Source organism: Streptomyces sp. NBC_00239 (assembly GCF_036194065.1).
Lineage (GTDB): Bacteria > Actinomycetota > Actinomycetes > Streptomycetales > Streptomycetaceae > Streptomyces.
The window spans coordinates 3,379,087-3,493,470 of record NZ_CP108095.1 but is presented as its reverse complement, the minus strand read 5'-3'; the positions used below and the strand labels follow the sequence as shown (position 1 = coordinate 3,493,470).

97 protein-coding genes, 1 pseudogene and 1 riboswitch (2 of these 99 cut by a window edge) are annotated in these 114,384 nt (G+C 73.2%); of the genes and pseudogenes, 61 read left to right on the top strand and 37 right to left on the bottom strand.

From position 1 onward, the window contains the following. The 3 genes from OG764_RS15190 to OG764_RS15180 form a co-directional block, all read right to left on the bottom strand. Window positions 1-368, bottom strand: partial view of a hypothetical protein gene (locus OG764_RS15190; RefSeq protein WP_328968966.1) — the 5' portion only. It extends 106 nt beyond the left edge of the window; 368 of the gene's 474 nt are visible here — the first part of the coding sequence; it begins with the start codon at window positions 366-368; its stop codon lies off the left edge, out of view. A gap of 61 nt (window positions 369-429) precedes the next feature. Next, window positions 430-2,199, bottom strand: a complete 1,770-nt coding sequence (locus tag OG764_RS15185) for an alpha/beta hydrolase (protein WP_328968965.1) — start codon at window positions 2,197-2,199, stop codon at window positions 430-432. Next, window positions 2,196-2,621: a hypothetical protein gene (locus OG764_RS15180; protein WP_328968964.1), complete on the bottom strand. Its 426-nt coding sequence runs from the start codon at window positions 2,619-2,621 to the stop codon at window positions 2,196-2,198. Before OG764_RS15180 ends, OG764_RS15185 begins: the two co-directional genes overlap by 4 nt. 138 nt (window positions 2,622-2,759) lie before the next feature. Here OG764_RS15180 and glmS point away from each other — a divergent pair, with 138 nt between their 5' ends. The 7 genes from glmS (at window position 2,760) to OG764_RS15145 (ending at window position 10,325) form a co-directional block, all read left to right on the top strand. Then, on the top strand, window positions 2,760-4,607 hold the full coding sequence (glmS, locus tag OG764_RS15175; protein WP_328968963.1) for a glutamine--fructose-6-phosphate transaminase (isomerizing): 1,848 nt from the start codon (window positions 2,760-2,762) through the stop codon (window positions 4,605-4,607). Window positions 4,608-4,672: 65 nt separating this feature from the next. Continuing rightward, window positions 4,673-5,041, top strand: coding sequence for a holo-ACP synthase (locus OG764_RS15170; RefSeq protein WP_328968962.1), 369 nt, complete (start codon window positions 4,673-4,675; stop codon window positions 5,039-5,041). A gap of 4 nt (window positions 5,042-5,045) precedes the next feature. After that, the gene (locus tag OG764_RS15165) at window positions 5,046-6,476 is read left to right on the top strand and encodes an NAD(P)H-hydrate dehydratase (RefSeq protein WP_328968961.1); all 1,431 of its coding nucleotides are present in this window, start codon (window positions 5,046-5,048) and stop codon (window positions 6,474-6,476) included. Between the two features lie 472 nt (window positions 6,477-6,948). Then, window positions 6,949-8,091 carry an alanine racemase gene (gene alr, locus OG764_RS15160; protein WP_328968960.1) on the top strand — a complete coding sequence of 381 codons (1,143 nt, stop codon included), beginning with the start codon at window positions 6,949-6,951 and terminating at the stop codon, window positions 8,089-8,091. A gap of 167 nt (window positions 8,092-8,258) precedes the next feature. Beyond that, window positions 8,259-9,428, top strand: a complete 1,170-nt coding sequence (locus OG764_RS15155; protein ID WP_328968959.1) for an alpha/beta fold hydrolase — start codon at window positions 8,259-8,261, stop codon at window positions 9,426-9,428. Further along, complete coding sequence (tsaE, locus tag OG764_RS15150) at window positions 9,397-9,933, top strand: tRNA (adenosine(37)-N6)-threonylcarbamoyltransferase complex ATPase subunit type 1 TsaE (protein ID WP_328968958.1); 537 nt, start codon at window positions 9,397-9,399, stop codon at window positions 9,931-9,933. Before OG764_RS15155 ends, tsaE begins: the two co-directional genes overlap by 32 nt. A gap of 185 nt (window positions 9,934-10,118) precedes the next feature. Further along, window positions 10,119-10,325, top strand: a complete 207-nt coding sequence (locus tag OG764_RS15145; protein ID WP_328968957.1) for a hypothetical protein — start codon at window positions 10,119-10,121, stop codon at window positions 10,323-10,325. Window positions 10,326-10,419: 94 nt separating this feature from the next. On the opposite strand, the gene OG764_RS15140 is transcribed toward OG764_RS15145, so the two are convergent. Beyond that, the gene (locus OG764_RS15140) at window positions 10,420-10,974 is read right to left on the bottom strand and encodes a hypothetical protein (protein ID WP_328968956.1); all 555 of its coding nucleotides are present in this window, start codon (window positions 10,972-10,974) and stop codon (window positions 10,420-10,422) included. A 122-nt stretch (window positions 10,975-11,096) separates the two neighbouring features. Here OG764_RS15140 and tsaB point away from each other — a divergent pair, with 122 nt between their 5' ends. From tsaB to OG764_RS15120, 4 genes are read left to right on the top strand one after another with little or no spacing between them, the layout of a single operon-like run. Continuing rightward, entirely contained in the window at window positions 11,097-11,768 is a 672-nt protein-coding gene (gene tsaB / locus OG764_RS15135) for a tRNA (adenosine(37)-N6)-threonylcarbamoyltransferase complex dimerization subunit type 1 TsaB (protein WP_328968955.1), read from the top strand. A gap of 20 nt (window positions 11,769-11,788) precedes the next feature. Next, on the top strand, window positions 11,789-12,298 hold the full coding sequence (gene rimI / locus OG764_RS15130; protein ID WP_328973021.1) for a ribosomal protein S18-alanine N-acetyltransferase: 510 nt from the start codon (window positions 11,789-11,791) through the stop codon (window positions 12,296-12,298). Beyond that, the gene (gene tsaD, locus OG764_RS15125; RefSeq protein ID WP_328968954.1) at window positions 12,291-13,436 is read left to right on the top strand and encodes a tRNA (adenosine(37)-N6)-threonylcarbamoyltransferase complex transferase subunit TsaD; all 1,146 of its coding nucleotides are present in this window, start codon (window positions 12,291-12,293) and stop codon (window positions 13,434-13,436) included. Before rimI ends, tsaD begins: the two co-directional genes overlap by 8 nt. Continuing rightward, window positions 13,433-13,717 carry a hypothetical protein gene (locus tag OG764_RS15120; protein WP_328968953.1) on the top strand — a complete coding sequence of 95 codons (285 nt, stop codon included), beginning with the start codon at window positions 13,433-13,435 and terminating at the stop codon, window positions 13,715-13,717. Before tsaD ends, OG764_RS15120 begins: the two co-directional genes overlap by 4 nt. On the opposite strand, the gene OG764_RS15115 is transcribed toward OG764_RS15120, so the two are convergent. Beyond that, the gene (locus OG764_RS15115) at window positions 13,714-14,934 is read right to left on the bottom strand and encodes a THUMP-like domain-containing protein (protein ID WP_328968952.1); all 1,221 of its coding nucleotides are present in this window, start codon (window positions 14,932-14,934) and stop codon (window positions 13,714-13,716) included. The two genes, OG764_RS15120 and OG764_RS15115, sit on opposite strands and share 4 nt — an antisense overlap. Before the next feature lie 101 nt (window positions 14,935-15,035). On the opposite strand from OG764_RS15115, the gene OG764_RS15110 reads away from it, so the two are divergent. Both OG764_RS15110 and OG764_RS15105 read left to right on the top strand, forming a co-directional pair. Further along, the gene (locus OG764_RS15110) at window positions 15,036-15,968 is read left to right on the top strand and encodes a polysaccharide deacetylase family protein (protein WP_328968951.1); all 933 of its coding nucleotides are present in this window, start codon (window positions 15,036-15,038) and stop codon (window positions 15,966-15,968) included. Between the two features lie 26 nt (window positions 15,969-15,994). Further along, window positions 15,995-16,846 (top strand): polysaccharide deacetylase family protein, encoded by an 852-nt coding sequence (locus OG764_RS15105; protein WP_328973020.1) that lies wholly within the window; start codon window positions 15,995-15,997, stop codon window positions 16,844-16,846. Here the strand turns inward: OG764_RS15105 and OG764_RS15100 are convergent. Further along, window positions 16,767-18,293: an FtsW/RodA/SpoVE family cell cycle protein gene (locus OG764_RS15100; protein ID WP_328968950.1), complete on the bottom strand. Its 1,527-nt coding sequence runs from the start codon at window positions 18,291-18,293 to the stop codon at window positions 16,767-16,769. The two genes, OG764_RS15105 and OG764_RS15100, sit on opposite strands and share 80 nt — an antisense overlap. Before the next feature lie 365 nt (window positions 18,294-18,658). Here OG764_RS15100 and groES point away from each other — a divergent pair, with 365 nt between their 5' ends. Both groES and groL read left to right on the top strand, forming a co-directional pair. Then, complete coding sequence (gene groES / locus OG764_RS15095; protein ID WP_030011064.1) at window positions 18,659-18,967, top strand: co-chaperone GroES; 309 nt, start codon at window positions 18,659-18,661, stop codon at window positions 18,965-18,967. Window positions 18,968-19,080: 113 nt separating this feature from the next. After that, a complete protein-coding gene (gene groL / locus OG764_RS15090; RefSeq protein ID WP_328968949.1) occupies window positions 19,081-20,709 on the top strand; it encodes a chaperonin GroEL in 1,629 nt (542 codons plus the stop codon). 105 nt (window positions 20,710-20,814) lie between these two features. Here groL and OG764_RS15085 read toward each other — a convergent pair whose 3' ends face one another. From OG764_RS15085 to OG764_RS15075, 3 genes are all read right to left on the bottom strand, one after another. Further along, window positions 20,815-21,504 (bottom strand): ester cyclase, encoded by a 690-nt coding sequence (locus OG764_RS15085; RefSeq protein WP_328973019.1) that lies wholly within the window; start codon window positions 21,502-21,504, stop codon window positions 20,815-20,817. A gap of 81 nt (window positions 21,505-21,585) precedes the next feature. Then, window positions 21,586-22,359, bottom strand: a complete 774-nt coding sequence (locus OG764_RS15080; protein ID WP_328968948.1) for an SDR family NAD(P)-dependent oxidoreductase — start codon at window positions 22,357-22,359, stop codon at window positions 21,586-21,588. Between the two features lie 25 nt (window positions 22,360-22,384). After that, the gene (locus OG764_RS15075; protein WP_328968947.1) at window positions 22,385-23,062 is read right to left on the bottom strand and encodes an MOSC domain-containing protein; all 678 of its coding nucleotides are present in this window, start codon (window positions 23,060-23,062) and stop codon (window positions 22,385-22,387) included. An 80-nt stretch (window positions 23,063-23,142) separates the two neighbouring features. On the opposite strand from OG764_RS15075, the gene OG764_RS15070 reads away from it, so the two are divergent. Continuing rightward, window positions 23,143-24,039 carry a LysR family transcriptional regulator gene (locus OG764_RS15070; RefSeq protein ID WP_328968946.1) on the top strand — a complete coding sequence of 299 codons (897 nt, stop codon included), beginning with the start codon at window positions 23,143-23,145 and terminating at the stop codon, window positions 24,037-24,039. Between the two features lie 108 nt (window positions 24,040-24,147). On the opposite strand, the gene OG764_RS15065 is transcribed toward OG764_RS15070, so the two are convergent. After that, a complete protein-coding gene (locus OG764_RS15065) occupies window positions 24,148-24,495 on the bottom strand; it encodes a WhiB family transcriptional regulator (protein WP_328968945.1) in 348 nt (115 codons plus the stop codon). 374 nt (window positions 24,496-24,869) lie between these two features. On the opposite strand from OG764_RS15065, the gene OG764_RS15060 reads away from it, so the two are divergent. The 4 genes from OG764_RS15060 to OG764_RS15045 all read left to right on the top strand — a co-directional run bounded on the left by OG764_RS15060 (window position 24,870) and on the right by OG764_RS15045 (window position 29,408). Then, a complete protein-coding gene (locus tag OG764_RS15060; RefSeq protein WP_003948568.1) occupies window positions 24,870-25,481 on the top strand; it encodes a response regulator transcription factor in 612 nt (203 codons plus the stop codon). Window positions 25,482-25,881: 400 nt separating this feature from the next. Next, entirely contained in the window at window positions 25,882-26,511 is a 630-nt protein-coding gene (locus tag OG764_RS15055; protein WP_328968944.1) for a sigma-70 family RNA polymerase sigma factor, read from the top strand. 129 nt (window positions 26,512-26,640) lie between these two features. Continuing rightward, window positions 26,641-28,146, top strand: a complete 1,506-nt coding sequence (gene guaB / locus OG764_RS15050) for an IMP dehydrogenase (protein WP_328968943.1) — start codon at window positions 26,641-26,643, stop codon at window positions 28,144-28,146. 137 nt (window positions 28,147-28,283) lie between these two features. Further along, a complete protein-coding gene (locus OG764_RS15045; protein WP_328968942.1) occupies window positions 28,284-29,408 on the top strand; it encodes a GuaB3 family IMP dehydrogenase-related protein in 1,125 nt (374 codons plus the stop codon). Window positions 29,409-29,574: 166 nt separating this feature from the next. Here OG764_RS15045 and OG764_RS15040 read toward each other — a convergent pair whose 3' ends face one another. Then, entirely contained in the window at window positions 29,575-30,804 is a 1,230-nt protein-coding gene (locus tag OG764_RS15040; RefSeq protein ID WP_328968941.1) for a nucleotide sugar dehydrogenase, read from the bottom strand. Window positions 30,805-31,084: 280 nt separating this feature from the next. Here OG764_RS15040 and OG764_RS15035 point away from each other — a divergent pair, with 280 nt between their 5' ends. The 7 genes from OG764_RS15035 (at window position 31,085) to OG764_RS15005 (ending at window position 45,627) form a co-directional block, all read left to right on the top strand. Continuing rightward, complete coding sequence (locus OG764_RS15035; RefSeq protein WP_328968940.1) at window positions 31,085-32,791, top strand: glycerol-3-phosphate dehydrogenase/oxidase; 1,707 nt, start codon at window positions 31,085-31,087, stop codon at window positions 32,789-32,791. Window positions 32,792-32,936: 145 nt separating this feature from the next. Further along, a complete protein-coding gene (locus tag OG764_RS15030; protein WP_328968939.1) occupies window positions 32,937-35,096 on the top strand; it encodes a serine/threonine-protein kinase in 2,160 nt (719 codons plus the stop codon). Window positions 35,097-35,404: 308 nt separating this feature from the next. After that, window positions 35,405-38,086, top strand: coding sequence for a protein kinase (locus OG764_RS15025; protein WP_328968938.1), 2,682 nt, complete (start codon window positions 35,405-35,407; stop codon window positions 38,084-38,086). 136 nt (window positions 38,087-38,222) lie between these two features. Further along, entirely contained in the window at window positions 38,223-40,010 is a 1,788-nt protein-coding gene (locus OG764_RS15020; protein ID WP_328968937.1) for a serine/threonine-protein kinase, read from the top strand. Window positions 40,011-40,214: 204 nt separating this feature from the next. Next, a complete protein-coding gene (locus OG764_RS15015; protein WP_328968936.1) occupies window positions 40,215-41,843 on the top strand; it encodes a succinic semialdehyde dehydrogenase in 1,629 nt (542 codons plus the stop codon). Between the two features lie 53 nt (window positions 41,844-41,896). Further along, window positions 41,897-43,684 carry a GMC family oxidoreductase gene (locus OG764_RS15010; RefSeq protein ID WP_328968935.1) on the top strand — a complete coding sequence of 596 codons (1,788 nt, stop codon included), beginning with the start codon at window positions 41,897-41,899 and terminating at the stop codon, window positions 43,682-43,684. Between the two features lie 272 nt (window positions 43,685-43,956). After that, a complete protein-coding gene (locus tag OG764_RS15005) occupies window positions 43,957-45,627 on the top strand; it encodes an LPXTG cell wall anchor domain-containing protein (protein WP_328968934.1) in 1,671 nt (556 codons plus the stop codon). Between the two features lie 400 nt (window positions 45,628-46,027). Here OG764_RS15005 and OG764_RS15000 read toward each other — a convergent pair whose 3' ends face one another. Next, the gene (locus OG764_RS15000) at window positions 46,028-46,333 is read right to left on the bottom strand and encodes a chorismate mutase (RefSeq protein ID WP_328968933.1); all 306 of its coding nucleotides are present in this window, start codon (window positions 46,331-46,333) and stop codon (window positions 46,028-46,030) included. Between the two features lie 291 nt (window positions 46,334-46,624). Between OG764_RS15000 and guaA the strand changes: the two genes are divergently transcribed. The 4 genes from guaA (at window position 46,625) to OG764_RS14980 (ending at window position 51,142) form a co-directional block, all read left to right on the top strand. Further along, window positions 46,625-48,205, top strand: a complete 1,581-nt coding sequence (gene guaA, locus OG764_RS14995; protein ID WP_328968932.1) for a glutamine-hydrolyzing GMP synthase — start codon at window positions 46,625-46,627, stop codon at window positions 48,203-48,205. 141 nt (window positions 48,206-48,346) lie between these two features. Then, window positions 48,347-49,231, top strand: a complete 885-nt coding sequence (locus OG764_RS14990) for a class II aldolase/adducin family protein (RefSeq protein ID WP_443055937.1) — start codon at window positions 48,347-48,349, stop codon at window positions 49,229-49,231. Between the two features lie 80 nt (window positions 49,232-49,311). Next, a complete protein-coding gene (locus OG764_RS14985; RefSeq protein WP_328968931.1) occupies window positions 49,312-50,577 on the top strand; it encodes a hypothetical protein in 1,266 nt (421 codons plus the stop codon). A 79-nt stretch (window positions 50,578-50,656) separates the two neighbouring features. Further along, the gene (locus OG764_RS14980) at window positions 50,657-51,142 is read left to right on the top strand and encodes a DoxX family protein (RefSeq protein WP_328973017.1); all 486 of its coding nucleotides are present in this window, start codon (window positions 50,657-50,659) and stop codon (window positions 51,140-51,142) included. Here the strand turns inward: OG764_RS14980 and OG764_RS14975 are convergent. Beyond that, entirely contained in the window at window positions 51,112-51,312 is a 201-nt protein-coding gene (locus OG764_RS14975; protein WP_328968930.1) for a hypothetical protein, read from the bottom strand. The two genes, OG764_RS14980 and OG764_RS14975, sit on opposite strands and share 31 nt — an antisense overlap. Continuing rightward, complete coding sequence (locus OG764_RS14970) at window positions 51,299-52,642, bottom strand: PspC domain-containing protein (protein WP_328968929.1); 1,344 nt, start codon at window positions 52,640-52,642, stop codon at window positions 51,299-51,301. Before OG764_RS14970 ends, OG764_RS14975 begins: the two co-directional genes overlap by 14 nt. Before the next feature lie 132 nt (window positions 52,643-52,774). Between OG764_RS14970 and OG764_RS14965 the strand changes: the two genes are divergently transcribed. Beyond that, the gene (locus tag OG764_RS14965) at window positions 52,775-54,082 is read left to right on the top strand and encodes an ATP-binding protein (protein WP_328968928.1); all 1,308 of its coding nucleotides are present in this window, start codon (window positions 52,775-52,777) and stop codon (window positions 54,080-54,082) included. Further along, window positions 54,079-54,771: a response regulator transcription factor gene (locus tag OG764_RS14960; RefSeq protein WP_328968927.1), complete on the top strand. Its 693-nt coding sequence runs from the start codon at window positions 54,079-54,081 to the stop codon at window positions 54,769-54,771. Before OG764_RS14965 ends, OG764_RS14960 begins: the two co-directional genes overlap by 4 nt. 73 nt (window positions 54,772-54,844) lie before the next feature. Here OG764_RS14960 and OG764_RS14955 read toward each other — a convergent pair whose 3' ends face one another. Further along, the gene (locus tag OG764_RS14955; protein WP_328968926.1) at window positions 54,845-55,942 is read right to left on the bottom strand and encodes a C40 family peptidase; all 1,098 of its coding nucleotides are present in this window, start codon (window positions 55,940-55,942) and stop codon (window positions 54,845-54,847) included. Between the two features lie 140 nt (window positions 55,943-56,082). Between OG764_RS14955 and OG764_RS14950 the strand changes: the two genes are divergently transcribed. Beyond that, window positions 56,083-56,436 carry a hypothetical protein gene (locus tag OG764_RS14950; protein WP_328968925.1) on the top strand — a complete coding sequence of 118 codons (354 nt, stop codon included), beginning with the start codon at window positions 56,083-56,085 and terminating at the stop codon, window positions 56,434-56,436. Between the two features lie 264 nt (window positions 56,437-56,700). Here the strand turns inward: OG764_RS14950 and OG764_RS14945 are convergent, their stop codons facing one another. Next, window positions 56,701-57,759: a C40 family peptidase gene (locus OG764_RS14945; RefSeq protein WP_328968924.1), complete on the bottom strand. Its 1,059-nt coding sequence runs from the start codon at window positions 57,757-57,759 to the stop codon at window positions 56,701-56,703. A gap of 196 nt (window positions 57,760-57,955) precedes the next feature. Between OG764_RS14945 and pcrA the strand changes: the two genes are divergently transcribed. After that, the gene (gene pcrA / locus OG764_RS14940) at window positions 57,956-60,451 is read left to right on the top strand and encodes a DNA helicase PcrA (RefSeq protein WP_328968923.1); all 2,496 of its coding nucleotides are present in this window, start codon (window positions 57,956-57,958) and stop codon (window positions 60,449-60,451) included. Window positions 60,452-60,606: 155 nt separating this feature from the next. On the opposite strand, the gene OG764_RS14935 is transcribed toward pcrA, so the two are convergent. Both OG764_RS14935 and OG764_RS14930 read right to left on the bottom strand, forming a co-directional pair. Next, a complete protein-coding gene (locus OG764_RS14935) occupies window positions 60,607-62,199 on the bottom strand; it encodes a M23 family metallopeptidase (RefSeq protein WP_328968922.1) in 1,593 nt (530 codons plus the stop codon). Between the two features lie 323 nt (window positions 62,200-62,522). Beyond that, on the bottom strand, window positions 62,523-63,326 hold the full coding sequence (locus OG764_RS14930) for an esterase/lipase family protein (RefSeq protein ID WP_328968921.1): 804 nt from the start codon (window positions 63,324-63,326) through the stop codon (window positions 62,523-62,525). A gap of 227 nt (window positions 63,327-63,553) precedes the next feature. Here OG764_RS14930 and OG764_RS14925 point away from each other — a divergent pair, with 227 nt between their 5' ends. Beyond that, a complete protein-coding gene (locus tag OG764_RS14925; protein ID WP_328968920.1) occupies window positions 63,554-63,967 on the top strand; it encodes a cobalamin B12-binding domain-containing protein in 414 nt (137 codons plus the stop codon). 386 nt (window positions 63,968-64,353) lie between these two features. On the opposite strand, the gene OG764_RS14920 is transcribed toward OG764_RS14925, so the two are convergent. Then, window positions 64,354-65,958, bottom strand: coding sequence for a DUF5691 domain-containing protein (locus OG764_RS14920; protein WP_328973016.1), 1,605 nt, complete (start codon window positions 65,956-65,958; stop codon window positions 64,354-64,356). Between the two features lie 445 nt (window positions 65,959-66,403). Next, window positions 66,404-67,756, bottom strand: coding sequence for an SWIM zinc finger family protein (locus tag OG764_RS14915; protein ID WP_328968919.1), 1,353 nt, complete (start codon window positions 67,754-67,756; stop codon window positions 66,404-66,406). A 155-nt stretch (window positions 67,757-67,911) separates the two neighbouring features. On the opposite strand from OG764_RS14915, the gene OG764_RS14910 reads away from it, so the two are divergent. From OG764_RS14910 to sucD, 5 genes are all read left to right on the top strand, one after another. After that, window positions 67,912-69,018 carry an ATP-binding protein gene (locus tag OG764_RS14910; protein ID WP_328968918.1) on the top strand — a complete coding sequence of 369 codons (1,107 nt, stop codon included), beginning with the start codon at window positions 67,912-67,914 and terminating at the stop codon, window positions 69,016-69,018. Then, window positions 69,015-71,396, top strand: a complete 2,382-nt coding sequence (locus tag OG764_RS14905) for a DUF5682 family protein (protein ID WP_328968917.1) — start codon at window positions 69,015-69,017, stop codon at window positions 71,394-71,396. Before OG764_RS14910 ends, OG764_RS14905 begins: the two co-directional genes overlap by 4 nt. Beyond that, window positions 71,393-72,562 carry a VWA domain-containing protein gene (locus OG764_RS14900; protein ID WP_328968916.1) on the top strand — a complete coding sequence of 390 codons (1,170 nt, stop codon included), beginning with the start codon at window positions 71,393-71,395 and terminating at the stop codon, window positions 72,560-72,562. Before OG764_RS14905 ends, OG764_RS14900 begins: the two co-directional genes overlap by 4 nt. 357 nt (window positions 72,563-72,919) lie before the next feature. Further along, window positions 72,920-74,098 carry an ADP-forming succinate--CoA ligase subunit beta gene (gene sucC, locus OG764_RS14895; protein ID WP_328968915.1) on the top strand — a complete coding sequence of 393 codons (1,179 nt, stop codon included), beginning with the start codon at window positions 72,920-72,922 and terminating at the stop codon, window positions 74,096-74,098. Window positions 74,099-74,119: 21 nt separating this feature from the next. After that, window positions 74,120-75,004, top strand: coding sequence for a succinate--CoA ligase subunit alpha (gene sucD, locus OG764_RS14890; protein ID WP_328968914.1), 885 nt, complete (start codon window positions 74,120-74,122; stop codon window positions 75,002-75,004). 107 nt (window positions 75,005-75,111) lie between these two features. Here the strand turns inward: sucD and OG764_RS14885 are convergent, their stop codons facing one another. Beyond that, window positions 75,112-77,022 carry a helix-turn-helix domain-containing protein gene (locus OG764_RS14885; protein WP_328968913.1) on the bottom strand — a complete coding sequence of 637 codons (1,911 nt, stop codon included), beginning with the start codon at window positions 77,020-77,022 and terminating at the stop codon, window positions 75,112-75,114. Between the two features lie 116 nt (window positions 77,023-77,138). Here OG764_RS14885 and OG764_RS14880 point away from each other — a divergent pair, with 116 nt between their 5' ends. Continuing rightward, a complete protein-coding gene (locus OG764_RS14880) occupies window positions 77,139-79,076 on the top strand; it encodes a cell division protein PerM (protein ID WP_328968912.1) in 1,938 nt (645 codons plus the stop codon). 470 nt (window positions 79,077-79,546) lie between these two features. Here OG764_RS14880 and OG764_RS14875 read toward each other — a convergent pair whose 3' ends face one another. Further along, window positions 79,547-80,101, bottom strand: coding sequence for a hypothetical protein (locus OG764_RS14875; RefSeq protein ID WP_328968911.1), 555 nt, complete (start codon window positions 80,099-80,101; stop codon window positions 79,547-79,549). Between the two features lie 206 nt (window positions 80,102-80,307). On the opposite strand from OG764_RS14875, the gene purN reads away from it, so the two are divergent. Both purN and purH read left to right on the top strand, forming a co-directional pair. Further along, complete coding sequence (gene purN, locus OG764_RS14870) at window positions 80,308-80,931, top strand: phosphoribosylglycinamide formyltransferase (RefSeq protein WP_328968910.1); 624 nt, start codon at window positions 80,308-80,310, stop codon at window positions 80,929-80,931. Then, entirely contained in the window at window positions 80,928-82,493 is a 1,566-nt protein-coding gene (purH, locus tag OG764_RS14865; protein ID WP_328968909.1) for a bifunctional phosphoribosylaminoimidazolecarboxamide formyltransferase/IMP cyclohydrolase, read from the top strand. Before purN ends, purH begins: the two co-directional genes overlap by 4 nt. A gap of 83 nt (window positions 82,494-82,576) precedes the next feature. Here purH and OG764_RS14860 read toward each other — a convergent pair whose 3' ends face one another. After that, window positions 82,577-83,167, bottom strand: a complete 591-nt coding sequence (locus OG764_RS14860) for an RDD family protein (RefSeq protein WP_328968908.1) — start codon at window positions 83,165-83,167, stop codon at window positions 82,577-82,579. Between the two features lie 234 nt (window positions 83,168-83,401). On the opposite strand from OG764_RS14860, the gene OG764_RS14855 reads away from it, so the two are divergent. From OG764_RS14855 to OG764_RS14830, 6 genes are all read left to right on the top strand, one after another. Continuing rightward, a complete protein-coding gene (locus OG764_RS14855) occupies window positions 83,402-84,355 on the top strand; it encodes a bifunctional methylenetetrahydrofolate dehydrogenase/methenyltetrahydrofolate cyclohydrolase (protein ID WP_328968907.1) in 954 nt (317 codons plus the stop codon). Beyond that, on the top strand, window positions 84,345-84,869 hold the full coding sequence (locus OG764_RS14850) for a DUF3017 domain-containing protein (protein WP_328968906.1): 525 nt from the start codon (window positions 84,345-84,347) through the stop codon (window positions 84,867-84,869). The genes OG764_RS14855 and OG764_RS14850 overlap by 11 nt, the downstream gene beginning before the upstream one ends. 309 nt (window positions 84,870-85,178) lie before the next feature. Then, complete coding sequence (locus OG764_RS14845) at window positions 85,179-86,168, top strand: malate dehydrogenase (RefSeq protein ID WP_328968905.1); 990 nt, start codon at window positions 85,179-85,181, stop codon at window positions 86,166-86,168. A 168-nt stretch (window positions 86,169-86,336) separates the two neighbouring features. Beyond that, a complete protein-coding gene (locus tag OG764_RS14840; protein WP_328968904.1) occupies window positions 86,337-88,160 on the top strand; it encodes a hypothetical protein in 1,824 nt (607 codons plus the stop codon). After that, on the top strand, window positions 88,150-88,569 hold the full coding sequence (locus tag OG764_RS14835) for a hypothetical protein (protein ID WP_328968903.1): 420 nt from the start codon (window positions 88,150-88,152) through the stop codon (window positions 88,567-88,569). Before OG764_RS14840 ends, OG764_RS14835 begins: the two co-directional genes overlap by 11 nt. Before the next feature lie 414 nt (window positions 88,570-88,983). After that, window positions 88,984-89,760, top strand: coding sequence for a hypothetical protein (locus OG764_RS14830; protein WP_328968902.1), 777 nt, complete (start codon window positions 88,984-88,986; stop codon window positions 89,758-89,760). Window positions 89,761-89,797: 37 nt separating this feature from the next. On the opposite strand, the gene OG764_RS14825 is transcribed toward OG764_RS14830, so the two are convergent. Then, window positions 89,798-90,310 carry a carboxymuconolactone decarboxylase family protein gene (locus OG764_RS14825; RefSeq protein ID WP_328968901.1) on the bottom strand — a complete coding sequence of 171 codons (513 nt, stop codon included), beginning with the start codon at window positions 90,308-90,310 and terminating at the stop codon, window positions 89,798-89,800. Window positions 90,311-90,357: 47 nt separating this feature from the next. Between OG764_RS14825 and pdxR the strand changes: the two genes are divergently transcribed. Then, on the top strand, window positions 90,358-91,776 hold the full coding sequence (gene pdxR / locus OG764_RS14820) for a MocR-like pyridoxine biosynthesis transcription factor PdxR (protein ID WP_328968900.1): 1,419 nt from the start codon (window positions 90,358-90,360) through the stop codon (window positions 91,774-91,776). Between the two features lie 40 nt (window positions 91,777-91,816). Here the strand turns inward: pdxR and OG764_RS14815 are convergent, their stop codons facing one another. Both OG764_RS14815 and rocD read right to left on the bottom strand, forming a co-directional pair. Next, window positions 91,817-92,665, bottom strand: a complete 849-nt coding sequence (locus tag OG764_RS14815) for a hypothetical protein (protein WP_328973015.1) — start codon at window positions 92,663-92,665, stop codon at window positions 91,817-91,819. A gap of 189 nt (window positions 92,666-92,854) precedes the next feature. Beyond that, the gene (gene rocD, locus OG764_RS14810) at window positions 92,855-94,060 is read right to left on the bottom strand and encodes an ornithine--oxo-acid transaminase (RefSeq protein WP_328968899.1); all 1,206 of its coding nucleotides are present in this window, start codon (window positions 94,058-94,060) and stop codon (window positions 92,855-92,857) included. Between the two features lie 106 nt (window positions 94,061-94,166). Further along, a riboswitch (ZMP/ZTP riboswitch) is annotated at window positions 94,167-94,258 on the top strand. Between the two features lie 35 nt (window positions 94,259-94,293). Between rocD and glyA the strand changes: the two genes are divergently transcribed. The 4 genes from glyA (at window position 94,294) to OG764_RS14790 (ending at window position 98,770) form a co-directional block, all read left to right on the top strand. Then, a complete protein-coding gene (gene glyA, locus OG764_RS14805; RefSeq protein ID WP_328968898.1) occupies window positions 94,294-95,559 on the top strand; it encodes a serine hydroxymethyltransferase in 1,266 nt (421 codons plus the stop codon). A 287-nt stretch (window positions 95,560-95,846) separates the two neighbouring features. Next, window positions 95,847-96,860 (top strand): tryptophan--tRNA ligase, encoded by a 1,014-nt coding sequence (gene trpS, locus OG764_RS14800; protein WP_328968897.1) that lies wholly within the window; start codon window positions 95,847-95,849, stop codon window positions 96,858-96,860. Between the two features lie 93 nt (window positions 96,861-96,953). Beyond that, complete coding sequence (locus OG764_RS14795; RefSeq protein ID WP_328968896.1) at window positions 96,954-97,541, top strand: 2'-5' RNA ligase family protein; 588 nt, start codon at window positions 96,954-96,956, stop codon at window positions 97,539-97,541. 185 nt (window positions 97,542-97,726) lie between these two features. Further along, entirely contained in the window at window positions 97,727-98,770 is a 1,044-nt protein-coding gene (locus OG764_RS14790; RefSeq protein ID WP_328968895.1) for a YihY/virulence factor BrkB family protein, read from the top strand. Here OG764_RS14790 and OG764_RS14785 read toward each other — a convergent pair. Beyond that, a complete protein-coding gene (locus tag OG764_RS14785) occupies window positions 98,715-99,971 on the bottom strand; it encodes a D-alanyl-D-alanine carboxypeptidase family protein (RefSeq protein ID WP_328968894.1) in 1,257 nt (418 codons plus the stop codon). The genes OG764_RS14790 and OG764_RS14785 overlap by 56 nt on opposite strands. Window positions 99,972-100,092: 121 nt before the next feature. Here OG764_RS14785 and OG764_RS14780 point away from each other — a divergent pair, with 121 nt between their 5' ends. The 3 genes from OG764_RS14780 to OG764_RS14770 all read left to right on the top strand — a co-directional run bounded on the left by OG764_RS14780 (window position 100,093) and on the right by OG764_RS14770 (window position 103,346). Then, window positions 100,093-100,347, top strand: a complete 255-nt coding sequence (locus tag OG764_RS14780; RefSeq protein ID WP_328968893.1) for an SCO4848 family membrane protein — start codon at window positions 100,093-100,095, stop codon at window positions 100,345-100,347. Then, on the top strand, window positions 100,344-101,654 hold the full coding sequence (locus OG764_RS14775; RefSeq protein ID WP_328968892.1) for a metallophosphoesterase: 1,311 nt from the start codon (window positions 100,344-100,346) through the stop codon (window positions 101,652-101,654). The genes OG764_RS14780 and OG764_RS14775 overlap by 4 nt, the downstream gene beginning before the upstream one ends. 135 nt (window positions 101,655-101,789) lie before the next feature. Next, entirely contained in the window at window positions 101,790-103,346 is a 1,557-nt protein-coding gene (locus tag OG764_RS14770) for an ABC transporter substrate-binding protein (RefSeq protein ID WP_328968891.1), read from the top strand. 296 nt (window positions 103,347-103,642) lie between these two features. On the opposite strand, the pseudogene OG764_RS14765 reads toward OG764_RS14770, so the two are convergent. From OG764_RS14765 to OG764_RS14755, 3 genes and pseudogenes are all read right to left on the bottom strand, one after another. Further along, window positions 103,643-104,452 (bottom strand): annotated as a pseudogene (locus OG764_RS14765) (TetR family transcriptional regulator); the annotation flags it as partial. Then, the gene (locus OG764_RS14760) at window positions 104,410-104,814 is read right to left on the bottom strand and encodes a thiol-disulfide oxidoreductase DCC family protein (protein WP_443055935.1); all 405 of its coding nucleotides are present in this window, start codon (window positions 104,812-104,814) and stop codon (window positions 104,410-104,412) included. The gene OG764_RS14760 and the pseudogene OG764_RS14765, both read right to left, overlap by 43 nt. A gap of 2 nt (window positions 104,815-104,816) precedes the next feature. Continuing rightward, window positions 104,817-105,221, bottom strand: coding sequence for a hypothetical protein (locus OG764_RS14755; protein ID WP_328968890.1), 405 nt, complete (start codon window positions 105,219-105,221; stop codon window positions 104,817-104,819). 336 nt (window positions 105,222-105,557) lie between these two features. Here OG764_RS14755 and OG764_RS14750 point away from each other — a divergent pair, with 336 nt between their 5' ends. Then, a complete protein-coding gene (locus OG764_RS14750; RefSeq protein ID WP_328968889.1) occupies window positions 105,558-105,749 on the top strand; it encodes a superinfection immunity protein in 192 nt (63 codons plus the stop codon). Between the two features lie 87 nt (window positions 105,750-105,836). Here OG764_RS14750 and OG764_RS14745 read toward each other — a convergent pair whose 3' ends face one another. The 7 genes from OG764_RS14745 to OG764_RS14715 form a co-directional block, all read right to left on the bottom strand. Further along, entirely contained in the window at window positions 105,837-106,595 is a 759-nt protein-coding gene (locus OG764_RS14745) for an alpha/beta fold hydrolase (RefSeq protein WP_328968888.1), read from the bottom strand. Window positions 106,596-106,715: 120 nt separating this feature from the next. After that, the gene (locus tag OG764_RS14740) at window positions 106,716-107,876 is read right to left on the bottom strand and encodes a serine hydrolase domain-containing protein (protein ID WP_328968887.1); all 1,161 of its coding nucleotides are present in this window, start codon (window positions 107,874-107,876) and stop codon (window positions 106,716-106,718) included. Between the two features lie 257 nt (window positions 107,877-108,133). Beyond that, window positions 108,134-108,892: a succinate dehydrogenase iron-sulfur subunit gene (locus tag OG764_RS14735; RefSeq protein ID WP_328968886.1), complete on the bottom strand. Its 759-nt coding sequence runs from the start codon at window positions 108,890-108,892 to the stop codon at window positions 108,134-108,136. Then, window positions 108,892-110,646, bottom strand: a complete 1,755-nt coding sequence (gene sdhA / locus OG764_RS14730) for a succinate dehydrogenase flavoprotein subunit (protein WP_328968885.1) — start codon at window positions 110,644-110,646, stop codon at window positions 108,892-108,894. The genes OG764_RS14735 and sdhA overlap by 1 nt, the downstream gene beginning before the upstream one ends. A 22-nt stretch (window positions 110,647-110,668) precedes the next feature. Next, window positions 110,669-111,145, bottom strand: coding sequence for a succinate dehydrogenase hydrophobic membrane anchor subunit (locus OG764_RS14725; RefSeq protein WP_328968884.1), 477 nt, complete (start codon window positions 111,143-111,145; stop codon window positions 110,669-110,671). Between the two features lie 5 nt (window positions 111,146-111,150). Continuing rightward, window positions 111,151-111,531 (bottom strand): succinate dehydrogenase, cytochrome b556 subunit, encoded by a 381-nt coding sequence (gene sdhC / locus OG764_RS14720; protein ID WP_328968883.1) that lies wholly within the window; start codon window positions 111,529-111,531, stop codon window positions 111,151-111,153. A gap of 133 nt (window positions 111,532-111,664) precedes the next feature. Further along, entirely contained in the window at window positions 111,665-112,261 is a 597-nt protein-coding gene (locus OG764_RS14715) for a 2-oxo-4-hydroxy-4-carboxy-5-ureidoimidazoline decarboxylase (protein WP_443055934.1), read from the bottom strand. A gap of 324 nt (window positions 112,262-112,585) precedes the next feature. On the opposite strand from OG764_RS14715, the gene OG764_RS14710 reads away from it, so the two are divergent. Beyond that, window positions 112,586-113,305, top strand: a complete 720-nt coding sequence (locus OG764_RS14710) for an RNA polymerase sigma factor (RefSeq protein WP_328973011.1) — start codon at window positions 112,586-112,588, stop codon at window positions 113,303-113,305. Continuing rightward, window positions 113,305-114,384, top strand: the 5' portion of a protein-coding gene (locus OG764_RS14705; RefSeq protein ID WP_328968882.1) for a hypothetical protein. 69 nt of this gene lie beyond the right edge of the window; the window shows 1,080 of its 1,149 coding nt (coding positions 1-1,080); the start codon lies at window positions 113,305-113,307; its stop codon lies beyond the right edge, outside the window. Before OG764_RS14710 ends, OG764_RS14705 begins: the two co-directional genes overlap by 1 nt.

Below are 114,384 nucleotides of genomic sequence, written 5' to 3'. Positions count from 1 at the left end.
ACGGCGCTGACGGCGAACTTCTTCCCGTGATGGTCGGCCGTCAGGGTCAGGCTCTTGTTGCGGCTGTTGTTGGGACCGAAGGAGACGATCTTCCAGCCGCGTCCGGGGAGGCCGTCCTTCAGCCGGGTGAGCGCGGTGCGCAGCTCGTCGGCGGAGGGTCCGGTCAGGCTCCACGGGTGACGTGTCCGGAAGTACTTCTCCGGGTCGCGGTCGCCGCACGCGCTGATGCCGGGGCCGGGCTCGGAGACGTTCCCGGCCACGCCGAGCAGGTCGTAGATCTCGCTGGAGAGCCGCTTGGCCTCGGCGGTCGCGGCGGCCTGCGTGCGCGTGCCGTGGACCTGCTGGGGGTCGTTTCCCGAATCGTTCATGCTGCACCCGTTCATCGTGAGTACCAGAGCGGCGCACGCCGGCGCCACTGCGGCGGCGAACCTAGCCTTCAACGTCCACCTCGTCGTACCGGCCGGTGACCACCGCGGCCTGGTTGCGCAGGCTGGTGCTCCCGGTGTCCCAGTAGCCGCTGTGGCCCTCGGTGTCCGTCCTCATCTGGTGGGCGCCGAACAGGTCGTCGCTGGGGATGACGAACACGCCCCCGCCGAGCCGCCACTGGCTGCCGCCGTGGCCGTACCTGCCTATGTCGGGGACGGGGTCGCCGTCCGCCTCCTCGTTCCATACGTGGCCCGGGGGCGCGTCCAGCTCCGAGGCCGAGCCGACCTGGACGCCGGGGCTGCCCGCGAAGACGATGTCGTCGGCGCCGAGTTCGCCCTGGCGGGCGGCCGAGCCGATCAGCGTCGTGCCGTACGAGTGGCCGATCGCGGTGTGGTGGCCGTCCGGGTTGGTGTGGTCCAGGCCCTCCATGAAGCGGTTGAAGGCGGGCGCGCCGTCGTTCGCGTAGTGGCTGAACGGCGAGTCCTTCACGATGTCCTGCGGGGCGTCGTAGCCCAGCCAGGTCACCGTGGAGACGCTGCCGGTCCCGGGGAACTCGGCGGTGGCGCGCCACAGGTCGGTCATCCGCTTCACGTCGCCGCCGACCGAGCCCAGGTGCGAGGTGGTGCCCGGCACGAAGACCGCGGTGTGGTCCGCCGTGTCCGGGTTGCCGTTGGCGAGGACCGCGCGGCCGTTGCCCTCGGGGGAGAAGCGCAGCAGGTAGGCCTCGGGCAGGCCCTCGCGGCCGGTCGCCTTGAACCGGTCGTCGATGGCCCGCATGCCCTTGAGCGCTTCGGTGAGTTCGCCGCGGCGCTCGCCGTGCCGGCGGTTCCAGTCGATCCAGGCGTCGCTGTAGACCATGCCGACGCGGGGGCCGCCGCTGACCATCTTGGGCCAGGGCTCGGGCGGGATGCCGTTCAGCTCCAGCTGGTACTTCGCCCGGGACTCGGCCAGCACCATGCGGTTGGCGTCGTCGCGGACGGTGGCCGGCAGGCCGTCGAGGGCGCCCACGGAGGCCGGGTGCAAGGTGGCGTACTCGTCGCGCTGCTCCGGGGTCAGGCCCTCCCACCAGGCCGCGTTCTCGGCGGGGGAGCGGTCCTTGGGGATCGCCGACGCGTCGCTGTACTTCGCGGCGGCGGTCCGTACGTCGCCGGTGTCGTTCGCGGCGTCGGCGAGCATCTCGTCGGTGACGTCGAGGCCGCCGGTGGTGTCCAGCCTGGCGAGGACGCCCGCGTACCGGGCGTCGATCTCGTTGGCCTGGCGGACGGCGGTGCCGATGCGCTCGGCGATGTCCTCGGCCTTGGCCTTGTTCGGGTTGACGCCGGACGCGGGCCCTTCGGCGCCGGGCAGCAGCGGGGCGGGGGCGCCGTCGGAGGTGGAGCCGCCGGGCACCGGGTCGGCGAGGGGGGTGACGTCCGCCGCGGGGTACTCGACGGACCCGTCCGGGTGGACCGTGAAGTGCAGCGCCGCGGCCTCGTCCAGGGCCTGCTGGAGCGCGCGCTGCGGTACGACGAGTTCGCCGGCGAGGCCGTTGAGCGCGGTGCGGACCAGGCCGCACTCGGTGTGGACGTACTGGTAGTTGCGGCTCAGGCGCTCCAGGTCGGCGACGGCGGAGTCGGCGGCGGCGCCCTGCTGGGTGTCGCGGATCCGGGCGAGCATCTCGGAGTCGACGCGGTCGCGGGCGGCGTTCGCCCGGTTGGAGACCTTGCCCCAGCCGTCGGCGGCGTCCTCGTACTCGCCGGGCCGGAGGTCGCGCAACTGCTGCCAGGTGGTCACGGGCGGCCCGCCTCACGCATCGTGCGCGCGGTGTCGTCCTCGCGCTCGCCGAAGTCCTTGCCGGTGGCGACCAAGGCGTGTGCCAGCCGCCCGCACTCGTCGCGGACCGCGCCCAGCCGGGTCTGCCAGGACCCGCGGATGGTGTCGAGGGCCGCCGTGGAGGCGAATCCGGCGGTGCCGGCGGCCACGCCCTCGTGTGCGGTGCCGAGTTCGGTGAGCGCGGTGCCGGTGTCGCCCTGGAGGGCGTTGGCGACCGCGCCGGCCGCGGACCACGGGGCCGGGTCGGCCTTGAGGTCCGCGCCTCCCGCGCCGCCGGAGCCGCCCGAGCCTCCGTCGGGGGAGGCGCTCGCGGACGCGAGGGAGAGGCCGTCGCCGGCGCCGTCCGGGTCGAACAGGTCCTGCCATCTGGCGTCGAGTGCCACGCCCCGCCCCTTCGGTGCTCGCAACTTTGTTCCCGTGAAGCTAGCAAACGAGGGCGGTGCTTCCGATGCGCGAGGGCAGCGCTTTTCGTCTCGTTCAGGTCCCGGGCACCGGCCGTTGTCCGGCGTAGGCTGCCGCACATGTGCGGAATCGTGGGATACGTGGGAGCGCAATCCGCGCTCGATGTCGTCATCGCAGGACTCAAGCGGCTCGAATACCGGGGCTACGACTCGGCGGGCGTGGCCGTGCTGGCGGACGGTCAGCTCGCCGCCGCCAAGAAGGCCGGCAAGCTCGTCAACCTGGAGAAGGAGCTGGTGGGGCGGCCGCTGCCGGCCGGGTCGACCGGTATCGGGCACACCCGCTGGGCCACCCACGGCGGCCCCACGGACGCCAACGCCCATCCGCACTCCGACAATTCGGGGCGGGTCGCGGTCGTGCACAACGGCATCATCGAGAACTTCGCCGCCCTGCGCGACGAGTTGGCCGGGCGCGGGCACCGGCTGGAGTCGGAGACCGACACCGAGGTCGTCTCGCACCTGCTCGCCGAGGCCTTCTCCTCTACCGGGGACCTCGCCGAGGCCATGCGCCAGGTGTGCCGCCGGCTGGAGGGCGCCTTCACCCTGGTCGCCGTACACGCCGACCAGCCCGGTGTGGTGGTCGGCGCGCGCCGCAACTCCCCGCTGGTGGTGGGCGTCGGGGAGGGCGAGTCCTTCCTCGCCTCGGACGTGGCCGCCTTCATCGCCCACACCCGGTCCGCGATCGAACTGGGCCAGGACCAGGTCGTCGAGCTGCGCCGCGACGGCGTCACCGTCACGGACTTCGACGGCGCCCCCGCCGACGTGCGGGCGTACCACGTCGACTGGGACGCGTCCGCGGCCGAGAAGGGCGGGTACGACTACTTCATGCTCAAGGAGATCGCCGAGCAGCCGAAGGCGGTCGCCGACACCCTGCTGGGCCGGATCGACGCGGCGGGCTCGCTGACGCTGGACGAGGTCCGGATCCCCGACTCGGTGCTCAGGGAGGTCGACAAGGTCGTCATCGTCGCCTGCGGCACCGCCTACCACGCGGGGATGATCGCGAAGCTGGCCATCGAGCACTGGACGCGGATCCCCTGCGAGACCGAGCTGGCCAGCGAGTTCCGCTACCGGGACCCGATCCTCGACCAGCGCACCCTGGTGATCGCGATCTCGCAGTCCGGCGAGACCATGGACACCCTGATGGCGCTGCGGCACGCCCGCGAGCAGGGCGCCAAGGTGCTGGCCGTCTGCAACACCAACGGCTCCACCATTCCCCGGGAGTCGGACGCCGTCCTGTACACGCACGCGGGTCCCGAGGTCGCCGTAGCCTCGACCAAGGCCTTCCTGACCCAGCTGGTCGCCTGCTACCTGGTCGCCCTGTACCTCGGCCAGGTGCGGGGCACCAAGTGGGGCGACGAGATCCAGGCGGTGATCCGCGAACTGTCCGACATCGCGGGCGCGGTGGACGAGGTCCTGGAGACGATGGAGCCGGTGCGCGCGCTCGCCCGCTCGCTCGCCGACAAGAACACCGTGCTCTTCCTCGGCCGGCACGTGGGCTACCCGGTGGCCCTGGAGGGCGCGCTCAAGCTGAAGGAACTCGCGTACATGCACGCCGAGGGCTTCGCGGCGGGCGAGCTCAAGCACGGGCCGATCGCCCTCATCGAGGAGGACCTCCCGGTGGTGGTGGTCGTGCCGTCGCCGCGCGGGCGCTCGGTGCTGCACGACAAGATCGTGTCGAACATCCAGGAGATCCGGGCCCGCGGCGCGCGGACCATCGTGATCGCGGAGGAGGGCGACGAGGCGGTCGTCCCGTACGCCGACCACCTCATCCGGATCCCGGCGACGCCGACCCTGCTGCAGCCGCTGGTGGCGACGGTGCCGCTCCAGGTGTTCGCCTGCGAGCTGGCCACCGCGCGCGGCAACGAGGTCGACCAGCCGCGTAACCTCGCGAAGTCCGTGACCGTCGAGTGACGGGGCGGTGAGGCGGGCGGACGGGCCCGCCTGATCCGACCGAACAGAGGGAAGAGGCTGCGCGAGTGATCATCGGGCTGGGCATCGACGTCGCCGAGATCGACCGGTTCGAGGCCGCCATGGAGCGTACGCCCGCCATGGCCAGGCGGCTGTTCCTCGACGACGAGCTGTTCCTGCCGAGCGGCGAGCGGCGCGGGATCGCCTCGCTGGCCGCCCGGTTCGCCGCGAAGGAGGCCCTCGCCAAGGCTCTGGGCGCGCCCGCCGGGCTGCTCTGGACGGACGCCGAGGTGTACGTGGAGGACAGCGGGCAGCCGCGGCTGCGGGTGTCCGGCACGGTGGCCGCCCGCGCGGCCGCCCTGGGCGTGCGGTCCTGGCACATCTCGCTCAGCCACGACGCCGGGGTGGCGTCGGCGGTGGTGATCGCGGAAGGCTGACCGCATGCGTACTGCTCACAGCGTGGAGACCGTACGGGCCGCCGAGCGCGACCTGATGGCACGGCTGCCCGAGGGCGCCCTGATGCAGCGGGCCGCGGCCGGTCTGGCCGCCGCCTGCGCCGGACTGCTCGGCCGGGTGTACGGCGCGCGGGTGGTGCTGCTGGTGGGGCCCGGCGACAACGGGGGCGACGCCCTGTACGCCGGGGCCCGGCTGGCCCGCCGGGGCGCCCGGGTGTCGGCCCTGCCGATGGACCCGCAGCGGATGCATCCGGGCGGTCTGCGGGCGCTGCGGGCCGCGGGCGGGCGGGTCGTCGACCGGATGCCGGACGGCCGGGCCGACCTCGTCCTCGACGGGCTGCTCGGCATCGGCGGGCACGGCGGGCTGCGGCCGGCCGCGGCCGGGCTCGCGGACGGGGCCGCCGCGGCGCGGGCCGCCGGGGCGCGGGTGGTCGCGGTGGACCTGCCGAGCGGGGTGGACGCGGACACCGGCGAAGTGGCCGGCCCGGCCGTCGCCGCCGACGTCACGGTCACCTTCGGCGCGTACAAGCCGGGGCTGCTGGTGGACCCGGGCGCCGGCCGGGCCGGGGCGGTGCGGCTGGTCGACATCGGGCTGTCGTTCCCGGGCCCGCCGGTGCTGGAGACGCTCCGGCACGCGGACGTGGCGGCCCGCCTGCCGGTGCCGGGGGCGGCCAGCGACAAGTACCGGCGCGGGGTGGTCGGGGTGGCCGCGGGCTCGGCCCGCTATCCCGGCGCGGCCGTGCTCGCGGTGGCGGGCGCGCTGCGCGGCGGGGCCGGGGCGGTGCGCTACGTGGGCCCGGCGGGCGCCGAGGTGCTGGCGCGCTACCCCGAATCCCTCGTGCACGGCGGGCCGCCCGGGAAGGCGGGCCGGGTACAGGCCTGGGTGGTCGGGCCGGGCCTGGGGGAGGGGCGCGGCGAGGTGGCGGAGCTGCTCGACGCGGACGTGCCGCTGCTGATCGACGCCGACGGGCTGCGCGGGCTGGACCCGCAGGCGCTGCGGGCGCGGGCCGCGCCGACCCTGCTGACCCCGCACGCCGGGGAGGCCGCGGCGCTGCTGGGCGTGGCGCGGACCGAGGTCGAGTCGGCGCGGCTGGCGTCCGTACGGGAGCTGGCCGGGCGGTTCGGGGCGGCCGTGCTGCTCAAGGGGTCCACGACGCTGGTGGCCGGGCCGGGGGAGTCGCCCGTACGGGTGAACCCGACCGGGACGCCGTGGCTGGCGACGGCCGGCAGCGGGGACGTGCTGTCGGGGCTCGCGGGCGGGTTGCTGGCGGCGGGGCTGGGGGTGGTCGACGCGGGGTCGGTGGCGGCGTACGTCCACGGGCTCGCGGGGCGGTACGCGGCCCGGTCCGCGCCCGCCACCGCCCATGAGGTCGCCCTCGCCCTCCCCGCGGCCTGGCGCGACACCCTGACCTCCTGACGGGCCACCACCGCCGGCCCGGCGGGGCCGTGGCGCGGCTCAGCCTGACCGGCTGGGCGAGGGGCGACCTCCGGCCTTGCCGGCTGCCCGAAGGGCAACCCCCTGCCTCGGCGGCAATACCCAGCCCCGCCGGCGTTTGAGGAGCGGGTCCGGGCGGAGCCCGGTGCCCGGCGTCAGCCGGGTTGCAGTCTTGGGGCTCCGCCCCAAACCCCGCGCCTCAAACGCCGGCGAGGCTGGAAGTTGTCCCAGCGCCCGCCTCAAACGCCGGCGAGGCTGGAAGTTGTCCCAGCGCCCGCCTCAAACGCCGGCGAGGCTGGAAGTTGTCCCAGTGCCCGCCTCAAACGCCGGCGAGGCTGGATGTCCGCAAGCGCCCGGCGGGGCCGTTTCGTGTGTGCGGCAGGGGGACGGTGGCCGGATGCGGGGGTGGGGTGGTTGCGAGGGGTGGGGGTGGGGCTCTGAGAGACTGGGCCGGATGAATGAGACACCGCCGCTGCCGCGCGTACGCGCCGAGATCGATCTGGCCGCCGTACGGCACAACGTGCGCGCGTTGCGCGACCGGGCGCCGCGGTCCCAGCTGATGGCCGTGGTGAAGTCCGACGCGTACGGCCACGGCGCGGTCCCCTGCGCGCGCGCCGCCCTGGAGGCCGGCGCCACGTGGCTGGGCACCGCCACTCCCGAGGAGGCGTTCGCACTCCGCGAGGCCGGCATCGACGCGCGCATCATGTGCTGGCTGTGGACCCCCGGCGGGCCCTGGCGGCGGGCCGTGGACGAGGGCATCGACGTCGGCGTCAGCGGGATGTGGGCCCTGCAGGAGGTGCGCGCCGCCGCGCGGGCCGCCGGCCGCCCCGCCCGCGTCCAGCTGAAGGCCGACACCGGCCTCGGCCGCAACGGCTGCCAGCCCGCCGACTGGCCCGAGCTGGTGGGCGCCGCTCTCGCCGCCCAGGCCGAGGGAACCGTGCAGGTCACCGGCGTGTGGTCGCACTTCGCCTGCGCCGACGAGCCGGGCCATCCCTCGATCCAGGCGCAGCTGGCGCTCTTCCGGGACATGGTCGGCCACGCCGAGAAGGAGGGCCTGGAGCCGGAGGTCCGACACATCGCCAACTCCCCGGCGACCCTGACGCTGCCCGAGAGCCACTTCGACCTCGTCCGCACCGGCCTGGGCGTCTACGGGGTCTCGCCCGCTCCGGAACTGGGCACGCCCGCCCAGCTCGGGCTGCGGCCCGCGATGACCCTGCGGGCCTCGGTCGCCCTGGTCAAGGCCGTCCCGGCCGGCCACGGCGTCAGCTACGGACACCACCACGTCACCGAGGGCGAGACCCGGCTCGCGCTGATCCCGGTCGGGTACGCGGACGGCGTGCCGCGGCACGCCTCCGGCCGCGGCCCGGTACTGGTCGGCGGGGCGATGCGGACCGTGGCCGGCCGGGTCGCGATGGACCAGTTCGTCGTCGAGGTTGGCTCCGACCCGGTGCGCGCGGGCGACGAGGCGGTGCTCTTCGGGCCCGGCGACGCCGGCGAGCCCACGGCCGAGGACTGGGCGCGGGCCTCGGACACCATCGCGTACGAGATCGTCACGCGGATCGGCGGGCGCGTCCCGCGCGTCTACCTCAACGCGTGACAGGACCGGCCCGCCCCGCGCCGGATTTGAGCGGGATCTGACCGAGCCCGAACGGAACCGGACCAAACCGAACGGATCCGCTGCACCACCGCTGTGGCGCGCTGCTGGACACTTGACCCGCTGACCTTTCCGATCGATCGACCGACCGACCACCCGAGTGAGGTGTCGTGAGCGAGAACTGGCGCAGAGCCGGACTGGCCGGCGCCGCGATCGGCGTCATCGCCGCCGGCGCGGCGGCGGGCGTCGCGGTGGAGCGGCTCACCGTCGGCCGCGGCATACGGATGAAGGCACGCCTGGCCCTCGACGCCACCGGCCCCTACGGGTCGCTGCGCGGCGCGCCCGGCACCGTGCGCGCCGACGACGGCACCACGCTGTACTACGAGGTGGACGAGGCCGAGGAGCCGCCGGCGGGCAAGCGGCGGCGCTTTCGCCGCAAGGCCGAACCGGCTCCCGTCACCGTGGTCTTCTGCCACGGCTACTGCCTCAACCAGGACGCCTGGCACTTCCAGCGGGCGGCGCTGCGCGGCGCGGTCCGCGCGGTCTACTGGGACCAGCGCAGCCACGGCCGCTCCGATCGCGGGCTGGCGCAGGCCGACGGCGAGCCGGTCACCATCGACCGGCTCGGCCGCGATCTGAAGACCGTCCTCGACGCGGTGGCCCCGGAGGGACCGCTGGTCCTCGTCGGGCACTCCATGGGCGGCATGACGGTCATGGCGCTGGGCGCGCAGTTCCCCGAGCTGGTGCGCGAGCGGGTGGCGGGCGTCGCCTTCGTCGGCACGTCCAGCGGGCGGCTCGGCGAGGTCACGTACGGGCTGCCGGCCGCCGGGATGGGGCTGGTGCGCCGGGTGCTGCCCGGAGTGCTGCGGGCGCTGGGCTCCGAGGTGGACCTCGTGGAGCGCGGGCGCCGGGCCACGGCGGACCTCTTCACGGGCATGGTCAAGCGGTACTCGTTCGGGTCGCCGGACGTGGACCCGGCGGTCGCGCGGTTCGCGGAGCGGCTCATCGAGTCCACCCCGATCGACGTGGTCGCCGAGTTCTACCCGGCCTTCGAGGAGCACGACAAGACGGCCGAGCTGGCCGTCTTCGCGCAGCTCCCGGTCCTGGTCGTGGCCGGGGCCAAGGACCTCATCACGCCCAGCGCGCACAGCGAGACCATCGCCGGACAGCTGCCCGACGCCGATCTGCTCGTCATACCGGACGCCGGGCACCTGGTGATGCTGGAGTACCCCGAGACGGTCACCGGCAAGCTGGCCGAGCTGCTGGCGCGCGCCGGGGCGGGGGCCGCAGCGGCTAACGTTGGCGCGTATGGAAGCAGCACCGCACACCCGGCTCCCTGAGGCCGGCGAGCAGAGCACCGTACAGATGACCGTCGGCTCCCCGGAGCGGATGCAGGACCTCGGGAGGCAGCTCGCCGGGCTGCTGCGCCCCGGCGACCTCGTCCTGCTGACCGGCGAGCTGGGCGCCGGCAAGACCACCCTGACCCGCGGCCTCGGCGAGGGGCTCGGCGTGCGCGGGGCCGTCACCTCCCCGACCTTCGTGATCGCGCGGGTGCACCCGTCGCTGGTGGACGGCCCGCCGCTGGTGCACGTCGACGCGTACCGCCTCGGCGGCGGGCTCGACGAGATGGAGGACCTGGACCTCGACGTGTCGCTGCCCGACTCCGTGATCGTCGTGGAGTGGGGCGACGGCAAGGTCGAGGAGCTGTCGGACGACCGGCTGCACGTGGTGATCGCCCGCGCGGTCGGCCACGAGGAGGTCCTCGACGACGTGCGGACGGTCCGGCTGACGGGGATCGGCGCCCGCTGGGCGGACGGGCAGCTGACGGAACTCCGGCTGCCGTAGCCCGTGGCGCTCGTCCCGGGGCCGTGGCCCGTGGCGCGTCGCCCCCGGTGGTCTTTCACAGGCTTCCGTGGCGATTCCGACAAGTTGTCGGCAAGCTGTTGCGTCGGCGGCGCGCGACGTGGTCACATGGTAGCGAGACCTGGTTAGGTGTGCCTAACCACGGCTTCCGGGCCCAGGAGGCAGCCATGCCGGCACCAGAGCGCGAAGAAGTCCAACCCCCCGTCCCGGCGTCGCCGCAGCGGGCCCGGCCCGCTGCGGTGGCGTCCGGGCTGTCCGTACACGACCTGCTGGCCTCGTGCGCCGCTGCCACGGCGGTCTCCACGCCACCCGGCAGCGCACGGCGCCCGCCCTCGGCCGCCGCGCTCGCGGACCCGGCCTCCGAAGCCGCGTAGCGGACCGCCCCGGACCGCCGGGACGACGACGGTCGCTGCGGTGACGGCTGCGTCTGTGGCTGCGGCCAGGGCTGTGGCAGGACGGCGGCTGTGGTTACGGGACGACGACGATCTTCGAGTTGATCGTCGCGAAGGTCCACATCGCGTCGCCGTCGGCCCGCGTCATGCGGATGCCGCCGGTCTTCTTGCGCGGGTCCGGATCCGGCAGCGAGCCGTCCACCCTGGCGCTGAAACCGACGGTCACGCCGTTGACCCGGGCGAAGCGCACCACGTGCTCGACCGGGGCGCCGTCCGAGCCGGTGGTGGTGCCCGCGCGGGAGCCGACGAGGTACGAGCCCGGGGTCGGGCTCACCGTGCTCGGCGCCACCGCGAAGGTACGGATCTTCTTGCCCGGCTCGCCGACCAGCCAGACCTGCTTGGCGCCGACCGAGTACACGACCCGTACGCCGGTGCCGGAGTTGGCGGGCACCGGCGGGTTCTTCAGCCCGGTCGGCGGCTTCGCCGCCACGCTGGGGGAGGCGCCGCCCGGCACCTTGACGGAAGTCGCCGGTTCGGGGGCGGTCGCGGAAGCCTGGTAGCCGAGGAAGCCCACCACGGCGAGGGCCGCGGCGGTGAGCCCGACCACGATTCCCGAGCTGCTGCGTGCCACCCTGTTCCGCCTCTCGCGTCGCCTTCCGGGGTCCCCCTGAAACCCCTGTGGTGACGGTAGCAGCAGGCTCGCGGACCACCGGCCCGCCATTGCGCGAGCCCCCGGAGTCGTAGGCTGTTCGCGTGCTCTTGCTCGCAATGGATACCGCCACACCCGCCGTCACCGTCGCCCTCCACGACGGCCGGTCCGTCGTCGCCGAGGCCAACCAGGTGGACGCCCGCCGGCACGGAGAGCTGCTGCTCCCCTCCGTGGACCGGGTGCTCGCCGAGGCCGGGCTCACGCTCGACGCCGTGACCGGCATCGTCGTCGGGGTCGGCCCCGGCCCCTACACCGGACTCCGGGTGGGCCTGGTGACGGCCGCGGCCTTCGCCTCCGCGCTCGGCGTGCCCGTGCACGGACTGTGCACCCTCGACGGACTCGCGTACGCGGCCCGGGCCGAGGGCGCCGCCCCCGTGGAGGGACCCTTCGTGGTGGCGACCGACGCCCGCCGCAAGGAGGTCTACTGGGCCCGCTACGCGGACCCCCGCACCCGCCTCACCGACGCCGCCGTGGACCGCCCCGCCGACATCGCCGAGCAGGTCGCCGGACTCCCGGCCGTCGGCGCCGGCGCGCTGCTGTACCCCGAGGTCTTCCCGGACGCCCGCGGCCCCGAGCACCAGTCGGCGGCGGCCCTGGCCGGCCTCGCCGCCGAAAAGCTCGCGTCCGGCGGGGAGTTCCTGCCCCCGCAGCCCCTGTACCTGCGCCGCCCGGACGCCCAGGTGCCCAAGAACTACAAGGTGGTCACTCCCCAGTGACGGACGTGCAGCTCCGCGAGATGCGCTGGTGGGACATCGAACCGGTGCTGGAACTGGAGCACGAACTCTTCCCCGAGGACGCCTGGTCGGCGGGGATGTTCTGGTCCGAACTCGCGCACGCGCGCGGCCCGCGGGCCACCCGCCGCTACGTGGTGGCCGAAACCGTCTCCGACGGCGACTCCGCCGCGGGCGGCGGGCGCCTCGTCGGCTACGCCGGACTGGCCGCCGCCGGCGACCTCGCCGACGTGCAGACCATCGCGGCCGCCCGTGACCAGTGGGGCAGCGGGCTCGGAGCCCGGCTGCTCACCGACCTGCTGAGGGCGGCGACCGCCTTCGAATGCGCCGAGGTGCTGCTGGAGGTCCGGGTCGACAACACCCGCGCCCAGCGCCTGTACGAGCGGTTCGGCTTCGAACCGATCGGCTTCCGGCGCGGCTATTACCAGCCCGGCAACGTGGACGCCCTCGTGATGCGCCTCGCCGACCCCGCAAGCTCCCTGAGCCCCGTACAAGGAACTGAGACCCATGGCTGACGAACCCCTCGTCCTCGGCATCGAGACCTCCTGCGACGAGACCGGCGTCGGCATCGTCCGCGGCCACACCCTGCTCGCGGACGCGGTCGCCTCCAGCGTCGACGAGCACGCGCGCTTCGGCGGCGTGGTCCCCGAAGTCGCCTCCCGCGCCCACCTGGAGGCGATGGTCCCGACGATCGAGCGGGCCCTGAAGGAGGCCGGGGTCAGCGCCCGCGACCTCGACGGCATCGCCGTCACCGCCGGGCCCGGCCTCGCCGGCGCCCTGCTCGTCGGCACCTCCGCCGCGAAGGCGTACGCGTACGCGCTCGGCAAGCCCCTCTACGGGGTGAACCACCTCGCCTCGCACATCTGCGTGGACCAGCTGGAGCACGGCGCGCTGCCCGAGCCGACGATGGCCCTGCTGGTCTCGGGCGGCCACTCCTCGCTGCTCCTGGCCCCCGACATCACCAGCGACGTACGGCCGCTGGGCGCGACCATCGACGACGCGGCCGGTGAGGCCTTCGACAAGATCGCCCGGGTGCTGGACCTCGGCTTCCCCGGCGGCCCGGTCATCGACCGGCTCGCCAAGGAGGGCGACCCCGCCGCCATCCACTTCCCGCGCGGGCTGACCGGGCCGCGCGACGCGGCGTACGACTTCTCCTTCTCGGGCCTCAAGACGGCGGTGGCCCGCTGGATCGAGGCCAAGCGGAAGGCCGGCGAGGAGGTGCCGGTGCGCGATGTCGCGGCGTCCTTCCAGGAGGCCGTCGTGGACGTGCTCACCCGCAAGGCGATCCGCGCCTGCAAGGACGAGGGCGTCGACCACCTGATGATCGGCGGCGGCGTCGCGGCCAACTCCCGGCTGCGCTCGCTGGCGCAGGAGCGCTGCGACGACGCCGGGATCATCCTGCGCGTGCCGCGCCCGAAGCTGTGCACGGACAACGGTGCGATGGTGGCGGCGCTCGGAGCCGAGATGGTGGCCCGCAACCGGCCGGCCTCCGACTGGGACCTGTCGGCGGACTCCTCGCTGCCGGTGACCGACCCGCACGTGCCGGGCACCGCGCACGGGCACGGGGACGGTGAGGGGCACGGCCACGGGCACGGCCACGGCCATGCGCACGACCACGTGCACGAGCTGAGCAAGGACAACCTCTACTCATGAGCACCGCCGGGGTCACCGTCACGCTGATGTGGGAGGCGCGGGCCGCCGCCGGGCGGGGCAACGAGCTGCTGGAATGGGCCCGCGCCCAGGTGCTGGCCGCCGATCCGGTCCGGCGCGAGATCTTCCGGGCCCCCCAGGACCGGGTCCTGGTGATGACCTGGTGGCGGGTCCCGGACCTGGCGGCGGAGCTGCCAGAGCTCCCCGAACCCGCCGCCGACCTGATCACCCGGCCCGTCCACCGGTGGCGCTTCGAGTCCGTCGAGACGATCGAGTCGGACTAGCGCGGGGCCGTCGCGGGCGCGCCGATCAGCATCGACGGCGCGCCCGCCACCCGGGTGAGGAAGACCGTGGCGGAGTTGCGGCCCTGGAGCTTGACCTTCCGGCGGAGTTCCTCCGGCTCGATCGCCGAGCCGCGCTTCTTGACGGTGAGCACACCCACCTCGCGCTCGCGCAGCAGCGCCTTGAGCTTCTTCAGGTTGAAGGGCAGCACGTCGGTGATCTCGTACGCGGTCGCGTACGGGGTCGGGCGCAGCGTGTCGGCGGTGATGTACGCGATGGTCGGGTCGATCAGCCGGCCCTCCAGCTCCGCGGCGGCCTCGGCGACCAGGTGGGCGCGGATCACGGCGCCGTCCGGCTCGTACAGGTAGCGGCCCACCGGGCCCGGCTCGGGGTCGGGCAGCGGGTCGGAGGTCGCCAGCGAGACGCCCTGCGGGAGCAGGGTCGCGCGGATCGTGCCGGGCGCGGTCCCGAACCAGAGCACCGCCTCCTTCACGTCGCCGCCGTCCGAGATCCACTCGGCCTCCGCCTCGGGGGGCACCGCCTCGTGCGGGATGCCCGGCGCGATCTTGATGGCCGCGTACGTCGCCGTACGGGCCGCCCCGACGGCCCACGAGAGCGGCGGCGAGTAGGCCTCCGGGTCGAAGATCCGGCCGCGTCCGCCGCGCCGCGCCGGGTCCAGGAACACCGCGTCGTAGCCGCTCGTGTCGATCTCGGTGACGTCCGCCTCGCGCACTTCGATCAGGTGGTCGAGACCGAGCTCCTCCGCGTTGGCGCGGGCCACCGCGGCGGTCAGCGGATCGCGGTCCACGGCCAGCACCCGGATGCCGGCGCGGGCCAGCGCCAGGGCGTCCCCGCCGATGCCGGAACAGAGGTCGGCGAGGCTGCGGACGCCGAGCGCGGCCAGCCGTCCGGCCCGGTACGCGGCCACCGAGGCGCGGGTGGCCTGCTCCACGCCGTTGGGCGTGAAGTACATCCGGTAGGCGTCCTCGGCGCCGAACTTCGCCACCGCCCGCTGCCGCAGCCGGGCCATGCCGAGCGCGGCGGAGACGAGGGCGGCGGGGTGCTCGCGGCGCAGCCGGGTGGCGGTCGCGAGCTCCTGCGCGGGGTCGTGGTCGCGGAGCGCGGCGAGCAGGGCCCGGCCCTCGTCGGTACGCAGGGCGGCGAGGGCGGCCGGTCCGGAGGGGTCGGAGAGGCCGGCGGGGTCGGCGAGGTCGTTCACCCGATCATTGTCGGCCAGTCGGCGGAAGGTGTGCGCCCGGCCGGGTCCCTCTCAGGGTGTCGGCGCGGCGCGCGGGGGTGCGGGTGACAGGATCCGGCGCCATGCAGCTAGTACGACAAAAAGACCGAAATGCCGTCATCGGTGGCACCCGCGGCCGGTTCGGGGTGGCGCTGGCCGCGCTCCTGGTCGCCGCCCTCGGCACGGCCTGCGGCGCCGGGGACCAGGGCGGGACCGACGCCGAACGGGCCGCCCGCGCGAAGGCGCTCGGCGGTCCGGCCGGCGCCCTCGACTCGCACGCCTCGAAACTCAAGCAGGCCGAGGCGGCCCGGATCGCGGCCGTGAAGAGGTGGGGCCTGGCCAAGACCCCGCTCACCCCGCCCGCGCCCCCCAAGGTGAAGCCCGAGATCACCACCCGCGAGGGCTTCGAGATCGAGGACGCCGAGGGCCTGCCGCCGGTCTTCACCACCGTGCCCACCACGGACAAGATCGTCTTCCTGACGATCGACGACGGCGCCGAGAAGGACCCCGAGTTCCTGCGGATGATGCAGGAACTGCGGATCCCCTACAGCGCCTTCCTCAGCGACTACCTGGTGCGGGAGGACTACGCTTATTTCAAGAAGATGCAGTCCCTCGGCGTCGCGCTGAACAACCACACGCTCAACCACCGCTACATGCCGGCGCTGTCGTACGAGAAGCAGCGCCAGGAGATCTGCGGTCAGCAGGACACCATCCAGAAGCAGTTCGGCAAGCGGCCGACGCTCTTCCGGCCGCCGTACGGCAACTACAACGAGGACACCCTGCGCGCCGCGAAGTCCTGCGGGGTCAAGGCGGTCCCGCTGTGGAACTCCGAGGCGTTCCCGGACCGGATGGACTGGCGGGAGTGGGACCGCGACCTGCACCCCGGCGACATCATCCTCACGCACTTCCGGGGGCGCGAGGACTGGAAGGGGAGCATGCCTGACATGATCCGTCAGGTCATGAAGACCGTCACGGCGAAGGGGTACGCCGTGGCCCGCCTGGAGGACTACTTGTGAGGTACGCGCGCCGGCTGACGGCCGGAATGCTGACAGCCGGCGCGCTCGCGCTCTCGCTCGGACTGACCGGATGCGCGCAGAGCGTGGACCCGATCGAACGGCTGGGGCGCAAGGCGACGGCCGAGGTGACCGGCGGGCAGGGGCCGCACGCGTCCCCCTCGCCGTCGCCCTCCGCCTCGCCGACCGCGCAGGCGTACCGCAAGTGGGGGCTGTCCCGGCCGCTGGAGTACGCCCCGAAACCGGCCCGCAAACCGGCGCTGCCCGCGGCGGCCCCGGGGCGGGTGCCGGTGGTGGACCGGATACCCGTGCCGGCGGGGGAGAAGACGGTCTTCCTGACCTTCGACGACGGCGCGGAGCGGGACCCGCGGTTCCTGCAGATGGCCGCCGACCTCAAGCTGCCGATCAGCATGTTCCTGACGGACAGCGTGGCCTCCGCCGGCTACGACCACTTCGCCAAGCTGCGGGACCTGGGCACGGGCAGCGCCATAGAGAACCACTCGCTGACCCACCCGAACCTGCGGACCCTGCCGTACGCCGCCCAGAAGGCGGAGATATGCGGTCAGCAGGAGCGCCTGCAGAAACGCTTCGGCGAACGGCCGCGGCTGCTCCGGCCGCCGTTCGGCAACTACAACGACGACACCCTGCGCGCGGCCGCCGACTGCGGGCTCTCCTCGGTGGTGCTGTGGCGGGCCTCCATGCAGATACACGATCTGCGCTACGCGCAGGGCGCGGCCCTCGAACCCGGCGACATCGTGCTCGCGCACTTCCGGGGCCCCGGTGAGCTGAAGGGCTCGACGCTCACCGAGATGACCACCCGGATGCTCCGGAAGATCCAGGACCAGGGCTACCGGATAGGGCGCCTGGAGGACTATCTGTGACCGCCTCCGGGTCGTGATCCCGGTCTGACCCCGCCCCGGACCCCGCCCCGGACCCCGCCCCGGACTCGGGGTCGGACGACCGGGCGTCGGCCTCCCGCTGGCGTTCGGCGCTGTCGCTGATCCGCAGCATCAGCGCGATCATCACCCAGTTGGCGACCAGCGACGAGCCGCCCTTCGCGAGGAAGGGCAGGGCCTTGCCGGTGAGCGGGATCAGGCCGGTGACCCCGCCCGCCACCACGAACACCTGGAGCGCCAGCGCCGCGGCCAGCCCGACCGCCAGCAGCTTGCCGAACGGGTCCCGGGCGCCCAGCGCCATCCGCAGACCCCGCTGCACCAGCAGCGCGTAGAGCAGCAGGACGGCCATCACGCCGGCCAGCCCGAGCTCCTCGCCCACCGTGGTGAGGATGAAGTCGGAGCGGGCCGCGAAGCCGATCAGCTCCGGGTGGCCCAGCCCCAGGCCGGTGCCCGTGATGCCGCCGCTGCCGAAGCTGAACAGGGCTTGCGCCGACTGGTCCGAGACGATGCCCGGCGGCCGCTGTTCCGGCGGCAGGAAGATCGCCATCGGTTCCAGCCAGGCCGCGATGCGCCCCTTGACGTGCGGCTCGGTCGAGCCGACCGCGAAGGCGCCCACCGCCGCCATGAACAGGCCGCAGACGATCCAGCTGGTGCGCTCGGTCGCGACGTACAGCATCACCACGAAGACGCCGAAGAAGATCAGCGAGGTGCCGAGGTCGCGCTCGAAGACCAGCACCAGCAGGGACACGATCCACACGGACACGATGGGGCCGAGCTGGCGGCCCGGCGGCAGCCGCATCCCCAGGAACTTCCGGCCGGTCAGGGCCAGCGAGTCCCGGTGGATGACGAGGTAGCCCGCGAAGAACACCGCGATCATGATCTTCACGAACTCGCCGGGCTGGACCGACATGCTGCCCAGGTAGATCCACCGCTTGGCGCCGTAGGTGTCGGCGGGCATGAACGCCGGCGCGATCAGCAGCACCAGCGCCACGGCCATCGTCAGGTAGATGTACCGCTGGAGCAGCCGGTGGTCGCGCAGCACCATGAGGATGGCCAGGCAGATCGCGACGCCGATCACCGTCCACAGCAGCTGACCCGGTGCGTTCGCCGCCGCGTTCTCGAACTTCGCCGTGTACGTCTGGTCCAGCCGCGCCAGCAGCACCAGCCCGATGCCGGTCAGCAGCAGGGCCAGCGGCAGGATCAGCGGATCCGCGTACGCCGCGAACCGCCGCACGCCCAGGTGCCCCACCAGTGCCAGCAGCGACATGCTGATCGTGAACCCGGTGAGGTCCGCCGGCAGCGTGCCGTTCATCGCCAGGCCCACGCTCGCCTGCCCCAGCACCGTGATCGCGACCACGAAGACCAGCAGCAGGGCCTCGGTGCGGCGGCGCGCCCCGGCCGCCGTCCGCGGGCTCAGGGTCAGGCCGCGCACAGGCCGCTGCCGCAGTCGAAGGGGACGACCTGGTGGGCATTGGGGTGCTTTACGTTCATATCGACTAGGACGTTTGTGCGCCCGGCATGGTTCCTGACGGGGTCTCTGCCGGGTCCGGGCCGGGCTCCGGCCGAGGTGGGGCGGGGTCCGCAGGGCCTTCGGGAGGCGCTTTCGCGCAACACCCGGCGGCGTGAATTGGCACTCCGCTTGACCGAGTGCTAATCACCGGAATAGTCTCGGGCCTGGCACTCGCCACTGGTGAGTGCCAACACAGCGACAGGCAGGTCCGGCACCCGCGACGACGGATCGACCTGGTCGCCACCTCAGACAGTTAACCCCGGATCTCCGAAGGGGGAGGTCGGATCGTGACGACCGCCAGCTCCAAGGTTGCCATCAAGCCGCTCGAGGACCGCATTGTGGTCCAGCCGCTCGACGCCGAGCAGACCACGGCCTCCGGCCTGGTCATCCCGGACACCGCGAAGGAGAAGCCCCAGGAGGGCGTCGTCCTCGCCGTGGGCCCGGGCCGCTTCGAGGACGGCCAGCGTCTCCCGCTGGACGTCACCGTTGGCGACATCGTGCTGTACAGCAAGTACGGCGGCACCGAGGTGAAGTACAGCGGCGAGGAGTACCTCGTCCTCTCGGCTCGCGACGTGCTCGCGATCGTCGAGAAGTAATTCACCAAGCAATAGTTTTGCTTTGAGCTGCGCCCCTGGTCACCCCGCTGATTGCCGGGCGGCGAGGGGCGCAGTTCGTTAAGACGAGTTTTCGAGAGGGCTGAACCGCTCCCATGGCGAAGATCCTGAAGTTCGACGAGGACGCCCGTCGCGCCCTCGAGCGCGGCGTCAACAAGCTTGCCGACACGGTCAAGGTGACGATCGGCCCCAAGGGCCGCAACGTCGTCATCGACAAGAAGTTCGGCGCCCCCACCATCACCAACGACGGTGTCACCATCGCTCGCGAGGTCGAGCTGGACGACCCGTACGAGAACCTGGGCGCCCAGCTCGTGAAGGAGGTGGCGACCAAGACCAACGACATCGCGGGTGACGGCACCACCACCGCCACGGTCCTGGCCCAGGCGCTGGTCCGCGAGGGCCTGCGCAACGTCGCCGCCGGCGCCTCCCCGGCCGCCCTGAAGAAGGGCATCGACGCCGCGGTCAAGGCGGTCTCCGAGGAGCTCCTCGCCACCGCCCGTCCGATCGAGGACAAGTCCGACATCGCCGCCGTGGCCGCGCTCTCCGCGCAGGACCAGCAGGTCGGCGAGCTCATCGCCGAGGCGATGGACAAGGTCGGCAAGGACGGTGTCATCACCGTCGAGGAGTCCAACACCTTCGGCCTGGAGCTGGAGTTCACCGAGGGCATGGCCTTCGACAAGGGCTACCTCTCGCCGTACATGGTCTCCGACCAGGAGCGTATGGAGGCCGTCCTCGACGACCCGTACATCCTGATCAACCAGGGCAAGATCTCCTCGATCCAGGACCTGCTGCCGCTGCTGGAGAAGGTCATCCAGGCCGGCGCCTCCAAGCCGCTCCTGATCATCGCCGAGGACGTCGAGGGCGAGGCGCTCTCCACCCTCGTCGTCAACAAGATCCGCGGCACCTTCAACGCGGTGGCCGTCAAGGCCCCCGGCTTCGGTGACCGCCGCAAGGCGATGCTCCAGGACATGGCCACCCTCACCGGTGCCACCGTCATCGCCGAGGAGGTCGGCCTCAAGCTCGACCAGGCCGGTCTGGACGTGCTGGGCTCCGCCCGCCGCGTGACCATCTCGAAGGACGACACCACCATCGTCGACGGTGGCGGCAGCTCCGACGAGGTCCTCGGCCGCGTCAACCAGATCAAGGCCGAGATCGAGTCCACGGACTCGGACTGGGACCGCGAGAAGCTGCAGGAGCGCCTGGCGAAGCTCGCCGGCGGCGTCTGCGTCATCAAGGTCGGCGCCGCCACCGAGGTGGAGCTCAAGGAGAAGAAGCACCGCCTCGAGGACGCCATCTCGGCGACCCGCGCCGCGGTCGAGGAGGGCATCGTCTCCGGCGGTGGCTCCGCGCTCGTCCACGCCGTCAAGGTCCTCGAGGGCAACCTCGGCCTGTCGGGCGACGAGGCCACCGGTGTCGCGGTCGTGCGCCGCGCCGCCGTCGAGCCGCTGCGCTGGATCGCCGAGAACGCCGGCCTCGAGGGCTACGTCATCACCTCGAAGGTCGCCGAGCTCGACAAGGGCCAGGGCTTCAACGCCGCCACCGGCGAGTACGGCGACCTGGTGAAGGCCGGCGTCATCGACCCGGTCAAGGTCACCCGCTCCGCCCTGGAGAACGCCGCTTCCATCGCGTCGCTGCTGCTCACGACCGAGACCCTGGTCGTCGAGAAGCCGGCCGAGGAAGAGGCCGACGCCGGTCACGGCCACGGTCACGGCCACAGCCACTGATCGCACCCCGCATGGGGGAAGGCCCCGTTCCGCAGCTGCGGAACGGGGCCTTCCCGCGTGGTGGGGGTGCCGGCCGGACGGCCGGGGTGCCGGCCCGCGCCGGGGCTACATGGCGCCCAGTTGCCTCATCAGGGCCATGGCGTCGTAGTGCCACCACCCTTCCTTGATCATTCCGTCCTGACATCGGAAGACCGTCGTGCCGGTCATCGTGCAGGTCTTGCCGGTCGGGGCGACGCCCATGAACTCGCCCTTGTGCTTGCCGCTCCAGGTCCACAGCGTGGTGACGTAGTCGTCCTGCGCCATCTGGGCGTCCCGCGTGAACGTGAAGTCGAAGGCGGACCGCCATCCCTGCACGTCCTCACGGATGCCCGCGGGCCCGATCTTGTCCTCCGGGTTGCTGATGTCGTGGTCGCGGTAGTCCGACGCGAAGATCTCCTCGATGACGGACATGTCGCCCTTCATGGCGACCTCGTCGTACATCCGGTTCACCAGCAGCGTGTTGAGGTGCTCGTCCCGCACGACGTCCAGGTTGGTGAAGCTGGGCATCCCGTCGCAGAGGGCCACCATCTCCTGGAACATCTTGTCCGTCTCGGGGAGGTGAGAGTTCCTCATGGCCTCTTCGTACGAGGGGAATTCGACCACGTCCACGAAGTGGTTCTCGTTCTCGCGGTCCTTGCCCACGATGCTGTGGGTGACGGTGCGCTTGCCTTGGCTCTGCGAGACGTACCGGTCGAGCAGCTGATTGAGGTCGTCCTGCCGGCTGGTCTTGTAATCGATTATCTGTACGAATGTCATGGCGGTCTCCCAGGGCTCGGTGGACACGTCCATTTTAGGGATATTTCACCCAGTTGGCCGGTTTACTGGCGGGTACCGGCGCTACTGGGGCCCGTACTTGCGCCCCGTACGGGAGGACACGCCGCCCAGCAGTCCGCGCGGGGTCAGCTTCACCACGCCCATCAGTGCCTTGTACCGCGGGTCCGGGATCGAAACCGTGCGGCCGCGCGCCAGGTCGGCCAGGGCCGAGGTCACCAGTTTGTCCGCGTCGAGCCACATCCAGTTCGGGATGTTGTCGGTGCCCATGCCGGCCCGCTCGTGGAACTCGGTCCGAACGAATCCCGGGCACAGGGCCATCAGGCGAACGCCCGAACCGGCCAGGTCCTTGGCCGCGCCCTGGGTGAACTGCACGACCCACGCCTTGCTCGCGCCGTACGTGCCGCGCGGCAGGAACGCCGCCACCGACGCCACGTTCACGACCCCGCCGCGGCCGCGCTCGCGCATGCTCGCGGTCGCCGCCGAGGTCAGCCGCAGCACGGCCTCCACGTGGACCTTCAGCATCGCCAGCTCGTCGGCCATCGGGACGTCGAGGTAGCGGCCCCTGTTGCCGAAGCCCGCGTTGTTCACCAGCAGGTCCACCGGGTCCCGGCGGTCCGCCAGCCGGGTCTCGACGGCGGCGATGCCCTCCTCCGACGACAGGTCGGCGGTCAGCACCTCGGCCTCGATCCCGTGCCGGTCGTGCAGCTCCGTCGCCTGCTCGCGCAGCCGCTTGGTGTCGCGGGCCACCAGCACCAGATTGTTCCCCTGGGCGGCCAGCTGCCGCGCGAACGCGGCGCCGATGCCCGCCGTGGAACCCGTAATCAGAGCAGTCGTCATACGGGCAACCTAGCCCCCGCGGGTGTCATGCCCGCGTGTCGCCGTACTTCTCCAGGTAGCCGCGCACGGTTTCGTGTGCCGAGGGGGGCATCGCCGCACCCGCCGCGAGGGTGCGCGCCAGCAGCTCCCGCTCGGTGGTGAACGCGCGGAACCAGAAGGCCACCGTGACCTCGTGGTCCGGGCGGTGCAGGATCTCGACCGGGTCGCCGGCGGCGATCTCGCCCTCCTGGACCACCCGCAGGTACGCGCCCGGCCGCGCGGTCCGCGTGAACCGCCGGACCCAGCCCGGCTCGCCCAGCACGCCCTGGAAAGTGCGGCACGGGATCCGGGCCGAGGTCACTTCGAGCACCAGGTCCCGGCCGATCCGCCAGCGCTCGCCGATCCGGGCGCCGTTGACGTCGATCCCGGCGGTGGTGAGGTTCTCGCCGAAGAGCCCGCCGGGCAGCTCGCGCCCCAGCTCGGCCTCCCACCAGTCCAGGTCCTCGCGGGCGTACGCGTAGACCGCCTGGTGCTCGCCGCCGTGGTGGCGCAGGTCGCAGATCTCGTCCCCGGCGACCCCGCTGCCCGCGGTGCCCTTGGGGCCGGGGGCGAAGACCCGTACCGGTCCGGTGAGCGGCCGCTTGCCGATGCCGGTCAGGCCTCCCTCGGTGTCGGTGTAGTCGACGGCGGTCGCCTTGCCCGCGTTCACGGAGATGAGATGCATGGAGGCACGGTAACCGAGCACGTCTCAAAGCGGCCAGTGAAAATTGGCGCGGACGTCAAAGCGGGCCTTATGCTCGCAGGGTGATCGAGGCACGTCATCTCCGAGTCCTGCGCGCCGTGGCCGCCACCGGCTCCTTCTCCGCCGCCGCCCGCGAGCTGGGCTGCACCCAGCCCGCCGTCAGCCAGCAGATGAAGGCCCTGGAGCAGGGGGCCGGCACCCCGCTGCTGATCCGCGCCGGCCGCGAGATGCGGCTGACCCAGGCGGGCGAGGCGCTGGTCCGGCATGCCGCGGGCATCCTGGCCGGGCTCACCGCCGCCGAGGAGGAGGTCGCCGCGATCGCGGGCCTGCGCGCCGGCCGGGTCCGGCTGGTGTCCTTCCCCAGTGGCAGCTCCACCCTGGTGCCCACCGCGCTCGCCGCGATGCGCGCGGAGCACCCCGGAACCCGGATCTCGCTGGTCGAGGCCGAGCCGCCGCGCTCCGTCGAGATGCTCCGCGAGGGCGACTGCGACGTGGCCCTCGCCTTCCGTTACACCGGCGCCGGAGACCCGGCGGAGTGGGCGGACCTGGTGGTGCGGCCGCTGCTCACCGACAAGCTGGTCGGCCTGGTGCCGGAGGGCCACCGGCTCGCCGGGGCGGAGCGGGTCGCGATGGCCGAACTCGCCGACGAGCCGTGGATCGCGGGCTGCCCGCGCTGCCGCCGCCACCTGGTGGAGGTGTGCGAGGAGGCGGGCTTCACCCCGCGCATCGACTTCGCCACCGACGACTACCCGGCCGTGGTCGGCCTGGTCGGGGCCGGCCTGGGCGTGGCGGTGCTGCCGGAGCTCGCCGTGGAGTCCGTACGCACCAAGGGCGCGCGGACGGTCGAGGTCGAGCCCGCCGTCCGGCGCGAGGTGGTCGCGCTGACCCTGCCCGACCTGGCGCGGGTGCCGGCGGTCGCCGCGACCCTGACGCAGCTCCAAGCCGCCGCGGCCCGCTAGCCCGGGTCGAAGGCGGCCCGCCCGCGGCCCCGCGCCGCCCTGGGGAGGTGGTGCGGGGGGCCGGCGGCGCACGACAGAAACGTTCCTTCAGTGCCTTTCGGGCGCTGTTCAGTGCGTGTGGGTCCTGCCCGCACCCGAGGTGGATGCGGACGCGGGCGCGGACGCGGTGATCAGGCGGTGGCGGGCGCGGCCCATCAGCTCCTCGCGCTCGTCCTCGGTGAGCCCGCCCCAGACTCCGTACGGCTCACGTACGGCGAGGGCGTGTGCGGCGCACTCCGCGCGCACCGGGCATCGCATGCAGACCTCTTTAGCCGAGGCCTCGCGCGCGCTCCTGGCCGCGCCCCGCTCGCCCTCCGGGTGGAAGAAGAGGGAGCTGTCGACCCCTCGGCACGCTGCCAGCAGCTGCCAGTCCCAGAGGTCGGCGTTCGGTCCGGGGAGGCGGGAGAAATCTGCCATGGGTAGTCCTTGAGGCCGGTACTGAGACGGATACGGACCAAGTAGCCACATCTACCATCTGAACAGATGTAAATATGACTCATTGGGAATCTAGCCTCAGACACATGCCAAACGGAAGGAAAGCCGCCAAATAGGGCATAGCTCCAGATGGAGGACGCGCGGCTCGTGGTGCCCGCGTTGTGTTGGCTTCCTCACGTAGAGTGCCGAAGGTGTCCGTCCGACCCGTAACTCTTTCGAGTGACCATCGTTGAGAGTGCGAAGGCGGTTGAACGAAGAAGTTCCCGGACAGGTGTCCGAGGGCATCGACCGCACAGGTGACGATACGTACCAGCCTGGAGGCTCAAGGTGACGCGCATCAGCTGCGGAGGGCGGCCATGACATCCGTCCTCGTCTGCGACGATTCCCCGCTTGCCCGAGAGGCGCTCCGCCGCGCGGTGGCCACCGTGCCCGGCGTCGAGCGTGTGACGACGGCCGCCAACGGCGAGGAAGTCCTCCGCCGCTGGGGTGCCGACCGGTCCGACCTGATTCTGATGGACGTACGGATGCCCGGGCTCGGCGGTGTCGAGACCGTACGCCGGCTGCTCTCGGCCGATCCGGGCGCCCGCATCATCATGCTGACCGTGGCCGAGGACCTCGACGGGGTCGCGCTCGCGGTCGCCGCCGGCGCCCGCGGCTATCTGCACAAGGACGCCTCGCGTGCCGAACTGCGCGCGACGGTGACCCAGGCGCTGGCCGACCCGACCTGGCGGCTCGCGCCGCGCCGGCTCCGGTCGGCCGAGATGGGCGCGGCGCCCACGCTCACCGCGCGCGAGATCCAGGTGCTGGAGGGCATGAGCCACGGCCGGTCCAACGCGGAGATCGGGCGCGAGCTCTTCCTCTCCGAGGACACGGTCAAGACGCACGCCCGCCGGCTCTTCAAGAAGCTGGGTGCGTCCGACCGGGCGCACGCCGTGGCGCTGGGGTTCCGCTGGGGCCTCGTCCGCTGATCGCGTTGCGGTCCCCGTCCGCCTCCGCGCGGACGGGGCGGCGCGCCCGGCGGTGACCTCCGGCGCCGGCCCGCCCGGCAGCGGTGTGCCGGCCGGTGCGCCCGGTGCGGGGCCCGGATCCGTACGGTTGCACGAGTCTTGCCGTACCCGGTGTGCGCGAGGGGGTCGGCGGGGCAGAATCCGGGGGACGTGTCGCTTCGCGCGCGATGCCGCATCCTTGAGGGTGGAACACCTTCGGGGAGCGGCCGCCATCGCGGGCGCTGCTGCCTCGGGGACCATTCGGCCGAGCGGGAGGGGAGGGGCATTGATGATGAGCTCCGGCGCGCCCGCTCATAACGCTTCGGTGCACAACACGGACCGCGGTGCCACGGAACGTCCGGCGCCAAGGCACCATGGATTGATGCGCGACGACGAGGCCCTGGGGTCACCCACGGCCACGGGCCCTGCGGGGTCCCCCAAGAACAGCGGCGCCGGCGCGGTCGGTGCCCTGGTCCGTCGCGCGGTCGAAGGGGACGAACAGGCCACCCACGATCTGCTCGCCCATGTGCACCCGCTCGCGATCCGCTACTGCCGGACCCGCTTGTCCCGGCTGCCCGGAGACGCGCGCCACTTCGTGGAAGACCTGGCGCAGGAGGTCTGCGTCGCGGTGCTGATGGCCCTGCCCCGCTACCGGGACACCGGCCGCCCGTTCGAGGCCTTCGTCTTCGCCATCGCCGCCCACAAGGTCGCCGACCTCCAGCGGGCCGCCATGCGCCACCCGGGAAGCACGGCCGTGCCCTCCGACGAGATGCCGGAGCGGCCGGACGACTCGCTCGGCCCCGAGGAGCGGGCGCTGCTCAGCAGTGACGCCGCCTGGGCCAAGAAGCTGCTCGCCAATCTCCCCGAGAACCAGCGCGAACTGCTGGTGCTGCGGGTGGCCGTCGGACTGACGGCGGAGGAGACCGGACAGATGCTGGGCATGTCGCCGGGTGCCGTGCGCGTCGCGCAGCACCGGGCGCTGAGCCGACTGCGCGCACTCGCCGAGCAATAAACGCTCAACACGCTCCGAAACTCGTAGGAAACAACGAAAATTTCGGTCGATCTTGATCGTGGAATGAGACGCCTCGGTAGGCCGTTAGCATGGACATCCGCGCTGAGCAAGACCATCTGGGAAGGTGTCATGACTGTCAACGGTGACGGAGTGCCCGACAAATTCGCCGCGCTCGGGCTGACGTACGACGACGTCCTGCTGCTGCCGGGCTCGTCGGACATGGCGCCGGACGAGATCGACACCTCCTCGCGCATCTCCAAGAACGTGCGGGTCAACGTCCCGCTGCTGTCCGCCGCCATGGACAAGGTCACCGAGGCCCGCATGGCCATCGCGATGGCCCGCCAGGGCGGCGTCGGCGTACTGCACCGCAACCTCTCCATCGCCGACCAGGCCAACCAGGTCGACCTGGTCAAGCGCTCCGAGTCCGGCATGGTCACCGACCCGATCACGGTGCACCCGGACGCGACCCTGCGCGAGGCCGACGAGCTGTGCGCGAAGTTCCGCATCTCCGGCGTCCCGGTCACCGACCCGGCCGGCAAGCTGCTGGGCATCGTCACCAACCGCGACATGGCCTTCGAGTCGGACCGTACGCGCCAGGTGCGCGAGGTCATGACCCCGATGCCGCTGGTCACGGGCAAGGTCGGCATCTCCGGCGTGGACGCCATGGAACTGCTGCGCCGCCACAAGATCGAGAAGCTGCCGCTGGTCGACGACTCGGGCATCCTCAAGGGCCTCATCACGGTCAAGGACTTCGTCAAGGCCGAGAAGTACCCGAACGCCGCCAAGGACAAGGACGGCCGCCTGCTGGTCGGCGCCGCCGTCGGTGTCGCCGGCGACGCGTACGAGCGCGCCCAGGCCCTGATCGAGGCGGGCGCCGACTTCATCGTCGTCGACACCGCGCACGGCCACTCCCGCCTGGTAGGCGACATGGTCGCCAAGATCAAGTCGAACTCCTCCGTGGACGTCATCGGCGGCAACGTCGCCACCCGCGACGGCGCCCAGGCGCTCATCGACTCGGGCGTCGACGGCATCAAGGTCGGCGTCGGCCCCGGCTCCATCTGCACCACCCGCGTCGTCGCCGGCATCGGCGTCCCGCAGGTCACCGCCATCTACGAGGCCTCCCTCGCGGCGAAGGCGGCGGGCGTCCCGGTCATCGGCGACGGCGGCCTCCAGTACTCCGGCGACATCGCGAAGGCGCTGGTCGCGGGCGCCGACACGGTGATGCTCGGCTCGCTGCTCGCGGGCTGCGAGGAGTCCCCGGGCGAGCTGCTCTTCATCAACGGCAAGCAGTTCAAGTCGTACCGCGGCATGGGCTCGCTGGGCGCGATGCAGTCCCGTGGCGACCGCAAGTCGTTCTCCAAGGACCGCTACTTCCAGGAGGGCGTGGGCGGCGACGACAAGCTCATCCCCGAGGGCATCGAGGGCCAGGTCCCCTACCGGGGTCCGCTGTCCGCGGTCGTCCACCAGCTGGTCGGCGGTCTGCGCCAGTCGATGTTCTACGTCGGCGGCCGGACGGTGCCCGAGCTGCAGGACCGGGGCCGGTTCGTCCGGATCACCTCGGCGGGGCTCAAGGAGAGCCACCCGCACGACATCCAGATGACGGTCGAGGCGCCGAACTACTCCCGCAAGGGCTGAAGCGAACGCCCGTGAAGGGGGCGGGTCCATCCGGACCCGCCCCCTTCGCCGTGCGTCCGTACAGCGGGCACCGGAACGCGGGCCGCCGGGGTTCGGGGATACTGGACGGGCAGACCAAGAGGGAAAGGCCACCACACGTGACTGAGATCGAGATCGGGCGCGGCAAGCGCGGCCGCAGGGCGTACGCGTTCGACGACATCGCCATCGTCCCGAGCCGGCGTACCCGGGACCCGAAGGAGGTCTCGATCGCCTGGCAGATCGACGCCTATCGTTTCGAGCTTCCCTTCCTGGCCGCCCCCATGGACTCGGTCGTCTCCCCGCAGACCGCCATCCGCATCGGCGAGCTCGGCGGCCTCGGCGTGCTGAACCTCGAAGGCCTGTGGACCCGGTACGAGGACCCGCAGCCGCTGCTCGACGAGATCGCCGAGCTCGACGAGGACTCCGCGACCCGCCGGCTCCAGGAGATCTACTCCGCTCCGATCCAGGCGGACCTGATCCGGCAGCGCATCAAGGAGGTGCGCGACTCGGGTGTCGTCACCGCCGCCGCGCTCTCCCCGCAGCGCACCGCCGAGTTCTCCAAGGCCGTGGTCGACGCGGGCGTGGACATCTTCGTGATCCGCGGCACCACCGTCTCCGCCGAGCACGTCTCCGGGGCCGCCGAGCCGCTGAACCTGAAGCAGTTCATCTACGAGCTGGACGTCCCGGTCATCGTCGGCGGCTGCGCCACGTACACCGCGGCCCTGCACCTGATGCGCACCGGCGCGGCCGGTGTGCTGGTCGGCTTCGGCGGCGGCGCCGCGCACACCACGCGCAACGTGCTGGGCATCCAGGTCCCGATGGCGACCGCGGTCGCCGACGTGGCCGCGGCCCGCCGCGACTACATGGACGAGTCCGGCGGCCGCTACGTGCACGTCATCGCCGACGGCGGCGTGGGCTGGTCCGGCGACATCCCGAAGGCCGTCGCCTGCGGCGCCGACGCCGTGATGATGGGCTCCCCGCTGGCCCGTGCCACCGACGCGCCCGGCAAGGGCAACCACTGGGGCATGGAGGCCGTCCACGAGGACGTGCCGCGCGGCAAGAAGGTCGACCTCGGCACGGTCGGCACCACCGAGGAGATCCTCACCGGCCCGTCGCACTCCCCGGACGGCTCGATGAACATCTTCGGCGCGCTGCGCCGCTCGATGGCCACCACCGGCTACAGCGAGCTCAAGGAGTTCCAGCGGGTCGAGGTCACGATCGCGGACTCGCAGCACAGCCGCTGACCCGCGGCGGCGGACCGCCGACCGGCGACGGCCTGGCCAGGGCCGTCGGCCCCGGTCGGCGCGGCCGCGGCGCACGTACGGCGGAGGGCCGGCACCCCGGGTGGGGTGCCGGCCCTCCGGCGTGTCCGAGGTCTCCGGCCCCGGGCCGGGGGATCCCGGCGGGCGGTCAGAGGCGGTGGGCCGCGCCCACCGGGCTGGCGCCCCGGGTGTCCAGCAGCAACTGCGCCTTCACGGCCAGGCCCTGGAGGTCGTACGTGCGGTGGTGCTGGAGCAGGACCGTCAGGTCGGCGCTGGCGGCGGCCTCGTAGAGCGAATCCGCGCGCGGCACCGGCCGGTCGCGCACCCGCCAGCCCGCGATGTACGGGTCGTGGTAGCTGACCAGCGCGCCGAGGTCGAGGAGGCGGCTGGCGATCTCGCGGGCCGGGGAGCCCTCCTGGTCGGCCAGGTCGGGCTTGTACGTCACGCCGAGGAGCAGCACGCGGGCCCCGCGGGCGGACTTGCCGTGCTCGTTCAGCAGGGTGGCGCAGCGCTGGATGACGTACTGCGGCATCCGGTTGTTGACCTCCTGCGCCAGGCCCATCATGCGCAGCGGGTGGCCGGGGGTGCGGGGGGTGTGCGGGAGGTAATTGGGGTCGAGCGGGACGCCGTGGCCGCCGACTCCGGGGCCGGGGCGGAAGGCCTGGAAGCCGTACGGCTTGGTCTCCGCGCAGCGGATGACGTCCCACAGGTCGACGCCGATGTCGTGGCAGAGCACCGCCATCTCGTTGACCAGGGCGATGTTGACGTGCCGGTACGTGGTTTCGAGCAGTTGTACGGTCTCGGCCTCGCGCAGGCCGCGGGCGCGCACCACCTTGTCGGTCAGCCGGGCGTAGAAGGCGGCGGCGGACTCGGTGCAGGCGGGGGTGAGGCCGCCGATCACCTTGGGGGTGTTGGCGAAGCCGTGGGTGCGGTTGCCCGGGTCCAGCCGGCTGGGGGAGTAGGCGAGGTGGAAGTCGCGTCCGGCGTGCAGCCCGGAGCCGGATTCGAGGAGGGGGCGCAGGTAGTCCTCGGTGACGCCGGGGTGGGCGGCCGATTCGAGGATGACGGTGGTGTGCGGGCGCAGCCGCGCGGCCAGGGCCCGGGCGGCCTCGCCGACGGCGGACAGGTCCAGGGCCCGGTCGGCGCCGAGGGCGGTGGGCGCGCAGATGACGGCGGTGCGGACCCGGCCCAGTTCGGCCGGGTTGGTGGTGACGCGGAAGCCGGCCGCCGACATCCGGCGGACTTCGGCGGCCGTGAGGGTGCTGTCGGTCGCCGGCCCGGCGTCGAACCCGATGGTCTCGACGCCCGCGGCGACCGCGGCCTGGGCGAGGGGGAGGCCGAGATGGCCGAGGCCGATGACGGCGAGGTCTGCGGGCATGGAGTGGCCGTCCTTCCCTAACCGGAGGGGGCTGGACGCGCAACTCCTGTGGACAGCCGAAGTTGGCGCTATGTCAGACTAGGCGTATATATGACCGATCTGCGGCATTGTGGGGCGGCGGCCACCGTTGTGTTGTCCACAGGCGGTGGCTGATGTGGGCGCATCCGGTCAGAATCGTGACGAGGGGGACGCGGGCCGCCCCGCCCGCACCCGCGGGCATCCCGCACCAGGCACGACATCCGCACCAACGGCGCAACACCCGCACCACCGGGAGGCAGCAGTGAGGACAGCGGTACTGGGACCCGCGCAGCGCACGGAGGCGCTCGCCCGGATGGCCGAGCGCGAGCTGGACGTGCTGGTGGTGGGCGCGGGCGTGGTCGGCGCGGGCACCGCGCTGGACGCCGTCACGCGCGGACTCTCGACCGGGCTGGTGGAGGCGCGCGACTGGGCCTCCGGGACGTCGAGCAGATCGAGCAAGCTGATCCACGGCGGCCTGCGGTACCTGGAGATGCTCGACTTCGCGCTGGTCCGCGAGGCGCTGAAGGAGCGCGGCCTGCTGCTGGAGCGGCTCGCACCGCACCTGGTCAAGCCGGTGCCGTTCCTGTATCCGCTCCAGCACAAGGGCTGGGAGCGGTTCTACGCCGGTTCGGGCGTGGCGCTGTACGACGCGATGTCGGTCTCCAGCGGGCACGGCCGCGGGCTGCCCGTGCACCGCCACCTGTCGCGCAAGCGGGCCCTGCGGGTCGCTCCGTGCCTGCGCAAGGACGCGCTGGTGGGGGCCTTGCAGTACTACGACGCCCAGATGGACGACGCGCGGTACGTGGCCACCCTGGTGCGCACGGCCGCGGCGTACGGTGCGGCGGCCGCGAACCGGGCCCGGGTGGTGGGCTTCCTGCGCGAGGGCGAGCGGGTGGTCGGCGCGAAGGTCCAGGACGTCGAGGGCGGCGGGGCGTACGAGATCCGCGCCAAGCAGATCGTCAACGCCACCGGGGTGTGGACGGACGACACCCAGGCGCTGATCGGGGAGCGCGGCCAGTTCCACGTACGGGCGTCGAAGGGCATCCATCTGGTCGTACCCAAGGACCGGATCCACTCGTCCTCCGGGCTGATCCTGCGGACCGAGAAGTCCGTGCTGTTCGTGATCCCGTGGGGCCGGCACTGGATCGTCGGCACCACGGACACCGACTGGGACCTGGACAAGGCGCACCCGGCGGCGTCGAGCGCGGACATCGACTACCTGCTGGAGCACGTGAACTCGGTGCTGGCGGTGCCGCTCACCCGGGAGGACGTACAGGGGGTGTACGCGGGCCTGCGGCCGCTGCTGGCGGGGGAGTCGGACGCCACGAGCAAGCTGTCGCGCGAGCACACCGTCGCGCACCCGGCGCCGGGCCTGGTGGTGGTGGCGGGCGGCAAGTACACGACGTACCGGGTGATGGCGAAGGACGCGGTGGACGAGGCCGTGCACGGCCTCGACCAGCGGGTGGCGGCCTGTGTCACGGAGGACGTGCCGCTGGTGGGCGCCGAGGGGTACCGGGCGCTGTGGAACGGACGGGCCCGCACGGCCGCGCGGACCGGGCTGCACGTGGCGCGGATCGAGCATCTCCTGAACCGGTACGGGTCCCTGACGGAGGAACTGCTGGACCTGATCGCGGCCGACCCCGGCCTCGCGGAGCCGCTCGGCGGGGCGGAGGACTACCTGCGGGCGGAGGTGGTCTACGCGGCGTCGCACGAGGGGGCCCGCCATCTGGACGACGTGCTGACCCGGCGGACCCGGATCTCGATCGAGACCTTCGACCGGGGGACGCGCTGTGCGCGCGAGTGCGCGGAGTTGATGGCTCCGGTGCTGGGCTGGGACGAGCAGCAGATGGAGAAGGAAGTGGAGCACTACGAGAAGCGGGTGCAGGCGGAGCGGGAGTCGCAGCGCCAGCCCGACGACCAGACCGCCGACGCGGCCCGGCTGGGCGCGCCGGACATCGTTCCGCTTTAACGATCTTGAGGCCCTTCTGAGGTTCGGCGGAACCGCGGACCCCGGGCGCCCGTCCGTGCCGGAGTGAGGAACAATGAGGTTTCTGCCGGGGCGGGTTGCCACGCTCCCTGCCGAGGCGGGGGTGTACCGATCGCAGAGGGGACGCATGTCGAAGCCGGAGCACACGCGCAAGTCGCAGGACCTCGCGGGCGGTGCCGCCGGTTCCCCCGCGAAGGAAGCTGCCGCGGCAGCCGATGCGGAGGCGGGACCCGGTACGGGCGCCGAAGTCGGTGCCGCGCCCGGGGCGCCTGACGTGCCGCAGGCACCGGAGCCGTCGGACGCGCCGGCGGCATCGGGGGCGCCGCGGCGTGCCGATGCGGCGCCGGTCGCGCTCGCCAAGAAGCCCATTGACGGTCCGTCGGAGACCGGCGAGCACGAGGGTCGGCTGCTCGCCGGCCGCTACCGGCTCGGCCGCGTCCTCGGCAAGGGCGGCATGGGCACGGTCTGGCGTGCGGTCGACGAAACCCTCGGCCGTACGGTCGCCGTCAAGGAACTCCGCTTTCCCTCCGCCATCGACGAGGACGAGAAGCGCCGCCTGATCACGCGGACCCTTCGCGAGGCCAAGGCGATCGCGCGGATCCGCAGTGGCGGCGCGGTGACGGTCTTCGACGTGGTCCACGAGGACGACCGGCCCTGGATCGTCATGGAACTCGTCGAGGGCTCCTCGCTCGCCGAGTACATCCGCGACAAGGGCACCCTCACGCCGCGCCGCGCCGCCGAGGTCGGCCTCGCCGTGCTCGACGTGCTTCGGGCCGCGCACCGCGAGGGCATCCTGCACCGCGACGTGAAGCCCTCCAACGTGCTGATGTCGGAGAGCGGCCGGGTCGTCCTCACGGACTTCGGCATCGCCCAGGTCGAGGGCGACCCCTCGGTCACCTCCACCGGCATGCTCGTCGGCGCCCCCTCGTACATCTCGCCCGAGCGCGCCCGCGGCTACAAGCCCGGCCCGCCCGCCGACATGTGGTCGCTCGGCGGCCTGATCTACGCGTGCGTCGAGGGCGTACCGCCGTACGACAAGGGGTCGGCGCTCGCCACCCTGACCGCCGTCATGACCGAGCCGGTGGACCCGCCGAAGAACGCCGGCCCGCTGACCGACGTCATCTACGGGCTGCTCGCCAAGGACCCCGAGCACCGGCTCGACGACGAGGGCGCGCGCGTCCTGCTCAACGCGGTCATCCACGCGCCGGAACCGGAACCGGAGCCGCCCGCAGACGAGACCCGCATGATCGCCCTCCCCGTGATCGCGCCGGTCCCGGACAAGGAGGCGGCGCGGGAAGCGGCCAAGGAGGCGGCGCGGGCCGCGAGGGCGGCCAAGGAGAAGGAGCGCGAGAAGCGCGAGCAGGCCAAGGCGGCGCTGAAGTCGGCTCGGGCCGCCGCCGCGGCGGTGAAGTCCGAGTCGGCCGGGCCCGGTTCCGCGGGGCAGCCGTCGGCCGTCCGCCGGACGGCGCCGACCGCGTCGCTCACCGACGTGATGCCGCGCCGCACCATCGCGCTGGCGGTCGTGTCGTTCGTCGCGGTGCTCGCCGCCATCGGCGGGGTCATCGCCTACATCGTCGGCGGGGACGACGACGCGGACCGCGACAGCAAGAACGGGCAGAAGGGCTCCTCGGCCTCCCCCGGCACGCCCGCCCCCGGCGCGGCCTCGGGCGGATCCGCCGGGAGTTCCGCCCAGGGCGGCAAGGGGCAGGGCAAGGGTGACGGGCAGCAGTCCGGGCAGACCCGGGGCACCGGCCAGGACGGTCAGGGCAAGACCGCGGGCCAGGGGCAGAACCAGGGGCAAGGCCAGGGCCGGGGCAAGCCGGGCGCACTGCCGGCCGGGTACACCCAGGTCACCGACAGCCGCTTCCACTTCACGATGGCGCTGCCGGCCGACTTCACCCACAAGCGGATAGCGGGCGACGACTCCGGCCGCATCCACAGCCGGGACGGCGGCTTCCCGCGGGTGCAGGTCGACTTCAACGACAGCCCGCTGGACGACGCCCGGCTCGCCTGGATCCAGCTGGCGACGGCCGTCTCCAGCAGCAGCAGCGGCTACAAGCTGATCGGAATCGCGGAGAAGGAGTACCGCGGCTACCCGACGGTCGCCGACTGGCAGTTCGAGCGCGAGCAGGGCGGGGACCGGATCCGGGTGCTCAACCGCGGCTTCAAGGTGGACGCCCGCCACGGCTACGCGATCATGATCAGCTGCAAGGTCTCCGAGTGGGACTCCAAGGAGTGCAAGACGCTGCGCGAGACGGCGTTCGCGACGTTCCAGCCCAAGGACTGACCGCGCGGGCGGTGCGGGCCGGGCGGTGCCGGCCGGGACGGTCGGGGGCCGGCGGTACGGTGCGCGCCGGGGCGGCGAGGGGCGGGGCGGGTCGCGGGGCCGGGTGCGGCGCGGGACCGCGGTAACCGGAATCCCCCGACCGGGCCTGACCTCACCGGACTCGCGACGCGGGTGGCTCCTGCGACGTATCGTGAGAGACCGCGGACCGTACGCAGCCGCAATGGGCCGGTAAACGACCGTAATTGGCCTGTTCTGCGGCGATGTGGACCGTGGCTGCTCGTGACGGGGGAACGCTCTGGGGAGGGGTCGTGGAGGAGTACGCGGGAAGGGTTCTTGCCGACCGCTACCGTCTGCCGCTGCCGCCGTCCGACGCGTACGAGCTCGTCGAGACCCGGGCCTTCGACACCCGCAGCGGACAGGAAGTGCTGGTCCGGCAGGTGCCGTTGCCGGAGATCGTGGACGCCGAGCTGCTCGACGCCGAACTGCCGGACGGCGCGGGCCGCGGCGGACCGGCTCCGGCCCAGGCCGCGCGCCGGACAGTCGGCGGCGCCACCCGGCGGCCCGCCGAGCCGGCCGTGCGGCGGGCGATCGAGGCGGCCCAGGCGGCCGCCGGCATCCCCGACCACCCGCGCCTGGACCAGGTCTTCGACGTCTTCGCCGAGGGCGGCTCGCTGTGGATAGTGAGCGAACTCGTCCTCGCCCGGCCGCTCGCCGCGCTGCTCGCCGACCGCCCGCTCAGCCCCTACCGGGCCGCCGAGGTCGCCTCGGACGTGCTGACGGCGCTGCGCGTGCTGCACGCGCACGGCTGGACGCACCGGAACATCACCACCCGTACGGTGCTGGTCTGCGAGGACGGCCGGGTGGTGCTCACCGGGCTGGCCGCGGGCGCGGCCGAAGAGGCCCTGTGCGGCTACGACGTGGTGCCGCCGGCCGAGGAGCAGGGCCCCCCGGGGACCCTGCTCCCGAGCCCGCCCCCGGCACCGCCCGCGCCCGTGCCGTCCGGGCCCGTGCCGCCCGGGTCGTCGGCGCCCTCCGCTTCCGCCTCCTCCGCTGCCGGGCCGCCCGCTCCCGGGCCGGCGCCCCGGCCGGACCGGGCGCCCGCGCTGCCGGCTGCGGGGCACGCCCCCGGTGCCCATCCGGGCGCCGCCGGACCGCACGCCGACGGACAGGCCGGTACGGCGCCCGATCTCAAGGCCGCCGCCCGCGCCGGAGCCATCGCCGCCTACCGGGCCGGGGCCCAGGCCGCCGCCCGGGTCGCCGAGGAGCGGCGCGCCGCCGAGCCCGAGCCGAGGCCGCAGGGTTCGAACCTGCCGCAGGGCTACTCGTATCCGTACGGCGGCCCGGACGCCACCTGGCACGGCGCGACCCCGCGGACCCCGGCCCTGCCCGCCGGGTACACGCCCGCGCCCGGGCCCGCCCCCGAGCCCGTGGCGCCCGCCCCCGCGACGCCCGAGCACGCCCCCGTACCCGCTCCCGCCACTGCCCCCGTGCACGTGCCCGTACAGCCGACCCGGCCCTCCGGCTGGGACGAGCCCGGGCACGCGCGGGCCGCCGGGCGCGGGCCCGGCACGCCGCTCGCCGCCGAGCGGGCCCGGCAGACCCGGATCGCGGTCGTCGGGGCCCTCACCGAGCGATGGGCCCCCGAACAGGCCCATCCCGTACACGAGAACTGGCAGCTCGCGGCCCCCGTCGGGCCGGCCACCGATCTGTGGGCGCTCGGTGCGCTGCTCTACCGCGCCGTGCAGGGCCACGCCCCCTACCCGGAGGACAACGCCGCCGAGCTGGTCGAGATGGTCTGCTCGGAGCCGCCCGCGTACGCCGAGGAGTGCGGCCCGCTGCGGCCCGTGGTCGAATCGCTGCTGCGTCAGGACCCGACCGAACGCCCGGACTTCGAGGAGCTGCGCGGCTGGCTGCGCTCCCTCGTGCGCTCCGCCCCCGAAGCGGATGCAGGTATTCCGGTCGTCGAGCCGCCCGTCCCCGACGCCACCCGGCTGCCGATCGTGCGCCGCCGGGGCGAACTCGTGCGCAGGCGACGGGGTTCCGGCGGCGGCCGGGACTCGGGCGGGCACGGCAGGCACCGGCACCGGCAGTCCGGCCGGTCGGCGCCCCCGCCGCCGCGCCCCGAGCCGTCCCCAAAGCCCTCGGGCACGTCGTCGTACGCGACCGAATCCTCGGCGTACGCGGCCCAGTCGGCGCGCTCGACGCGCTCGGCCAAGGGCTCCGGGAAGCGGCCGCGGCCCTCGCCCCGGCCCGCCGCCCGGCCCCCGGCCAAGGCGCGGCCCGCCGGTTCGCTGGGCCGGAACCTGCTGATCGGCGTGCTGGTGGCGCTGGCCGGGGCGGTGGCGTACGCGATGGTCTTCCTGCCCGAGACGGAGCCCGCGGCCAACGGCATCGAGCAGCGGCCGCCGGCCGCCACCGGCCCGGCCCCGCAGCAGAGTCCGGACCGCACCGGGGAGCGCAGCCCCACCCCGGCCGCCCCCCGGACCTCCGCCCCGGCCCCTTCGAGGCCGAAGCCGCAGACCACCCCGCCGGTCGACGTGGGCAAGGGCTACACGCTGGCCCGCGACACCGAGGGCTTCCAGGTCGCCGTCCCCGACGGCTGGGACCGCCGGCCGATCAACGACGCCGGCCAGGTCCGGTACACCAACGGCGATTACGAACTGATCGTCGTACCGGGCCGGGACGCGATCCAGGGCACCCCGGACCCGCTCGGGTATCAGCGCGACAAGGAGCGCGAGCTGAACCCGTACCGCTCCTCCAGCTGGGCCACGGCCGCCGACGTGCGGTCCCTCACCGTCGGTCAGAAGGTCATGGCCGAGGGGCAGTACACGTGGACCGACGCGGGTGGGCGGAATGTCTTCGTCCGCAACCGGGTGCTGGCGCTCGGTGGCCGCTACCACGTGGTCATGGCGGTCGGCCCGGAGGACAGCCGCGACAAGGTCACCGAGATCTACCAACGGGCCACGGCCAGTTATCAGTCGGGCGGCTGAACAGGCCTTCGGGCCCCGAACGGGCAGCCGAAACCGACAGTTGCGTCACAGTGCGGTCTCGCGGGCCCTCCGTGGTACCAGGAGCGTCCCGCCGCTCCGTAATCTGGCCATCCGGAGCACAGAGCGGCAGGATTTCGTGAATCAGAGGACAGGCGCGGGCGCAGTGCTCGCGGGCCGGTACCGGCTCGGCGAGTCCATCGGCAGCGGCGGCATGGGCAAGGTGTGGCGCGCCCACGACGAAGTGCTGCACAGGACCGTCGCCGTCAAGGAACTGACGGCGGGTCTGTACGTCGCCGAGGCGGACCGGGCCGTGCTGCACGCGCGCACGCAGAAGGAAGCCCGCGCGGCCGCCCGCATCGCGCACCCGGCCGTGGTCACCGTCCACGACGTGCTCGAACACGACGACCGGCCGTGGATCGTCATGGAGTACATCGACGGCCCGTCGCTCGCCGACGCGGCCAAGGCCGCCGGCCGGATCGAGCCCCGCGAGGCCGCACGCATCGGCCTGCACGTCCTGGGCGCGCTGCGCGCCGCGCACGCGGTGGGCGTCTTCCACCGGGACGTGAAGCCCGGAAACGTGCTGCTGGCCAAGGACGGCCGGGTGCTGCTCACGGACTTCGGCATCGCCGCGATCGAGGGCGACACCTCGATCACGCGCACCGGCGAACTCGTGGGCTCCATCGACTACCTGGCGCCCGAGCGGGTCACCGGAGGCGCCCCCGCCCCGGCCTCCGACCTGTGGTCGCTGGGCGCGACCCTCTACACGGCCGTCGAGGCCCGGTCGCCGTTCCGCCGGACCTCGCCCATCTCCAGCCTGCAGGCCGTCGTGCACGAGGACCCGCCGCCGCCGCGGCAGTCGGGCGCGCTGGGCCCGGTCATCACGGCCCTGCTGCGCAAGGACCCGACCGAGCGGCCCGCGGCCGACGAGGTCGAGCAGATGCTGATCGAGGCGATGGAGGGCCGCGAACCGCGGTCGGCCCACGCCTACGTGCCGACCCAGCAGTTCGGCCCCGAGGGCGCCGCCCGGACCGCCGCGTCGGCCCCGTCGACGGGCTCGGCCGCCGCCCCGGCGGCCTCGGGCCCGGACGGCCAGGCGCCGACCACGCCGCTGCCCCAGCGGCACCCGCAGCAGCAGCACCCGCACCACCACCAGCCCCGGCGCCAGCTTCCCCGCGCCCAGCACCAGCCGCAGCAGCCCCACCCGCAGCCCGCTCAGCACCAGCAGTACCCGCAGTCGCAACAGCCGCAGCAGCCTCAGCAGTCGCTCCGGCACCCGCAGCCCTCGTCCGGCGCGCCGTGGCGGCCCTCCGCGGGACGCGTCCGGCGCGCGGCCGTCGTGGCCGTGGTGGCGGCGCTGCTCGGCGGCGGCATCGCCTTCGGCATCCTCAAGTACTACGGCGACTCCGCAGAGGGTGCCGGCTCGCGGGAGACCACCACCTCCGGCAGCACCGACGGGCAGGGCGGGCCCGGGGCGGCGCCGGCCGGCTGGAAGGAGGTCCAGGACCCGGAGGGGTTCACCCTGTGGGTGCCCAAGGGCTGGACCCGCCAGATGGACGGGGACCAGATCGACTACACCCCGGACAACGGGAAGCACCGGATCCGCATCGGCGTGGACAAGTCCCCGAAGTTCGCGAACCCGTACATGCACCTGCTCGACGTCGAGGGGATCGTCCGCACCCGGCTGCCCCAGTACCAGCGCCGGACCCTGCACCCGAACACCTTCCGGGACCGGACCCAGGCGGGCATCTGGGAGTTCACCTGGACCGAGAAGAAGGACTTCCCGGGCAAGCGGCACGCCATCGACCAGATGTACGTGGCGCCCGACGGCGTCGAGTACGCGATCTACATGTCGGGCCCGGAGTCGACCTGGTCCAAGACCCGCGGGCAGTTCGACACCGTGCTGCGCGGCTGGCGGGCACCGTAGCCCGTAGCCCGTAGCCCGTAGCCCGTAGCCCGTAGCCCGTAGCCCGTAGCCCGTAGCCCGTAGCCCGTAGCCCGCAGCCCGCAGCCCGGCCGACCGGTTCCGTACGGGATCAGGCCAGTTCTGCCAGTGATCACTGGCAGGATGGGCAAAAAATGGTTACCGACGGGTACCCAAAGCTGCCCGGAACGTCATACGCTCACCGCCATGACGGACTCGCAGGCCCCGGCCCCCCTCCGCAGCGTCCCGGTCACCACCAACCCGGTGGCCCCCGCCCCGGCCGGCGCGCGTACCGCCGCCGACGTGGTGACCCCAGGGCTCGTGGCCCGGCTCACCCGCGGAGTCACCGGCTCCGGCCGCACCGCCAACCACACCCCGCTCACCGGGGACAAGCTGGCGGACCTGCCCGAGGCCACCCCCGAGGAGGTCGCGAGCGCCTTCGAGGCCGCCCGCGCCGCCCAGCCCGCCTGGGCCGCCTGGCCCGTACGCCGCCGCGCCGCCGTGCTGCTGCGCTTCCACGACATGCTCCTGGAGCGCCAGGCCGAGGTCCTCGACCTGATCCAGCTGGAGACCGGCAAGGCCCGCCTGCACGCCCACGAGGAGATCCAGGCCGTCGCGATGGCCGCCCGGCACTACGGCCGCAAGGCCCCCGCGTACCTGCGCCCCAAGGGCCACGCGGGCGCCGTGCCGACCCTCACCAAGGTCACCGAGCTGCGCCAGCCCCGCGGGGTCATCGGCCAGATCGCACCCTGGAACTACCCCCTCGAACTCTCCGTCGGCGACGCCCTGCCCGCCTTCGTCGCCGGCAACGCGGTCGTCATGAAGCCCGACACCGAGACCGCGCTGACCGCCCTGTGGGCCCGCGACCTGCTGATCGAGGCCGGGCTGCCCGGCGAGGTCTTCCAGGTCGTGCTCGGCGAGGGCCCGGTCGTCGGCCCCGAGGTGGTCCGGCACGCCGACTACGTCTCCTTCACCGGCTCCACCCGCACCGGCCGCGAGGTCGCCCGCGGCGCCGCGGACCGGCTCGTCGGCGTCACCCTCGAACTCGGCGGCAAGAACGCCATGCTGGTGCTGCGCGACGCCGACGTCGAGAAGGCCGCCGCGGGCGCCGTCCGCGCCTGCTTCTCCTCCGCCGGCCAGCTCTGCATCTCCATCGAGCGGCTGTACGTGCACGCCTCGATCGCCGACGCCTTCGTGGAGCGCTTCGCCGCCCGCACCAAGGCGATGCGGCTCGGCGGCTCCCTCGCGTACGGCGCCGACATGGGCTCGCTGGTCGGCGAACGCCAGCTGGAGAACGTACAGCGGCACGTGGACGAAGCCGTGGCCAAGGGCGCGACGCTGGTCGCCGGCGGCGTGGCCCGCCCCGACATCGGCCCGCTCTTCTACGAGCCCACCATCCTCGACGGCGTCGAGGCCCCCATGGCCGTGTGCGCCGAGGAGACCTTCGGCCCGGTCGTCTCGATCTACCGCTTCACCGACGAGGACGAGGCCGTCGCGCTCGCCAACGCGACCCCGTACGGACTCAACGCGAGCGTCTGGACCAAGGACTCCCGCCGCGGCCACGCCGTCGCGGCCCGGCTGCGCACCGGCACCGTCAACATCAACGAGGGCTACGCCCCCGCCTACGGCAGCGTCCACGCCCCCATGGGCGGCATGAAGGACTCCGGCCTCGGCCGCCGGCACGGCTCCGAGGGCATCCTCAAGTACACCGAGGCGCAGACCGTCGCCCAGCAGCGGCTGCTCCCGATGGGCCCCTCGATGGGCATGGACGACGCCAAGTACGCCGCGTTCATGACCACCAGCCTCAAGGTCATGAAGGCCCTCCGGCTGCGCTGAAGTCCCGTTGGACCCGTCTGAACCGCCGCTGAACCGCCCTGGGAGGCACGGCAGTGTCGTACGACTACGACGTCATCGTCATCGGATCGGGTTTCGGGGGGTCGGTCTCGGCACTGCGCCTCACCGAGAAGGGCTACCGGGTCGGCGTCCTGGAGGCAGGCCGCCGCTTCACCCGCGAGAGCCTCCCGAAGAACAGCTGGGACCTGCGGAACTACCTGTGGGCCCCGGCCCTCGGGCTCTACGGGATCCAGCGCATCCACCTGCTCGGCAACGTGATGGTCCTCGCGGGCGCCGGCGTGGGCGGCGGCTCCCTCAACTACGCCAACACCCTGTACGTGCCCCCCACCGCCTTCTTCGAGGACCGGCAGTGGGCAGGCATCACCGACTGGCAGGACGAGCTCGCCCCGTACTACGACCAGGCCAAACGAATGCTCGGGGTGCGCCTGAACCCGACCATGACCCCCTCCGACGTCCACCTCAAGGCGGCCGCCGAGAAGATGGGCGTGGCCGACTCCTTCCACATGGCCCCCGTCGGCGTGTTCTTCGGCGACGGCGCGGACGCGGACGCCGACGGCACCCGCACCGCCCGCCCCGGCGCGGAGGTCCCCGACCCGTACTTCGGCGGCGCCGGCCCCGCCCGCAAGGCCTGCACCGAATGCGGCGAGTGCATGACCGGCTGCCGGCACGGCGCGAAGAACACCCTGAACGAGAACTACCTGCACCTCGCCGAGCGCGCGGGCGCCGTCATCCACCCGATGACCACCGTCACCGCCCTCGCCGAGCACCCCGACGGCGGCTACCGGGTCCGCACCGTCCCCACCGACGCCCGCCGCAGGGCCCCGGGCAGGGAGCTGCGCGCCCGGTACGTGGTCGTCGCGGCGGGCACGTACGGCACCCAGACCCTGCTGCACACGATGAAGGACAGCGGACTGCTGCCGCGCCTGTCGCAACGGCTCGGCGACCTCACCCGCACCAACTCCGAGGGCCTGGTCGGCGCGCAGACCGACGACCGCCGCTACCGCAGGCGGCACGGCGGCGGGCGCGGGGCCGACTTCACCCGCGGCGTCGCGATCACCTCGTCCGTGCACCCCAACGCCGACACCCACATCGAGCCGGTCCGCTACGGCAAGGGCTCCAACGCCATGGGGTTCATGACCATCCTCCAGGTGCCGTACAGCCCGCACCGGGTGCGCGCCTGGTTCGCGCGGACCGCACGGCACCCGGTGCAGCTGGCCCGCTCGCTGTCCAACCGGCGCTGGTCGGAGCGGACCATCATCGGTCTGGTCATGCAGTCGCTGGACAACTCCCTGACCACGTACCGCAAGCCCGGCGGCATCGGGAAGGGCCTGCTGACCGCCCGGCAGGGCCACGGCGCCCCCAACCCGGTGCAGATCCGCGAGGCCACCCAGGCGGCGACGCTGCTCGCCGAGGAGATCAACGGCTTCCCCGGCAGCAACATCGGCGAGCTGATGGGCACCCCGCTGACCGCGCACTTCCTCGGCGGCTGCCCGATCGGCGCCTCGCCCGAGCAGGGCGTGGTCGACCCGTACCACCGGCTGTACGGGCACCCGGGCATCTCCGTGGTGGACGGCTCGGCGGTCTCCGCGAACCTCGGCGTCAACCCGTCGCTGACGATCACGGCGCAGGCAGAACGGGCGATGTCCTACTGGCCCAACAACGGCGAGGAGGACCTGCGGCCGGCCCAGGGCGAGGCGTACCGGCGGCTCGCCGCGGTGGAGCCGGCCGCCCCGGCGGTCCCGAAGGAGGCCTTCGGCGCGCTGCGGCTGCCGTTCCTCGGCGTACCGGAGGTGCCGAAGAAGGCCGGCACGGGCACCGCGTAGCGGCCGGGCGCCCTGCGCCCGCCGGGCCGGCGCCGCACGGCGGGCGGGGAGGGCGGAAAAGCGGAAGGGGCTGCACGCCCCCTCCGCGTGCAGCCCCTCACGCCGGAGCGTTGGTTCCGCATGGATGACACGTCATCGCCCGCGATGGTTGTACGGGTGACAGGGGAAATTCCGCGTGACGCGGGTCACGGGAACGGGCGCCTCCGCGATCGTCCTCATTTCGTGATCTCCGAACACGCAACCGGCATCGATCCGCGCAGGTCGAAGGGGGCATGAAGCTTCTTTCCCTGCTGGCTGCCGCGGGCCTGGCGACCCTGGGCTCCGCGCTGCCCGCCCACGCGGCAGAGCATGCGGCCGGACGCCCCGAGGTCACCCTGAGCGGCCCCGCGGAAGTACGCGTACGGCCCCACCCCGGGGCCGGCGAGCCGCAGCACGAGCAGCTGGTGGTCAGCGCGCGCAACCCCACCGCGCAGACCACGGGCGCGTACACGCTCACCGTCGACTTCCGCGGGCTGGCCCGCGTCGCCCGCGTCACCGCCCGGTCGAACGGGGCGTGCACCACCACCGCCACCACCCTGGTCTGCGAGCGCCCCGGCGCGGCGCCCGGCCCCTCGATGGAGGTCGAGCTCGACGTCTTCGCGCTCAAGGGCTCCCGGCCCGGCGACACCGGCGAGCTCACGGTGACGGGCCAGGGCGCCGGCGCGTCCTACCGGGGCTTCACGACCACCGTCGGCATCGGCGGCACCGACGTCTCCGTGCTGCCCTTCGAGATGTCCGAGCGGACGAAGGTGGGCGACCGGCAGCCGGTGCCGCTCGCCTTCACCAACACGGGCAGCGAGGACGCCGGCGAACTCCTCCTCACCCTCGACACCACCCGGGGCCTGGAGTTCGTCGAGCGCTACGACAACTGCGAGTACCCCGACCCCCGCCGCGCGGTGCGCGCCAGCACCGTCCGGTGCCACTTCACCGGCCCCTTCGAGGCGGGCGCGACGTACGAGCTGGACAGCCCGCTGACGCTGCTCACCAACCGGCACGCCCGCAGCGACGCGTTCGGCTACGCCCTCATCCCGGACCCGGACGAGGACCCGGAGCGGGCCGCCGGGCACAGCCCCCGTACGGCCGCCCACGCCGCCGGCGCCCGGACCGGCGCGGACAAGGGCGCCGCGCTCGGCCTCTCGGCGAGGCCCGCAGGGGCCGCGGCTCCGACCACCGCGGACCTGCGCCCCTCGGACAACGGGCAGGACTTCACCTTCGAGACGGCGAACGAAGCCGATTTCGCCGCGTTCGGCGCCACCGTCCGGGGCGCCGAGGGAGCCACGGTCCCGATGCGCGTCGCCCTGCGCAACCAGGGCCCGGCCTGGCTGGAAGACCCCGACGGCGAGCCGTTCGGCGTGGCCGACGTACGGATCCCGGCGGGCGCGAAGGTCACCCGCAAGCCCGAGAACTGCTCCGCCCGGACCGCGGCCGGCGCCGCGCGCGCGGAGCAGCTGGGCGCGCCCCGCTACTTCTGCACCCGCGCCGCGAAGGTCTTCCTGGACGGGGACGCGGTGAGCTTCCCCTTCGAGATGGTGGTGGAGCGGTACGTTCCGGACGCGGCCGGGTCCGTCACCATCGGCCGGTCCTTCGGCGCCGACGCCGGCACGGCCGGTCCTCGGCGGCTGGACCGCAACCGGGCCAACGACACCGCGAAGATCGTCCTGAACGCCAAGACCGCCGCGAGCCCGCAGCCGGTGCCGACCACGACCGCGACCCCGTCGCCGACTGCCTCCGCGACCGCGAGCCCCACCCCGAGCGCGTCCGCCTCGGCCTCCGCGCGCCCCGGCGGCGACCTCGCCTCGACGGGCGGCGGCAACGCCCTGCCGCTGGCCGCTCTCGCGGGCGCCGCGGTGCTGGCGGGCGGTGTGCTGGTGCTGGCCTTCCGGCGCCGCACGGCCGGCGCGTAGCCGCGGGCGGCGATGCGTACGGCGGCCGGAGCGACTCGCATGCGTCCGGCCGGCGCGGTGGCTGCGGCGTGCGGCGGGCGTACGGCGGGCGTACGGCGGGTGTGCCGCGGAAAAGCGGATCGGCCGGCCCCGGGCGTCCCCGGTGCCGGCCGTCCTCTGGGTGACCGGGCTGCTGTCCCCTGCCGTCCGGTCACACGCTGGAGCGAGGTCCCACGACGTACGCTCCACGTGCCGTACGTCTCATCGCTCCAGCGGAGCCACGCGTGGTTGGTGCGGTCCCGCGCCTGGCTGGCACGGACAACCTCACCAACGAAGGCCCGCGGGGCCGGTCACGCTCCGTACGAGTGACGAACGGCAGGCCGACCCGGTGCGCGGCCGGCCGGGGCGGCGCCCCTGCGGGTCAGATGCGGCCGCGGCACAGCTCCAGCAGCGTCATCGCGAGCGCCGTGCCGGGCTTGGTGCCGAGCGCGTCGCTGAAGTGCGCGAGGACCTCCATCTCGCGGGACAGGTGCACCCGGCGGCCGCCCGAGCCGATCCGGGCCTCCTGGATGACGGCGGAGACGGCCGTCCGCTCCTGGATGAGGCCGATGATCCGGTCGTCGATCGCGTCGATGCGCTCGCGGCAGCCGGCGATGAGGCGATCGGTGTCGGCGGCGGGGGTCGTGGCGGTCGTCGCGGTGGTGGCGGTGGCCGTGGTGGTGGTCATGATCTCTCCTGTGGTGTGTGCCGACAGGAGCGGAAACGCAGAGCGCCCCGGTCCTGTCGGACCGGGGCGCTCTGGGAAGTCAGTGGCTCAAGCGGAGCAGCACGTGTACCCATGGCGACCGGACCGGCCGGTGCCATAGGTAAAGAGGAAGCTCAGCTGCTTGCGCATGAAACGGATTATTGCCCTCGGCCCCCTCCGGAACCAAACGGGTTCGGATGGTGAGACGAAGAGGGGGGTGCGGTCCCCGTTAGAATCGACAAAACAACACCCTTTCCGCCGGAAGGCCGCCCCGTGCCAGAAGCACCCTCCGCCGCCCCGGACGTCGTCCTCGTTGTCGACTTCGGTGCTCAGTACGCCCAGCTCATCGCCCGCCGCGTCCGTGAGGCCCGGGTCTACAGCGAGATCGTGCCCAGCACGATGCCCGTGTCCGAGATGCTGGCCAAGAACCCCAAGGCGATCATCCTCTCCGGCGGCCCGTCCTCCGTGTACGAAGAGGGCGCTCCCCAGCTCGACCGCGCGCTGTTCGAGGCCGGTGTCCCGGTCTTCGGCATGTGCTACGGCTTCCAGCTGATGGCCGTCACCCTCGGCGGCACCGTCGACAACACCGGCGCCCGCGAGTACGGCCGCACCCCGCTGGCCGTCTCCAAGCCCGGCTCGACGCTGTTCGAGGGCACCCCCACCCAGCAGTCGGTGTGGATGTCGCACGGCGACGCCTGCTCCGCCGCTCCCGAGGGCTTCACGGTCACCGCGTCCACGAACGTGGTGCCGGTCGCCGCCTTCGAGAACGACGAGAAGAAGCTGTACGGCGTGCAGTACCACCCCGAGGTGATGCACTCCACGCACGGCCAGCAGATCCTGGAGCACTTCCTCTACCGCGGCGCCGGCATCGAGCCCAACTGGACCACCGGCAACGTCATCGACGAGCAGGTCGCGGCCATCCGCGAGCAGGTCGGCGACCGGCGCGCCATCTGCGGCCTCTCCGGCGGCGTGGACTCCGCGGTCGCCGCGGCCCTCGTCCAGAAGGCCATCGGCGACCAGCTGACCTGCGTCTACGTCGACCACGGCCTGATGCGCAAGGGCGAGACCGAGCAGGTCGAGAAGGACTTCGTCGCGGCCACCGGCGTCAAGCTGAAGGTCGTCGACGCGCAGGAGCGCTTCCTGACCGCCCTCGCCGGGGTCTCCGACCCCGAGGAGAAGCGGAAGATCATCGGTCGCGAGTTCATCCGGGTCTTCGAGCAGGCCCAGGCCGAGATCGTCGCCGAGGCCCCCGGCGACCAGCCCGTCGAGTTCCTGGTCCAGGGCACCCTGTACCCGGACATCGTCGAGTCCGGCGGCGGCACCGGCACCGCGAACATCAAGTCGCACCACAACGTCGGCGGGCTGCCCGAGGACCTCGAGTTCAAGCTCATCGAGCCGCTGCGCCAGCTGTTCAAGGACGAGGTCCGCATGGTCGGACAGGACCTCGGCCTGCCCGAGGAGATCGTCCAGCGCCAGCCCTTCCCGGGCCCCGGCCTGGGCATCCGCATCGTCGGCGAGGTCACCAAGGAGCGCCTGGACCTGCTGCGCGAGGCCGACGCCATCGCCCGCCACGAGCTGACCGCGGCCGGCCTCGACCGCGAGATCTGGCAGTGCCCGGTCGTCCTGCTCGCGGACGTCCGCAGCGTCGGCGTGCAGGGCGACGGCCGTACCTACGGCCACCCCATCGTGCTGCGCCCGGTCTCCTCCGAGGACGCCATGACGGCGGACTGGACCCGGATGCCGTACGAGGTGCTCGCCCGCATCTCCACCCGCATCACCAACGAGGTGCCGGACGTCAACCGCGTCGTGCTGGACTGCACGAGCAAGCCGCCGGGCACCATCGAGTGGGAGTAGGCACCGCGCGGGAGCGACCCCTCCCGCCCGGCGCCCGCGAGGCCGCCGTCCCCTTCGGGGGGCGGCGGCCTCGCCGTTTGTCTGGCCTCCTCACCCGGGCCTCGGTACCTTGCGCGCCAGCCGACGAAGGAGCGCCCGCACATGGCCGAGCAGCAGCCCGCAGCCCCGCCCGTACCCGCAGCCCCGCCCGTACCCGCTTCGGCGCCCGCAGCGGGGGCGGCGGTGGCCGGGCCGGGGGCGGCGCCCGGGCCGGTGCCGCCGGAGCGGCTGCGGTTCGCGATGCCGCCGGTGCACGCGGATCCGGCCGAGGAGCGCGCCCACCGCAAGGAGCGGCTGGCCGGGGCGCTGCGGCTGTTCGGCGAACTCGGCTTCGAGGACGGGGTGTCCGGGCACATCACGGCCCGGGACCCGGAGTTCACCGACTGCTTCTGGGTCAATCCCTTCGGCCTGGCCCTCGGCCGGACCACCGCGGGGGACCTGCTGCTCGTCGACGGCGACGGGCGGGTCGTCGAGGGCGAACAGCACGTCAACCAGGCGGCGTTCGCCGTGCACGCGGCCGTGCACCGGGCCCGGCCCGGGGTCGTCGCCGTGGCGCACGCGCACTCCTCCCACGGCCGGGCGTTCGCGGCCCTCGGCGAACTCCTCGACCCGATCAGCCAGGAGGCGTGCGCCTTCTACGAGGACCACGCGCTGCTGGAGCGGTACACCGGGGTCGCGGTGGACGCGGCGGAGGGCCGGCTGATCGCGGCCGCGCTCGGCCCGTACAAAGGTCTGATCCTGCGCAACCACGGGCTGCTGACGGTGGGCGACTCGGTGGACGCGGCGGCCTGGTGGTTCCTGTCGATGGACCGCGCCTGTGGCATCCAGCTGGCCGCGAAAGCCGCCGGGAAGCCGGTGCTCATCGACCACCGGAGTGCGGTCGCGACCCGGCAGCAGCTCGGCTCGGACCTCGTCGCGTGGATCAGCTACCAGCCGCTGTGGCAGCGCATCGCGTCAACACCGCGGCCGGGGAATCACCCGCTCTGACATCGGCCGCAATCCGGAGCACTGCCGCAGTGGTGCACAATTCGCAGGCACTGCACGGTAGTTAGAGAGGCGGCACGCTTGTGGCTGTCCAAGAATTGCATCGAAGTACCCACGGCGGGACCTGTACCTGCGACGACTGCCCCCACGGGGCGCGTGAGGGGCACCGCCGGGCGGTCGCCGCCTTCGTGGAGAAGCGGGACGGCCTCGCCGCCGGCCAGGGGCTGCCCGCAGCCGTCGCCTGCTCCGTCGGAGCCTCCCGCCAGTGGGTCTCGGACGAACTGACCCTGTCCGCACGCGGCGTCGCCGACCGGGGGCGCGAGGCCGGGCACTCCTGGCTGTACCTGCTGTCCCGGCGGGCCGTGCTCGCCGTGTGGATCGCCGCCGGGGTGCTCCTGGTGGCACAGGTGGCCACCGCGCTGGGCACGGGCTGGAGCCCGGCCCGTACCGCGGGGCTGCTCTCCGCCCTGGTGCTGGCGGCCCTGCTGACCGTCGCCGCCCGTGCCCAGACCGTGCGGGGCGGGCTGCTGGCCCCGCTGGTCGGCGAGGACAACCGGCTGTCCACCTCCCGGGCGGTGCACTGTGCCTGGCTGCTGCTGACGGCCTTCGCCGCGCTGCTGCCCGCCCTGCGGCTGGCCGCGTCCACGTCCGGAAGCGAACGCGCGGCGCTGTACGCCGGGCTGGAGCTGACCCGGGCGCTGCCGCTGCTGACGGTCCTGGCCGTCACCTCCGGGGTCGCGGTCCTGGTCCGGCGGGTGGTCGCGGTGCGGATCCTGGGCCAGCGGCTGCAGAAGCTGCCGGCCGACCGGCCGCGCGGTGCGGACCTGCTGACCGACGACGCCGGCCGGGGCAGCTTCCCCGACGCCCAGTACGTCCTGGTCGCGACGGTCACGCTGGCCTTCGTGGCGGTGTCGCTGGCCCGCTACCCGGACCGGCTGCCGCAGCTGCCCTGGTCGCTGGCCGTCCTGACCGCGCTGTCGGCCGCCGTCTACCTGGCCGCGAAGTACGCGGAGGGCAGCCGCCCGCTGGTGCTGTCGGTGGTCCGGACCCGGGAGCCCGGCGAACTGGACGGTGCCATCCGGACCGGCGACGACATCGAGATCCGCGGGGTCGGATTCGTGCCGCCCGGGGCGCAGACCCCCGAGATGCTGGCCCGTCTGGTCGTACGGATCGGCACCGTCCACGTGCACGTGCCGCTGGTGCCGGTCGCGGGCGGCTTCAGCAGCCCTTCGGACCAGGTGCTGACGGTGCCGGTGCCGGTGGACGTGGAGCCCGGAGTCACCGAGATCCAGGTCGTCACGGCGGCCGGAGTGGAATCCAACCGCTGCACCATCGACGTGGCCGAGTGATCGAGGTCATGATGGACGGGTGACTGCCAACGACCGCCCCGACTCCGCACCCGCCCCGGCCCAGGCCCCCGCCTCGCGCGTGGACGGCCTGCGGGCGACGGCCGCCCGGCACGCGCTGCTGCCGCTGCGGATCTTCCTCGGCGTCACCTTCGTGTACGCCGGGCTGGACAAGCTCACCGACTCGGCGTTCCTGAAGGCCTCCGGGGACGGCTCCATCGGGGACCTGATGCGCGGGGTCCGCGACAGCTCGGCCGTACCCGCCCTGGTGGACCTCGCCCTCAAGGCCCCGGTCGGCTTCGCCGTGCTGCTGGCCATCGGGGAGATCCTGGTCGGGCTCGGCACCCTCGCCGGGCTGTTCACCCGGGTCGCGGCCACCGGCGGCGCGCTGATCTCGCTGAGCCTGTGGCTCACGGTCAGCTGGCAGACCTCGCCGTACTACTACGGCAACGACCTGATCTACCTGATGGCCTGGCTGCCCCTGATCCTCGCCGGGGCGCCCTCCCTCTCCCTTGACGCACGGCTCCACGAGCGGCTTCACTCCCTCCGGTCGCGCCGCACGGCGTAGGCGGACAGCCCCACGAGGGCCGCGAGCGACAGTCCCCCCATCGTCATCGGGATGATCACGAACCAGGGCAGGTCGAGCTCCCCGGACGCGTCGGCCAGGTACAGCACGCCCGCGGTGAGCAGGACGAGGCCCGCCAGCAGCCGCCCGGGCTGGAACTCATGACGCCGCACGGGCCACCTCCACCTGTCCCACAGCCACCCGCAGCTGCAACTCCATCGTCCCGCCGGGCTTCGCGCCCGCCGGCGGCGCCAGCACCGGGGTCTGCGCCGCGTCCTTCTGTACGCGCACGTGGTCCGGCTTCTCACCCGGCAGCCGGACATCGCCCAGCCGGACCCTGATGTCCGTCTTCGCGGTCACGCCCGCCGGCAGGATCACCTTCAGCCGGCCCGCGTCCATGTCCGCCTCCACCGAAACCGTCTGGCCCTCGGGCACGTCGACGCGGCTCAGGTCGAGCGTGGCGAGCCCGGTCCCCGCCTCGTACTGCGGCTTGAGGGCGGACACGGACGCCGGTTGCCACCGGGTCTCCCGCCAGTCGGTGCCGATCTCGCGGGGCAGCACCGCGGCCCCCAGCAGCAGCCCGGCCGTCAGCACGGACAGCAGCAGCGTCCCGAAGCCGGTGCGGCCCTTGACCGAGCTGATCGCCAGGCCCAGGCCGAACACGGCCAGCGCGGCCGCGAAACCTGTCTGGAGCGCCTCGCCCAGCGGGTTCCCCTCCCAGGTGGCGGCCGTCCCGATGCCCGCCGCCAGCAGTGCCAGCAGGAAGGTCCGGCCCCCGATGCCCTGGCCCCGGCGCCCCGCCGCGGGCACCGCGCCGCTGCCGTCGTCGGGCGACTCGCCGACCCCGTCCGGCGGCTGCTTGCCGCTGTCCGCCGACGCGGGCGACCGGGTGGCGCCGTGAGCGTCCTCCGGACCCCACAGGTAGCCCATGCCCACGGGTCCCGTGGTGCCGTCCTTGACCAGCGGATCCCGCCACCAGGACATCACCATGGGGGTCGGCGGGGCCTGGGTCTCGGGCGGCGCCTCGGCACGCGGGTGCGCGGCCTCGGCCTCCGGCTCGGGGGTCTCCCGGCGGCGCCGGGCACCGCGCGCCGCCGCGCCCACGGCCAGGATCACCAGCACCGAGAAGATCGTGACCGCGCCGTTGTCCAGCATCGACAGGAAGAGCGCGCAGCCCACCAGCGCGGCCAGCACCGCGGCCAGCGTCGAGCCTTCTATGCGGCCCGTGAGCAGGCGCTTCGCCTCGTTGTCCTCCTCGCCCTCCAAGGGGACCAGGAGCCAGGCGAAGCCGTAGAAGATCAGGCCGGCGCCCCCCGTGACCGCGAGCACGCCGAACACCACGCGGAACACCACCGGGTCCACGTCGAAATACCTGCCGAGCCCGCCGCACACACCGGCGAGCACGTGCCGCCTGCTGCGGCGCAGCGGCGGCCGCTCGGCGGGCTCCGGCGCCGGAGCCGGTGGCGCGGGGTGCGCCGCTGGAGAGTCGTGTGCTTCGGTCATGCACCCATGGTGACGGTCCGGTCGGGCACCCGGTATCAGGCCCTACCCTGGCCCGACCCTGATATCCGGGGCGCCAGAACTGGGGGGATGCCCTGATGTCCCCGCCCTGCCGGGCATGTGACCATCGGTGACATGCCAGTAGCCGCTTCGCACCACCCCAGACACCCCCTCGGGGCCTCGCCGGCCGAGCCCGAGGAGCTGCCGCTGCGCAAGCTGTACCGCAGTGCGGACGGGCGGATGCTCGGCGGCGTCGCGCGGGGCCTGGCCGGCCACCTCGGGCTGCCCGTCGTGTGGGTCCGGCTCGCGTTCCTCGGGATGTTCCTGTTCGGCGAGGGACTCGGCGTGCTGCTGTATGCGGCCTTCTGGGTTTTCGTGCCGCTCGGCGTGGGCGGCCGCGCCGCGGACCGGTCCTTCTTCGAGACCCTCGCCGACGGCTCGCGCCGCCTGCGCAAGCCGGACAAGGGCCAGGTCGTCGCGCTGATCGCGCTGTGCGTCGGTGCCGGCATCTTCGTCTCCAAGGTCCAGCTCGGCGGAGAATCCGGGCGGTACGTGTGGCCCCTCCTCCTCGTCGGCGCCGGCGTCGTGCTGGTGTGGCGGCAGGCCGACAACGCCCGCCGCGCCCACTGGACCAGCGTCTCGCGGCGCCACGGCAGGCTCCTCCAGGTGGCGCGGGCGCTGGCCGGCGTGGCCCTCGTGGGTGTCGGCCTCACCGTCTTCATGGTGGTGCGCGGCTCGGCGGCCCAGCTCGGCAACGTGCTCACCGCGGCCCTCGCCGTCCTCGTCGGCATAGCCCTCCTCGCCGGTCCCTGGCTGATACGGATGACGCAGGACCTCTCCGAGGAGCGCCTGATGCGCATCCGCGCCCAGGAGCGCGCCGAGGTCGCGGCCCACGTGCACGACTCCGTGCTGCACACCCTCACCCTGATCCAGCGCAACGCCGAGGACGTCGGCGAGGTGCGCCGGCTGGCCCGGGCGCAGGAGCGCGAGCTGCGCAACTGGCTGTACAGGCCCGAGGGCACCGGCAAGGACGAGGCGGAGGAGCCGACCACCCTTGCGGAGGCCGTGAAGAAGACCGCCGCCGAGGTCGAGGACCACCACGGCGTCCCGATCGAGGTGGTCGTCGTCGGCGACTGCCCGCTCGACGAGAAACTGGCCGCACAGATGCAGGCCGCGCGCGAGGCGATGGTCAATGCCGCCAAGTACGGTGGCGAGGGCGGGCCGGTGCAGGTCTACGCCGAGGTGGAGGGGCAGACGGTGTTCGTGTCCGTGCGCGATCGCGGACCGGGCTTCGACCTCGACGCGGTACCCGGCGACCGGATGGGCGTACGAGAATCGATCATCGGCCGGATGCAGCGGAACGGCGGGACCGCGAGGCTGCGTTCCGTGCCCGACGGCGGCACGGAAGTCGAGCTGGAGATGGAAAGGGCGAGTACGGCATGACCGAGGAGAACACGACCGTGTCAGCAGACCGGCGGGTCCGGGTGGTGCTCGTCGACGACCACCGGATGTTCCGCGCGGGAGTCCAGGCCGAGATCGGGGAGACCGCCCGGACCGGCGTCGAAGTGGTGGGCGAGGCCGCCGACGTGGACCAGGCGGTCACCGTCATCACGGCGACCCGCCCCGAAGTGGTCCTGCTCGACGTGCACCTGCCCGGCGGCGGCGGGGTCGAGGTGCTGCGCCGGTGCGCCCCGCTGATGGCTGCTGGCGAGGCTCCGGTGCGCTTCCTGGCCCTGTCGGTGTCGGACGCGGCCGAGGATGTCATCGGGGTCATCCGCGGCGGCGCCCGCGGCTATGTCACCAAGACGATCACCGGCGCCGACCTGGTCCGCTCGGTCTTCCGGGTGCAGGACGGGGACGCGGTGTTCTCGCCGCGGCTCGCCGGCTTCGTGCTGGACGCCTTCGCGTCCACGGACGCGCCGCCCGTCGACGAGGACCTGGACCGGCTGACCCAGCGCGAGCGCGAGGTGCTCCGGCTGATCGCGCGCGGATACGCGTACAAGGAGATCGCGAAGCAGCTGTTCATCTCGGTGAAGACGGTCGAGTCGCACGTCTCGGCGGTTCTGAGGAAGCTCCAGCTGTCCAACCGGCACGAGCTGACGAGGTGGGCGACGGCGCGTCGGCTGGTGTGACGTGCGGCGGCCCCGCCCGGGAGGCTTCCGGGGTCCGGGCCGCCCGCTCCGTCGGGCGGTTCAGGCGGGCGCTTCAGGCGGGGCGGGCGGCTCCGGCCCAGGGCATCTCGTCGATGGGGGCGATCCGCACGGTCGAGCCGGGGCGCGGCGCGTGGATCATCTTGCCGCCGCCGATGTAGAGACCGACGTGGCTGACCCCGGAGTAGAAGAAGATCAGGTCGCCGGGGGCGAGCTGGGAGCGCGAGACCCGGCGGCCCGCGTTGATCTGGGTGTAGGTGGTCCGCGGCAGTGAGACCCCGGCCGACCGCCAGGCCGCCTGGGTCAGCCCCGAGCAGTCGAAGGCCCGCGGCCCCGTCGCGCCCCAGACGTACGGGCTGCCGATCGCGCCGTACGCGAAGGCCACGGCCTGCGCGGCCCGGGTGCCGGCGGCGGCCGGGCGGGGTGCGGGGCGTCCGGCCGCGGCCGGCGGGCTGGTGACGGACGGCCGGGTACCGCCGCCCGTGCGGGCGGCGTCGCCGGCGCCGTCGTCGCCCTGCCGGGCGGCTTCGTAGCGGGCGCGCTCCTCGGCCGTCAGCCGGGCCAGGAGCTGCTTCGCCGCCTTGAGCTTGCCCTCGACGGTGCTCTTGTGGCGGGCCAGCGCGGCCTGCTGGGTGCGGAGTTCGGTGAGGACGCCGTCGGCCTTCTCGTGCAGGGTGCGCACCTCGTCGAGGCGCCGGCCCACGGCGGCGATGCCGGCCGCGCTGCGGTCGCCGGCCCGCTCCATGCGAGAGGCGCGCTCCAGGTACTCCTGCGGGTCGTCGGACATCGCCAGCTGCACGGCGGGCCCGAGGCTGCCCGTGCGGTACTGGGAGGCGGCCATCGAACCGAGGGCGTTGCGCGCGCTGTTGAGCTTCGCGGTCTTGCGGGCGGCTTCGTCGCGCAGGGCTTCGAGGTGCCGCTGGGCCCGGCCGGTCTTCTCCTTCGCCCCGTTGTACTGCTCGGTGGCGGCCTCGGCCTCCTCGTACAGCCGGTCCACCTTGGCCTTGACCTGGGCCGGGGTGAGGCGGGGCTCCGCGGAGGAGGAGCCGTCGAACGCGGTGACGGTGGCAGCGCCCGCGAGCGCGAGGGTGGTGGCGGCGGTACGGACCGGGCCACTGGAGAGCGGGCGCTGCCTCGGCTTTCGATGCTTCATGGGGGAGGACGCTAAAGGGGAAGGTAACGGGCCGATATCGCAATGATCGGAATTGCCCCGTCTGTTACCGGTGATGCTCGGAAATGGCCCATCAGGGCCGGTGTCGGGTGCCACTCTGTCCGCTGGCTAGGCTCGACGGCATGGACGTACTCATCGATGTCTTCGTCGGGCTCCACATCATCGGGATCGCCTCGCTGCTGGGCGGGTTCCTCACGCAGATGAAGGCGATGGGCGCGGGCACGGCCCGATTCGTGCCCGCCATGCTGCACGGCGCGCTGACCATGCTGGTCACCGGCGTCGCCCTGGTCGGCTTCCACCAGATGCAGGACGACCCGGTGAACAACGTCAAGGTCGGCGTCAAGCTCGCGATCCTCTTCGTCGTCCTGGCGCTGGTGTACGTCAAGCGTGACGAAGAGCGGGTGGACAAGGGCCTGTTCGCCGCGGTCGGCGGACTGACCCTCGCCAACATCTTCATCGCCGTCCTCTGGACCTGAGCGGTCCGGAAGGAGCGCCCCGCGTCCGTCGACGGCTCCGCCGCGAAGCGCCACAGCACCCCGGCCCTGTCGCGCGGGGCGACCGTCATCCGGGAGCGGCCCGCAACGCACTCCCCGCCGGATCCCGCCGGATCCCGCCGGATCCCGCCGGATCCCGCCGGATCCCGCCGGATCCCGCCGGATCCCGCCCGCCTGTCCCGCCGGGCCCCGCCCGCCTGTCCCGCCGGATGATCCCGTCCGCCGGTCCTGCCGGGCCCCGTCCGCCTATCCCGCCGGCCGGACCCGGCCGTACATCGGCTGGTAGTGGATCGAGTCCTCGCGGACGTACGCGCCGGGTCGCGGGGCGTGGATCATGCGGCCGCCGCCGATGTACAGCCCGACATGGCTGATGTCGTCGTAGAAGAACACCAGGTCGCCCGGGACCAGGTCGGCCGTCGCGATCCGCGGGCCGGCCTCGACCTGCTCCCACGTGGTGCGCGGCAGCTCCAGACCCGCCGCGTGCCACGCCGCCTGCGTCAGCCCGGAGCAGTCGTACGAAGCCGGGCCCGTCGCCCCCCACACGTACGGCTTGCCCAGCTGGGCCCGTGCGAAGGCCACCGCCGCCGCGCCGCGCGCCGAACCGGGCCGTGCCGGTGCCGGGCCGCCGGGCCGCGGCCCGGGCCCCTCGCGCCGGGCCCGGTCGGCCCGCTCCAGCTCGGCCAGCCGCTCCTTCTCCCGCGCGGTCAGGCCCGCCAGCAGCGACCGGGCCTCGGCCAGCTTGCGCTGCACCTGCGCCTTGCGGCGGCCCAGCTCGCGCTGGGTGTCGTCCAGCGCCGCCACACCGGCCGCCGCCGCGCGCCGCTCGCGGGCGGTGTCCGCCTGCCGGGAGCGGAACGCGGTGAGGGTGTCCTGCTGCTGCCCGCCGAGCCGGGACAGCAGGTGCCGCTGCCCGAAGTAGGACTGCGGATCGTCCGCGAGCAGCAGGGTCGCGGTGTCGCCGACGCCGCCGCCGCGGTACTGGGCGGCCGCATAGCTGCCGAGCATCCGCCGGGCCTCGTTGAGCTTCGCGGTGTTCCGCGCCACCTGCGCCATGAGCCGCGACAGCGCGGCCCGCTGCTCCGCCGCCCGTTCCTTCACCGCGTCGTAGCGCTGGGTGGCCGCCCCCGCCTGCCGGTACAGCTCGTCCACCTGCGCCCGTATGTCCTCCAGGGCGGGCCGGGGACGCGGCACGGCGACGGCGCCCTGAGGGGCGAGCAGGCTCACCGACGCGAGCGCCGCCGAGGTGACACCGAGGGCCTGGGCGTTCATGCGCAACCCGGTGCGCGGTCTGCGGTGGGTGGACACAGCCGGCACCTCCTTCCGTGGGGGGAGGCCGAGGCGCGTCGGCTTGGCGGAGCACGCTAGCGCCGCCCGCCCCGGCTGGGAAGGGTCCGGACGCATATGCGCGCGGGCCGACGGGGCCGCCCGGGGACTGCCTCGAACTGTGACTTTCCGGACGCGGACCGGTCCTGTCGGTCCCGGCCTTTAGACTCGGAAGGCGATGAGCAGCCTCTTTGACGACAGTTTCCTGGCGGACCTGAAGCCCTCCCACGAGGAGCACCCGCCGCCTCCGGAGGAGTACGGCCCGGACGAGCACGCGGACGATCTGTTCGGCGGCAAGTTCGACGTGCCCATGACCGGGGACGCGTACTACCGCGACGGCGCCCCGAAGCCCGTGATCGACCCGGCGGCCCTCCTCGACGGGCTGAACGAGCAGCAGCGCGCCGCCGTCGTGCACGCCGGATCGCCGCTGCTCATCGTGGCCGGCGCCGGCTCCGGCAAGACCCGGGTGCTGACCCACCGCATCGGCCACCTGCTGGGCTCGCGCAACGTCCACCCGGGCCAGATCCTCGCGATCACCTTCACCAACAAAGCCGCCGGCGAGATGAAGGAGCGCGTCGAGAACCTCGTCGGCCCGCGCGCCAACGCGATGTGGGTGTCCACCTTCCACAGCGCGTGCGTGCGCATCCTGCGCCGCGAGTCGAAGCGGCTGGGTTTCACGTCCTCGTTCTCGATCTATGACGCGGCCGACTCGAAGCGCCTGATGGCGCTCGTCTGCCGGGACCTGGACCTCGACCCCAAGAAGTTCCCGCCGAAGGCCTTCAACGCCAAGATCTCGAACCTGAAGAACGAGCTCATCGACGAAGAGGCGTTCGCGGACCAGGCCGCCGACGGTTTCGAGAAGACGCTGGCCCAGGCGTACGCGATGTACCAGTCGCGGCTGCGCGAGGCCAACGCGCTCGACTTCGACGACATCATCATGACCACGGTCCACCTGCTCCAGGCGTTCCCGGACGTGGCCGAGCACTACCGCCGCCGCTTCCGGCACGTCCTCGTCGACGAGTACCAGGACACCAACCACGCGCAGTACACGCTCGTACGCGAACTGGTCGGTCCGGGCTACGACGACCTGCCGCCCGCCGAGCTGTGCGTGGTGGGTGACGCGGACCAGTCCATCTACGCCTTCCGCGGTGCGACCATCCGCAACATCCTCCAGTTCGAGGAGGACTACCCGAACGCGACGACGATCCTGCTGGAGCAGAACTACCGCTCCACGCAGACCATCCTCTCCGCGGCCAACGCGGTCATCGAGCGCAACGAGAACCGCCGCCCGAAGAACCTGTGGACGGACGCGGGCAGCGGCGCGGGCATCACCGGATACGTCGCCGACACCGAGCACGACGAGGCGCAGTTCGTCGCCGACGAGATCGACCGGCTCACGGACGCGGGCGACGCGAAGGCCGGCGACGTCGCCGTCTTCTACCGGACCAACGCCCAGTCCCGCGTGTTCGAGGAGATCTTCATCCGGGTCGGCCTGCCCTACAAGGTCGTCGGCGGCGTGCGCTTCTACGAGCGCAAGGAGGTGCGGGACGTCCTCGCGTACCTGCGGGTGCTCGCCAACCCCGAGGACAACGTCCCGCTCCGGCGGATCCTGAACGTGCCCAAGCGCGGCATCGGCGAGCGCGCCGAGGCGATGATCGACGCGCTGGCGCTGCGCGAGCGGATCACCTTCCCGCAGGCCCTCAAGCGGGTGGACGACGCGTACGGCATGGCCGCCCGCTCCACCAATGCCGTCAAGCGGTTCAACACGCTGATGGAGGAACTCCGGACGATCACCGAGTCGGGCGCGGGCCCGGCGGTGGTGCTGGAGGCGGTCCTGGAACGCACCGGGTACCTGGCCGAACTGCAGGCCTCCACCGACCCGCAGGACGAGACCCGGATCGAGAACCTCCAGGAACTCGCCGCCGTGGCACTCGAATTCGAGCAGGAACGCGAAGAGGGCGAGGGCACCGGCACGCTCGCCGAGTTCCTCGAGAAGGTGGCCCTGGTCGCGGACTCCGACCAGATCCCCGACGAGGACGAGGACGGCTCCGGCGTCATCACGCTGATGACGCTGCACACCGCCAAGGGCCTCGAATTCCCGGTGGTCTTCCTGACCGGCATGGAGGACGGCGTCTTCCCGCACATGCGGGCGCTCGGCCAGACCAAGGAGCTGGAGGAGGAGCGGCGGCTGGCGTACGTGGGCATCACGCGTGCGCGCGAGCGGCTGTACCTGACCCGGTCCTCGATGCGCAGCGCCTGGGGCACCCCCTCGTACAACCCGCCGTCGCGGTTCCTGGAGGAGATCCCGGAGCAGTACCTCCAGTGGAAGCGGACGGGCGCGCAGAAGCCGGCCGGACCGATGCGCAGCTCGGCGGGCGGCGCGGGCGGTTCGGGTGGCCGGGCTTCGTTCGGGACCTCGCCGGAGTCGTTCCTCGCGGGCGGCCTGTCGTCCTCGCGCTCGCGCTCGGGCCCCTCGGGCTTCGCCACCCGGCGGACCGCGGACAAGCCGGTGATCGCGCTGGTGGTCGGGGACCGGGTGACGCACGACCAGTTCGGGCTGGGCACGGTCATGGAGGTCACCGGGGCGGGCGCGGACGCGCAAGCCACGATCGACTTCGGGGACGCCAAGCCGAAGCGGCTGCTGCTGCGGTACGCGCCGGTCCAGAAGCTCTGACGCGGAGGCAGGAGCTCTGACGCCGGTGCCGGAAGCTCTGACGCGAGGCAGGATCTCTGACACCGGTGCGGAAGCTCTGACGCGGGGGCCGCGCGCTCGGGAACCCAAGGGCCTACGGGGGGCCGGGGCACCACGAGCCCCGCGGGTCCCGGGTGTTACGTGGGGTTCAGGCCGTGGGCCCGCAGCCACGACAGCGGGTCGATGGCCGAGCCGCCGCCGGGCCGGACCTCGAAGTGCAGGTGCGGACCGGTGGAGTTGCCGGAATCGCCCGAGTACGCGATGACGTCGCCGGCCTTGACCGGGCCGGACCGGAGCTTGGTGCTGCCGAGGTGGCAGTACCAGGTCTCGGTGCCGTCGGGGGCGGTGACGATGGCCATGTTTCCGTACGCCACGTTGAACCGGGTGTGCACGGTGCCGTCGGTGGCGGCCATGACGGGCGTGCCCAGCCCGACCGGGAAGTCGATGCCGGTGTGCAGGGACATCCAGTTGAGGCCGGACTGGCCGAACCGGGCGCTCAGGCCGTGCTGCGCGACGGGCAGCGAGAACTTGGGGCGCAGGGCTTCCTTGCGGGCCGCCTCCTCCGCGCGCTTCTTGCGGTCCGCTTCCTGGCGGGCGCGCAGGTCGATGCGCTCCTGGGTGCGGCTGGCGCGGTCGGCGAAGTCGCCCGCGTCGGCGCTGAGCGCGGCGAGCTGGGTGTCGAGCTTGTTGTTCGCCGCGACCGGCTTCACCGAGGCCGGGTCGGGCGCGGCGAGGGTGGTGGTCTGCTCGTTGGTCTGCCGGCTGTCGGTGAGACCGCCGACCGAGGCGGCGGCGACACCCGCGACGCCCATCACGCAGACCGAGGGCACGGCCACGGTCAGCAGGGCCGAACGCTTGGCGGGAGTGCGGCGGCGGCCGCGGCCGGCGGCAGGCGCGGCGGGCGCGGTGCGGCGGGCGGAGCGGGGCGCGGGCGCGACGGCCGCGGGCTCGGGTTCCCGGTGCGCGGCAGCGGCGCCGACGTCGGAGCCGGTTTCCTCGGGTGAGTCCTCGACGACGGCCTCGAACACGGCCGTCCCCTCGACCGCCGCGTGCTCCTCGTAGCCGGCGGCCTCGTCGTACCCGGGCGTTTCGTCGTAGCCGGATGCCTCGTCGTAGCCGGTGGCCGGCTCGGGCGCGGCGTACGCGGTGTAGTCGGGGAGCTCGGCGGTTCCGGCGTACTCGCCGTAGGCCGCGGGCTGCTGCCCGTACGGGTCGTGCGCGGCCGGGGCGGGCTGCTCCTCGTACCCGTAGGAGGGGGTGTACTGGCGGGGGAGTTCCTCGGCGGCGCTGCCGTTCCAGGCGGTCGCGTCGTAGCTGCCGGTCTCCGTGGCGCCGGTGGCGAAGCCGGGCATGGCCCAATGGCCGGATTCCTGGCCGGAGGTGTCGTACCCGAAGGCGTTCGGCTCGTAGGCGGTGCTGCCGTTCCAGGCGCTCGCGTCCCACTGGCCGGTGGTGTCCTCCGGGACCGTCTGCACCGGAATGGCAGCGAGGTACGCCTCTTGGGAGGAAGTGTTCCAGGCCGTCGCGTCGTACGTGCCCGTCTCGTACGTCTGCTGCGTCGAGTACGTGCCGTACGGGTCGTACGCGTAGCCGTAGCCCTGGCTCTGTTGCTGGTTCCCGAAGCCCGCGTCGAGGGACCCGTCGTAGTACGCGGCACCGGCGAAAGTGGTGGTGGAAAGGCCGTCATACCCGGCATCCGGGTACTGGCCCGACGAGGGGCGGTCGTTCACCAACTTCTCTTTCGCCTCGGCAGTGGGGGCCTGGGTGGCCGGGGAATTGGAGATTCCCCGGAGGAGAGCAGTGGCGTGACTGTACCCGTCGGTTCGCGGCCTCGACAATCTTCGGCGGGTTTCGTGGCTTCAGGAACCGGGCATTCAGCCGCCTTTCGGCGCACTGAAGGCACACCCTTGGCGCTGCGTTCGAAGAACGTTCGAAAAAATCGGTTGCGCGGACGGCTCGGGAGGGTCGTCCGTCCGGGTGCGCGTGGCCGTGGTCGGCCGTACGGGTCGTAAGGGTCGCGGCCGGGGTGTGCGGTGTACGGGTCGGCCGGGGGTCAGGCGACGGAGGCGTCGCCCGTGGCGGCGGCCGCGCGGCGGGCCGGACCGTCCAGGGCCCGGCGGATGCCGGCGGTGACGGCCGGGTGCACCGGGAGCGCGAGGTGGCCGATGCCGGTGACCGGCACGTTCTCGGCGTGCAGGTCCGGGTGGTCCAGGGCGGCGGTCTCCACAGGCACCATCACCTGGTCGAGATCGCTCCAGAAGCTCACGAACCGGGTCCGGCAGCCGGGCGCGGGGAGCTGGAGTTCGCGGATCACCTCGGAGTCCGGGCGCATCTGCCGGATCAGCGGGTGCGCGTCCATGAGCGGGGCGATGCGGGTGCCCTGGTGGGGTGTGCCCAGGCAGACCAGGGTCCGTACCCGTGCGTCACCACCCATGCGCTGGACGTAGTAGCGCGCGATCAGGCCGCCGAGGCTGTGGCCGACCAGGTCGATGCGGTCCTGCCCGGTCTCGGCACATACCTCTTCGACCCGCAGGGCGAGCGCGGCGGCGGCGGCCCGCAGGTCGGTGGTGAGCGGGGAGTAGTTGACCCCCTCCACCCGGCGCTGCCCGTGCGCCGCCAGCATCGGGCGCAGCAGTACGAACACGGAGCGGTTGTCGGTGAACCCGTGGAGTAACAGGACGGGCGGCCGCAGCTGCCCGGCGCTCGGGCCGGAACCGGCGGGGCGCTCGGGCCGGATTCCGGTGGGGTAGACCAGCAGGTGCGCCGCGAGGATCGCCAGCTCCAGGAACGCGGCCCGGACGGCGTCGGCGGACATGTCGGCGACCTTGGGGACTTTCAGTGCCAGGCCCAGGCCCATGGCTGCCTCCTGAACGGTTCCCCGAGGCGGCGTTACCGTCACCGGTATGCCACGCCGCCGTGCCGTGCGGCTGGCGGCACGGTGGCGTGGCGACCGTGTCGCGGCTCCCTTGCGACCGGCTGTGTCAATGACGAAAACGTGTCAGGTGTGATTTCCCCCATGCCGCCCACCGCGAAACGGCGGGGTGCGGGATGCTGTGCTTAACGTTCGTTCACCTGGAGGTAGTGATGGGTGTGACCGGTCCGATCCGAGTGGTGGTCGCCAAGCCGGGTCTCGACGGCCACGACCGTGGTGCCAAGGTGATCGCGCGCGCCCTGCGCGACGCCGGCATGGAGGTCATCTACACCGGTCTCCACCAGACACCGGAGCAGATCGTGGACACGGCGATCCAGGAGGACGCCGACGCGATCGGCCTGTCCATCCTCTCCGGCGCCCACAACACGCTCTTCGTGAAGGTGATCGAACTCCTCAAGGAGCGCGACGCGGAGGACATCAAGGTCTTCGGCGGCGGCATCATCCCGGAGGCGGACATCGCTCCGCTCAAGGAGAAGGGCGTGGCCGAGATCTTCACGCCGGGCGCCACCACCACGGCGATCGTCGACTGGGTCCGGGCGAACCTCCGCCAGCCGACCGACGCGTAACCGGCCCCGCCGGGTGAGGGTGGCGCGCCCTTGGCTTCGCCGGCGCCCGCGGGGTGATCTCCTGCCGCGGCGGCTGCCCCAGGGGCAACCCCTGCCTGGGCCGGTAGCTTCCAGCCTCGCCGGCGTTTGAGGCGCGGGTCCGGGCGGAGCCCGGTGCCCGGCGCCAGCCGGGTCGCAGTCCTGGGGCTCCGCCCCAGACCCCGCGCCTCAAACGCCGGCGAGGCTGGATGTTGCCGGCCAGGCGGGGTGCGCCGCCCGGGCGGTGGCGAGGCTGGGTGTTGCCGGCCACGCGGGACGGTGCCGCCCGGGCAGTCGCCGAGGGAAGTTGCGCGCCAGGGCACTGGCGAGGCTGGAGCCGGCGCGGGCGGGCGTGAGGGGTGGCGGGGTCAGGGGGCGGAGGGTGTGAGTTCGGTGTGCATGGTTGCGCGCGTACGCAGCGTCGCGACCAGTCGCAGGAACGCCTCCGACCAGTAACCGACCGCACCCGGCGTCCCGTCCGGCGGATCCTCGTACGCCGAGGTCAGCGCATCGAGCCGCCCCGCCTCCGCAGGATCCAGGCAGCGCTCGGCAAGCCCCATCACCCCGCTGAAGCTCCACGGGTAGCTCCCGGCATCCCGCGCGATGTCGAGCGCGTCGACCACGGCCCGGCCCAGCGGCGCCGCCCACGGCACCGCACACACCCCGAGCAGCTGGAACGCCTCGGACAGCCCGTGCGCCGCGATGAAGTCCGCGACCCACTGCGCGCGCTCCGCCACGGCCAACGTCTCCAGCAGCTTCGCGCGTTCCGCGAGCGAGGCCGTCCCCGGGCCGGCCGCCGGAGGCGCGGCGGGCGCACCGAGCAGCGCCTTCGCCCAGGCCGGGTCCCGCTGCCGGACCGCCGCCCGGCACCAGGCCGCATGCAGGTCCTCGGCCCAGCCCTCGGCCACCGGCAGGGCCACGATCTCGGCGGGGGACCGCCCGCCGAACCGCTCGCGCCAGCAGGACAGCGGCGCGGCCTCCACCACCTGTCCCAGCCACCAGGACCGCTCGCCGCGACCGGCCGGCGGCCGCTTCACCACCCCGTCACGCTGCATCGCCGCGTCGCACTCCCGAGGCGCCTCCACCCCCTCCGGGCCGACGCAGGCAAGGGCGCGCTCCGCCATGCGCGCTGCCAGCGCCGAGCGGGGCAGCGCGGACAGCAATTCGGCGGCGGTGGAGCGGACGTTGCGGCTGCGGTCGGCCAGCGCCTGCTCCAGGAACGGCTCGTCCGCGTCGGACAGGCCGGCCCGCATCGAATCGAGGAACATCAGCCGGTCCTCGGCCCGCTCGGTGCCCCAGGTACGGGCGAGCAGTTCCCTGGCCGCGGCCGCGTCGTGCGCCCGTACCAGCGCCAGCACGGCCACCCGTTCGGCGAAGAGGCCCTCCTGCCAGAGCCGTTCCACGGCGACCGGATCCGCCGGATCCGGCAGGGCGCTGCCCCCGCTGCCGCTGCGGAGCGCGAACCGCCAGTCCGGGTTGAAGCGCGCCAGCCACAACCCGCGCCCTCCGGCCAGCGCGAGCGCCTGCGGCCGCAGGTCGGTACGGGCCCGGGCCGCGTCCAGCAGCGCCGGCAGCAGGGCGTGCGGCGCCTGGTAGCCGTGGGAGTTCGCCGCCGCCAGCCACTGCGGCAGCAGCTCCGCGAGATCGGGCGCGGCCCCCCGGCCGGTGACGCTCCCCGCGGCCCGGCCGGCCAGGAGCTGCGCCAGCCGCCGTCGCGCGGCCTCCGGCAGCTCCGGCCGCGGATCGGGAGCCACCGGATCGGGCAGCGGCCGGGCCGCCGCGGGCCGCAGCCCGGCCCTGCGCCGCACCGTCTGCAACGCCGCCGCGTCGAGCAGCGCCTGCGGCCCCCCGCCGCCGGCCCCGCCGCGCCGCTCGGTCCCCAACAAGGCCGCGGTCACCAGCCCCTCCCACCCCACCCCGTCCCAGCCCTCTCCCTCCAGGCCCCCTCCCACCACTGCCGCCCCGGTCTCCATCACGCCATTCCCCGCTCCCGCCAGCACCGTTCCCGCCCCCCTACTGTCCGTTCCGGCCCCTGCCGGTCCCGTCCCCGTCGACGCCTCCGCAATCGCGGAACCCGCCGTCGTCTCCACCGTCATCGCGTACGCCCCCGCCTCTCGCGTTCCGTGGGATTCCCTTGTGTGGTGCGCCCCGGTCCCGCCCCCTCCGCGGGACCGGGGCAGTCCCGTCCGGCTCGCGCCGGAGGCCCTGTGGCCCAGCCGCATGGCTCTGCTCGTCGGCTTTGCCGACAGCCCAGTTGCCCGGGTCCGCCGCTCCACCGGTCCGCCGGTCCACCGGTCCGCCGACCTCGCCGACTGCCCGGCTGGCCAGCCGGCTCCCGGCTTCGCCCCCCAACCCCGGCCCCCGCCCCCAGCCCCGGCCCCCGCCCCCGCCCCCAGCCCCCGGCCTCCGCCCCCCCCGTCAGCCCAGCGGCACGGCCTCAGGCGAGGCCGGTTGCCAGGCCGTCAGGGGGGTGAAGCCCGTGTGGCCGCATTCTCCGAAGACCGTCAGGGGGCCGCCGCCGGACAGGGCGGCCAGCTGCCAGCGGGCCGGGCCGGATCCGGCCCGGGGGCTCAGCGGCAGGGCGGACTTGCCGTCCGCGTCCGCCAGCTGCCAGCCGCCGTCGTCGGCCGGCACCGGTATCACCCCGGCCAGCACCACCGGCCAGGAGTCCAGCCACGGGTCCTCGCGCAAGGCCGCGGCGTACTCGTCCAGGGCGACCCCCGTGTCCACACCCGGCGGTGGTCCCGCATGCGGCACCGGCGGGGCCGAACGCTCCCCCAGGTCCGCGCGCAACTGCCCGGCCCCCGCGTGGAAGGACGCCTCGGCAGGCACCACCAGGCCGACCGGCAGGGCCAGTTGGGGCGGCCGGCCGGGCGGGCCGAAGTCCAGCACCAGCGCGGTACGGCCGCTCTCCAGCCCGTACAGCCAGATCCGGCGCGTGGTGAGCCGCCCGTCCGGCGCCACCGTGTCGTACTGCGCCAGCACCAGCCACCGGTCGGACACCGGCGCACCCGCGGCCGCCCCCGGCAGCCCCACCCGGGTCCGGACCGTCGCCGCCAGCGGAGCCGGCAGCTCCGCCACCCCCAGCCAGGCCCGGTCCAGCAGGTGCAGCAGCGCGCACTCCTCCAGCATCCGCGCCGGCCAGCCCGGCCCCGACGCCGTCAGCGTCCCCAACTCCCGCACTCGGCCCGCCAGTCCCGGAGCCTGCGCGTCGACCATCCGCGCCGCGGTCTCCTCCCACGCGCCGTACCCCGCCTGTTCCTGACCCGCGAGGCCGCCGCGCAACAGATCGGACAACCGCTGCTCCAGCTCGACGACGCCCCCGCCGATCCGCTCGGCGCGCCGCTCGGCCCGCCGCCGGGCCGCCGCCTCGTCCACCGGCCCCGCCGCGCCCGAGCCACCCCCCTCCTGCTTCCGTTCCCCCTTCCGTGCCCGCTCCCCGAGCCACCCCCCGGCCCATTCGGGCACCGCCTCCGCCGGCACCGCGCCCGGGTCCGCCGCCCACAGCAGGAGCAGCCCCAGCGCGTGCTTGCACGGGAACTTCCGGCTCGGGCAGGAGCACTTGTACGCCGGACCCGTCAGGTCCACCACCGTCTGGTACGGCTTGCTGCCACTGCCCTTGCACAGCCCCCACACCGCCCCGGAACCGGAACATCCCGCCCCGGACCACGGCCCGGCACCGCCGAGCTTGGTCCCCGCCTTGCGCGACGCTTCGTCAGGCGCCAGCGACAGCACCTGCTCGGCAGTCCAGCGCACCGCCTGATCAGTCATGCCCCGAAGGTAGAGCCGCCCACTGACAATGCGTCTGACCTGCAACAACGCTCATCGGCAAGGTGATTGGGGGCCCGTTGTCAGTGGCGTGGTGCACCGTGGAAAACGCATCCGGAGCACGCGGAGGCGACGGACAGGCACCTGGAGGGGGATCCATGACCATGCCCGGAAACGGCACGGACGGCGAGGCGCTTCGGCCGCATGCGGAGGACGCGTTCGCAGAGGAGCTGAAGGCCCTGGCGGCCGCCGACGACCGGCCGCGGCCGGCCCGCTGGAAGCTCTCGCCGTGGGCCGTCGCCACCTATCTCCAGGGCGGCACCCTGCCCGACGGCACCGTGATCACACCCAAGTACGTGGGCCCGCGCCGGATCGTCGAAGTGGCCGTCACCACCCTCGCCACCGACCGCGCACTGCTCCTCCTCGGCGTCCCCGGCACCGCCAAGACCTGGGTGTCCGAACACCTCGCCGCAGCCGTGAGCGGCGACTCCACCCTGCTCGTGCAGGGCACCGCCGGCACCCCGGAGGAGGCGATCCGGTACGGCTGGAACTACGCCCGGCTGCTCGCCCACGGCCCCAGCCGCGAGGCACTCGTCCCCAGCCCCGTCATGCGCGCCATGGCCGAGGGGATGACCGCCCGGGTCGAGGAGCTCACCCGCATCCCCGCGGACGTACAGGACACCCTGATCACCGTCCTGTCGGAGAAGACCCTCCCGATACCCGAACTCGGCGACGAGGTGCAGGCGGTGCGCGGGTTCAACCTCATCGCCACGGCCAACGACCGTGACCGCGGTGTCAACGAGCTGTCGAGCGCGCTGCGCCGCCGCTTCAACACGGTGGTCCTGCCGCTGCCCGCCACGCCCGAGGCGGAAGTCGACATCGTGGCCCGCCGCGTCGACCAGATGGGCCGTTCCCTGGACCTCCCGGCAGCCCCGGAAGGACTCGAGGAGATCCGCCGGGTCGTCACCGTCTTCCGCGAGCTGCGCGACGGGGTCACCACCGACGGGCGCACCAAGGTGAAGAGCCCCAGCGGCACCCTGTCCACGGCCGAGGCCATCTCGGTCGTCACCAACGGGCTCGCCCTGGCGGCCCACTTCGGGGACGGCGTGCTGCGCCCCTCGGACGTGGCGGCCGGCATCCTCGGGGCCGTGGTCCGCGACCCGGCGGCCGACCGGGTGGTCTGGCAGGAGTACCTGGAGGCCGTGGTCCGCGAGCGCGAGGGCTGGAAGGACTTCTACCGGGCCTGCCGGGAGGTCACGGTATGAGCGGTCCCCTGCTGCTGGGCATCCGGCACCACGGACCGGGTTCCGCCCGCGCCGTGCGGGCCGCCCTCGACGCGGCCCGGCCCCCGGCGGTCCTCGTGGAGGGCCCGCCGGAGGGCGACGCCCTGCTGCCGCTCGCCGCCGACCCGGGCATGCGGCCGCCCGTCGCCCTGCTCGCGCACGTCGCCGACGACCCGGGGCGCGCCGCGTTCTGGCCGCTCGCCGAGTTCTCCCCGGAGTGGGTGGCGATCCGGTGGGCGCTGGCGCACGAGGTCCCGGTCCGCTTCATCGACCTGCCGGCGGCCCACTCCCTCGCCGGGGAGCCGCCCGGGCAGCCGGAAGCCGACACGGACACCGGCACGGACGCCGGCAGGGACGCCGACACGGAAGCCGGGGCAGCACTGCGCCTGGACCCGCTCGCCGCCCTCGCCGAGGCCGCCGGATACGAGGACCCCGAGCGGTGGTGGGAGGACGTCGTCGAGCACCGCGGCGCGGGCGGCGACCCGCTCGCCGCCTTCGAGGCGGTCGGCGAGGCCATGGCCGCCCTCCGCGAGGACCACGGGGACGGCGCCGACGCGCGCGACCTGGTCCGCGAGGCCCACATGCGCCAGCGGATGCGCGCCGCCCGCCGCGAATTCGGCGACGCGTACGCCGTGGTGTGCGGGGCCTGGCACGTGCCCGCGCTGCGCGCGAAGACCACCGCCACCGCCGACCGGGCGCTGCTCACCGGGCTGCCCAAGGTGAAGACGGAGACGGCCTGGGTGCCCTGGACCCACCGCAGGCTCTCCCGGGCCACCGGATACGGCGCGGGCATCGGCTCGCCCGGCTGGTACCGGCACCTGTTCACCGCGCCCGACCGGCCGGTGGAGCGCTGGATGACCAAGGTGGCCGGGCTGCTGCGGGAGGAGGACCGGCAGGTCTCCTCCGCGCACGTCATCGAGGCGGTCCGGCTCGCGGACACCCTCGCCGCGATGCGCGGGCGTCCGCTCGCGGGCCTGTCCGAGACCCTGGACGCCGTCCGCGCCGTGATGTGCGAGGGCTCCGACGTCCCCCTCGCGCTCGTCGAGGACCGGCTCGTCGTCGGCGACGACCTCGGAGAGGTGCCCGAGCACGCGCCGGCGGTCCCGCTGCAACGCGACCTGACCCGCAGTCAGCGCACGCTGCGCCTCAAACCGGACGCCGCCGAACGCGAACTGGAACTGGACCTGCGCAAGGACACCGACACGGCCCGCAGCCTGCTGCTGCACCGGCTGCGGCTGCTCGGCATCGGCTGGGGCGAGCCGGCCGCCTCCCGCGGCAGCACCGGCACCTTCCGGGAGACCTGGCGGCTGCGCTGGGAGCCGGAACTCTCGGTCCGGGTCGCCGAGGCCGCCGTGTGGGGCACCACCGTCCTCGCCGCCGCCACCGCCCGGGCGGAGGCCGACGCCCGGGCCGCCGGGCAGCTCGGCGAGGTGACGGCACTGGCCGAGCGGTGCCTGGCGGCCGGGCTGACCGACGCCCTGCCGGTCGTGATGCGGGTGCTCGCCGACCGCGCGGCCCTCGGCACCGACGTGGGCCAGCTGGCCAAGGCGCTGCCCGCCCTCGCCCGCGCGCTGCGGTACGGAGACGTACGCGGCACCGACACGGCGGCGCTCGCCGAGGTGGCGGCCGGGATCGCCGAGCGGATATGCGTGGCGCTGCCGCCGGCCTGCGCGGGCCTGGACGCGGAGGGCGCGGCCGAGCTGCGCGGCCACGCGGACGCCGTGCACGCGGCGATCGGCCTGCTCGCGGACCGGGGGCTGCGGGACCGGTGGTCCGGCGTGCTGCGCACGCTGGCCGGGCGGGACACCGTGCCCGGCGGCATCCGGGGCCGGGCCGCCCGGCTGCTGCTGGACGACGGGCTGCTGCCCGCCGGGGAGACCGCCCGTCTGATGGGTCTGGCGCTGTCCCGGGCCGCGGCGCCCGCCGACGCCGCCGCGTGGATCGAGGGCTTCGTCGGCGGCGGCGGGGGCGGCGGCACCCTCCTCGTGCACGACGAGCGGCTGCTCGGGCTGATCGACGACTGGCTCACTGGGGTGCCCGCCGACGCGTTCACCGACGTACTGCCGCTGCTGCGGCGGACGTTCGGGGCGTACGAGCCGGGGGTGCGGCGGACGCTCGGGGAGCTGGTCCGGCGGGGCCCGGGGGCCGGGCCCGCGGCGGCGGTCACGGGGTCGGCGCCGCCCGGCTTCGCACCGGAGCTGGATCCGGTGCGGGCGGAAGCTGTGGTGCCGCTGGTGCGGATGCTGCTGGGCCGGCCGCAGGCGCCGGCGGATGCGGGAGCAGCAGCAGAGGCGGCAGCGGAAGCGCAAGAGCGGCAAGCGCACGGGGAACGGGAAGAGAAGGCGGGGGTGGGAAGGTGACAGGGACTGCTGTGGGCTCGCCCGAGCAGCGGGACGAGCGGCTGCGCCGCTGGCGGCTGGTGCTCGGCGCGGAGGGCGGCGAGGGCACGGGGTACGAGCCGGTGGGCCGGGACGCGGCGATGGACGCGGCGCTCACCGCGCTCTACGGGTCGGGCCGGGCGGGCGGCAGGAAGCGTACGGGGGAGCGGTCGGCGGGCCTCGGCGCGTCCGCGCCGTCGGTGGCCCGCTGGCTCGGGGACATCCGTACGTACTTCCCCAGCTCGGTCGTGCAGGTGATGCAGCGGGACGCGATCGACCGGCTCGGGCTGGCCTCGCTGCTGCTGGAGCCGGAGATGCTGGAGGCCGTCGAGGCGGACGTCCACCTGGTGGGGACCCTGCTGTCGCTGAACAAGGCGATGCCCGAGACCACGAAGGAGACGGCCCGGGCCGTCGTCCGCAAGGTCGTCGACCAGCTGGAGAAGAAGCTCGCGACCCGCACCCGGGCCACCCTGACGGGCGCGCTCGACCGGTCCGCGCGGATCAGCCGGCCCCGGCACCGGGACATCGACTGGGACCGCACCATCCGCGCCAACCTCAAGAACTACCTGCCCGAGTACCGCACCGTGGTGCCCGAGCGGCTCATCGGCTTCGGCCGGGCCGCGCAGTCGGTGAAGAAGGACGTGGTCCTGTGCATCGACCAGTCCGGGTCGATGGCCGCGTCGGTGGTCTACGCGTCGGTGTTCGGCGCCGTCCTCGCCTCCATGCGGTCGATCGACACCCGCCTCGTGGTCTTCGACACCGCGGTGGTCGACCTCACCGACCAGCTGGACGACCCGGTGGACGTGCTCTTCGGCACCCAGCTCGGCGGCGGCACCGACATCAATCGGGCCCTGGCCTACTGCCAGTCGAAGATCACCAGGCCCGCGGAAACCGTCGTCGTCCTCATCAGCGACCTCTACGAGGGCGGCATCCGCGACGAGATGCTCAAGCGGGTCGCCGCGATGAAGGCGTCCGGTGTGCAGTTCGTCGCCCTCCTCGCGCTCTCCGACGAGGGCGCCCCCGCCTACGACCGCGAGCACGCGGCCGCCCTGGCCGCCCTCGGCGCCCCTGCCTTCGCCTGCACCCCCGACCTGTTCCCGGAGGTGATGGCCGCGGCGATCGAGAAGCGCCCCCTTCCCGTCCCCTGACGGCCGTCCGGCGGAGGCCGGGATGGTGCTTGGGTTCTACACGTATCGCCAGCTCACGCCCGTGATCGCGACCGTCGGGGCGGGTCGGCGGCGGCCCGTCACGGCCCCTGGGAAATGGTCAGATCCCACGAACCCCCAGCTCACCACTCGGGCGATCTGTGAGGGGAATCACCGCGCGGGGGTGATCTGAGATTTAGGGACCACCGTCCTCCGGGGATAACCTGCCGGACGGACATGCCGCGTCCACGGTCACCGTGTGCGCATCCCCTGTGACAGCGCCGTCACGTTGCCCTCCGCGGCACGCCCACGCAGACAACCGCGAACACTGCGAATCTTTAAGACAAGGGACGGACGCGCGTGGACCTGTTCGAGTACCAGGCGAGGGACCTCTTCGCCAAGCACGGTGTACCGGTGCTGGCCGGTGAAGTGATCGACACGCCTGAGGCGGCTCGCGAGGCCACCGAGCGGCTGGGCGGCAAGTCGGTCGTCAAGGCGCAGGTGAAGGTCGGAGGCCGCGGCAAGGCCGGCGGCGTCAAGCTGGCCGGCACCCCGGACGAGGCCGTCGCCCGTGCGACGGACATCCTCGGCATGGACATCAAGGGCCACACGGTCCACAAGGTGATGATCGCCGAGACCGCTCCGGAGATCGCGGAGGAGTACTACGTCTCGTACCTCCTCGACCGAACCAACCGCACCTTCCTGGCCATGGCCTCCGTGCAGGGCGGCATGGACATCGAGGAGGTCGCGGAGAAGACCCCCGAGGCCCTCGCGAAGGTCCCGGTCAACGCCAACGAGGGCGTGACCATCGAGAAGGCCCGCGAGATCGTCGCCCAGGCGAAGTTCCCGGCCGAGGTCGCGGAGCAGGTCGCCGAGATCCTCGTGACCCTGTGGGACACCTTCATCGCCGAGGACGCGCTCCTCGTCGAGGTGAACCCGCTCGCGAAGGTCGCCGACGGCCGCGTCATCGCGCTCGACGGCAAGGTCTCCCTCGACGAGAACGCCGAGTTCCGCCAGCCGGGCCACGAGGAGTTCGTGGACCACGCGGCCGCGAACCCGCTCGAGGCCGCCGCCAAGGCGAAGAACCTCAACTACGTCAAGCTCGAGGGCGAAGTCGGCATCATCGGCAACGGCGCGGGTCTCGTCATGAGCACCCTCGACGTCGTCGCGTACGCCGGTGAGAACCACGGTGGCGTCAAGCCCGCCAACTTCCTCGACATCGGTGGCGGCGCCTCCGCCGAGGTCATGGCGAACGGCCTTGAGATCATCCTCGGCGACCCGGACGTCAAGTCCGTGTTCGTCAACGTCTTCGGTGGCATCACCGCGTGCGACGAGGTCGCCAACGGCATCGTCCAGGCGCTGGCCCTGCTCGCCTCGAAGGGCGAAGAGGTCACCAAGCCGCTGGTCGTGCGTCTCGACGGCAACAACGCGGAGCTGGGTCGCAAGATCCTGTCCGACGCCAACCACCCGCTCGTGCAGCGCGTGGACACCATGGACGGCGCGGCCGACAAGGCCGCCGAGCTCGCGGCTGCGAAGTAAGGAAGAGGGGAACAGAAAGCCATGGCTATCTTCCTCACCAAGGACAGCAAGGTCATCGTCCAGGGCATGACCGGCGCCACCGGCATGAAGCACACCAAGCTCATGCTCGCCGACGGCACCAACATCGTCGGCGGTGTCAACCCGCGCAAGGCCGGCACCTCCGTCGACTTCGACGGCACCGAGGTCCCGGTCTTCGGCTCCGTCGCCGAGGCGATGGAGAAGACGGGCGCCGACGTCTCCGTCCTCTTCGTGCCGCCGGCCTTCGCGAAGGCCGCCGTCGTCGAGGCCATCGACGCCGAGATCCCGCTGGCCGTCGTCATCACCGAGGGCATCGCGGTGCACGACTCCGCCGCCTTCTGGGCGTACGCGTCCGCCAAGGGCAACAAGACCCGGATCATCGGTCCGAACTGCCCCGGCCTGATCACCCCCGGCCAGTCCAACGCCGGCATCATCCCGGGCGACATCACCAAGCCCGGCAAGATCGGTCTCGTGTCCAAGTCCGGCACGCTGACCTACCAGATGATGTACGAGCTCCGTGACATCGGCTTCTCCTCGGCCGTCGGCATCGGTGGCGACCCGGTCATCGGCACCACGCACATCGACGCCCTGGCGGCCTTCGAGGCCGACCCGGAGACCGAGCTGATCGTGATGATCGGCGAGATCGGCGGCGACGCCGAGGAGCGTGCGGCGGACTTCATCGCGAAGAACGTCACCAAGCCGGTCGTCGGTTACGTCGCGGGCTTCACCGCCCCCGAGGGCAAGACCATGGGCCACGCGGGCGCCATCGTCTCCGGCTCCTCCGGCACCGCCCAGGCGAAGAAGGAGGCCCTCGAGGCCGCCGGCGTGAAGGTCGGCAAGACGCCGACCGAGACCGCCAAGCTGGCGCGCACCCTCCTGGGCCTGTAACAGCCTCGGAGCCCCGCGTTCCACCGTACGTACGGCCGTGGGCCCGCATCCTCGTCACGAGGGTGCGGGCCCACGCCCGTTGTGCCCGGCGCTCCGGGCGGGTGTCGTCAGCCGGTCTCGGGGACCAGGCGCTCCGGGCCCGGCGCCGGCTCGGAGCGCAGCTTCTCCCGGAGTTCGCGCCGCTTCTCGGTCAGCCGCTGCGGGCCCATGTGCGGCGGTACGCCGGTCACGGCGGCGCCCGGCGCGGGGACGGGCTCGTACCGGGTGGGCGCGGTCTGCGCGGTGTACGCGGTGGCCGCCGCGATCACGGCGGTGAGTGCGACCGCCGCGCGGGTCCAGAATCGGCCGCGGTGATCGGCGCGCCCTCGGACGGCGGCGGCGGGGCCGGGCTCCAGCCGTACGGCGGGGATGAAACCGCCGAACCGTTCGCGCAGCAGCACGGACTCCCCGCCGGGCGGTGCCTGCGCCAGCTCCGGCAGCCGGCGGGCGAGTTCGCCGTGTGCGGTGAGCAGCCGGCTGCCGGCGGCGACCGTGGTGGCCTCCGTCTCGGCGGCCGTGTCGGGCAGGTCGAGGCCGACCCCGTCGTAGAGCAGGACCGTACGGCGGTGCCGGGGCGGCAGCGCGAGCAGCGCCTTGAGCAGCGCGCGGTCGGCGAGTTCGGCCGGCGGCTTGTCGCCGTGCCGGCGGGCGCGGCGGAACCGGTGCCAGGGCGACAGCGCGTACTCGTACGCCGCCGCGCGGACCCAGCCCACCGGGTCGCGGTCGGTGGCGACGTCCGGCCACTGCTGCCAGGCCTGCTGGAAGGCGCGCTCGACGGCTTCGACGGCGAGCGCGCGGCGGCCCGTCAGCAGGTACGTCTGCCGGGCGAGGGAGTGCGCGGTGTACGCGTACAGCGCGTCGAAGGCCTGGGCGGGCGCGATGCCGCCGGGGGCGGCCTGTCGCGAGGTGGCGGGCGGCGAGGTGGCGGGCCCGGGTGCGGCGGCCTGCGGGGCTTCGGCCGGGACGGCCGTCAGCGGGACTTCGGCCCGGGAGGCGGTGGCCTGCTGATCGCCGGTCTGGAGGACGCTCGCCGACGGGACTTCGGCCTGGGGGGCGCAGGTCAGGAGGTCTTCGGCCGGCATGCCGGTGGTCTGCGGGTCGTCGGTCCGCGGGTCTTGGGTCCGCGGGTCTGGGGTCCGCGGGTCTTGGGTCCGCGGGTCTGGGGTCCGCGGGTCTTGGATCCGGGGGTCTTGGATCCGCGGGTCGGTCATGAGCGGGCCGGCGGCGGGGGCCGGGGTCGCCGGGGCGGCCGGGCTCGGGGTGGGGCGGGGGCTGGGTGCGGGTTGCGGTGCGGGGCGGAGGCCGGTGCCGGTGACCGGTGCGGTCAGGGCGGCCATGGAGGCGCGTTCGTGCGGCGCGTCGTGGCGCCCGGCGTCGTGGCGGGCCTGCCCGGCGGGCGGCTTCGCGGCCCGCTTGACGGCGGCCTTGGGGCGGGTGCCGGCACTGGCCGTGCCGGGCTTGGGCGGCGGCGCGGGCGCCGGCCGCCGGGCCGCGCCCGCGCCGGACCCTGCCGCTCCACGGTCGGCCTCCCCGTCACCCCGCGAGCCGTCGGCCCGTTCCCGCCGTTCCGGATCCGGGGACCCCTTCGGCTCCGCCGGTCCGGGCCCGCCGTCCGCGCCCGCAGCCGCCTTCCCGTTCCCGTCCGCCGGGCCTGCCGCGTCCTCAGGACTCTTGCCGTCGGCCGGACCTGCCGCATCCTCAGGACTCTTGCCGTCGGCAGGGACTTCCCCGGCGGGTTGCTGCGGCTCGTCCGTGGCGCCCTCGGACGAGCGGAGGTCGGCGAGCAGTTTCGCGTAGGCCTCGCGTTTGCGGCCGCGCGGTTCGGTGCGGCCGGTTTCCCACGACCGGACGGTCGTCGCGGTCACCCCGACGGCCTCCGCGATCTCGTCATGGCTGAGCTCACCGGCTTCGCGCAGCCTGCGCCGCTCCTTGGGGGAGGGCAGGGACAGTTCGGAGGCGATGGGGACGCTCTGTGTCATGCCGGACTCCCCACGGCGCAGGCCTGGGCGAAAAAGTACATAAACGTATATTGAGCGACACAACGATCATTCGCCTGTTACGCGCCCTCAGCGCGTGTCGTTGGGACCATGGCCGTGTGACCCACGTGACCGAACGCGGCCCGTCCTCGTCGGCGGCTCAGCGGTCCGGGCGCCGCCGCTCGCCCGCGGCCGCCGCCTGTGTACTGGGCGGCGCTGTCGCCGCCGGGCTGGGGCTCGGCTCCCTGGCCGTCCTCGTCATGGTGCTCTGGATCAGCTCGCCCTACCCCGACAGCGGGCCGGGCGGCGCTCTCCACGTGGCCGCCGGCCTCTGGCTGTTGGCCCACGGCACCGAGCTGATCAGGTACGACACCCTCTCCGGGGTGCCCGCCCCGGTCGGCATGACCCCGCTGTTGCTGGTCGCCCTCCCGGTGTGGCTGATGCGGCGGGCGGCCCGGCTCGCGGTGTACGAGGACGAGGCGGAGGAGGGCGAGGGCCTGTCCGCCGGCGCCGTGTTCTCGGCCGTGACCTGCGGCTACCTGCTGGTCGGCGCCGCCGCCACGGTCTACGCGGCGGGCGGCCCGATGCCCGCGAACCCGCTCAGCGCGGCCTGGCACGTGCCCCTGGTGGCCTTCGTGGCGGCCGCGGGCGGGGTGTGGTCCGCGCGGGGCCGTCCGTACGGGCCGCTGCCCCGCTGGGTGCCGGGGGGCGTACGGACGGCTGTCGCGCGCCCCCGGAACGCGCGGGCGCTGCGGGCCGGGAGCGCCGGGGCGCTGACCCTGCTCGGCGGTGGCGCGCTGCTCGTGGGTGCCTCGCTGATGTGGCACGCGGGCGCGGCCCAGGAATCGTTCCTCCAGCTGACCGGGGTGTGGTCCGGCCGGTTCGCGGTGCTGCTGCTCGCCCTCGCGCTGATCCCCAACGCGGCCGTGTTCGGCGCGGCGTACGGGCTCGGGCCCGGCTTCGCGCTCGGCGGCTCGGCCACCGCGACGCCGCTGGCCTTCGTCGGGGAGCCGGCGCTGCCGGGCTTCCCGTTGCTGGCGGCCCTGCCGCCGGAGGGCTCGGGGACGCCGCTGACGTGGGCGGCGTTCGGGGTGCCGGTGCTGGCGGGCGCGGTCGTGGGACGGTTCGCGGTCGACGCGGGCGCCGAGGACACGCGGTTCCGGGAGACGGCCCTCACCGCGGTCAGCGGTGCGCTGGTGTGCGGCCTGCTGACCGCGCTGGCGGCGGCGATGGCGGGCGGCCCGATGGGCTCCGCCCGGCTGGTGGCCTTCGGGCCGGTGTGGTGGGCCGTCGGCGGCGCGGCGTGCGCGTGGACGCTGGTGGTGTCGGTTCCGGTGGCGATGGTGGTGCGGGCCTGGCGGGCCCGGGGGGTGCGGGAGCCGTTGGAGCCCGTGGGGGTGGAGGCGGCGGTGTCGGGGGTGCCGGGCGGGCCGGGCGGGCCGGGGGTGGGGGACTGGCACGACAGGGGGGCGCGGGAGCTGCGGTGGGAGACGTTGCGCCGGTCCTCGGGGACGTTGTTCCCGGACTTCCGGGGGCTGTCGTCGTCGCCCGCGGGGCCGAAGGATGTGGCTGGGGTCGTGCCGGTGCCGGTGCCGGTGCCGGTGCCGGTGCCGGCGTCCGTACCGGGGTCTGTGCCGGGACCCGTCGTGCTGCCGGTGCTTCCCGGGGCGGAGGCTGCTCCCGTGCCGGTACCGGTACCGGTGCCGGTGGCGGAGCCGGTGGCGGAGCTTGCTCCCGGAGAGCCTGTGGCTGTGGCGGAAGCGGCGCCTTGGATGTCCGTGCCTGCGCCCGTGCCCGTGCCCGTGCCCGTACGGGGTGGCGGTGCGGGGGGTGGCGATGGCGATGCCGATGCCGATGGCGTGGGTGGGCGGGCCGGGGCGCTCGAGGAGGCGCTGGAGGGGGTGCGGGCGGAAGCGGGGCCGGTCGTGGGACCGGAGGTCGGCCCGGGGACCGGGCGGGAGTTCGGCGCGCCCGCCGGTCCTGCCGGGGCGGTGCCGGTGCTGCCTGTCGGGGGCGCCGGGGCGCGGGTGATGGCTCGGCGGCGCCGGTCGACGTGACGCGTCGGCCCGAGGCCCAGGGCAACCCGGCTCCGCCGGGCACCGGGCTCCGCCCGGACCCGCGCCTCAAGCGCCGGCGGGGCTGGGGTGTGTCGGCGAGGCCGGCGGGGTGGTGCTCGGGTTGGCGGGCTCCGCCCGGGCCCGTGCCTCAAGCGTCGGCGGGGCTGGGGTGTGTCGGCGAGGCCGGCGGGGTGGTGCTCGGGTTGGCGGGCTCCGCCCGGGCCCGCGCCTCAAGCGCCGGCGGGGCTGGGGTGTGTCGGCGAGGCCGGCGGGGTGGTGCTCGGGTTGGCGGGCTCCGCCCGGGCCCGCGCCTCAAACGCCGGCGGGGCTGGGGTGTGTCGGCGAGGCCGGTTGTCGGCGTGGCCACGGGTGGTGCGGGGTTGGCGGGCCCTGCCCGGGCCCGCGCCTCAAGCGTCGGCGGGGTTGCGGTGTGTCGGCGAGGTTGGGGAGGGCGCGGGGGTGCCCCCCGGTTACTTGCTGACGCCGATCAGGTCGCGTAGGCCCTTGGGGAGGAGGTCGTTGCATTTGAGTTCGGCGGTTTTGGTGAGGGCGTCGTCGCGGCAGGTGTAGAAGTCCTTGTACGCCAGTTGCGCGGTGTACGTGCCGATGGTCAGCACCAGGGCCACCGCCGCCGTCAGCAGGCCGCTCACCGCGGCGGTGAGCTGGGGGCGCGCCTCGTCGGGCCGGGTCTTCGCGCGCAGTGAGCTGATGCCCCAGTACAGGGCGAGCGCGCCGAGGAGCAGGCCCATCGACGGGATGCCGAACAGGGCGAAGAAGAAGGCCCACATGCCGCCCAGCAGCGCATAGCGGGCGCGGCGCTGGGCCGGGTCCGTCGGGTCCCAGCGGCCGGGTCCCGGGCCGCCCTTGCCGGGGTCCTGCGAGGGGCCGCGGTCACCGCCGCCGTCCGCGTCCGGACCGCCCGCGCCACCCGCACCGCCGCGCGGCTGCCAGGGCTGGTCAGGCCGGTCCTCCGGCGGGGGCGCGAACGGATTGTCGTCTGTGGGGGACTGGCGTGGGTCCGGCATCGGGTGCGTTTCTTCCCCTGCGTCGTCGTGTCCTCTACGGGCTGTACGCCAGACGCTACCCCCAGGCCATCCACCCGTCCCTCGGGGGCCGTCCGGTGTGCCGGTATCGTTGCAGGCGGTCGGTCGCTTCGTATGGTCCCCCGTATAGAGGGTGCCTGCGTTTTTGTACGACCATACAAGACGCACCCTGCGAGAAAGGGCCTCCCATGGCCGCCTCCCGCCTGGTCGTGCTGGTCTCCGGTTCCGGCACCAACCTCCAGGCCCTGCTCGACGCCATCGCCGCCCACCCGGAAGGCGCCGAGGGCTTCGGCGCCGAGGTCGTCGCCGTCGGTGCGGACCGCGCCGGGATCGCCGGCCTGGAGCGCGCCGAGAAGGCCGGAATCCCCACCTTCGTGTGCTCCGTCAAGGACCACGCGACCCGCGAGGACTGGGACCGGGCGCTGGCCGAGGCCACCGCCGCGTACGAGCCCGACCTGGTCGTCTCCGCGGGCTTCATGAAGATCGTGGGCAAGGAGTTCCTGGACCGGTTCGGCGGGCGGTTCGTCAACACGCACCCCGCGCTGCTGCCGGCCTTCCCCGGCGCCCACGGGGTGCGGGACGCCCTCGCCTACGGGGCCCGGGTGACCGGCTGCACCGTCCATTTCGTGGACGGCGGCGTGGACACCGGTCCGATCATCGCCCAGGGTGTCGTCGAGATCCGGGACGAAGACGACGAAGCCGCTCTCCATGAGCGCATCAAGGAAGTCGAGCGCAGGCTGCTCGTCGATGTCGTGGGGCGTCTGGCCCGGCACGGCTACCGCATTGAGGGACGAAAGGTAACGATCCAGTGACCGCCGAAGGTACCAAGCGCGGCATCCGCCGCGCGCTCGTCAGCGTCTACGACAAGACGGGGCTCGAGGAGCTGGCCCGCGGGCTGCACGAGGCGGGCGTCACGCTGGTCTCCACCGGTTCCACCGCCTCGAAGATCGCCGCCGCGGGCGTGCCGGTCACCAAGGTGGAGGAGCTCACCGGCTTCCCCGAGTGCCTGGACGGCCGGGTCAAGACCCTGCACCCGCGGGTGCACGCCGGCATCCTCGCCGACCTGCGCCTGGAGGACCACCGCAACCAGCTCGCCGAGCTCGGCGTCGAGCCCTTCGATCTGGTCGTCGTCAACCTCTACCCGTTCCGCGAGACGGTCGCCTCCGGCGCCACCGCCGACGAGTGCGTGGAGCAGATCGACATCGGCGGCCCCTCGATGGTGCGCGCCGCCGCCAAGAACCACCCGTCGGTGGCCGTCGTCACCAGCCCCGACCGGTACGCGGACGTGCTCGCGGCCGTCAAGGACGGCGGCTTCGACCTGACCGCCCGCAAGCGCCTGGCCGCCGAGGCGTTCCAGCACACCGCCGCGTACGACGTGGCCGTGGCCTCCTGGTTCACGAACGCGTACGCTCCCGAAGAGGGCGCGGTGCTGCCCGAGTTCCTGGCCGGCGCCTGGGACCGCAAGGCGAGCCTGCGCTACGGCGAGAACCCGCACCAGGCCGCCGCCCTCTACACGGACGGCCAGCCGGGCGGGCTCGCCAACGCCGAGCAGCTGCACGGCAAGGAGATGTCCTACAACAACTACGTGGACACCGACGCCGCCCGCCGCGCCGCCTACGACCAGGACGAGCCCTGCGTCGCGATCATCAAGCACGCCAACCCGTGCGGCATCGCCGTCGGCGCGGACGTCGCCGAGGCGCACCGCAAGGCGCACGCCTGCGACCCGCTGTCGGCCTTCGGCGGGGTCATCGCCGTCAACCGCCCGGTGACCGTGGCGCTCGCCGAGCAGGTCGCCGAGATCTTCACCGAGGTCATCGCCGCCCCCGGCTACGAGGACGGCGCGGTCGAGATCCTGGCCAAGAAGAAGAACATCCGCGTGCTCAAGGTCGACGGCCACCCGCACCAGCCGGGCGACCTGAAGCCGATCAGCGGCGGCGTGCTCCTCCAGCACAGCGACGTCTTCCAGGCCGAGGGCGACGACCCGGCGAACTGGACGCTGGCCACCGGCGAGGCGCTGTCCGCCGAGGAGCTCGCCGAGCTGTCCTTCGCGTGGAAGGCCTGCCGGGCCGTCAAGTCCAACGCGATCCTGCTCGCCAAGGACGGCGCCTCGGTCGGCGTCGGCATGGGCCAGGTCAACCGCGTCGACTCCGCGAAGCTCGCGGTGGAGCGGGCCGGCGAGGAGCGGGCGCGCGGCTCGTACGCCGCCTCCGACGCCTTCTTCCCGTTCCCGGACGGGCTGGAGATCCTGACCGCCGCGGGCATCAAGGCCGTGGTCCAGCCGGGCGGTTCGGTCCGCGACGAGCTGGTCGTGGAGGCCGCCAAGGCGGCCGGCGTGACGATGTACTTCACCGGCACCCGTCACTTCTTCCACTGACGCACGGCGGCACGAACGACCGGAGGCCGTATCCCCCGCGGGGGATACGGCCTCCGGCCTTTTTCGACGACCGCTCGCGCGCGTCAGAACTTCTTGACGACGACGCTGCCGACGATCTTGTCCGCGAAGTGCTGCTTCTTCGCGTCGAACGCGGGCCACAGGTAGCCGACGTAGCAGGGGAGCGCGTTGAGGAAGTCCAGCAGACCGCGGACGAACGCCATGCCGAAGCCGAGCGGGCGGCCGGTCGCCTCCTTCAGCACCTGGATGCTGACGGCCTTGCGGCCCGGGGTCTGGCCGGTGGTGCCCAGCAGGTACGACAGGCCGATGGAGCTGGCGATCAGCACGATGATGCCGACGTAGTAGAGCGGGCCCGGCGCGCCGGTCTCCGCGTCGAAGCCGCCCGCGATCATGAGGATGATCGGGATGATCGAGATGACCAGCGAGTCGATGATGCGCGCGACGAAGCGCGAGCCCCAGCCGGCGTACTGCTGCTGCACGGCCGCCTGGTTGGGGTAGCCGGGGGCGCCGCCGTAGGGCTGCTGCTGGCCCGGAGCCGGGTAGCCGTAACCACCCTGCGGCGGGACGCCCTGGGGGGCCTGCTGCGGGTAGCCGTAGCCGGGCTGGCCCTGCTGGGGCTGCTGACCGTACGGGTTGTTCGGGTCGCCGAAGCTCATGTTGGGGAGTTCCTCCGATGGAAGTGCGGGGACGCGCGGCCCGTGTGGAGGAACTGGTGGAACTGAGCGGTCGCCCCCCGGCACTGCCCGCGGTACTACATATTCGGTCATCGTTGCCGGACCGCCTTGCTCTTGTCCAGTTCGGTGCACGAGCTGTTGTGCAAGTGCAACCTGTCGGCCCGGCGCCCGCCTCCAAGTGGAACCGGGGCGGGTCCATCCGGGAGGATGGACCGCATGACCGCCCAGATTCTCGACGGCAAGGCGACGGCTGCCGCCGTCAAGTCCGAACTGACCGCCCGCGTGGCGGCGCTCAAGGACCGGGGCGTCACCCCCGGCCTGGGAACACTGCTGGTCGGCGACGACCCGGGCAGCCGTTGGTACGTCAACGGAAAGCACCGGGACTGCGCCGAGGTCGGCATCGCGTCGATCCAGCGGGAACTGCCCGACACGGCCACGCAGGAGGACATCGAATCGGTCGTACGTGAACTGAACGAGAACCCGGCGTGCACGGGGTACATCGTCCAACTCCCGCTCCCCAAGGGCATCGACACCAACCGCGTCCTGGAACTGATGGATCCGGCCAAAGACGCGGACGGACTCCACCCCATGTCCCTGGGCCGGCTGGTCCTGAACGAGCCCGGCCCACTGCCCTGTACGCCGTACGGGATCGTCGAGCTGCTGCGCCACCACGGCGTGGCCATCGACGGCGCGCACGTCGTGGTGGTCGGCCGCGGCATCACGGTCGGCCGGTCGATCGGGCTGCTGCTGACCCGCCGGTCGGAGAACGCCACCGTGACGCTGTGCCACACCGGCACCCGCGACCTCGCGGCGCAGCTGCGGCAGGCGGACATCGTCGTGGCGGCGGCCGGCGTGCCGCACCTGGTCAAGCCGGAGGACATCAAGCCGGGCGCGGCCGTGCTCGACGTGGGCGTCAGCCGGGACGACCAGGGCAAGATCGTGGGCGATGTGCATCCCGGCGTCGCCGAGGTGGCCGGCTGGATCTCCCCGAACCCGGGCGGAGTCGGCCCGATGACCCGGGCCCAGCTCCTGGTCAACGTGGTCGAGGCGGCGGAACTCGCCGCGGCCGAGCGGGAGGCGGGCGCCGCGCGGGCCGCCGCCGAGCAGGTCGTGGCCGAGCGGATCGCGGACGAGCGCGATGCGGCGGGAGACGGAACCAGTGCTGGCTGAGCGCGCCGACGGCGCCGAGGACAGCGGGGCCAGGGCCGGCGACGGCGGCCCCGGATCCTCCGGCGGCCCCGAGGGCCCCGAGGGCTCCGAGGGCCCCGGGGACGGCTCCCGGGACGACGTGCAGCGGCCCGCCTCGCGCCGCTTCCCGTCGGTCACGCGCGACACCGCGCGCCCCGAGGGCGGCGGCCGCGCCGCGCCCGGCGACGCGCCGGCCCCGGCCCGTCAGTGGCCCATGCTCACGGTGCTCGGCGCCACCGCCGTCGGTCTTCTCCTCACGGCCTTCGACCAGTTCCGGGTCGGCTGCCTGATCATCGGCGTGGCCCTGATCGTGGCGTCCGTGATGCGCCGGATGCTGCCCTCGGTCGGCATGCTGGCCGTCCGGTCCCGCTTCACGGACATGGTCACGTACGGGCTGCTCGGGGTGGCGATCACGCTGCTGGCGCTGGTGGTGGAGCCCGAGCCGTGGCTGGAGGTCCCGTTCCTGGAGGACGCGGTCCGCTTCACCGTCCGCTGAACGGAGGGCGGCAGGACGGCGGGAGGCAGGAAGGCGGGACGGCGCGAAGGCGGGCCGGAGGGCCGTACGGGGCATCGGAGGGGCGCCCGCCGCTGACCCGCCCGGGTGGTTTTCGTGCCCCGGAAGGCCGGTCCGCCTTCGAACCCCTGCCCCTGTGTGCGGCGTACCACACGGGGGTGGGGATCGGCGGCATCCAGGGTCGGATAGCCTGACCGCGGATGTCTCTTCACATCAAGATTCACAGGAAGCGGCGTCCGCCAGCACATGGGGCGGGGACGCCCCACCGCCAGCTGTCTAACGGAGAAGGCCATGACCCGCACTCCTGTGAATGTCACCGTCACCGGCGCCGCCGGCCAGATCGGCTACGCGCTGCTCTTCCGCATCGCCTCCGGTCACCTGCTCGGCGCGGACGTGCCGGTCAACCTGCGCCTCCTGGAGATCCCGCAGGGCCTGAAGGCCGCCGAGGGCACCGCGATGGAGCTCGACGACTGCGCGTTCCCGCTGCTCCGCGGCATCGAGATCACCGACGACGCCAACAAGGCGTTCGACGGTGCGAACGTCGCGCTGCTCGTGGGCGCCCGCCCGCGCACCAAGGGCATGGAGCGCGGTGACCTGCTCTCCGCCAACGGCGGCATCTTCAAGCCGCAGGGCAAGGCCATCAACGACAACGCCGCGGACGACATCCGCGTGCTCGTCGTCGGCAACCCGGCGAACACCAACGCCCTCATCGCCCAGGCCGCCGCGCCGGACGTCCCGGCCGAGCGCTTCACCGCGATGACCCGCCTGGACCACAACCGCGCGATCTCGCAGCTGGCCGCCCGTACCGGTGCCGCCGTCACCGACATCAAGCGCCTGACGATCTGGGGCAACCACTCGGCCACCCAGTACCCGGACATCTTCCACGCGGAGATCGCCGGCAAGAACGCCGCCGAGGTCGTCAACGACGAGCAGTGGCTGGCCGACACGTTCATCCCGACCGTCGCCAAGCGCGGTGCGGCGATCATCGAGGCCCGTGGCGCGTCCTCCGCGGCCTCGGCCGCGAACGCCGCCATCGACCACGTGCACACCTGGGTCAACGGCACCGCCGCGGGCGACTGGACCTCGATGGGCATCCCGTCGGACGGCTCCTACGGCGTCCCCGAGGGCATCATCTCGTCCTTCCCCGTCACCTGCACCGACGGCACGTACGAGATCGTCCAGGGCCTGGACATCAACGAGTTCTCGCGCACCCGCATCGACGCCTCCGTCCAGGAGCTCGTCGAGGAGCGCGACGCGGTCCGCGCGCTCGGCCTGATCTGATCAGTCCCGCAGCAGGCCCCGCAGCAGGCCCGCGAAAGTCCGGAAGAAGGCCCGTAACAGGAGCCTGACCGGCCTCTCTTGCACCCGAAGCGCCCCGGTAAACCTCGCCGGGGCGCTTTGGCGTGAATACGGCTGTTGGCCGTAAGTCTGCCGCCCTAAGGTGCCACGGTGACCCAGACTGCCGTGCCCCACCAGCCTCCGGGAGGCCGGGGAGACCCCCAGCTGCTCGGAAAGCCCCCGGTACCCCCGACCGCCAGCGAGGCGGGCCGCCTGCTGTGCGCCGGGACCTACCTCGACGGCGCCTACCGCGACCGCGTGATCGACGAGCTGTACGTCCACGAGGAGCGCATAGCGGCCCCCTCGTACGGCTACGACGCCGCCCGCGTGCTGGCCCACGCGCTGCGCGCCCGCCGCGCCGAACTCCTCTGGGCCACCGGGATCGTCGCGCTGTTCGTCCTCGGGAGCCTGCTCACCGAGGGGCTGTTCCTGCTGCTGGTCGGCCCCTGCCTGGGGCTGAACCTGGCCGCGTGGATCACCGAGAAGGCCCGCGGACACGCCGTCTACGTCCGCGTGTTCGCGTTCCTCGTGCGCCTCTACGCGCGTCTGCTGTTCTTCGCCACCATCGTCATCCTGGTCGTCGCGGCCTTCACCGCCGAGAGTGACAGCGAAAGCGACTACTACGACGACTCGTCCTCCGGGTTCTTCGACTCGTCCGGGTCCTCGTACGGCGAGCCGTCCGGCCCCGGGGAGGCGTTCGGGACCCTGGTGTTCCCGGCCGGTGGCGTCGGCGACGAGCTGACCAAGGGCGCCGCCTGGGGCGTCCTCGCCCTCTTCGCCTGCGTCGCGGCGCTCAAGGCGGCCCAGCGCGGCCAGTTCGCCCGCGTGCTCGCCGCCGAGCTGTCCCCGCAGCGCTACCCCGACCTCGCGAACGACCCGGCCGAGCAGTTCACCGGGGCGCGCTTCCGCAAGGTGCAGCGCCGGATCCGCACCGAGCAGCACTGGCCGCTGGTCATGTACAGCGTCAACAACCCGTTCTGCGGGGCCGGCGGCTACCTCCGGCCGTGGAACCTCTCCGTGGAGCTGCGCCCGCGCACCGACCTCGGGCCCGACCGCAAGCCCGTGCCCCTCGACAACGCGCAGATCCTGCACCGGATCGTGCCGCTCGTCGAGGCCCTGCGGGTGCCCTCCGCGCACGGCTCCCCGCAGGCGTCGGCCGCCGTGCTCGACCGGCTCCGCGAACTGGTCGTCGACGAGTGCGTCTTCCTTCCCGCCAACGGGCTGCTCCACCGCGACCAGGGCCCGTACCGGCCCGAGGACTTCGGGGTGCACCGCGCCGGATCCGTCGAGGAGGGCGGCGAGAAGCGCCGGCACTTCCTGCGCATCCGGGTCGGCGGCTGGGACGAGGAGGTGGTCGTCACCGTCTTCGTGCGCGTCCACACGCAGGGCGGGATGCTGATGCTGGAGCTGGCCCCGCACGCGCTGTTCCCGGTGCGGGACCTGTTCCAGGAAGCGGACGAGCTCGCGCAGCGGTACCGGAACAACAACCCGTTCGGCAAGGCGGTCTGGGCGGCCACGCACACCCCGCGCGCGCTGGGCGGCGCGCTCGCCACGCTGGGCCGCGGGCTGGTCAGCGCCTGGCGGATCGTCACCGAGGGCAACGGCGGGGCCCGCCCCACCGGCCCGCACCTGTCGGTGCGCGAGCTCGGTTCGGACTTCGACGCGTCCGTGTTCCAGGACATGGACATCGACCGCTACCTGAAAACCGTTCAGGACCGGGTGGCCGCAGGGGTGAAACTGGCCCTGCGCGACGCGGGCTGGCAGACCGGCGAGTTCGAGCAGAAGATCGTCAACCTGGCCGCGGGCGCGACGTACGTCGGGGCGGTGCACGACAGCGCGGTCAACTTCGGCAGCGAAGGCAGCGCCCACAACACGAACACGAGCACGCCGCAGCAGGGCGGGAACCAGGGCAGGGGGGCCGGCAATGGCGCATGACGAACGCGGCACGGGCGGGACGGGCGGTGCGGGGGCTCCGGCACCCGGTCCGGGGCCGTCCTTCCAGGTGGGGAACATCTCCGGCAGCGCCGTGAACTTCGGCGCGCACGGAACCGCGACCAACACCAACAACCACTACGCCGCGCCCGTCGACACCGCCCAGCAGGAGCTGCTGGCCGCCGTGCGCGAGCTGCGCGCGGACCTCGCCCGGCTGACCCCGCGGGCCGAGACCACCGCGCTCGACGAGGAACTGGCGGGCGCGGCCGAGGAGATCGAGGAGGCGGGCGCGGCCGCACCGGGGCGCCTGGGCCGGCTGCACGCGGCGCTGGCCTCGGCCGGTCCGGTCGTGGAGTTCCTGGCCTCCGGCGCCACCGTGGCGGGACTCCTCACCCAGCTGCTGGGAGGCTGAGCCGTGGCCGCAGGCGGGGGCGGGGGCGGCAGCCCGCGGTGGAACCCGGCGACCCAGAGCTGGGAAACCGGCCCCGAACCGGCCCCGGAACCCCCGCAGGCCCCGACCCCGCCGCCGGCCCCTCCGACCCCGCCCGCAGCGGGCCCCGGGCCGGCACCCTCGTACGGTCCGGCGGCCGGTTCCGGTTCTGCCTCCGGTCCGGCGTCCGCTCACGGCCCCGGGTCCGAGGCGGGCGGCGGGCCGGGGTCTCCGTACGGTCCCGGCACCGAAGCGGGTGGCGGGCACGGTTCTCCGTATCGGCCCGGCACCGAAGCGGGTCCCGGGGCGGTTGCGGACGGCTCGTCCGGGGCGGGTTCCGGGCAGCCCGGCGGGGCGCTGCCGCCGTTGCCCGGGGTGGCGCCGGCCGGTCCGCCGGTGCCGTCCCTGCCGCCGCTCCCGTCGCTGCCCGCCCTGCCGCAGCTGCCCCCGCTGGGGGACACCGCGGCCGGGTACCCGCCGGTGCCGCGCAAGCGGTCCGCCCTGTTCAGCCCGGTGATCGCGGTGGTGGCGGTGGCGGCACTCGCGGGCGGCGGCGCCGCCGTCTGGCTCGTCCAGCGCAACGACGATCCGGCCGCCCGCGCGACGGTCACCGCCTCGCCCGGCACATCCACCGACGACCCGCAGGGGGAGGCCACCCCGCCCGACCCGTCCGCCTCGCCCGAGGCGTCGGCATCGGCGTCCGCGTCGGCCTCGCCGACCGCCGGCGCGGTTCCGGACGGGTTCCGGATCGCCGAGGACCCGAAGGGCTTCACCCTCGCCGTCCCCGACGACTGGGCGCGCAGCGAGGAGAAGACCGGGGTGTTCTTCCGCTCCGCGGACCGCGAGTCGCTGCTCCAGGTCTTCCGGGTGGACGAGCCGGAGCTGAGCCCGCTGGACGCGGTCCGCGGCGCCTCCGGCACGCTCGCCTCGAACCCCGGCTACACCGAGGTGTCCGTCACCGAGATCCCGGGCGAGGCGGGTGGACCGGCCGCCGCCGAGCTGGTGTACGAGTACGACGGTTCGACCGGCAGCCGGCGGCGCGGGGTGGAGCGGGTCTTCGTCACGCCCACCGGCGAGAAGTACGCCCTGCTGGTCCGCGCGCCGGCCGCCGAATGGCCCCGCCAGCAGGACGTACTGGCCGCGGCCCTGGCCGCGTTCGAGGTGACGTCCTGACGTCCTGACGTCCTGACGCCCTGGCCCCTCGGCGTGGTCAGTTCTTGAACATGCCGGCCGTGTAGTGGCCGGGCGTCAGGCGGCAGGCCACGCCGAAGCGGTTCCACGCGTTGATGGTGGCGATCAGGCCGAGCAGGTGGGACAGCTCGGTCTCGTCGAACTGGGCGGCGGCCCGTGCGAAGACCTCGTCCGGCACGAAGCCGTCCGTGAGGACGGTGACGGCCTCGGTCAGTTCGAGGGCCGCCAGCTCCTTCTCGGTGTAGAAGTGCCGGGACTCCTCCCAGGCCGAGAGCTGCACGATGCGCTGGACGCTCTCGCCCTCCGCCAGCGCGTCCGTGGTGTGCATGTCGAGGCAGTAGGCGCAGTGGTTGAGCTGCGAGGCGCGGATCTTCACCAGCTCGGCGAGGGCCGGGTCGAGGTGCTTGGTCGCCGCCGCGTCCAGGGCGATCATCGCCCGGAAGACGCCGGGGGCGTGCCTGCTCCAGTCCAGTCGCCGCGGCTCCTCGGTGGCGTACACCGGCGTGGTCTTCTCGTCCTTCGTGGTCGTCATGGCTCCCACCGTACGAGGGGCCCGACAGGCGGATATGGTCCACTCCCATGACGGATTCGTGGGCCACTTTCGGTGCTGACCTGCATCTGGAGCTCGGCACCGGTGGGCAAGCGGGTGAACGCGGCGGCGCCGCTCCGCACGGGGTGCGCGGCGTGCGCGCCGGGCTGGTGGCGGCGCTGCGGGAGGCCGTGCGCGGCGGCCGGCTCGCCGCGGGCACCCGGCTGCCGTCCTCGCGGCAGCTCGCCGCCGACCTCGGCATCGCCCGCAACACGGTCGCCGACGCCTACGCGGAACTCGTCGCGGGCGGCTGGCTGACGGCCCGTCAGGGCTCTGGCACCCGGGTCGCCGCCCGGCCGGTGACCCGGCCGCGGGCCCCCGAACGGCGCGGCCCGGCGTACAGCCTGATGCCCGGCTCCCCGGACCTGGCGGGCTTTCCGCGCCGGGCCTGGCTGGCGGCGGCCCGGCAGGCGCTGGCCGAGGCCCCCCACGAGGCGTTCGGGTACGGGGACCCGCGCGGCCGCCCCGAACTGCGGACGGTCCTCGCCGAGTACCTGGCGCGGGCCCGCGGGGTGTACGCGGATCCCGGCCGGGTCGTGACGTGCGCCGGGTTCGCGCACGGGCTGATGCTGCTGGGGCGGGTGCTGCGGGAGCGCGGCGTCCGGGCCGTGGCCGTCGACCCGTACGGACTGGACGTCCACCGCGACCTGCTCGCCGACGCCGGGCTGGAGACCGTACCGCTGGGTGCCGGGGAGCTGCCCGGCCCGGGGGTGGGCGCGGTGCTGGCGACCCCGGCGCACCGGTTCCCCACCGGGGACGCGCTGCCCGCCCGGCGGCGCGCCGAGCTGGTGCGGTGGGCGGGCGCGACCGGCGGGCTGCTCCTGGAGGACGACTACGACGGGGAGTTCCGCTACGACGGGCAGCTGGTCGGGGCGCTCCAGGGGCTGGACCCGGACCGGGTGGTCTACTGCGGCACCGCGAGCAAGTCGCTGGCGCCGGGCCTGCGGATCGGCTGGCTGGTGCTGCCGCCCGCGCTGGCCGACGAGGTCGTCGCGGCGAAGGGCGGCAGCGACTGGACGTCCAGCGCCCTGGAGCAGCTGACCCTGGCGCAGTTCATCGCCTCGGGCTCCTACGACCGGCACGTGCGCGGGATGCGGCTGCGCTACCGGCGGCGCCGCGACCAGCTGGTCGCGGCGCTCGCCGAACGGGCCCCGCGGGCCCGGGTGTCGGGCGTGGCGGCGGGCCTGCACGCGGTGCTGGAACTGCCCGCGGGCACCGAGCCGGCCGTCCTGCGGGAGGCCGCCGACCGCGGTCTGGTCCTGGAGGGCCTGGCCCGCTACCGGCACCCGGCCGCGGCGCTTCCGCCGCGCGACGCGCTGGTCATCGGTTACGCCACCCCGCCGGACAGCGCCTGGACCCCGACGCTGGACGTGCTGTGCGCGGCCCTGCGGGCGGTGGTGGCGGCCTGACCGGGCCGGGCGGCGGCGGAAGCGGTGCGGCGTGGAGCGGTCAGGCGTCGCGGGCCGGTCCCGGGCCGGCCTCGCCGGGGAGTTCGCCGAAGCGGGCCAGGGCGAGGGCGCCCGCCACCGCGACCGCGAAACCGGCCACCGCCAGCCAGGCCAGCCCCTCGCGGGTGCGGTCTCCCAGCCATACGACACCCACCAGGGCCGGCCCCACCGTCTCGCCCAGCTCCATTCCGGCGGTGGCGGTGGTGACCGAACCGCGCTGGAGGGCCGAGGTGAGCAGCAGGAAGGCGGCGCCGCCACCGAGCAGCAGGGCGTACGTCGCCGGATTGGTGAGGAGGTGGGCGGGGGACAGGCTGTCGATCAGGCGGACGGACACCTCGACCACGCCGAAGCCGGTGCCCGATCCGAGGCCGAGGGCGAGCGCCCGGCTGCGGTCGGGCAGCCGGCCGGCCACGGCTCCCACCGCGAGTACGGCCAGCGCGCAGCCCAGCATGGCGAACTTCAGGGCGTCGGTGCCGGGCTCGGTGCCCTCCTCGCCGGCGGCGAGGGCCAGCATCGCCAGCCCCGCGCAGACGACGCCGACCGCGGCCCATTCGCTGCCGCTGAGGCGGACGTGCAGCAGCCGGGAGGCGACCACCGCGGTGACCGCGAGGCTCGCGGCGAGCGCGGCGCCGACGGCGTAGATCGGGATGGAACGCAGCGCGATGATCTGGAGGACGAAGCCGAGGCCGTCCAGTGCGAGGCCGGCCAGGTAGCGCCACTGGTGCAGCGCCCGCAGCAGCAGGCGGGCGTCCACGCCGGAGCCGGTGCCGGGGGTGGTGGCGCGGGTGGCGACGGCCTGCAGGACCGAGGCCGTGCCGAAGCAGACGGCGGCCCCGAGCGCACACAACATCCCAACCAGCACAAAAGGGACTGTAGTCCACCGGCCCCCGTGGCCCCGCCCGCCAAACCCGCCTGGCTTCGGCGGGCCGGTTCAGCCGCCCGGCGCCGGCGGGCGAATTCAGCCTCGCCGGCGAGGCCGGAGGTTGCCCCCGAGGCGTCGGCGGAGCCGGCAGTTGCGGCCCGGCGAGGCCGGCGGAGGTCAGGGGTTGGGGAAGAGGGAGCGGAGTTGTTCGAGACCCCAGTCGAGGTCCTCCTTGCCGATGACCAGCGGCGGCGCAAGCCGAATCGTGGCCCCGTGCGTGTCCTTCACCAGCACCCCGAGTTCCATCAGCTTCTCCGAGACCTCCCGGCCCGTCCCGTGCTCCGGCGCGATGTCCACACCCGCCCACAGCCCCCGCCCGCGCACCGCGGTCACCCCGCCGCCGACGAGCAGCCCCAGCTCCCGGTGCAGGTGGTCGCCGAGTTCGGCGGCGCGCTGCTGGTACTCGCCGCCGCGCAGCATCGCGATGACCTCCAGCGCGACCGCGCAGGCCAGCGGGTTGCCGCCGAAGGTGGAGCCGTGCTCGCCCGGCCGGAAGACCCCCAGCACGTCGCGGTCCGCGACCACCGCGGACACCGGCACGATGCCGCCGCCGAGCGCCTTGCCGAGGACGTACACGTCCGGGACGACGCCCTCGTGCTCACACGCGAAGGTGCGGCCCGTACGGCCCAGCCCCGACTGGATCTCGTCGGCCATGAGCAGCACGTTCCGCTGCCGGGTCAGCTCCCGCACGCCGGCGAGGTACCCGGCCGGCGGCACCAGCACCCCGGCCTCGCCCTGGATCGGCTCCAGGAGCACCGCGACCGTGTTCTCGGTGACCGCCGCCGCCATCGCGGTGAGGTCCCCGTACGGGACGATCTCGAAGCCCGGGGTGTACGGGCCGAAGTGGTCGCGGGCGTCGTGGTCCGTGGAGAACGACACGATCGTGGTGGTGCGGCCGTGGAAGTTGTCCGCCGCGACCACGATCTTCGCGTGTCCGTCGGGGACGCCCTTCACCTCGTAGCCCCACTTGCGGGCCGTCTTGACGGCCGTCTCCACGGCCTCGGCCCCGGTGTTCATGGGCAGCACCATCTCCTTGCCGCACAACGCGGCGAGCTGCTCGCAGAATTCGGCGAACCGGTCGTGGTGGAAGGCGCGCGAGGTCAGCGTGACCCGTTCCAGCTGGGCCTTCGCCGCCTCGATCAGCCGCCGGTTGCCGTGGCCGAAGTTGAGCGCCGAGTAGCCGGCCAGCATGTCGAGGTATCTGCGGCCTTCGACGTCGGTCATCCACGCGCCCTCGGCCGTGGCGACCACGAGCGGGAGCGGGTGGTAGTTGTGCGCGCTGTGCGCCTCGGCGGAGCGGATGGCGTCTGTGGTGGTCGACACGGGGTCTCCGTTCATCGTTGGACGGCGACGGGGGTGGCGTCACTTCTATCGTCGCTCGGATGGTGGACGAGGAAACCTTCGCGCGTGGTGCGCCCGTTAAGGTGAGGACACGCACGGCGACTGGCGTACGGAGAACGAACTCCGGGGGAGCCGTGCGCGCACGACCGCAACAGCGGGCCGCTCGCCTGGGCCGTCGCGGGGACGATTCGACAACGACCCCGGAGGACGACGCCATGACCGTGCGCCATCCCGCCCTTGCCGCCGCCGACCCCGCGCTCGCCGCGCTCGTCGGGGCCGAGGAGCTCCTGCAGGCCGAGACCCTGCGCCTGATCCCCAGCGAGAACTACGTGTCCGCGGCCGTGCTGGAAGCCTCCGGCACGGTGCTGCAGAACAAGTACAGCGAGGGCTACCCGGGCCGCCGCTACTACGAGGGCCAGCAGAACATCGACCAGGTCGAGTCGCTGGCCGTGGCGCGCGCCAAGGCCGTCTTCGGCGTCGACCACGCCAACGTCCAGCCGTACTCCGGCTCGCCCGCGAACCTGGCCGTCTACCTGGCCTTCGCGCAGCCCGGCGACACCGTGATGGGCATGGCCCTGCCGATGGGCGGCCACCTCACGCACGGCTGGGGCGTCTCCGCCACCGGCTCCTGGTTCCGCGGCGTCCAGTACGGCGTACGCCCCGACACCGGCCTGATCGACTTCGACGAGGTGCGCGAGCTCGCCCTCAAGGAGCGCCCCAAGGTGATCTTCTGCGGTGGCACGGCGCTGCCCCGGACGATCGACTTCGCGGCGTTCGCGCAGATCGCGGAGGAGGCGGGCGCGGTGCTCGTCGCCGACGTCGCGCACATCGCCGGCCTGATCGCGGGCGGCGCCCACCCCTCGCCCGTGCCGCACGTCGACGTCGTGTCGACCACCACCCACAAGACCCTGCGCGGCCCGCGCGGCGCCATGCTGATGTGCCGCGAGGAGCACGCGAAGGCCATCGACAAGGCGGTCTTCCCGGGCTTGCAGGGCGGTCCGCACAACCAGACCACCGCCGGTATCGCGGTGGCCCTGCACGAGGCCTCCCAGGACTCCTTCCGCACGTACGCGCACGCGGTGGTCGACAACGCGAAGGCGCTGGCCGAAGCGCTGCTGGAGCGGGGCTTCGACCTGGTCTCGGGCGGCACCGACAACCACCTGATCCTGATGGACCTCACCCCCAAGGACGTGCCGGGCAAGGTCGCCGCCAAGGCGCTGGACCGGGCGGGCATCGTGGTGAACTACAACACCGTCCCGTACGACACCCGCAAGCCCTTCGACCCGTCCGGCGTGCGCATCGGCACCCCGTCGCTGACCTCGCGCGGCCTGGGCACCGCCGACATGGCCGCGGTCGCCGACTGGATCGACCGCGGTGTCACGGCCGCCGGCACCGGCGACGAGGCGGCCCTCGCGGTGATCCGCGCCGAGGTGGCCGAGCTGATGGCCGCCCACCCGGCACCGGGCCTGCCGCTCGCCTGATCCGGCGCGTCCGGGGGAGCGGGCGCCCGGTGTCCGCTCTCCCTCCGGTGCCGCCCGGCGGGGCGGCTCCGGGGGCTCCGCCCCCGGAGCCCCGCGCCCCAAGCGCCGGAGAGGCCGTATTCGCTAACGGTCGTTCGACCGGGGCAAGATCCAGCCGTGCGGATACCCGCCGGTACCGGGCCGGGCCGTACTGCCTGCTGTGATCCTCACCTCAGCGGGCCCTCGGACCCGGCGGGTTCCGGCCACCGCACGGCCGAGACCAGCCCTGCACCTGAGAGAATGGCCCCATGGCCTTCGACCGTCCTCGCGCGCTCTCCGGTATCCAGCCGACCTCCGGTTCGTTCCACCTCGGGAACTACCTCGGAGCCATTCGGCAGTACGTCGCCCTGCAGGAGTCCCACGACGCCTTCTACATGGTGGTCGACCTGCACGCGATCACCATGCCGCAGGAGCCCGCCGCGCTCCGCGCGAACACCCGGCTCTCCACCGCGCAGCTGCTCGCGGCCGGCCTCGACCCCGAGCGCTGCACCCTCTTCGTGCAGAGCCACGTGCCCGAGCACGCGCAGCTCGGCTGGGTCATGAACTGCATCACCGGCTTCGGCGAGGCCAGCCGGATGACCCAGTTCAAGGACAAGTCCGCGAAGTCCGGCGCCAACAACGCGACCGTCGGCCTCTTCACGTACCCGATCCTCCAGGTCGCCGACATCCTCCTGTACCAGGCCGACGCCGTCCCGGTCGGCGAGGACCAGCGCCAGCACATCGAGCTGACCCGCGACCTGGCCGAGCGCTTCAACCAGCGCTTCGGGCAGACCTTCACCATCCCGGCGCCGCACATCGTCAAGGAGGTCGCGAAGATCTACGACCTCCAGGACCCGGCGATCAAGATGTCGAAGTCGGCGTCCACCCCCAAGGGCCTGATCAACCTCCTCGACGAGCCCAAGGTCACCGAGAAGAAGATCAAGAGCGCGGTCACCGACACCGAGGCCGAGATCCGCTTCGACACCGAGAAGAAGCCCGGCGTCAGCAACCTGCTCACCATCTACTCCACGCTGACCGGCACTGCGATCCCGGTCCTGGAGGAGAAGTACGTCGGCAAGGGCTACGGCGCGCTGAAGACCGACCTCGCCGAGGTGATGGTCGAGTTCGTCACACCCTTCAAGCAGCGCACCCAGGAGTACCTGGACGACCCGGCGGAGCTGGATTCCGTACTGGCCAAGGGTGCGGCGAAGGCCCGCGCGGTCGCCTCCGAGACCCTCGCACAGGCCTACGACCGGCTCGGTTTCCTGCCGCCGAAGGGCTGAGGCACACCCGGGGACCTGGGACCCTGGCAGTAAGGGGGGTGCTGCCGCCACACTGGGCGGCAGCACACTCGTGAGGACGACGGAGGAGAACACGTGGGGACCGTAACGCTCGGCGTTTCGATCGCGGTCCCGGAGCCGTACGGCAGCCTGCTCCAGGAGCGGCGGGCCGGCTTCGGGGACGCCGCCGCGTACGGCATTCCCACGCACGTGACGCTCGTGCCGCCCACCGAGGTGGACGAGGCCCGGCTCCCGGGGATCCGCGCGCACCTCGCCGAGGTCGCGGCGGCCGGCCGGCCGTTCCCGATGCGCCTGGCCGGCACGGGTACCTTCCGCCCGCTGTCGCCGGTGGTCTTCGTCCAGGTCGTCGAGGGTGCGGCCGCCTGCACCCGGCTGCAGAGCCTGGTGCGGGCCGAGGACGGCCCCCTCCAGCGCGAGCTGCTCTTCCCGTACCACCCGCACGTCACCGTCGCCCACGGCATCTCCGAGGAGGCGATGGACCGGGCGTACGCCGAGCTGGCGGACTTCGAGGCGGGCTGGACCTCCGAGGGCTTCGCGCTGTATGAGCAGGGGGCGGACGGGATCTGGCGCAAGCTGCGCGACTACCCTTTCGGGACCGGCCCCGCGGGCGTCCCGGCGCAGTGCGCCTCCCACCGTGACGAGCCGACGACGCTCCAGGCCTGACGGGCCCGGCGGGCGCGGAAACGCAGGGACCGCAGCACCAGCGAGTGGAACGGCCGGACGGCTCGGGACTTCATCATGAAACCGACCGTATCCCCCAATCGGGACAAAACCTCTGATTTCACCACCTTGTGGCACCTGGTCCGGCGTTCCCCGATCCGTAGGCCATCCGCGTCTACGGTGACGTCATGGACTGGCTGAAGAAACTCCCCGTGATCGGGCCGTGGCTCGCCCGCCTCATGCGGACCCACGCGTGGCGCTCGTACGAGACGCTCGACCGGGTCCACTGGAGTCGGCTCGCCGCGGCCATCACCTTCATCAGCTTCCTGTCGTTGTTCCCGCTGATCACCGTGGCCGCCGCGGTCGGCGCGGCGCTGCTCACCCCGGAGCAGCTCGACAAGATGGAAGCCAGGCTCGCCGAGCAGGTCCCCGGCATCTCCGACCAGCTGAACATCTCCGCCCTCGTCGACAACGCCGGCACCATCGGACTGGTCGCCGGCGCGGTCCTTCTGGTCACCGGCATCGGCTGGGTCTCCTCGATGCGCGACTGCCTGCGCGCGGTGTGGGAGCGCGACGACGAGCAGGACGGCAACCCCATCGTCCGCAAACTCAAGGACGCCGGCGTGCTGCTCGGCCTCGGCGGCGCCGCGCTGGCCTCGGCACTCGCCTCCGTCGCGGGGGCGAGCGCGGTCGGCAAGAGCGCCGACTGGCTGGGCATCCCCCGGGAGGGGGCCGGCGGCGTGCTGCTGCGGGTCGCGGCCTTCGGCGTGGGCGTGCTCGCCGCCTTCCTGCTCCTGCTGTACCTGCTGACCCTGCTGCCCGGCGTCGAGCCGCCGCGGCGCCGGCTGGTGGTGGCGGCCCTGATCGGCGCGGCCGGTTTTGAACTGCTGAAGCTGCTGCTCAGCGGCTACTTCCGGGAGGTCGCCGCCAAGAGCATGTACGGGGCGTTCGGCGTGCCCGTCGCCCTGCTGCTGTGGATCAACTTCACCGCGAAGCTGCTGCTGTTCTGCGCCGCGTGGACGGCGACGGGCCCCGCCTCCGAGGAGACGGAGACGGGGCCCGGGGAGGACGGATCCCGCGATGGCGATGGCGCCGACGACGGCGCCGGGAAGACCGGGGGCGGGGACGACGGGCGCGGGGACGACGGGCGCGGAGGCGCCACGGACGCCGGAGGCGTCAGTCGCGGCCCGTCGCCCGGCGGCTCCGGGGCCGCCTCGGCCAGCGCCGGTTGACCGCGAAGACCCCGCCCGACAGCACGGCCAGCGCCCCGCCGGTGACGGCGAGCGCGGTGCCGAAGCCGCCGCCGCTCTCCTCTTCGGCCGCGGCCGGGACCTCGGTCTTCTCGTGCGACTGCGCGGGCGAGCCGTGCGAGGTGGTGTCGGCGCTCTTCGGCGGCACCAGCTCGCCGACCGGCTTGACCTTCCCGGCGGCCGCGAAGCCCCAGTCGAACAGGTCCGCGGTCTCCTCGTAGACGCTGTTGCCGCCTGCCGCGCTCGGGTTCATGACGGTGACGAGCAGCTTGCGGTCGCCGCGCTGCGCGACCCCCGTGAAGGTGGAACCGGCCATCGTCGTGGTGCCGTTCTTCACGCCGGCGATGCCCTTGTACGGGGTCATGCCGTGCGCGCCGGTCAGCAGCCGGTTGGTGTTCTGGATGCCGAACGTCGGCCGCTTCTCACCCGGCTTGGCCGCGCCCGGGAACTGCGCCGAACCCGTCGCGCAGTACTCCCGGAAGTCCTTCTTCTGCATGCCGGAGCGGGCGATCAGCGACAGGTCGTACGCGCTGCTCACCTGCCCGGGGGAGTCGTAGCCGTCCGGCGACACCACGTGCGTGTCGAGGGCCTGGAGCTCCTCGGCGTGAGCCTGCATGTCGGCGACGGTCTTCTGCACGCCGCCGTTCATCGCGGACAGCACGTGCACGGCGTCGTTGCCGGACATCAGGAAGACCCCGAGCCACAGGTCGTGGACGGAGTACTCCTGGTCCTCCTTCACCCCGACCAGGCTGCTGCCCGCGCCGACGCCCTGGAGCTCCGTTTCGGTGACCTTGTGCACCTGGTCCTTGGGCAGGCTCGGCAGGACGGTGTCCGCGAACAGCATCTTCATCGTGGACGCCGGGGGCAGCCGCCAGTGCGCGTTGTGCGAGGCGAGCACCTCGCCCGACTCGGCGTCCGCCACGATCCAGGAACGCCCGGTCAGCGAGGCCGGCAGCGCGGGGGCGCCCGGACCGAGGTTCACCTGGGTGCCCGGCTGCCCGAGCCGGACGCCGCCGACCGTGGACATCGAGGCGGGCGGTGCGGGCTCCTTGACCGCCCCCTTCTTGACGGAGCCCTTTCCGTCCGGGGGCGGGGTCGGCGCGGCGTGCACCGGCCCTGCGGTCAGGGCGGGCAGCAGCAGCGCGGCGGTAACGACCGTCAGCGCGGTCTTCTTGGCAGACACGCAGGTGAACGTACATGCAGTCCGGCTGGTTGCCGAGTCCGTTGAGCCAAACCGCCGCAAGCGATGCCGGGACAGCCCACCCCGACGCGTCCGTCCTGGGGACGGAACCGATACTGAGGGCATGAAACTGAGCCGCGCCGCCTCCTGGTTCCTGCTCGCCTTCGGGGCGTTCAGCTGGTTCATCTGGGTGTCCTTCGTCCGGAACCTGTGGAAGGACGGCAGCGGGCTGGCCTTCGACGATGCGGGCGACCCGACGGCCTATTTCTGGGTGCACCTCACCCTGGCGGTCACGTCCTTTCTCCTGGGGACGGTCGTCGGGCTGATCGGGTTGCGTTCGGTGCGGACCCTGCGGCGCGAATCACGTGTCGCGGCATGACCGTCGTCGTCTTCGCGCTGGTCGCCCTCGCCGTCCTGGCCCTGCTGGTGCTCGTCCACCGGTGGGTGTGGATCCGGCTGGTCCGTGACACGACGGCCCCCGGCGGCCGGGCCCGGCGGGCGGGCGCCTGGCTGCTGATCGCGCTGCCGCTGCTGTCCGTCGCCGCACTGGTCTCGGGCCGCGCGGGCGCCCCCTTCGCGGTCCAGCAGGCGGTGTCCTGGCCGGGCTACCTGTGGCTGGCGCTGCTCCTGTACCTGGTCCTGGCCCTGCTGGTGGCCGAGCCGGTGAGATTCGTCTGGCTCCGCCGCGCACGCCCGGCAAGCCCGACCCCGGCACCCGTCCCCGAACCCGCCACCGCCACCCACAGGGACTCCGCCCCGGACCCCGGTCCGGGGACGAGTCCAGCCTCGCCGGGGGCGAATCCGGCCTCGCCGGCGTTTGAGGCGCGGGGGTCCGGGAGCGGAGCCCCCGAAGGCGCCACGCAGACCCGGCGTGTGTTCGTCGCGCGAACCCTGGCCGCGGCAGCGGTCACCGCGGCGGGAGCCACCGTCGCCTACGGTACCCACGGCGTGCTGCGCGGCCCCCGCGTAAAACGCGTCACCGTCCCCCTCGCCAAGCTGCCCCGCGCAGCCCACGGCTTCCGCATCGCCGTGGTCAGCGACGTCCACCTCGGCCCCGTGCTCGGCCGTGCGCACACCGAGCGGATCGTCCGTACGGTCAACTCCACCCAGCCCGACCTGATCGCGATCGTCGGCGACCTCGTCGACGGCAGCGTCCCCGACCTGGGCCCGGCCGCCGAACCCCTCGCCCGGCTGCGGGCCCGGCACGGCAGCTTCTTCGTCACCGGCAACCACGAGTACTTCTCCGGCGCCCAGCAGTGGGTGGACCACGTCCGCGAACTGGGCCTGCACCCGCTGGAGAACGCCCGTACGGAGCTGCCCGGATTCGACCTCGCCGGCGTCAACGACGTGGCGGGCGAGAGCGAGGGCCACGGCCCGGACTTCGCGAAGGCCCTCGGCGACCGGGACCGAGGCCGGACCGCGGTCCTCCTCGCCCACCAGCCGATCGTGATCCACGACGCCGTCGAACACGGTGTGGACCTCCAGCTCTCCGGCCACACCCACGGCGGCCAGCTGTGGCCCGGCAACTACCTCGCCGATCTCGCGAACCCGACCGTCGCGGGCCTGGAGCGGTACGGGGACACCCAGCTCTACGTGTCCCGCGGCGCGGGCGCGTGGGGCCCGCCGGTACGGGTCGGCGCGCCCTCCGACATCACCGTCGTCGAGCTCGCCTCATACCAGAGTTGAGTCCCGACTCCTAGGGCAAATCGCCCTTCCGATTGTGAAAATTCCATGGTTGAGTGATCGACGTTGCAGGCGCTGCCGACGAAGTGAGACCCACACACCGGCGCGCGGGTGGGGCTCACAAGGAGTTAAAGCGGTATGCGGTCTGTTCCTTCCAGGGCCCTCGCGGCCGGATTTGTCCTGGCCGTCGCGGGTGTCGGAGCCTGGCAGTTCCTGCCGTCCGCCACCGGGACGGGAGACGCGATCAAGGTCGGGACGACCGACGTCGCCTCCTCCCTCGACCCGGCCGGTGCGTACGACGCCGGCTCCTGGGCGCTGTTCAGCAACGTCTACCAGTCGCTCATGACGATCCGGCCGGGTTCCGCCGACCCGGTCCCGGACGCGGCGGACTCCTGCAAGTTCATCGGGCAGAAGCTGACGACGTACGAGTGCGGGGTCCGGGACGGGCTGAAGTTCGCCAACGGCCGCGAGGTCACCGCCGAGGACGTCAAGCACTCCTTCGACCGGATCAAGGCGATCAACTCGGACCAGGGTCCGGCGCCGCTCTTCAACACCCTGAAGTCGATCTCCGTGCACGGCCGGACGGTCACCTTCAACCTCAACACGCGCGACGCGACGTTCCCGTTCAAGATCGCCACCGGGGCCGCGTCGATCGTCGACCGGGAGAGCTACCCGGCCGACCGGCTGCGCGAGGGCGACCGGGCCGACGGCTCGGGCCCGTACGTGCTGAACTCCTTCACGGCGGGCAGCGAGGTCCGCCTGGAGCCCAACGACGCGTACCTCGGCGAGGCCGACTCCCCGCACGCGCCGGTCACCATCCGCTACTTCAAGAACTCCGAGGAGCTGAACGCGGCCTGGCAGGACCGCAAGATCGACGTGGCCCACCGCGACCTGCCCCCCGAGGTGCTGGCCGGGCTGCGCCCGGGGCTGGCGGACACCCGCTACCAGCAGTCCGGCGGCACCGAGACCCGCAGCATGGTCTTCAACGTCCGCAAGGGCTCGCCGATGGCCGACCGGTCCGTCCGCCAGGCCGTGGCCGCCGTCCTGGACCGCTCCAAGATCGCCAGCGGCCCGTACCAGGGCACCGTCACGCCGCTGTACTCGCTGGTTCCGCAGGGCGTCGGCAGCCACAGCACGCCGTTCTTCGACACCTATCCGCAGCCGGACGCGGCCGAGGCGAAGAAGCTTCTCAGGGACGCCGGCGTCAACACCCCGGTGAGCTTCACCCTCGGCCTGAACGTCCGCGGCACGAACATCTCCGAGGCCGCCGAGATCAAGCGGCAGCTGGAGTCGACCGGGCTCTTCAAGGTGAAGACCGAGTCCGTCGACGAGTGGCCCGAGTTCCAGAAGGCCTACGCGGCCGGCCGCTTCGACGCCTACACGATCGGCTGGATCGCCGACTTCCCGGACCCGGACAACTTCATCGCCCCGCTGGTCGGCGCCGACTCGTCCATGAACAACGGCTTCCAGGACGAGGCGATCGACCGCCTGATCACCCGGACCCAGTCCTTCAGCGACCGCTCGCTGGCCGCCACCGACTTCCGGGAACTCCAGCAACTGGTGGCCGAGGAAGCGCCCATGCTGCCGATCTGGCAGAAGAAGGACTTCGTGGTGAGCCGGGACGCCGTCACCGGCGGGCAGTTCCTCTCCGACGGCACCGGCGTGTGGCGGCTGTGGGAGCTGAACTGGCTGTAGGCCGGCCCGGCGCCGCCCCGACCGGGTGACCGGCGCGGCGGAACACCTCAGTCGCCCGCGGTGCTCCCGGGGCGCTCGGCGTCCGGGGCGTCCTGGGCTCCCGGGGCCTCCGCGGTGGTGGAGGCGTCCGGGGCGGCCGAGGAGGCGCGCTTGAAGGTCCGTACGCTCCTGACGGTCCTCGCGCCCTTGGCCGTCTTCGCTGCCTTGCCGGCCCCCGCACCGGCCGTGCTCTCCGTACCGGCCGCGGTGTCCGTACCGGTCGTACCGGTCGTACCGGCCGCGCTCTTCGCGCTCTTGGCGGTCTTCGCCGCGGCGGCGGTCTGCACCATGCCCGGCAGGAAGTCGTCGAACAGCTCGTGCAGTTCCCGCACCAGCGGGCGCATCACCCGGAACCGGGCGAGGACGATGCCGCGGGTGGTCAGCGCCGCCCCGCGCTCGGCCATCCGCCGCGTCTTCTCGCTGTTCTCGGAGCGGTCGAACACCCAGTAGAGGACCAGGCCCATCTGGGAGAGCCACATCAGCTCGGGCAGGATGTCCGCGAGCTCGGCCGGCACCTTCGTCTTCGCCCCGGCGAGCACCTCGCGGTGCATGTCGATGGCCTGCCGCCGGGCCGGCTCGGACTCCGCGGAGAACGGGCTGAGCGGACTCTCCGGGTCGGCCGCGTTCTTGAAGAACTGGGCGGCGAACTCGTGGTACGGCGCCGCGATGTCGAGCCAGGACGTCAGGACCCCCGCCAGTCGGGCCTGCAGGTCCGTCTCCGTGTCGAGGACCGGCCGGACCGCCCGCTGGTGCTCGGCGCCGATCCGGTCGTAGAAGCCCTGGACCAGATGTTCCTTCGACTCGAAGTAGTAGTACGCGTTGCCGACGGAGACCCCGGCCTCCTTGGCGATGCCCCGCATCGTCGTCTTGTCGAAACCGCGCTCCTGGAACAGGCGGAGCGCGGTTTCCAGGATGAGCGTGCGGGTCTGCTCGCTCTTGGCCGCCTTGGCATCGGCCGCACCGGCGTCGGTCGCGGCGGTGGCCTTCGGATCCGGGGACTTCGTGTCTGTCACGGTGTCCGAGCCTATCCGGGCATTCCGGGAGCCGGGCACGCCCCGTCGGTGCATTCCGCCACGGCCCGGGTGACCTCCCGGTATTTCGCCGCGGCGAGCATGGTGGCCCGTGCGAAGGGCCGACCGGCCGGAGTGGCCAGCCAGTGGGCCTTCGGCCGGTGCTCGGCCAGTGCCCACAGGCACACGATGAAGGCGCTGGTGCCGGTGAACACCTGCCCGGCGTCCCCGATCACGGTGATCTCCCGCAGCGTCGCCTCGTGGTCCAGCGCCGGGAAGCGCTTGCGCGCCTCGAAGGAGCCGGCCGGGACGAGCGAGAGCGGTACGAGCCACCGCTGGCCCAGCAGCCACTGCCGGATGTGCACGCAGAGCGGGCAGTGGGCGTCGTACAGGACGGTCAGGCTCCGGACCGCGTACACGGTCAGGCTCCGGCGGGGGTGGTCCAGCCCTGCGGGGCGACCGGCGGGGTGTTCTCACGCTCCATGACACCCCGGCGGCGGATCTTGTTCAGCACCCAGACGTTGGCCAGGTGCATGAAGCCGAGCACCAGCAGGACCACGCCGAGCTTGACCGAGAGCGCCTCGAACAGGCCCCGCGCGTCCTCGACGCTGTCGGCGGCCCGCAGGTAGAGCGTGACGAAGCCGAGGTTGACCAGGTAGAAGCCCACCACCAGCAGGTGGTTGACGGCGTCCGCGAGCTTTTCGTTGCCCTGTAGGACGTCCGAGATGAAGATCCGCCCGTTGCTGGTGAGCGTGCGGGCCACCCAGATGGTGAGCCCGACGCTGATGAGCAGGTAGATGACGTACGCGACCACGGTGAGGTCCATGCCCCCCGCCTCCTTGAACGTGTTCAAAAAGCTGACAGGACTCACTGTAGGGCTTGTTTTGAACACGTTCAAGCGAAACTTCTGAACGCGTTCAGTCGGCAGTGCGCGCGGTGGCGCGAAGGGGGGCGGGGGTCGGCCGGGGGCTGTTCGGGGCGGGTCGCGGTCGGATGCGGGGCGGATGCCGGTCGGCACCGCCCGGGCCGCTGGTGGCCACCGGACCGGCTTGGTACGAAGGGCTGCACGCGCCCTGCCGAACGATGGGGGCAGGGCGCCCGGGCAGCGAGCGCGGGCCGGCGGCAGACGGCCGCCCGACAGGCGCAAGAGGGGGTTGGGGCGATGGACAACGTGGGTCCCGGAGTACTGCTGGTGCTGGTACTCCTCTACTTCATCCCGGCGGTGATCGCCTTCGCGAGGAGCGTGCCGAACCGGGGCTCGGTGCTCGTGGTCAATCTGTTCCTCGGCTGGTCGCTGATCGGGTGGGTGGTCGCCCTGGCCATGGCCGCCCGGTCGGCGGACCGCGCCCGCTGAGGCGGCCGGGCGACGCGCCCCCGCGGTGCGTCGAGCCGACGCGGCCCGGAGGCGCGCCCCGGAGACGCCCCCGGGTGGCGCGCCCGGCTAGGCGGTCAGGAACTCCCGCAGCAGGGCGGTGATCTCGGCCGGGCGCTCCAGCGAGGGCAGGTGTCCGGCCCACGGGAGTTCCACGTGACGGGCGTCCGGGAGCTGTGCGGGCAGCGCGGCGGCGATCGCCCGGAAGTCGGCGACGTCGTGGGCCCCGGACAGGACCAGGGTGCGGGGCGTCACGGCGGACAGGTCCACCTCGGGCTCGGGGAGTTCGTGGTCCCCGGCGCCCGGGGCGAGGGACACCTCGAAGATGCGGCGCTGCATCCGCGCGACCAGTTCCCGCGCCTCCTGCCCGGCCTCGGGCCCCAGCCAGGTCCGGACGTTGAGCTGCACCGCGCCGTCGAGGTCGCCGGACTCCAGCAGCGCGTCCTCCGCCGTGCGGAACGCCTGGAGTTCCGGGCCCCGCTGCTGCCCGGGCAGTGCCGTGCAGAGCAGCGCGAGCGAGGTCACCCGCTCCGGGTGCATCGAGGCGATCCGCAACGCGACCCGGCCGCCGTACGAGGATCCGACCAGCGCGGCCCGCTCGATGCCGAGGCTGTCCAGCAGGTCGAGTACGTCGGTGTCGTCGGAGTACGGCTCCGTCCCCGCCGGGGATTCGCCACAGGTGCGGAAGTCGGCGCGGACCACCCGGAAGCCGGCCTCGGCCAGCGGCTTCCACTGGGGGTCCCACATCCGGCGGTCGCAGACGGACGAGTGCAGGAGGACCACGGCGGGTGCCTGCGGCGACCCGTCCACATCATGAGAAATGATCATCCGGTCATCCTGGCACCCCCACCCGTCCCACCCCAGTGAATTCCCGCACCCGCGCCCTCCCGCACCCGTGCCCTCCCGCACCCCTGCCCTCCCGCCCCGCGCCGTCACCGCCCCGCGCCGTCACCGCCCGACCGCCCCGCCGAAGGCCGCCTGCGCGATCCGATTGATGTACGGCTCCTCCGGGAAGCGGGGCCGGGGCTCGCCCTCCTTGGGCTCCGGCCGGAAGCCGGTGGGTATCAGCGAGTAGACCAGGACCCGGCTCTGGCTCCGGGTGGCGAACACGCCGCTCACGTAGGCACCGTAGGAACCCGTCTTGCCCCATACCTCGGTGCCGTCGGGCAGCCGGTAGTACTGCATGCCGGCCCGGCTGAAGCCGCGCTCCGCGTGTGCGGGCATCTCGAACAGGACCTTCTGCTGGGCGGGCGGCAGCAGCCGGCCGCGCAGCAGCTGCGTCAGGAACCGCTCCAGATCGGGGGCGCTGGAGATCATCCCGCCCTCGGCCCAGGGCCAGGGGTCCACCGGAGTGGGCGCCGCGAGCGAGGGCGACGGTATCGCGGTGTCACCGGCCGCGGGCACGTACGTGTGCCGCAGTCCCAGCGGCCGGGCGATCCGCCGCTGCACCTCCTGCGCGAACGGCCGTCCGGTGACCTTCTCGACGGCCAGGCCGAGCACGAAGTAGTTGACGCCGCTGTAGACCTGGGTGATCTGCCCCTTCGGGGTCGGGTCGATGCCGCACCCCGCCACGTTCGCCACCAGCTCGGCCGGCGTGTAGGGCCGGTCCCGCTCCAGGCACCGCGGCGCCGGCAGCCCGCTGGTGTGACTGAGGAGTTCCTCGATGGTGATCGGCGCCCAGTGCGCCGGGAAGGTGCCGGGCAGGACCTCCTGGACCGGGGTGTCCAGGCGCAGCCGGCCTTCACCGACCAGCTGGAGCACCACGGTGGAGGTGAACAGCTTGGTGATGCTGCCGATCCGCAGCGAGGCCTGGGGGTCGGTCGACAGTCCGCCCGCGGTCCCTCTCCACCGGCCGTCCCGGCCGCCCACCCGGGCCATGGCCCCGGCGATCACCTCGTCCGGCACTCCGGCCAGCGCCTGCCGCAACGCGCCCCGGTCTATCGTGCCGGAGCCGGTGACCGTGCCGGCGGTGACCGTGCCGGCGACCGCACCGGCCGACGGCCGCTCGGCGGCCCCGGCGGGCAGGGCGCCCACCGACAGTGCCACGAGCGCCGCGCCGGAGGCGGCGAGGGAGATCCAACGGGCCGTGTGTGCGGTCGAGTTCTTCATGCCCCAAGAATCCCGCGACCATGATCCCCCGCCCATCGGGGACACCCCCTACCCCACCCTGATACGCCACCTACGGGCGCGTCGGCTCCGCGCCGATCGTCAGCCCCTCGGCGGGACCGTCCGGGAGGTCGACGGGGGCGTCCCGTACGCGACCGTGGCCCGGGTCGGGCAGACGCCCTTGGACGACGACGAGGGCCCCGCCCCCGGAAAACCGGGAGCGGGGCCCTCGTGCGGCCGGAAGACGGCCAGGGGTCAGGTCAGAAACGGCGCGTGATGAGCGCGCGCTTGACTTCCTGGATGGCCTTCGTGACCTCGATGCCGCGGGGGCACGCGTCGGTGCAGTTGAAGGTCGTGCGGCAGCGCCACACGCCGTCCTTGTCGTTCAGGATCTCCAGCCGCTGCTCGCCGGCCTCGTCGCGCGAGTCGAAGATGAAGCGGTGCGCGTTGACGATCGCCGCCGGGCCGAAGTACTGGCCGTCGTTCCAGAACACCGGGCACGAGGACGTGCACGCGGCGCACAGGATGCACTTGGTGGTGTCGTCGAAGCGCTCGCGGTCCTCGGCGGACTGCAGGCGCTCGCGCGTCGGCTCGTTGCCCTTGGTGACCAGGAACGGCATGACGTCCCGGTACGCCTGGAAGAAGGGCTCCATGTCGACGATGAGGTCCTTCATCACGGTGAGGCCCTTGATGGCCTCGACGGTGATGGGCTTCTCCGGGTTGATGTCCTTGATCAGCGTCTTGCAGGCGAGCCTGTTCTTGCCGTTGATCCGCATCGCGTCGGAGCCGCAGATGCCGTGCGCGCACGACCGGCGGAAGGTCAGCGTGCCGTCGAGGTCCCACTTGATCTTGTGGAGACCGTCGAGCACGCGCTCCTTCGGGTCGATCTCGATCTGGAAGTCCTGCCACTGGGCGTCTTCCGACACCTCGGGGTTGTAGCGGCGGATCCGGAACGTGACCGTGATGAACGGGGAGGCCGCGGCCGCCTCTTCCATCTTGTCCAGGGTCGGGGTAGCCATCAGTACTTACGCTCCATCGGCTGGTAGCGGGTGGTGACGACCGGCTTGTAGTCGAGGCGGACCGAGTCCGTGCCGTCGTCGCCGACCTCGCGGTACGCCATGGTGTGGCGCATGAAGTTGACGTCGTCGCGGTTCGGGTAGTCCTCGCGGTAGTGACCGCCGCGGGACTCCTTGCGGGCCAGGGCCGACACGGCCATGACCTCGGCCAGGTCGAGCAGGTTGCCCAGCTCGATGGCTTCCAGCAGGTCCGTGTTGAACCGCTTGCCCTTGTCCTGGATCGAGACGTTGTGGTACCGCTCGCGCAGCTCCGCGATCTTCTCGACCGCGGTCTTGATCGTCTGCTCGGTGCGGAACACCATCACGTTGGCGTCCATCGTCTCCTGGAGCTCCAGACGCAGGTCGGCGACCCGCTCGTGGCCCGTGGAGTTGCGCAGCCGCTCGACCTGGTCGACCACGAGCTGGGCCGGGTTCTCCGGCAGCTCGACGTAGTCGTTCTCGGCGGCGTACCGCGCCGCCGCGATGCCGGAGCGCTTGCCGAACACGTTGATGTCCAGCAGCGAGTTGGTGCCCAGGCGGTTGGCGCCGTGCACGGAGACGCACGCGACCTCGCCGGCCGCGTACAGGCCCGGGACGACGGTGGTGTTGTCCGAGAGGACCTCACCCTCGACGTTGGTCGGGATGCCGCCCATGGCGTAGTGCGCGGTGGGCTGGATCGGGATCGGGTCCGTGTACGGCTCGATGCCCAGGTAGGTGCGCGCGAACTCCGTGATGTCCGGGAGCTTGGCGTCCAGCTGCTCCGGCGGGAGGTGCGTCAGGTCCAGGTACACGTGGTCCCCGGCGGGACCGCAGCCGCGGCCCTCACGGATCTCCGTGTAGATGGAGCGCGAGACGACGTCACGGGACGCGAGGTCCTTCATGACCGGCGCGTACTTCTCCATGAAGCGCTCGCCGTCCTTGTTGCGGAGGATGCCGCCCTCACCGCGGGCGCCCTCCGTCAGCAGGATGCCCATGCGCCAGATGCCCGTCGGGTGGAACTGGAAGAACTCCATGTCCTCCAGCGGCAGACCGCGCCGGTAGCAGGCCGCCTGGCCGTCGCCGGTGAGGGTGTGCGCGTTGGAGGTCACCTTGAAGAACTTGCCGGTGCCGCCGGAGGCGTAGATGACGGACTTCGCCTGGAAGACGTGCAGCTCGCCGGTGGCCAGCTCGTACGCCACGACGCCCGCGGAGTGCTTGACCCCGTCGACCTCGGTGATCAGCTGGTCCAGGACGTAGAACTCGTTGAAGAACTCCACGCCCTCCTTGACGCAGTTCTGGTACAGCGTCTGGAGGATCATGTGACCGGTGCGGTCCGCGGCGTAGCAGGACCGGCGGACCGGGGCCTCGCCGTGGTTGCGCGAGTGGCCGCCGAAGCGGCGCTGGTCGATGGTGCCGTCCGGGGTGCGGTTGAACGGCAGGCCCATCTTCTCCAGGTCGAGGACCGCGTCGATGGCCTCCTTCGCCAGGATCTCGGCGGCGTCCTGGTCGACCAGGTAGTCACCGCCCTTGACCGTGTCGAAGGTGTGCCACTCCCAGTTGTCCTCTTCCACGTTCGCCAGCGCGGCGGCCATGCCGCCCTGCGCGGCACCCGTGTGGGAGCGGGTCGGGTACAGCTTCGTCAGGACGGCGGTGCGGCTGCGCTTCGTCGCCTCGATGGCGGCGCGCATGCCCGCGCCACCGGCGCCGACGATGACGGTGTCGTACTTGTGGATCTTCATAGTCGGTTGCCTCAGCCCGTGCCTAGCGGATGTTCGGGTCGAAGGTGAAGATCACCAGCGTGCCCAGAAGGATGGTGAACACCGTGGCGGTGTAGAGCAGGCCCTTCAGCCACAGCCGCGTGTTGGCGCGCTCCGCGTAGTCGTTGATGACGGTACGCAGGCCGTTGGCGCCGTGCAGCATCGCCAGCCACAGCATCAGCAGGTCCCAGACCTGCCAGAACGGCGAGGCCCAGCGGCCGGCCACGAAGGCGAAGCCGATCTTGGAGACGCCGCCGTCGAGCACCAGCTGGATCAGCAGGTGGCCGAGGACGAGCACGACCAGGACGATGCCCGAGAGACGCATGAACAGCCACGCGACCATCTCGAAGTTGCCGCGGGTCGAGCGCGGCGTCTTGCCGGTGCGCTTGCGCGGTGCCTCGATGTACGGGGCCGGGTTGTCGACGTCGTAGAGGCTCACGCCCTCGACGTCGCCGATCGCGGAAGAGGTGTCAGAAGACATGTGCGTCACTTCCCGAACAGTTCAGCAGCCGCGTGGCCGAGCACGGGGTACAGGGCCCCGGCCATCAGCACGACCCAGACGCCCACGACGGACCAGAGCATCTGCTTCTGGTAGCGCGGGCCCTTGGACCAGAAGTCCACGGCGATGACACGGAGACCGTTGAGCGCGTGGAACAGGATTGCGGCGACGAGGCCGTACTCCAGCAGCGCGACGATCGGAGTCTTGTAGGTAGCCACGACATCGTCGTACGCCTCGGGAGAGACGCGGACGAGAGCGGTGTCGAGGACGTGTACGAACAGGAAGAAGAAAATGAGGACGCCGGTGACTCGATGAGCCACCCAGGACCACATTCCTTCCCGGCCGCGGTACAACGTTCCAGCCGGCACGGAAAACCCTCCGGAAGCGGGGCGGGGGCCAGCCGGCTTCGTTGTCGGTCGGGCCCGGCCGGGTACGGTCCTCCGGCCCCGGACATCGTAGCGACGACTTGTCGGTTCCTTCGCCCGGGGGCCTCCTGTGTGATCAAACAGGCACGGACGGACTATCCGACAGGCTGAAATCAGCCCAATTCAGGTATTCGGTGCCTACTCCATCAATCAGGGCGACGAGGCGGCCCCGGGCGAGTCGTCGCAGCTCGTCGGCGGCGACCGCGCGTTCCTCCTCCGGTTCGTACGCCATCCGCCGGCGGATTCCGGCCAGCACCTGATCCGGGTGTTCTTCGGCCGGGTGTTCGTCCAGGCAGATCACGAAGGCGTGCCCGAACTTCCGCTCGTACTCCGCGTGCGCCGCGCCGAGTGCCAGGTGGGCGGCGTACGGCGCGCCGTGGTGCAGCTCCGCCGACGACTCGTCGGCCAGCGCCTCGGTGAGGTCGGCGGGGGAGAGGTCGTACCCCGCTTCGTCGGCGGCGGCCAGCAGGGCGCCCAGATCCGGGTACGGTCGGTGGGCGGCCAGCCGGTGCGCCCAGCGTCGGCTGCCGCAGCAGTGCAGCAGTGCTTCTTCCGCGGCCTGCGCGGCCGCGGCGTTGAAACGGGCGAGCCCGGAGCTGCCGCGGACCTGGGCCGGGAGGTGGCTGGACAGCGGGGGACTCCTCGGGGCGTACGCGACAGGGGGTGCGGCCACGCTATCGAGGGCCGGGGGGAGCCGTCGTACGGATACGCGGATTTCACCCTTAAGAGGAGGGCGGGGGAGGCGTGAAACGACCGGGAGGGTCCGGAGCGACAGCCGAGGCCGCCACCCCCCACAGGAGAGGCCCCGGCCGCCGTCCGTTACGGGCTCGTGCGACAAGCCCGTACATGTGTCAGCGCCGTGGATGCGTTTTCTGTCACACCCCGCTTCGCGCATGAATGGTTGCTGGTTGTACAACTCGTGGACGAGAGGTGCTTGAAAGCCGTAACGTGCTGATTTGCGCAGGACGTACAGGACACAGTGAACGGGTTGGGGACTTTGCTGGGGGACGACGCGGAGCTGACCGCCGCGGTGCTCGCGGCGCAGTGCGGCGACGAGAACGCCTTCCGGACTGTGTACCGCGCGGTGCACCCGCGCCTGCTTGGGTACGTACGCACGCTGGTGGGCGACACGGAGGCCGAGGACGTCACGTCCGAGGCCTGGCTGCAGATCGCCCGCGACCTCGATTCGTTCAGCGGCGACGCCGACCGGTTCCGGGGCTGGGCCGCCCGGATCGCCCGCAACCGGGCGCTCGACCACGTCCGGATGCGCGGCCGCCGGCCGGCCGTCGGCGGCGACGAGACGGAACTCACCGGCCGCGCGGCCGACTCCGACACGGCCGTCGAGGCCATGGAGGCCCTCTCCACCGGACGCACCATGGCCCTCATCGCCCGGCTCCCGCAGGACCAGGCCGAGGCCGTGGTGCTGCGCGTTGTCGTCGGACTCGACGCCAAGAGCGCCGCCGAGACCCTGGGCAAGCGGCCCGGCGCGGTCCGCACCGCGGCCCACCGCGGCCTCAAGCGGCTCGCCGAGATGCTCGGCAGCGAGTTCGGGGATAATGCGGAAGGCCACGGCGCGCCCGGTGACTCCGGGGGCCCCGGAGGCCAGGGGGACAGCCGGGACCTGGACGCCGTACCGGCGCCCCGCGCACATCGCGACGGTCCCGCGGAGCGCACGGGTGTGACGCAATCGCGTTGGCGTACGCAGAAGGACATGTGATGGCCGACGATCGCTACGAGTGGCTTGACGGAGCCGCAGCGGAAAAACTGCTGCGCGGCGAACCCGTCGAACCGGTCGTGCCCGCCGGACGCCGTCACCCACAGGACGATCTCCGGACGCCCCTGCGCGCCGTTCGCGGGCCCGCGGCGGACGGCGACCCCGCCGACGCCCACGCGCGGGACGGGTACGGGCCGGGCGGGCGTGGTCCCGACGGCCGTGCGCCGGACGGGCGAGCCGCGCGGGTACGGGAAGAGGCGGCGCGCCTTGCGGACGCGCTCGACTCCCTGGTCCCCGCCATGCCCGCCGCCGGCTCCGGGGAACTCCCCGGCGAGGCGGCCGCACTGGCCGCGTTCCGGGCCGTGCACGCCGTCGCCGCGCCGCGGCCGGCCCCCGTAGACGACGACCTGCTCACCGTCCGCCTGGGCGTACTGCCCGAGTCCGCCCACGCCGCGCCGCTGCCCGGCCGGATCCGGCGCCCGCTGCGGCTCGGCCTCGCGGCCGCGATCGCCGCCGTCGCCATCGGCGGGGTCGCCGCCGCGGCCGGCACCGGCCTGCTCCCGGGCCCCCGCGTCGTCGCGGGCCCCGGCCCGTCCGTCTCGGTGACCCTCGACCCCGCGCCGCGGCCCTCGGGCAGCCCGGGGTACGAGGAACCCGGCACGGGTGAGCCGGCCGAGCCGCTGCGCGTCACCGAAGGCCCCATCGGCGGTGCGGACACGGCCTCGCCCGGCACCGGGAGCGGCAGCCCCAGCCCCGGCGAGGACGGCGGAGCCAAGGAGAAGGACCGCGACCGGGACCGGAACGCGGGCGGCACCGACGGCACGGCCGGCGGCACCGAGAGCGCGACCAAGCTGGCCGGCTGGTGCCGCGAACTGCGGGCGGGGCGGCTGGACGGCGAGCGCAAGAGCCTGCTGGAGCGGGCGGCCCGCGGCACGCGGGTGGAGAAGTTCTGCGACCGGCTGCTCGGCGGTGGCGCCGGTGACACCGGGAGCGGGAGCGGCGGGTCGAGCGGCTCGGGTTCCGGTGGCGGGGACGGCGGGCGTGACGGTGGCAAGGATCCGGGCGACGAGATCCTCCAGAAG

Excerpts from the sequence above, each read along its gene's own strand:
- OG764_RS14825 (WP_328968901.1), bottom strand. The coding sequence starts at position 90,310 with ATGACGACCACGAAGGACGAGAAGACCACGCCGGTGTACGCCACCGAG.
- sucD (WP_328968914.1), top strand. The coding sequence starts at position 74,120 with ATGGCTATCTTCCTCACCAAGGACAGCAAGGTCATCGTCCAGGGCATG.
- OG764_RS14915 (WP_328968919.1), bottom strand. The coding sequence starts at position 67,756 with ATGACTGATCAGGCGGTGCGCTGGACTGCCGAGCAGGTGCTGTCGCTG.
- purN (WP_328968910.1), top strand. The coding sequence starts at position 80,308 with ATGGCCGCCTCCCGCCTGGTCGTGCTGGTCTCCGGTTCCGGCACCAAC.
- trpS (WP_328968897.1), top strand. The coding sequence starts at position 95,847 with ATGGCCTTCGACCGTCCTCGCGCGCTCTCCGGTATCCAGCCGACCTCC.
- OG764_RS14875 (WP_328968911.1), bottom strand. The coding sequence starts at position 80,101 with ATGCCGGACCCACGCCAGTCCCCCACAGACGACAATCCGTTCGCGCCC.
- OG764_RS14955 (WP_328968926.1), bottom strand. The coding sequence starts at position 55,942 with ATGAAGCATCGAAAGCCGAGGCAGCGCCCGCTCTCCAGTGGCCCGGTC.
- tsaE (WP_328968958.1), top strand. The coding sequence starts at position 9,397 with ATGGAAGCAGCACCGCACACCCGGCTCCCTGAGGCCGGCGAGCAGAGC.
- tsaD (WP_328968954.1), top strand. The coding sequence starts at position 12,291 with ATGGCTGACGAACCCCTCGTCCTCGGCATCGAGACCTCCTGCGACGAG.
- OG764_RS15065 (WP_328968945.1), bottom strand. The coding sequence starts at position 24,495 with ATGGCAGATTTCTCCCGCCTCCCCGGACCGAACGCCGACCTCTGGGAC.
- OG764_RS15165 (WP_328968961.1), top strand. The coding sequence starts at position 5,046 with ATGCGTACTGCTCACAGCGTGGAGACCGTACGGGCCGCCGAGCGCGAC.
- OG764_RS15145 (WP_328968957.1), top strand. The coding sequence starts at position 10,119 with ATGCCGGCACCAGAGCGCGAAGAAGTCCAACCCCCCGTCCCGGCGTCG.
- OG764_RS14740 (WP_328968887.1), bottom strand. The coding sequence starts at position 107,876 with ATGAAGAACTCGACCGCACACACGGCCCGTTGGATCTCCCTCGCCGCC.
- sdhA (WP_328968885.1), bottom strand. The coding sequence starts at position 110,646 with ATGAAGATCCACAAGTACGACACCGTCATCGTCGGCGCCGGTGGCGCG.
- rimI (WP_328973021.1), top strand. The coding sequence starts at position 11,789 with ATGCGCTGGTGGGACATCGAACCGGTGCTGGAACTGGAGCACGAACTC.
- guaB (WP_328968943.1), top strand. The coding sequence starts at position 26,641 with ATGACTGTCAACGGTGACGGAGTGCCCGACAAATTCGCCGCGCTCGGG.
- OG764_RS14960 (WP_328968927.1), top strand. The coding sequence starts at position 54,079 with ATGACCGAGGAGAACACGACCGTGTCAGCAGACCGGCGGGTCCGGGTG.
- OG764_RS14775 (WP_328968892.1), top strand. The coding sequence starts at position 100,344 with ATGACCGTCGTCGTCTTCGCGCTGGTCGCCCTCGCCGTCCTGGCCCTG.
- OG764_RS14845 (WP_328968905.1), top strand. The coding sequence starts at position 85,179 with ATGACCCGCACTCCTGTGAATGTCACCGTCACCGGCGCCGCCGGCCAG.
- OG764_RS14905 (WP_328968917.1), top strand. The coding sequence starts at position 69,015 with ATGAGCGGTCCCCTGCTGCTGGGCATCCGGCACCACGGACCGGGTTCC.
- OG764_RS14910 (WP_328968918.1), top strand. The coding sequence starts at position 67,912 with ATGACCATGCCCGGAAACGGCACGGACGGCGAGGCGCTTCGGCCGCAT.
- OG764_RS14930 (WP_328968921.1), bottom strand. The coding sequence starts at position 63,326 with ATGGGCCTGGGCCTGGCACTGAAAGTCCCCAAGGTCGCCGACATGTCC.
- OG764_RS14860 (WP_328968908.1), bottom strand. The coding sequence starts at position 83,167 with ATGAGCTTCGGCGACCCGAACAACCCGTACGGTCAGCAGCCCCAGCAG.
- OG764_RS14950 (WP_328968925.1), top strand. The coding sequence starts at position 56,083 with ATGGACGTACTCATCGATGTCTTCGTCGGGCTCCACATCATCGGGATC.
- alr (WP_328968960.1), top strand. The coding sequence starts at position 6,949 with ATGAATGAGACACCGCCGCTGCCGCGCGTACGCGCCGAGATCGATCTG.
- OG764_RS14745 (WP_328968888.1), bottom strand. The coding sequence starts at position 106,595 with ATGATCATTTCTCATGATGTGGACGGGTCGCCGCAGGCACCCGCCGTG.
- OG764_RS14920 (WP_328973016.1), bottom strand. The coding sequence starts at position 65,958 with ATGGAGACCGGGGCGGCAGTGGTGGGAGGGGGCCTGGAGGGAGAGGGC.
- OG764_RS14770 (WP_328968891.1), top strand. The coding sequence starts at position 101,790 with ATGCGGTCTGTTCCTTCCAGGGCCCTCGCGGCCGGATTTGTCCTGGCC.
- OG764_RS15110 (WP_328968951.1), top strand. The coding sequence starts at position 15,036 with ATGCAGCTAGTACGACAAAAAGACCGAAATGCCGTCATCGGTGGCACC.
- OG764_RS14815 (WP_328973015.1), bottom strand. The coding sequence starts at position 92,665 with ATGTTGTGTGCGCTCGGGGCCGCCGTCTGCTTCGGCACGGCCTCGGTC.
- glyA (WP_328968898.1), top strand. The coding sequence starts at position 94,294 with ATGACCGTGCGCCATCCCGCCCTTGCCGCCGCCGACCCCGCGCTCGCC.
- OG764_RS15055 (WP_328968944.1), top strand. The coding sequence starts at position 25,882 with ATGCGCGACGACGAGGCCCTGGGGTCACCCACGGCCACGGGCCCTGCG.
- OG764_RS14990 (WP_443055937.1), top strand. The coding sequence starts at position 48,347 with ATGGCCGAGCAGCAGCCCGCAGCCCCGCCCGTACCCGCAGCCCCGCCC.
- OG764_RS15040 (WP_328968941.1), bottom strand. The coding sequence starts at position 30,804 with ATGCCCGCAGACCTCGCCGTCATCGGCCTCGGCCATCTCGGCCTCCCC.
- OG764_RS14735 (WP_328968886.1), bottom strand. The coding sequence starts at position 108,892 with ATGGCTACCCCGACCCTGGACAAGATGGAAGAGGCGGCCGCGGCCTCC.
- glmS (WP_328968963.1), top strand. The coding sequence starts at position 2,760 with ATGTGCGGAATCGTGGGATACGTGGGAGCGCAATCCGCGCTCGATGTC.
- OG764_RS15005 (WP_328968934.1), top strand. The coding sequence starts at position 43,957 with ATGAAGCTTCTTTCCCTGCTGGCTGCCGCGGGCCTGGCGACCCTGGGC.
- OG764_RS15075 (WP_328968947.1), bottom strand. The coding sequence starts at position 23,062 with ATGCATCTCATCTCCGTGAACGCGGGCAAGGCGACCGCCGTCGACTAC.
- OG764_RS15060 (WP_003948568.1), top strand. The coding sequence starts at position 24,870 with ATGACATCCGTCCTCGTCTGCGACGATTCCCCGCTTGCCCGAGAGGCG.
- OG764_RS14835 (WP_328968903.1), top strand. The coding sequence starts at position 88,150 with ATGGCGCATGACGAACGCGGCACGGGCGGGACGGGCGGTGCGGGGGCT.
- OG764_RS15015 (WP_328968936.1), top strand. The coding sequence starts at position 40,215 with ATGACGGACTCGCAGGCCCCGGCCCCCCTCCGCAGCGTCCCGGTCACC.
- OG764_RS15120 (WP_328968953.1), top strand. The coding sequence starts at position 13,433 with ATGAGCACCGCCGGGGTCACCGTCACGCTGATGTGGGAGGCGCGGGCC.
- OG764_RS14885 (WP_328968913.1), bottom strand. The coding sequence starts at position 77,022 with ATGACACAGAGCGTCCCCATCGCCTCCGAACTGTCCCTGCCCTCCCCC.
- OG764_RS14965 (WP_328968928.1), top strand. The coding sequence starts at position 52,775 with ATGCCAGTAGCCGCTTCGCACCACCCCAGACACCCCCTCGGGGCCTCG.
- OG764_RS15030 (WP_328968939.1), top strand. The coding sequence starts at position 32,937 with ATGTCGAAGCCGGAGCACACGCGCAAGTCGCAGGACCTCGCGGGCGGT.
- OG764_RS15080 (WP_328968948.1), bottom strand. The coding sequence starts at position 22,359 with ATGACGACTGCTCTGATTACGGGTTCCACGGCGGGCATCGGCGCCGCG.
- OG764_RS14790 (WP_328968895.1), top strand. The coding sequence starts at position 97,727 with ATGGACTGGCTGAAGAAACTCCCCGTGATCGGGCCGTGGCTCGCCCGC.
- OG764_RS14780 (WP_328968893.1), top strand. The coding sequence starts at position 100,093 with ATGAAACTGAGCCGCGCCGCCTCCTGGTTCCTGCTCGCCTTCGGGGCG.
- pdxR (WP_328968900.1), top strand. The coding sequence starts at position 90,358 with ATGACGGATTCGTGGGCCACTTTCGGTGCTGACCTGCATCTGGAGCTC.
- OG764_RS14970 (WP_328968929.1), bottom strand. The coding sequence starts at position 52,642 with ATGACCGAAGCACACGACTCTCCAGCGGCGCACCCCGCGCCACCGGCT.
- OG764_RS14755 (WP_328968890.1), bottom strand. The coding sequence starts at position 105,221 with ATGGACCTCACCGTGGTCGCGTACGTCATCTACCTGCTCATCAGCGTC.
- OG764_RS15000 (WP_328968933.1), bottom strand. The coding sequence starts at position 46,333 with ATGACCACCACCACGGCCACCGCCACCACCGCGACGACCGCCACGACC.
- OG764_RS14725 (WP_328968884.1), bottom strand. The coding sequence starts at position 111,145 with ATGTCTTCTGACACCTCTTCCGCGATCGGCGACGTCGAGGGCGTGAGC.
- groL (WP_328968949.1), top strand. The coding sequence starts at position 19,081 with ATGGCGAAGATCCTGAAGTTCGACGAGGACGCCCGTCGCGCCCTCGAG.
- OG764_RS14750 (WP_328968889.1), top strand. The coding sequence starts at position 105,558 with ATGGACAACGTGGGTCCCGGAGTACTGCTGGTGCTGGTACTCCTCTAC.
- OG764_RS14925 (WP_328968920.1), top strand. The coding sequence starts at position 63,554 with ATGGGTGTGACCGGTCCGATCCGAGTGGTGGTCGCCAAGCCGGGTCTC.
- OG764_RS14855 (WP_328968907.1), top strand. The coding sequence starts at position 83,402 with ATGACCGCCCAGATTCTCGACGGCAAGGCGACGGCTGCCGCCGTCAAG.
- pcrA (WP_328968923.1), top strand. The coding sequence starts at position 57,956 with ATGAGCAGCCTCTTTGACGACAGTTTCCTGGCGGACCTGAAGCCCTCC.
- OG764_RS15085 (WP_328973019.1), bottom strand. The coding sequence starts at position 21,504 with ATGACATTCGTACAGATAATCGATTACAAGACCAGCCGGCAGGACGAC.
- OG764_RS15105 (WP_328973020.1), top strand. The coding sequence starts at position 15,995 with ATGCTGACAGCCGGCGCGCTCGCGCTCTCGCTCGGACTGACCGGATGC.